Source organism: Candidatus Arsenophonus phytopathogenicus (assembly GCF_056113345.1).
Map to the genome: position 1 here is coordinate 346,030 of NZ_JBUIOB010000017.1, position 115,343 is coordinate 461,372.

At 37.8% G+C, this 115,343-nt stretch carries 104 protein-coding genes, 1 other RNA gene and 19 pseudogenes (1 of these 124 running past the window's edge); 74 read left to right on the plus strand and 50 right to left on the minus strand.

What is annotated here, in order from left to right; translation table 11 throughout:
* The 5 genes and pseudogenes from AC01GB_RS05125 to AC01GB_RS05145 form a co-directional block, all read right to left on the minus strand.
* Positions 1 to 283, minus strand: a pseudogene (locus AC01GB_RS05125) (glycoside hydrolase family 3 protein) (it extends 1,556 nt beyond the left edge of the window).
* A gap of 160 nt (positions 284 to 443) precedes the next feature.
* Positions 444 to 1,321 (minus strand): annotated as a pseudogene (locus tag AC01GB_RS05130) (ABC transporter ATP-binding protein).
* On the minus strand, positions 1,321 to 2,367 hold the full coding sequence (locus AC01GB_RS05135) for a FecCD family ABC transporter permease (protein ID WP_474450864.1): 1,047 nt from the start codon (positions 2,365 to 2,367) through the stop codon (positions 1,321 to 1,323). Before AC01GB_RS05135 ends, AC01GB_RS05130 begins: the two are co-directional and overlap by 1 nt.
* Positions 2,368 to 2,370: 3 nt before the next feature.
* Positions 2,371 to 3,374, minus strand: a pseudogene (locus tag AC01GB_RS05140) (FecCD family ABC transporter permease).
* 197 nt (positions 3,375 to 3,571) lie between these two features.
* Positions 3,572 to 4,411, minus strand: a complete 840-nt coding sequence (locus tag AC01GB_RS05145) for an HpcH/HpaI aldolase/citrate lyase family protein (protein ID WP_474450865.1) — start codon at positions 4,409 to 4,411, stop codon at positions 3,572 to 3,574.
* Between the two features lie 205 nt (positions 4,412 to 4,616).
* On the opposite strand from AC01GB_RS05145, the pseudogene AC01GB_RS05150 reads away from it, so the two are divergent.
* The 9 genes and pseudogenes from AC01GB_RS05150 to AC01GB_RS05190 all read left to right on the plus strand — a co-directional run bounded on the left by AC01GB_RS05150 (position 4,617) and on the right by AC01GB_RS05190 (position 16,180).
* Positions 4,617 to 6,471: pseudogene (locus AC01GB_RS05150) on the plus strand (IucA/IucC family protein).
* Positions 6,472 to 6,476: 5 nt separating this feature from the next.
* A complete protein-coding gene (locus tag AC01GB_RS05155; protein ID WP_474450867.1) occupies positions 6,477 to 8,624 on the plus strand; it encodes a TonB-dependent receptor in 2,148 nt (715 codons plus the stop codon).
* Positions 8,625 to 8,634: 10 nt separating this feature from the next.
* Positions 8,635 to 10,038, plus strand: coding sequence for a Y4yA family PLP-dependent enzyme (locus tag AC01GB_RS05160; RefSeq protein ID WP_474450868.1), 1,404 nt, complete (start codon positions 8,635 to 8,637; stop codon positions 10,036 to 10,038).
* Positions 10,039 to 10,049: 11 nt separating this feature from the next.
* Positions 10,050 to 11,066, plus strand: a complete 1,017-nt coding sequence (locus tag AC01GB_RS05165) for a PLP-dependent cysteine synthase family protein (protein WP_474450869.1) — start codon at positions 10,050 to 10,052, stop codon at positions 11,064 to 11,066.
* Positions 11,063 to 12,232, plus strand: coding sequence for an NAD/NADP octopine/nopaline dehydrogenase family protein (locus tag AC01GB_RS05170; protein WP_474450870.1), 1,170 nt, complete (start codon positions 11,063 to 11,065; stop codon positions 12,230 to 12,232). Before AC01GB_RS05165 ends, AC01GB_RS05170 begins: the two co-directional genes overlap by 4 nt.
* On the plus strand, positions 12,223 to 13,446 hold the full coding sequence (locus AC01GB_RS05175) for an MFS transporter (protein WP_474450871.1): 1,224 nt from the start codon (positions 12,223 to 12,225) through the stop codon (positions 13,444 to 13,446). The genes AC01GB_RS05170 and AC01GB_RS05175 overlap by 10 nt, the downstream gene beginning before the upstream one ends.
* Positions 13,443 to 14,603, plus strand: a complete 1,161-nt coding sequence (locus AC01GB_RS05180) for an ABC transporter substrate-binding protein (RefSeq protein ID WP_474450873.1) — start codon at positions 13,443 to 13,445, stop codon at positions 14,601 to 14,603. Before AC01GB_RS05175 ends, AC01GB_RS05180 begins: the two co-directional genes overlap by 4 nt.
* Complete coding sequence (locus tag AC01GB_RS05185; RefSeq protein ID WP_474450874.1) at positions 14,572 to 15,756, plus strand: aminotransferase class V-fold PLP-dependent enzyme; 1,185 nt, start codon at positions 14,572 to 14,574, stop codon at positions 15,754 to 15,756. Before AC01GB_RS05180 ends, AC01GB_RS05185 begins: the two co-directional genes overlap by 32 nt.
* Positions 15,757 to 15,781: 25 nt before the next feature.
* Complete coding sequence (locus AC01GB_RS05190; RefSeq protein WP_474450875.1) at positions 15,782 to 16,180, plus strand: ParB N-terminal domain-containing protein; 399 nt, start codon at positions 15,782 to 15,784, stop codon at positions 16,178 to 16,180.
* A gap of 175 nt (positions 16,181 to 16,355) precedes the next feature.
* On the opposite strand, the gene AC01GB_RS05195 is transcribed toward AC01GB_RS05190, so the two are convergent.
* From AC01GB_RS05195 to treB, 6 genes and pseudogenes are all read right to left on the minus strand, one after another.
* On the minus strand, positions 16,356 to 16,778 hold the full coding sequence (locus AC01GB_RS05195; RefSeq protein ID WP_474450876.1) for an HAD-IA family hydrolase: 423 nt from the start codon (positions 16,776 to 16,778) through the stop codon (positions 16,356 to 16,358).
* Between the two features lie 42 nt (positions 16,779 to 16,820).
* A complete protein-coding gene (locus tag AC01GB_RS05200; RefSeq protein ID WP_474450877.1) occupies positions 16,821 to 16,943 on the minus strand; it encodes a hypothetical protein in 123 nt (40 codons plus the stop codon).
* Positions 16,944 to 17,131: 188 nt separating this feature from the next.
* A pseudogene (locus AC01GB_RS05205) lies at positions 17,132 to 18,247 on the minus strand (glycoside hydrolase family 65 protein).
* Positions 18,214 to 18,615, minus strand: a complete 402-nt coding sequence (locus tag AC01GB_RS05210) for a hypothetical protein (RefSeq protein ID WP_474450878.1) — start codon at positions 18,613 to 18,615, stop codon at positions 18,214 to 18,216. The pseudogene AC01GB_RS05205 and the gene AC01GB_RS05210 overlap by 34 nt, the downstream one beginning before the upstream one ends.
* Positions 18,616 to 18,748: 133 nt before the next feature.
* A pseudogene (locus tag AC01GB_RS05215) lies at positions 18,749 to 19,647 on the minus strand (hypothetical protein).
* Positions 19,648 to 19,688: 41 nt separating this feature from the next.
* A pseudogene (treB, locus tag AC01GB_RS05220) lies at positions 19,689 to 21,097 on the minus strand (PTS trehalose transporter subunit IIBC).
* A gap of 287 nt (positions 21,098 to 21,384) precedes the next feature.
* Here treB and AC01GB_RS05225 point away from each other — a divergent pair.
* The 4 genes and pseudogenes from AC01GB_RS05225 to AC01GB_RS05240 all read left to right on the plus strand — a co-directional run bounded on the left by AC01GB_RS05225 (position 21,385) and on the right by AC01GB_RS05240 (position 24,929).
* Entirely contained in the window at positions 21,385 to 21,561 is a 177-nt protein-coding gene (locus tag AC01GB_RS05225) for a hypothetical protein (RefSeq protein ID WP_474450879.1), read from the plus strand.
* A gap of 32 nt (positions 21,562 to 21,593) precedes the next feature.
* The gene (locus tag AC01GB_RS05230) at positions 21,594 to 22,085 is read left to right on the plus strand and encodes a hypothetical protein (protein WP_474450880.1); all 492 of its coding nucleotides are present in this window, start codon (positions 21,594 to 21,596) and stop codon (positions 22,083 to 22,085) included.
* 373 nt (positions 22,086 to 22,458) lie between these two features.
* Positions 22,459 to 23,271 (plus strand): radical SAM protein, encoded by an 813-nt coding sequence (locus AC01GB_RS05235; RefSeq protein ID WP_474450881.1) that lies wholly within the window; start codon positions 22,459 to 22,461, stop codon positions 23,269 to 23,271.
* Positions 23,272 to 24,120: 849 nt separating this feature from the next.
* A pseudogene (locus tag AC01GB_RS05240) lies at positions 24,121 to 24,929 on the plus strand (hypothetical protein).
* Between the two features lie 709 nt (positions 24,930 to 25,638).
* Here AC01GB_RS05240 and AC01GB_RS05245 read toward each other — a convergent pair.
* Positions 25,639 to 26,217, minus strand: a complete 579-nt coding sequence (locus AC01GB_RS05245) for a hypothetical protein (RefSeq protein ID WP_474450883.1) — start codon at positions 26,215 to 26,217, stop codon at positions 25,639 to 25,641.
* A complete protein-coding gene (locus tag AC01GB_RS05250; protein WP_474450884.1) occupies positions 26,162 to 26,515 on the minus strand; it encodes a LysR family transcriptional regulator in 354 nt (117 codons plus the stop codon). Before AC01GB_RS05250 ends, AC01GB_RS05245 begins: the two co-directional genes overlap by 56 nt.
* Positions 26,516 to 28,122: 1,607 nt before the next feature.
* On the opposite strand from AC01GB_RS05250, the pseudogene AC01GB_RS05255 reads away from it, so the two are divergent.
* The 3 genes and pseudogenes from AC01GB_RS05255 to AC01GB_RS05265 form a co-directional block, all read left to right on the plus strand.
* Positions 28,123 to 28,986, plus strand: a pseudogene (locus tag AC01GB_RS05255) (oxidoreductase); the annotation flags it as partial.
* A gap of 27 nt (positions 28,987 to 29,013) precedes the next feature.
* The gene (locus tag AC01GB_RS05260) at positions 29,014 to 29,907 is read left to right on the plus strand and encodes an FAD-dependent oxidoreductase (protein ID WP_474452327.1); all 894 of its coding nucleotides are present in this window, start codon (positions 29,014 to 29,016) and stop codon (positions 29,905 to 29,907) included.
* Positions 29,897 to 30,070, plus strand: coding sequence for a hypothetical protein (locus AC01GB_RS05265; protein WP_474450885.1), 174 nt, complete (start codon positions 29,897 to 29,899; stop codon positions 30,068 to 30,070). The genes AC01GB_RS05260 and AC01GB_RS05265 overlap by 11 nt, the downstream gene beginning before the upstream one ends.
* A 520-nt stretch (positions 30,071 to 30,590) precedes the next feature.
* On the opposite strand, the gene AC01GB_RS05270 is transcribed toward AC01GB_RS05265, so the two are convergent.
* Positions 30,591 to 31,547: a TerC family protein gene (locus AC01GB_RS05270; protein ID WP_474450886.1), complete on the minus strand. Its 957-nt coding sequence runs from the start codon at positions 31,545 to 31,547 to the stop codon at positions 30,591 to 30,593.
* A 533-nt stretch (positions 31,548 to 32,080) separates the two neighbouring features.
* Between AC01GB_RS05270 and AC01GB_RS05275 the strand changes: the two genes are divergently transcribed.
* From AC01GB_RS05275 to AC01GB_RS05295, 5 genes and pseudogenes are all read left to right on the plus strand, one after another.
* Positions 32,081 to 32,746, plus strand: coding sequence for a DedA family protein (locus AC01GB_RS05275; protein ID WP_474450887.1), 666 nt, complete (start codon positions 32,081 to 32,083; stop codon positions 32,744 to 32,746).
* Between the two features lie 216 nt (positions 32,747 to 32,962).
* Positions 32,963 to 33,259 carry an ElaB/YgaM/YqjD family protein gene (locus AC01GB_RS05280; RefSeq protein WP_474450888.1) on the plus strand — a complete coding sequence of 99 codons (297 nt, stop codon included), beginning with the start codon at positions 32,963 to 32,965 and terminating at the stop codon, positions 33,257 to 33,259.
* 1 nt (position 33,260) lies between these two features.
* Complete coding sequence (locus AC01GB_RS05285; protein WP_474450889.1) at positions 33,261 to 33,668, plus strand: phage holin family protein; 408 nt, start codon at positions 33,261 to 33,263, stop codon at positions 33,666 to 33,668.
* Complete coding sequence (locus tag AC01GB_RS05290) at positions 33,655 to 33,951, plus strand: YqjK-like family protein (protein ID WP_474450891.1); 297 nt, start codon at positions 33,655 to 33,657, stop codon at positions 33,949 to 33,951. Before AC01GB_RS05285 ends, AC01GB_RS05290 begins: the two co-directional genes overlap by 14 nt.
* Before the next feature lie 226 nt (positions 33,952 to 34,177).
* Positions 34,178 to 34,574 (plus strand): annotated as a pseudogene (locus AC01GB_RS05295) (DoxX family protein).
* Positions 34,575 to 34,634: 60 nt separating this feature from the next.
* Here the strand turns inward: AC01GB_RS05295 and AC01GB_RS05300 are convergent.
* Positions 34,635 to 35,551, minus strand: a pseudogene (locus AC01GB_RS05300) (LysR family transcriptional regulator).
* 112 nt (positions 35,552 to 35,663) lie between these two features.
* On the opposite strand from AC01GB_RS05300, the gene AC01GB_RS05305 reads away from it, so the two are divergent.
* From AC01GB_RS05305 to dagF, 13 genes are all read left to right on the plus strand, one after another.
* The gene (locus AC01GB_RS05305) at positions 35,664 to 36,365 is read left to right on the plus strand and encodes a pirin family protein (RefSeq protein WP_474450892.1); all 702 of its coding nucleotides are present in this window, start codon (positions 35,664 to 35,666) and stop codon (positions 36,363 to 36,365) included.
* A 197-nt stretch (positions 36,366 to 36,562) separates the two neighbouring features.
* On the plus strand, positions 36,563 to 37,033 hold the full coding sequence (locus tag AC01GB_RS05310; protein ID WP_474450893.1) for an HTH domain-containing protein: 471 nt from the start codon (positions 36,563 to 36,565) through the stop codon (positions 37,031 to 37,033).
* A 123-nt stretch (positions 37,034 to 37,156) separates the two neighbouring features.
* A complete protein-coding gene (locus tag AC01GB_RS05315; RefSeq protein WP_474450894.1) occupies positions 37,157 to 37,750 on the plus strand; it encodes a PRD domain-containing protein in 594 nt (197 codons plus the stop codon).
* A 376-nt stretch (positions 37,751 to 38,126) separates the two neighbouring features.
* Positions 38,127 to 38,282, plus strand: a complete 156-nt coding sequence (locus tag AC01GB_RS05320) for a PTS sugar transporter subunit IIA (RefSeq protein ID WP_474452328.1) — start codon at positions 38,127 to 38,129, stop codon at positions 38,280 to 38,282.
* Between the two features lie 11 nt (positions 38,283 to 38,293).
* The gene (locus tag AC01GB_RS05325) at positions 38,294 to 38,491 is read left to right on the plus strand and encodes a PTS sugar transporter subunit IIA (RefSeq protein WP_474450895.1); all 198 of its coding nucleotides are present in this window, start codon (positions 38,294 to 38,296) and stop codon (positions 38,489 to 38,491) included.
* 519 nt (positions 38,492 to 39,010) lie between these two features.
* Positions 39,011 to 39,349 (plus strand): transcriptional antiterminator, encoded by a 339-nt coding sequence (locus AC01GB_RS05330; protein WP_474450897.1) that lies wholly within the window; start codon positions 39,011 to 39,013, stop codon positions 39,347 to 39,349.
* A 20-nt stretch (positions 39,350 to 39,369) separates the two neighbouring features.
* Positions 39,370 to 39,735 (plus strand): SFCGS family glycine-rich protein, encoded by a 366-nt coding sequence (locus AC01GB_RS05335; RefSeq protein ID WP_474450898.1) that lies wholly within the window; start codon positions 39,370 to 39,372, stop codon positions 39,733 to 39,735.
* The gene (locus tag AC01GB_RS05340) at positions 39,732 to 40,031 is read left to right on the plus strand and encodes a DUF4312 family protein (protein ID WP_474450899.1); all 300 of its coding nucleotides are present in this window, start codon (positions 39,732 to 39,734) and stop codon (positions 40,029 to 40,031) included. Before AC01GB_RS05335 ends, AC01GB_RS05340 begins: the two co-directional genes overlap by 4 nt.
* A 27-nt stretch (positions 40,032 to 40,058) precedes the next feature.
* Positions 40,059 to 40,850: a DUF4311 domain-containing protein gene (locus AC01GB_RS05345; protein WP_474450900.1), complete on the plus strand. Its 792-nt coding sequence runs from the start codon at positions 40,059 to 40,061 to the stop codon at positions 40,848 to 40,850.
* 2 nt (positions 40,851 to 40,852) lie between these two features.
* Positions 40,853 to 41,503, plus strand: coding sequence for a DUF4310 family protein (locus tag AC01GB_RS05350; RefSeq protein ID WP_474450901.1), 651 nt, complete (start codon positions 40,853 to 40,855; stop codon positions 41,501 to 41,503).
* Between the two features lie 27 nt (positions 41,504 to 41,530).
* Positions 41,531 to 42,670: an amidohydrolase/deacetylase family metallohydrolase gene (locus tag AC01GB_RS05355; protein WP_474450903.1), complete on the plus strand. Its 1,140-nt coding sequence runs from the start codon at positions 41,531 to 41,533 to the stop codon at positions 42,668 to 42,670.
* Positions 42,654 to 43,769: a DgaE family pyridoxal phosphate-dependent ammonia lyase gene (locus tag AC01GB_RS05360; RefSeq protein WP_474450904.1), complete on the plus strand. Its 1,116-nt coding sequence runs from the start codon at positions 42,654 to 42,656 to the stop codon at positions 43,767 to 43,769. The genes AC01GB_RS05355 and AC01GB_RS05360 overlap by 17 nt, the downstream gene beginning before the upstream one ends.
* Positions 43,769 to 44,512, plus strand: a complete 744-nt coding sequence (gene dagF, locus AC01GB_RS05365; RefSeq protein ID WP_474450905.1) for a 2-dehydro-3-deoxy-phosphogluconate aldolase — start codon at positions 43,769 to 43,771, stop codon at positions 44,510 to 44,512. The genes AC01GB_RS05360 and dagF overlap by 1 nt, the downstream gene beginning before the upstream one ends.
* Positions 44,513 to 44,614: 102 nt before the next feature.
* Here the strand turns inward: dagF and rnpB are convergent.
* Positions 44,615 to 44,988, minus strand: an RNA gene (rnpB, locus tag AC01GB_RS05370) — RNase P RNA component class A.
* 67 nt (positions 44,989 to 45,055) lie between these two features.
* Positions 45,056 to 45,952, minus strand: a complete 897-nt coding sequence (gene rsmI, locus AC01GB_RS05375; protein ID WP_474450907.1) for a 16S rRNA (cytidine(1402)-2'-O)-methyltransferase — start codon at positions 45,950 to 45,952, stop codon at positions 45,056 to 45,058.
* 59 nt (positions 45,953 to 46,011) lie between these two features.
* On the opposite strand from rsmI, the gene AC01GB_RS05380 reads away from it, so the two are divergent.
* From AC01GB_RS05380 to AC01GB_RS05415, 8 genes are all read left to right on the plus strand, one after another.
* A complete protein-coding gene (locus tag AC01GB_RS05380) occupies positions 46,012 to 47,694 on the plus strand; it encodes a penicillin-binding protein activator (RefSeq protein ID WP_474450909.1) in 1,683 nt (560 codons plus the stop codon).
* 102 nt (positions 47,695 to 47,796) lie between these two features.
* Positions 47,797 to 48,180, plus strand: coding sequence for a YraN family protein (locus tag AC01GB_RS05385; protein ID WP_474450911.1), 384 nt, complete (start codon positions 47,797 to 47,799; stop codon positions 48,178 to 48,180).
* A 22-nt stretch (positions 48,181 to 48,202) separates the two neighbouring features.
* Positions 48,203 to 48,793, plus strand: coding sequence for a DnaA initiator-associating protein DiaA (gene diaA, locus AC01GB_RS05390; RefSeq protein ID WP_310509692.1), 591 nt, complete (start codon positions 48,203 to 48,205; stop codon positions 48,791 to 48,793).
* A gap of 9 nt (positions 48,794 to 48,802) precedes the next feature.
* On the plus strand, positions 48,803 to 49,378 hold the full coding sequence (gene dolP / locus AC01GB_RS05395) for a division/outer membrane stress-associated lipid-binding lipoprotein (RefSeq protein WP_474450912.1): 576 nt from the start codon (positions 48,803 to 48,805) through the stop codon (positions 49,376 to 49,378).
* A 457-nt stretch (positions 49,379 to 49,835) separates the two neighbouring features.
* Positions 49,836 to 50,621 (plus strand): hypothetical protein, encoded by a 786-nt coding sequence (locus AC01GB_RS05400; RefSeq protein WP_474450913.1) that lies wholly within the window; start codon positions 49,836 to 49,838, stop codon positions 50,619 to 50,621.
* Between the two features lie 159 nt (positions 50,622 to 50,780).
* The gene (locus tag AC01GB_RS05405; RefSeq protein WP_474450914.1) at positions 50,781 to 50,987 is read left to right on the plus strand and encodes a hypothetical protein; all 207 of its coding nucleotides are present in this window, start codon (positions 50,781 to 50,783) and stop codon (positions 50,985 to 50,987) included.
* Between the two features lie 236 nt (positions 50,988 to 51,223).
* Positions 51,224 to 51,673: a hypothetical protein gene (locus AC01GB_RS05410; protein WP_474450916.1), complete on the plus strand. Its 450-nt coding sequence runs from the start codon at positions 51,224 to 51,226 to the stop codon at positions 51,671 to 51,673.
* Between the two features lie 263 nt (positions 51,674 to 51,936).
* A complete protein-coding gene (locus tag AC01GB_RS05415; protein ID WP_474450917.1) occupies positions 51,937 to 52,173 on the plus strand; it encodes a hypothetical protein in 237 nt (78 codons plus the stop codon).
* A gap of 294 nt (positions 52,174 to 52,467) precedes the next feature.
* Here the strand turns inward: AC01GB_RS05415 and mtgA are convergent.
* The 8 genes and pseudogenes from mtgA to zapE form a co-directional block, all read right to left on the minus strand.
* Positions 52,468 to 53,187 (minus strand): annotated as a pseudogene (gene mtgA / locus AC01GB_RS05420) (monofunctional biosynthetic peptidoglycan transglycosylase).
* A 2-nt stretch (positions 53,188 to 53,189) separates the two neighbouring features.
* Positions 53,190 to 53,845: pseudogene (gene elbB, locus AC01GB_RS05425) on the minus strand (isoprenoid biosynthesis glyoxalase ElbB).
* 204 nt (positions 53,846 to 54,049) lie between these two features.
* Positions 54,050 to 56,419: an aerobic respiration two-component sensor histidine kinase ArcB gene (arcB, locus tag AC01GB_RS05430; protein WP_474450918.1), complete on the minus strand. Its 2,370-nt coding sequence runs from the start codon at positions 56,417 to 56,419 to the stop codon at positions 54,050 to 54,052.
* A gap of 232 nt (positions 56,420 to 56,651) precedes the next feature.
* The gene (gene sspB, locus AC01GB_RS05435; RefSeq protein ID WP_474450919.1) at positions 56,652 to 57,143 is read right to left on the minus strand and encodes a ClpXP protease specificity-enhancing factor; all 492 of its coding nucleotides are present in this window, start codon (positions 57,141 to 57,143) and stop codon (positions 56,652 to 56,654) included.
* A 6-nt stretch (positions 57,144 to 57,149) separates the two neighbouring features.
* Positions 57,150 to 57,791 carry a stringent starvation protein SspA gene (gene sspA / locus AC01GB_RS05440; protein WP_474450920.1) on the minus strand — a complete coding sequence of 214 codons (642 nt, stop codon included), beginning with the start codon at positions 57,789 to 57,791 and terminating at the stop codon, positions 57,150 to 57,152.
* Positions 57,792 to 58,170: 379 nt separating this feature from the next.
* Positions 58,171 to 58,563, minus strand: coding sequence for a 30S ribosomal protein S9 (gene rpsI, locus AC01GB_RS05445; RefSeq protein WP_474450921.1), 393 nt, complete (start codon positions 58,561 to 58,563; stop codon positions 58,171 to 58,173).
* 18 nt (positions 58,564 to 58,581) lie between these two features.
* Positions 58,582 to 59,010 carry a 50S ribosomal protein L13 gene (rplM, locus tag AC01GB_RS05450; RefSeq protein WP_474450922.1) on the minus strand — a complete coding sequence of 143 codons (429 nt, stop codon included), beginning with the start codon at positions 59,008 to 59,010 and terminating at the stop codon, positions 58,582 to 58,584.
* Positions 59,011 to 59,261: 251 nt separating this feature from the next.
* Complete coding sequence (zapE, locus tag AC01GB_RS05455) at positions 59,262 to 60,374, minus strand: cell division protein ZapE (RefSeq protein WP_474450923.1); 1,113 nt, start codon at positions 60,372 to 60,374, stop codon at positions 59,262 to 59,264.
* Positions 60,375 to 60,598: 224 nt separating this feature from the next.
* On the opposite strand from zapE, the gene zapG reads away from it, so the two are divergent.
* The 3 genes from zapG (at position 60,599) to degS (ending at position 63,867) form a co-directional block, all read left to right on the plus strand.
* The gene (zapG, locus tag AC01GB_RS05460) at positions 60,599 to 61,003 is read left to right on the plus strand and encodes a Z-ring associated protein ZapG (protein ID WP_474450925.1); all 405 of its coding nucleotides are present in this window, start codon (positions 60,599 to 60,601) and stop codon (positions 61,001 to 61,003) included.
* A gap of 244 nt (positions 61,004 to 61,247) precedes the next feature.
* Positions 61,248 to 62,666: a Do family serine endopeptidase gene (locus AC01GB_RS05465; protein WP_474452329.1), complete on the plus strand. Its 1,419-nt coding sequence runs from the start codon at positions 61,248 to 61,250 to the stop codon at positions 62,664 to 62,666.
* A 100-nt stretch (positions 62,667 to 62,766) separates the two neighbouring features.
* Positions 62,767 to 63,867, plus strand: coding sequence for an outer membrane-stress sensor serine endopeptidase DegS (gene degS / locus AC01GB_RS05470; protein ID WP_474450927.1), 1,101 nt, complete (start codon positions 62,767 to 62,769; stop codon positions 63,865 to 63,867).
* Between the two features lie 32 nt (positions 63,868 to 63,899).
* Here degS and murA read toward each other — a convergent pair.
* From murA to mlaF, 7 genes and pseudogenes are all read right to left on the minus strand, one after another.
* Positions 63,900 to 65,166 (minus strand): annotated as a pseudogene (murA, locus tag AC01GB_RS05475) (UDP-N-acetylglucosamine 1-carboxyvinyltransferase).
* Positions 65,167 to 65,217: 51 nt separating this feature from the next.
* Positions 65,218 to 65,472 (minus strand): BolA family iron metabolism protein IbaG, encoded by a 255-nt coding sequence (gene ibaG, locus AC01GB_RS05480; protein ID WP_474450928.1) that lies wholly within the window; start codon positions 65,470 to 65,472, stop codon positions 65,218 to 65,220.
* A gap of 147 nt (positions 65,473 to 65,619) precedes the next feature.
* Positions 65,620 to 65,904, minus strand: a complete 285-nt coding sequence (mlaB, locus tag AC01GB_RS05485) for a lipid asymmetry maintenance protein MlaB (protein WP_474450929.1) — start codon at positions 65,902 to 65,904, stop codon at positions 65,620 to 65,622.
* On the minus strand, positions 65,901 to 66,533 hold the full coding sequence (mlaC, locus tag AC01GB_RS05490) for a phospholipid-binding protein MlaC (protein WP_474450931.1): 633 nt from the start codon (positions 66,531 to 66,533) through the stop codon (positions 65,901 to 65,903). The genes mlaB and mlaC overlap by 4 nt, the downstream gene beginning before the upstream one ends.
* A 37-nt stretch (positions 66,534 to 66,570) precedes the next feature.
* Complete coding sequence (gene mlaD, locus AC01GB_RS05495; RefSeq protein ID WP_474450932.1) at positions 66,571 to 67,104, minus strand: outer membrane lipid asymmetry maintenance protein MlaD; 534 nt, start codon at positions 67,102 to 67,104, stop codon at positions 66,571 to 66,573.
* A 3-nt stretch (positions 67,105 to 67,107) separates the two neighbouring features.
* Entirely contained in the window at positions 67,108 to 67,890 is a 783-nt protein-coding gene (gene mlaE, locus AC01GB_RS05500) for a lipid asymmetry maintenance ABC transporter permease subunit MlaE (protein WP_474452330.1), read from the minus strand.
* 7 nt (positions 67,891 to 67,897) lie between these two features.
* On the minus strand, positions 67,898 to 68,701 hold the full coding sequence (gene mlaF, locus AC01GB_RS05505; RefSeq protein WP_474450933.1) for a phospholipid ABC transporter ATP-binding protein MlaF: 804 nt from the start codon (positions 68,699 to 68,701) through the stop codon (positions 67,898 to 67,900).
* A gap of 307 nt (positions 68,702 to 69,008) precedes the next feature.
* Between mlaF and kdsD the strand changes: the two genes are divergently transcribed.
* From kdsD to npr, 10 genes are all read left to right on the plus strand, one after another.
* Positions 69,009 to 69,977: an arabinose-5-phosphate isomerase KdsD gene (gene kdsD, locus AC01GB_RS05510; RefSeq protein WP_474450934.1), complete on the plus strand. Its 969-nt coding sequence runs from the start codon at positions 69,009 to 69,011 to the stop codon at positions 69,975 to 69,977.
* 16 nt (positions 69,978 to 69,993) lie between these two features.
* Positions 69,994 to 70,557 carry a 3-deoxy-manno-octulosonate-8-phosphatase KdsC gene (gene kdsC / locus AC01GB_RS05515; RefSeq protein WP_474450936.1) on the plus strand — a complete coding sequence of 188 codons (564 nt, stop codon included), beginning with the start codon at positions 69,994 to 69,996 and terminating at the stop codon, positions 70,555 to 70,557.
* Positions 70,558 to 70,574: 17 nt separating this feature from the next.
* Positions 70,575 to 71,165: an LPS export ABC transporter periplasmic protein LptC gene (lptC, locus tag AC01GB_RS05520; protein ID WP_474450938.1), complete on the plus strand. Its 591-nt coding sequence runs from the start codon at positions 70,575 to 70,577 to the stop codon at positions 71,163 to 71,165.
* Positions 71,166 to 71,720: a lipopolysaccharide ABC transporter substrate-binding protein LptA gene (lptA, locus tag AC01GB_RS05525; protein ID WP_474450939.1), complete on the plus strand. Its 555-nt coding sequence runs from the start codon at positions 71,166 to 71,168 to the stop codon at positions 71,718 to 71,720. It abuts the gene before it with no gap.
* A gap of 6 nt (positions 71,721 to 71,726) precedes the next feature.
* Positions 71,727 to 72,452 carry an LPS export ABC transporter ATP-binding protein gene (gene lptB / locus AC01GB_RS05530; protein ID WP_474450940.1) on the plus strand — a complete coding sequence of 242 codons (726 nt, stop codon included), beginning with the start codon at positions 71,727 to 71,729 and terminating at the stop codon, positions 72,450 to 72,452.
* Positions 72,453 to 72,516: 64 nt separating this feature from the next.
* Entirely contained in the window at positions 72,517 to 73,956 is a 1,440-nt protein-coding gene (rpoN, locus tag AC01GB_RS05535; protein ID WP_474450941.1) for an RNA polymerase factor sigma-54, read from the plus strand.
* A gap of 22 nt (positions 73,957 to 73,978) precedes the next feature.
* On the plus strand, positions 73,979 to 74,266 hold the full coding sequence (hpf, locus tag AC01GB_RS05540; protein ID WP_474450942.1) for a ribosome hibernation promoting factor: 288 nt from the start codon (positions 73,979 to 73,981) through the stop codon (positions 74,264 to 74,266).
* 120 nt (positions 74,267 to 74,386) lie between these two features.
* Entirely contained in the window at positions 74,387 to 74,854 is a 468-nt protein-coding gene (gene ptsN, locus AC01GB_RS05545; RefSeq protein WP_032115660.1) for a PTS IIA-like nitrogen regulatory protein PtsN, read from the plus strand.
* Between the two features lie 66 nt (positions 74,855 to 74,920).
* Positions 74,921 to 75,775, plus strand: a complete 855-nt coding sequence (gene rapZ, locus AC01GB_RS05550) for an RNase adapter RapZ (protein ID WP_474450943.1) — start codon at positions 74,921 to 74,923, stop codon at positions 75,773 to 75,775.
* Positions 75,772 to 76,044 (plus strand): PTS phosphocarrier protein NPr, encoded by a 273-nt coding sequence (gene npr, locus AC01GB_RS05555; RefSeq protein WP_474450944.1) that lies wholly within the window; start codon positions 75,772 to 75,774, stop codon positions 76,042 to 76,044. The genes rapZ and npr overlap by 4 nt, the downstream gene beginning before the upstream one ends.
* Before the next feature lie 303 nt (positions 76,045 to 76,347).
* Here npr and pmbA read toward each other — a convergent pair whose 3' ends face one another.
* A complete protein-coding gene (pmbA, locus tag AC01GB_RS05560; protein WP_474450945.1) occupies positions 76,348 to 77,688 on the minus strand; it encodes a metalloprotease PmbA in 1,341 nt (446 codons plus the stop codon).
* 183 nt (positions 77,689 to 77,871) lie between these two features.
* Here pmbA and yjgA point away from each other — a divergent pair, with 183 nt between their 5' ends.
* Positions 77,872 to 78,411, plus strand: a complete 540-nt coding sequence (gene yjgA, locus AC01GB_RS05565; protein WP_474450946.1) for a ribosome biogenesis factor YjgA — start codon at positions 77,872 to 77,874, stop codon at positions 78,409 to 78,411.
* On the opposite strand, the gene AC01GB_RS05570 is transcribed toward yjgA, so the two are convergent.
* From AC01GB_RS05570 to mreB, 10 genes and pseudogenes are all read right to left on the minus strand, one after another.
* Positions 78,408 to 78,698 carry a barstar family protein gene (locus tag AC01GB_RS05570; protein ID WP_474450947.1) on the minus strand — a complete coding sequence of 97 codons (291 nt, stop codon included), beginning with the start codon at positions 78,696 to 78,698 and terminating at the stop codon, positions 78,408 to 78,410. The two genes, yjgA and AC01GB_RS05570, sit on opposite strands and share 4 nt — an antisense overlap.
* Positions 78,699 to 79,163, minus strand: a pseudogene (locus AC01GB_RS05575) (ribonuclease domain-containing protein).
* Between the two features lie 20 nt (positions 79,164 to 79,183).
* Positions 79,184 to 80,630, minus strand: a pseudogene (gene tldD, locus AC01GB_RS05580) (metalloprotease TldD).
* A gap of 15 nt (positions 80,631 to 80,645) precedes the next feature.
* Entirely contained in the window at positions 80,646 to 81,503 is an 858-nt protein-coding gene (gene nit1 / locus AC01GB_RS05585; RefSeq protein ID WP_474450949.1) for a deaminated glutathione amidase, read from the minus strand.
* Positions 81,493 to 85,314, minus strand: coding sequence for an AsmA2 domain-containing protein YhdP (gene yhdP, locus AC01GB_RS05590; protein WP_474450950.1), 3,822 nt, complete (start codon positions 85,312 to 85,314; stop codon positions 81,493 to 81,495). Before yhdP ends, nit1 begins: the two co-directional genes overlap by 11 nt.
* A 54-nt stretch (positions 85,315 to 85,368) precedes the next feature.
* Positions 85,369 to 86,838, minus strand: coding sequence for a ribonuclease G (gene rng / locus AC01GB_RS05595; RefSeq protein ID WP_474450952.1), 1,470 nt, complete (start codon positions 86,836 to 86,838; stop codon positions 85,369 to 85,371).
* Between the two features lie 54 nt (positions 86,839 to 86,892).
* Positions 86,893 to 87,468 (minus strand): Maf family protein, encoded by a 576-nt coding sequence (locus AC01GB_RS05600; RefSeq protein ID WP_474450954.1) that lies wholly within the window; start codon positions 87,466 to 87,468, stop codon positions 86,893 to 86,895.
* Positions 87,469 to 87,482: 14 nt separating this feature from the next.
* Positions 87,483 to 87,971, minus strand: coding sequence for a rod shape-determining protein MreD (mreD, locus tag AC01GB_RS05605; RefSeq protein WP_474450955.1), 489 nt, complete (start codon positions 87,969 to 87,971; stop codon positions 87,483 to 87,485).
* 42 nt (positions 87,972 to 88,013) lie between these two features.
* Entirely contained in the window at positions 88,014 to 89,003 is a 990-nt protein-coding gene (gene mreC / locus AC01GB_RS05610; RefSeq protein ID WP_474450956.1) for a rod shape-determining protein MreC, read from the minus strand.
* A gap of 103 nt (positions 89,004 to 89,106) precedes the next feature.
* Complete coding sequence (mreB, locus tag AC01GB_RS05615) at positions 89,107 to 90,150, minus strand: rod shape-determining protein MreB (protein ID WP_474450957.1); 1,044 nt, start codon at positions 90,148 to 90,150, stop codon at positions 89,107 to 89,109.
* Positions 90,151 to 90,767: 617 nt separating this feature from the next.
* Between mreB and AC01GB_RS05620 the strand changes: the two genes are divergently transcribed.
* From AC01GB_RS05620 to AC01GB_RS05670, 11 genes and pseudogenes are all read left to right on the plus strand, one after another.
* Positions 90,768 to 91,748: an MDR family oxidoreductase gene (locus tag AC01GB_RS05620; RefSeq protein ID WP_474450959.1), complete on the plus strand. Its 981-nt coding sequence runs from the start codon at positions 90,768 to 90,770 to the stop codon at positions 91,746 to 91,748.
* Between the two features lie 184 nt (positions 91,749 to 91,932).
* On the plus strand, positions 91,933 to 92,430 hold the full coding sequence (aroQ, locus tag AC01GB_RS05625) for a type II 3-dehydroquinate dehydratase (protein WP_474450960.1): 498 nt from the start codon (positions 91,933 to 91,935) through the stop codon (positions 92,428 to 92,430).
* An 18-nt stretch (positions 92,431 to 92,448) separates the two neighbouring features.
* Complete coding sequence (gene accB, locus AC01GB_RS05630; RefSeq protein WP_474450961.1) at positions 92,449 to 92,919, plus strand: acetyl-CoA carboxylase biotin carboxyl carrier protein; 471 nt, start codon at positions 92,449 to 92,451, stop codon at positions 92,917 to 92,919.
* Positions 92,920 to 92,930: 11 nt separating this feature from the next.
* On the plus strand, positions 92,931 to 94,277 hold the full coding sequence (accC, locus tag AC01GB_RS05635; protein ID WP_474450962.1) for an acetyl-CoA carboxylase biotin carboxylase subunit: 1,347 nt from the start codon (positions 92,931 to 92,933) through the stop codon (positions 94,275 to 94,277).
* Between the two features lie 125 nt (positions 94,278 to 94,402).
* Complete coding sequence (locus tag AC01GB_RS05640; protein ID WP_474450963.1) at positions 94,403 to 94,645, plus strand: YhdT family protein; 243 nt, start codon at positions 94,403 to 94,405, stop codon at positions 94,643 to 94,645.
* Positions 94,635 to 96,082 (plus strand): annotated as a pseudogene (gene panF / locus AC01GB_RS05645) (sodium/pantothenate symporter). The gene AC01GB_RS05640 and the pseudogene panF overlap by 11 nt, the downstream one beginning before the upstream one ends.
* Positions 96,083 to 96,117: 35 nt before the next feature.
* The gene (gene prmA / locus AC01GB_RS05650) at positions 96,118 to 96,987 is read left to right on the plus strand and encodes a 50S ribosomal protein L11 methyltransferase (RefSeq protein WP_474452331.1); all 870 of its coding nucleotides are present in this window, start codon (positions 96,118 to 96,120) and stop codon (positions 96,985 to 96,987) included.
* A gap of 420 nt (positions 96,988 to 97,407) precedes the next feature.
* Positions 97,408 to 98,433, plus strand: coding sequence for a tRNA dihydrouridine synthase DusB (gene dusB, locus AC01GB_RS05655; RefSeq protein WP_474450965.1), 1,026 nt, complete (start codon positions 97,408 to 97,410; stop codon positions 98,431 to 98,433).
* On the plus strand, positions 98,400 to 98,696 hold the full coding sequence (fis, locus tag AC01GB_RS05660) for a DNA-binding transcriptional regulator Fis (RefSeq protein WP_032115641.1): 297 nt from the start codon (positions 98,400 to 98,402) through the stop codon (positions 98,694 to 98,696). The genes dusB and fis overlap by 34 nt, the downstream gene beginning before the upstream one ends.
* A 286-nt stretch (positions 98,697 to 98,982) precedes the next feature.
* Positions 98,983 to 99,204 carry a transglycosylase SLT domain-containing protein gene (locus AC01GB_RS05665; protein WP_474450966.1) on the plus strand — a complete coding sequence of 74 codons (222 nt, stop codon included), beginning with the start codon at positions 98,983 to 98,985 and terminating at the stop codon, positions 99,202 to 99,204.
* A gap of 534 nt (positions 99,205 to 99,738) precedes the next feature.
* A pseudogene (locus AC01GB_RS05670) lies at positions 99,739 to 100,354 on the plus strand (hypothetical protein).
* 301 nt (positions 100,355 to 100,655) lie between these two features.
* On the opposite strand, the gene rpoH reads toward AC01GB_RS05670, so the two are convergent.
* From rpoH to ftsY, 4 genes are all read right to left on the minus strand, one after another.
* On the minus strand, positions 100,656 to 101,513 hold the full coding sequence (rpoH, locus tag AC01GB_RS05675; RefSeq protein ID WP_474450967.1) for an RNA polymerase sigma factor RpoH: 858 nt from the start codon (positions 101,511 to 101,513) through the stop codon (positions 100,656 to 100,658).
* 246 nt (positions 101,514 to 101,759) lie between these two features.
* On the minus strand, positions 101,760 to 102,719 hold the full coding sequence (gene ftsX / locus AC01GB_RS05680; protein WP_474450968.1) for a permease-like cell division protein FtsX: 960 nt from the start codon (positions 102,717 to 102,719) through the stop codon (positions 101,760 to 101,762).
* Positions 102,712 to 103,377 carry a cell division ATP-binding protein FtsE gene (ftsE, locus tag AC01GB_RS05685; protein WP_474450969.1) on the minus strand — a complete coding sequence of 222 codons (666 nt, stop codon included), beginning with the start codon at positions 103,375 to 103,377 and terminating at the stop codon, positions 102,712 to 102,714. The genes ftsX and ftsE overlap by 8 nt, the downstream gene beginning before the upstream one ends.
* A 5-nt stretch (positions 103,378 to 103,382) precedes the next feature.
* Entirely contained in the window at positions 103,383 to 104,627 is a 1,245-nt protein-coding gene (gene ftsY / locus AC01GB_RS05690) for a signal recognition particle-docking protein FtsY (RefSeq protein ID WP_474450970.1), read from the minus strand.
* Positions 104,628 to 104,840: 213 nt separating this feature from the next.
* On the opposite strand from ftsY, the gene rsmD reads away from it, so the two are divergent.
* Together rsmD and AC01GB_RS05700 are read left to right on the plus strand one after the other, a co-directional pair.
* Positions 104,841 to 105,437, plus strand: a complete 597-nt coding sequence (rsmD, locus tag AC01GB_RS05695; RefSeq protein ID WP_474450972.1) for a 16S rRNA (guanine(966)-N(2))-methyltransferase — start codon at positions 104,841 to 104,843, stop codon at positions 105,435 to 105,437.
* A gap of 16 nt (positions 105,438 to 105,453) precedes the next feature.
* Positions 105,454 to 105,706: pseudogene (locus AC01GB_RS05700) on the plus strand (DUF1145 domain-containing protein).
* Between the two features lie 63 nt (positions 105,707 to 105,769).
* Here the strand turns inward: AC01GB_RS05700 and AC01GB_RS05705 are convergent.
* Complete coding sequence (locus AC01GB_RS05705; protein ID WP_474450973.1) at positions 105,770 to 106,135, minus strand: DUF2500 domain-containing protein; 366 nt, start codon at positions 106,133 to 106,135, stop codon at positions 105,770 to 105,772.
* A 215-nt stretch (positions 106,136 to 106,350) separates the two neighbouring features.
* On the opposite strand from AC01GB_RS05705, the gene AC01GB_RS05710 reads away from it, so the two are divergent.
* On the plus strand, positions 106,351 to 106,869 hold the full coding sequence (locus tag AC01GB_RS05710; protein WP_474450974.1) for a lysoplasmalogenase family protein: 519 nt from the start codon (positions 106,351 to 106,353) through the stop codon (positions 106,867 to 106,869).
* A 144-nt stretch (positions 106,870 to 107,013) separates the two neighbouring features.
* The gene (locus AC01GB_RS05715; RefSeq protein WP_474450975.1) at positions 107,014 to 109,380 is read left to right on the plus strand and encodes a zinc/cadmium/mercury/lead-transporting ATPase; all 2,367 of its coding nucleotides are present in this window, start codon (positions 107,014 to 107,016) and stop codon (positions 109,378 to 109,380) included.
* 105 nt (positions 109,381 to 109,485) lie between these two features.
* Here AC01GB_RS05715 and tusA read toward each other — a convergent pair whose 3' ends face one another.
* A complete protein-coding gene (gene tusA, locus AC01GB_RS05720; protein WP_474450977.1) occupies positions 109,486 to 109,734 on the minus strand; it encodes a sulfurtransferase TusA in 249 nt (82 codons plus the stop codon).
* A 175-nt stretch (positions 109,735 to 109,909) separates the two neighbouring features.
* On the opposite strand from tusA, the gene AC01GB_RS05725 reads away from it, so the two are divergent.
* The 3 genes from AC01GB_RS05725 to glpQ all read left to right on the plus strand — a co-directional run bounded on the left by AC01GB_RS05725 (position 109,910) and on the right by glpQ (position 113,640).
* Positions 109,910 to 110,587 (plus strand): 7-cyano-7-deazaguanine/7-aminomethyl-7-deazaguanine transporter, encoded by a 678-nt coding sequence (locus tag AC01GB_RS05725; RefSeq protein WP_474450979.1) that lies wholly within the window; start codon positions 109,910 to 109,912, stop codon positions 110,585 to 110,587.
* Positions 110,588 to 111,109: 522 nt separating this feature from the next.
* Positions 111,110 to 112,462, plus strand: a complete 1,353-nt coding sequence (gene glpT, locus AC01GB_RS05730; RefSeq protein ID WP_474450980.1) for a glycerol-3-phosphate transporter — start codon at positions 111,110 to 111,112, stop codon at positions 112,460 to 112,462.
* A 101-nt stretch (positions 112,463 to 112,563) separates the two neighbouring features.
* Positions 112,564 to 113,640, plus strand: a complete 1,077-nt coding sequence (gene glpQ, locus AC01GB_RS05735; RefSeq protein WP_474450982.1) for a glycerophosphodiester phosphodiesterase — start codon at positions 112,564 to 112,566, stop codon at positions 113,638 to 113,640.
* Between the two features lie 59 nt (positions 113,641 to 113,699).
* Here glpQ and epmA read toward each other — a convergent pair whose 3' ends face one another.
* Positions 113,700 to 114,680, minus strand: a complete 981-nt coding sequence (epmA, locus tag AC01GB_RS05740; RefSeq protein ID WP_474450983.1) for an elongation factor P--(R)-beta-lysine ligase — start codon at positions 114,678 to 114,680, stop codon at positions 113,700 to 113,702.
* Between the last annotated feature and the right edge of the window lie 663 nt (positions 114,681 to 115,343).

A 115,343-nucleotide genomic window follows, 5' to 3' on the forward strand; every position in this document is an offset into this window, starting at 1 on the left:
CGAATCGATTAAATTATCTCTAAATAAGATCACCGAACCTAAATGATAATGGTGAATAATATTGGCGATTGCTGGATTGAGTTTGGTCATCGCCATAGCATTTTTTCTTTGCGTCAATCCCCCAATGACGAAACCCCAACATTAACATTTGCCCCAGTTTTTCTTCAAAACTCATGTGACTAACTAGTTGTTTAGCTTCTTCCTTTGGTGATTGCCATAGATCAGCTAATTGTTGATGGGTAATCACTTTCGCAGAACAAAAAAACTTAACATACACAATGATAAAGCCATTTTATTCATTTTTATTCCTACATTGATCCGCCAATAAACCGTTAGTCACCCAATGTTAAATATTTGGGGTAAAATATACTGATGCTAACACGCTTCTCTAAGCAGCATATATTTTAACAAAAAAACCTCACTTTAATACTAAGTAAGGTTTTTTATTTCTCATCCATATTCTCTGATTTTTTTATTTTCAATCCTAAAATATAAAAAATATTCTGTCGATTATTTATTTTATATTTTGGAATAATTAATGGTTTACCCGATTCAGGATCTGAAATAATACGGCATGGTAAACCAAATACATTTTTAATATTCTGTTCAGTAATAATTTTTTCAGGTTTTCCTTCAGCATAGATTTGCCCCTCTTTCATCATAATTAGACGCGAGTCATAACGTAAAGCCAGGTTAATGTCATGCAGCACCAACACTAACGTTTTCCCTTGCTGATGCAAACGTTGATAAAGATCAAGCATTTTAATTTGATGGGCTATATCTAAATAGGTTGTTGGTTCATCTAATAAAATGATGGGCGTTTGTTGAGCAAGTGTCATCGCAAACCAGACTCGCTGACGCTGACCGCCTGATAATTCACTGACTAATTTTTGCGCCATAGGCCAAAGATCTACCGCCTTTAGTGCATCATGTACCGCCCGTTCATCTTCAGCTGACCACTGTAATAAAAAAGATTGGTAAGGATAACGTCCGCGTGAAACAAGTTCATAGATAGTCAATGGTTCAGTGATAACAGCGCCTTGTGCTAATAATGAGAGCTGCCGAGCAACCCATTTAGGTTTAGCATGGAAAACATCATTACCATCTAATCGAATTTCACCGGACTGCGGCTGCATAAACGACTAAAGGTTCTTAATAAGGTTGATTTACCACAGCCGTTAGGTCCGATAATGACACTAAATTCGTTATCATAAATAGCTATATTTACATCTTTAATAATGCTTTTTTTGCCATATCCAACAGAGACATCATGGGCTGTCAGCCGTAAAGCAATAAAGGGAGAATGAGTAGATGATACCATTAGCCTATTCTCCTAAATTCCATATACAATAAGTACATTAAATAAATCCCACCAATGACTGCCGTGACTAAACCTACCGTTAAACGCCCAGGTGTTGACAATATTAGAGTAATAAAATCAGCACTCAACATTAATAAAGCGCCAACTAGCATAGAACAAAATAGTGCTACGCCTTTATATAAAATGAGTCGTCGGGCAATTTGCGGTGCCGCTAGCGCAACAAAAGCAACCGGCCCAACAACCAATACTGATAGGGTGGCAAAAATAATCGCTAATAGTATGCTGATAATTTGCACCAATCGAACAGGAACACCAAGTGTAATAGCGATATCATTACCTAAAATGATATAGTTCAACTGTTTACCCAACCAAAACAGGATTGGCATAAAAACCAACATACTACTGATCAGCACAACATCCTGCCAACCCCGATTAGCCAAACTGCCGCTTAACAATGACCGAATTTGTTGCGCCTGCTTAATACGCGTATTCGAAATGGCAAAATCGACTAACGCCATACATAAAGCAGCTACAGCAATACCTGAAAGCACAATTTTAGCAGTCTGTATTTCACCATTTACGGCGCCATTAGCAACATAAACCAATAATACCGCAACAACAGCCCCTATTAACGCACCAACAGGAATAGGTAAAACACCAGGCCAGAATAGTAACGCCGACATAATGCCAACCGCTGCTCCGGCATTAATACCAATAATATCTGGACTGCCTAATGCATTACGCGTAGTGATCTGAAAAAGTGCGCCTGAAAGCGCCAGCGTCATACCCGCACCGATGGCAACTAATGTTCTAGGTAAACGGATCTGTAATAGAATAAATTGCTGATAACGGGTGTTCATCTCTAACCAAGGATTATCTATCCCTTCCCGCCCAAACGCTAAAATCAGATATAAAAATAAAACTAACAAAAGAAATAAGAATAATATTCTACTGGACGTCTGCCATGAAGGGGCAATAAATCGTATATTTCCTATGCCAAATGTTTTAGTGCCCGTTTGATTAGCTGACAAATCGATCTGCATCATATTTTATTCTACCATCCTGCTATCAGTTGGTTTTTTGGCTACCCAATAAAGCAAAGGCGCACCAACTACCACGGTAATAGTACCAACCATTACTTCTTCTGGCGCAATGACTAGTCATGCTATCACATCAGATATTAATAACAAACATGAGCCGGCTAAAATACTATAAGGCAATAACCAACGAAAATCACTACCTATCCAGGCTCGCATTAAATGTGGCGCCACTAAACCTATAAAAGCAATCGGCCCAGCCATTGCGGTTGCAACAGCCGCCAGCATGCTAACACTTAATAGCGACAATAGACGGGTACGCGCGACATTCCCCCCCCCAAAGAATGCACAATGCCGTCACCAAAGACCATAATATTTAATGCTGCACTCAGTGAAAATGTTAAGATAATAGCCACTAATAAATAAGGGATTAACCAACCAGCCTCTGTTAACGATACTGCGTTTAAAGCGCCCATGATCCAAAAACGATAACTATCCATCGCTTGTGGGTTGATTAGAACAATGCCTTGCACGACCGCCAATAAACAAGCATTGATAGCGACGCCGGTTAAAATTAGCCTTACCGGGTTAGTATTAAGGCGACTACCACTCATAAAATAAAACAGTAAAGTGGATAAACTAGCGCCAACAAAAGCTGCCCAAAAATGAGAGACATTAGTTAGTACTGGCACTAAAGAGCAAAAAACCACCGCTGCTGCACCGGCATTGATGCCTAATAAACCAGGATCGCCAAGCGGATTACGCAGCAATCCTTGCGTCACTGCGCCTGCTAACGCTGCCCCCGCCATTAATCCAATAAAGGTACGGGACTCTCGTGCCTCAATGATTAAATCATAATAATTAACTTGACTATTAAACCAATAATGTTGCCAAACTGCTGATAAGGGTACGGGTTTTGAACCAAAACTTAAACTGGCCAGAATACAAAGGCTGGTCAATAGCAACATTAATATTAATCCCAACACCCGGGAAATACGCCGCTTAGGATTTATCATGCTTGGCTCACTCCTGCTGCAGTAATGACATAAATTTTGGTAATCCCCAACGTAAACTGAGTGGCGAGCCATACGACATAGACATGACTAGCGCTTGATCCGTTAATGAAATATAAACGCCCTGACGAACTGCCCGTATCGATTGAAATAGCGATATGTGAGTGATCCTTGTCTATTCTATCTTTTCAGTAATTATTTTATTTAAATTTTCTGTCACTTTTTCCCAGTAGACGTGAAGCCTGCTTTATCAATGGTAAATCGACCATAACTCCTTCTACCTGAAAAGCGTAATTATCTTTCGATTGATCAATAACCTTATTGGCCCATTGTTTTTGCTCCTCACTCGGCGAGAACACTTTAGCTACAATAGAAACTTGTTTTGGATGAATACATAATTTTGCACCAAAACCCAAGGATTGAGCATGCTGTGCATCAACAGACAAAGTATCGGATGAAAAAAAATCAGGGGTAACACAATCAATTGGAGCTGAAAGGTTAGCAACACGTGAGGCTACAACAATTTGGCTCCGTGCGTAAAGAAATGCATCCGACGTTTGCTGACAATTTATATCCAGAGAATAATCCAGAGAACCAAATGCTATTCTTGTAATACCACTTGTAGCAATAGCGTAAGAGCAGTGTACTCCTCGGGCTGTTTCGATGATGCCAATAAATGGGAGTTCTGTCAGTTTATCTGTTAAATGATTTTTTATTCTATCTACCGTATCACCAGATTCCATTTTGGGCACCATAATACCTGTTATCGAAGCCCACACTAATGAATTTAGCATTTTTACATCGTGAATAAAGTCAACAGATTCTGGATGGTTAATCCTGATATAAATTTTCGTTGTAATCGAATCCCCATTCACAGCAGCAAACCAACTCACAATATTCTCACGCCCATGAGTTTTTTCTGCAGGGTGAACAGAGTCTTCTAGGTCAATAATTATTGCGTCGGCACCGCATTCAAGAGCTTTGGAAAATAACTCCTTTTTATTTGCAGGGACAAAAAGATATGTGACATCTTCCTTCATAAAAACCACCTAATTTATTGATAATAAATTAATTTTATCCATTTTGCAAACTAGTCACGACAAAATACAATACGAATAATAATGATATTTATTATCATTTACATGAATTAATTTTGATGCTAACTTAGTGACTTGAATTTTTCAAGACTTATAACGTGATTAGTATTATTTTTATAGTTTCAACACTCTAACCTAGAAAGAGAAAATGATGGAACAGCCAGGGAAATTAAGCACGAATAAGAATAATTATACCAATTTATTTGATTATTCAATGCGCAACGCACTTACCAGAATAGTCCGATGCATTTTTGCAGAAAAGTTATTGGATGTGACACAAGTTATTATTTCTAATAATCAGGTTTCATACCCTCTTTCTGATGGCATTAGCAAACTTCATTTTAAAAAAACAACAATTTATCCAGCTAATACAATTATTAATAGAGGGAATATATTCCTTGAAAGTTCCAATGGCCATAAAGTACAGATTCAAACACATGAACATTTGATTGACATTATCCTAAATGATCTCTGATTTCAGGCCAACCATGGAAGGGATAAACCAATTCAATGATGATGTCGCAAATAGCATCCACAATGACAGAATAGCTAGAAAACACAGGAAGAATTGGCAAGCAACTATTACCAAAAAGATGGAAAAAGATCATGAAAGATTTTTTACCAAATGGGTAAGGGCACACCATGATATACGTGATGGAGCGACTCTCCTCGATCAATGGGGAGCACTGGAAGGACATCCCTACTATCCAACCTGGAAATCTCGTCCAGGATTGAATGAGCAGGATATTGAAGATTTATCTGCCGAATTTGGTGCTCGAGTTACCCTTCGTATAGGGGCTTTACGAGCAGACATGACATATTGCGAAAAAATGCCTCATGTTAAAGATATTCATCAATGGCTTTCAGAGGTTTTTCCTGATACTTGGCCGATATGGTGTGAGTGGTTGAAAAATGAAGGACTCGAACCTGGCATGTGGCTCCCCCTTCCTCTCCATCCATGGCATCTCAAACACTGGATCCATAAACATTTTGCGAAAGAAATTAAAGATGGAATACTCCTGACCGATGGCCCTATGCTTGAAACAGCACCTTCCATGTCATTCAGGACTATGCTACCAACCTCATCTAAATTGCCTTTTATCAAATTACCAGTCGCAATCTGGATGACAAGTGAAATGCGCAGTTTGCAAGCTAAATCGATTCATATGGGTCCACGCATCAGTACAATCATTGATGCGATCTTAAAAGCGGAAAATGGCTTTGATGGTATGCTTGATTGCTTCCGTGAAGAGGCTGCATGGCATTTCCTTCATCCGGAACGGAAAAATGATGCGGAAGGTGAATTCCTTTCAGTCGTATTCCGCAACACATCACCTTGGCAAATAGAGTCTAATACGCTGGCAGTAACGGTCGCGGCGTTATTTACCGAATTACCTCACCGACCACTACCCGTAGTCAGTGAATTTATTGAATTATCGGGTCAGGATCCGAGTAACTGGTTCCGTAATTATGCGTACATTGTGCTTAAACCTGTCCTGGCAATGTATCTGATTTATGGTGTAGCTCTCGAGGCTCATCAACAAAATACTCAGATTTTGTTTGATGAAAAGGGGATGGCGCAGGCAATTCTTATTCGTGACTTTGGTGATGGCCGCACTTGGGCTCCTGCTCTTCGTAAACAAGGTTATGAACTTAAACCTTATTCATGGCCAGGTATTTTATCCACTGTATTTGAAGACAACATTGAGCCCGTGAGAACATTCGTCGTAGATGCTTGCTTTGTTAGTCACTTACACGAACTTGCTTGGTTTTTGACTGATCTTTATCGCATTACAGATAACCGGATGTGGAACATTCTCGGTGAAGAACTAGAACGTGTTTTTAACGAACTACGCCCACGTCTTGATGAACAATTCTGGGATCAGGAACGACAGCATTTCATGCATCATCCATGGTTCACGCGTTCATTAATGAGAATGCATTTACAACAATATACCGATTACCGTATACAACATGGTCTTAATAACCCTCTGCTCGCCTGATAAGAGTGATTTCTGAGAATAAAGCGATGACAGTAAATCGTAATAAAACTATTTTGCTATGCCATCTTACTACTTTTGTTTTTACTAGCCACATTACGCTGAGTACTGCCAGCGAGGAGGAACCAATTGTTGTTATCGGAAAAACATCAAATGCAACTGACGATGGCGATATTATACAACGAGCCAATATTGGCCTGTTAGGAAGTAAAAACGTACAAAATACCCCGTTCAGTATCAAAGGTTACACTTCTCAATATATTAATGATCGTCAAGCCAAAGCGCTTGGAGATGTTATTCAACACGATTCGTCAGTCCGTGTTACCGCTCTTTCTGGCGGTATTCTGGATTCCTTTATGATAAGGGGATTTCCTCTTGGTGAAGGTAACATTGGTGAAGTCGCACTGAATGGTGTTTATGGTGTTGCTCCTAACTATCAACTCTTAACCCAATATCTTGAATGCATTGAGGTGCTTAAGGGGCCAGGTGCTGGGCTGTACGGTATGTCACCTAATGGCGGTGTTGGCGGTGTAATCAATGCAGTAACTAAACGTGCAACCAATAGGGATGTTGCTCAGATTACAACAACCTGGGAATCAGATAGCCAATTTGGCACCTACATCGATGTTGGCCGATTATGGTCAAATCCAGATGGTGAAATGTGGGGAATTCGTTTTAATGGTGGAGGTAATAGTGGTAATTTATCACTAAATAATACCAGTAAAAATGCAACTCTTGGGGCACTTGCACTTGATTATGCAAAAGGTGGATTCCGGGTATCTCTTGACTTACTGGATCAATATCAGCACGCAAAATCACCTAACCGACCTTTTACCGTTTCCCCCAATATTGCTGTTCCAGCAGCGCCAGATGGAAAGACAAACATTGCTCAAAAGGGAATGTGGTGGAAGATCCGTGACCAAGGTGTATTACTCCACACTGAGTACGACATTAATGATAATGTAACCTTTTTTGCTAACGCAGGAGGTGGTCGTTCTTTTGTCTCACGCATATCGGAACAAACACCAAACATTATCAATGAACGAGGAGATGTCGTATCAACTATTGCTAATTTTCGGTTTAATGTAAATCGTTACACTTTAGAAACAGGTGCTAAGAGCTATTTTACAACCGGACCAGTAGAACATGAGATGACGTTTCAGGCCAGTTACTATCATGATCGCCTAGCTGTTGCTAGTACATGGGGACAAAAGGTTAATTCCAATATTTATTCTCCAACAGCAGAAGATGTCACTATGCCACCTACCCCAACTCATGTACCCAAAATATCTTCAAACCAACTGAGTGGTCTGGCATTAGCCGATACGCTAACACTTCTCGATGGCAGTGTTGATATTATCCCTGGTATTCGCTTCCAAAAAGTTCGTTCCGATAATTTTTCCACTAACGGAGAACGCTCATCGACGTATGACGAATCAGCCTTTACCACAATGCTTGGACTGGTCTATCGACCATGGCAATCTTTGTCACTATACGCAAATTATATTGAAGGACTCAGTAAAGGTGATATAGCTCCTGGAATTGCGAAGAATGCAGGCCAGGTTATGCGACCTTATCACTCAAACCAGTACGAAGTCGGGGTCAAATATAATCAAGGTGAACTTCTGATTAACCTTGCACTCTTCCAAATAACAAAACCAAGTGGAGCAATTGATAGTAGTAATACCTTCAGCACTAACAATGAACAACGCAACCGAGGGATCGAACTGAATCTTTCTGGGGAAGCACTGGAAGGGCTACGCATGACAGGAAGTCTCTCATTGATTGATGCTGAACTGACTAAATCACCAACTTCTGGTGTTCGAGGTAATAAACCTGTCGGCGTATCTCCAGTACAGGCAAACATAGGCGTGAAATATACCTTACCAGTATTAAATGGGCTTTCGCTGAACAGTCAAATCAATTACAGCGGAAAACAGTATGTCAATCAAGCAAACACTCAGTCCATTGGTTCATGGATAACAGTAGATATGGGGGTTGCCTATAAAACTCAGGTTTATAGTATTCCGGCCACCTTCCGTTTTGATGTACAGAATGTGTTTGACCGTCATTACTGGGCAGGCGTTGCTTCCTACAGCACGATTGCACAAGGCGCTCCACGCACTTTCCTTGCTTCAGTAACCGTTGATTTTTGAGGTAATAAAAATGTCTTCACTACTCAACATTGCTAATCCCCAAAAAACTTCCTGGCAGGTAAACTTTGCCAGAGATTTGCCTCCCTACCTCGATCCAGTAATTACTGACTGGTTACTACAGTCGCCAGAAATCCTTACCTGCTTAACGGATATGTATAGCTCGCCACTCAATATCGTCTGGCCGCATACTGTAGCTAATAATCTTAAAGCTATGGCTGCGGTTACAGAGAGTTTCGGTATTAAAAGTAAATTTTATTATGGGGTAAAAGTTAACAAATCACAGGCACTACTACAATCTGCAGTATCTGCTGGAGCTGGTGCAGATGTTTCCAGCCTCCAGGAATTACATGATGCCATACGTGCTGGATGCCATGGAGTTGATCTGTGCGCAACTGGGCCGGCCAAAACGCGTGATTTTTTGCAGGAACTAATTCTTAAGGGGGCACGGATTGCGGTAGATTCTTATCAGGAACTACGGGATATTATTGAACTTGCTCAGATCTGGAGAGGAAATTTCGAAAAAATTAGTCTATTGCTACGACTGCGTCCAGCTGCAAATTGCTCCAGCCGTTTTGGTATGTTAAGCGATGAAATTATCATCGCTCTTCACTCTCTGGCAGACAATAAGCACCTAGAACTTGCTGGTTTTCATTTTCATCTCAGCGCTTATGCTCCTGAAACAAGAGTTAGTGCTTTGCTTGACACCTTACCATTAATTACACACGCCCGTAACCTTGGATTAGATCCTCGAATTATCGATATCGGAGGAGGGTTACCAGTACAGTATGTAGAAAGTCAGTGTTACAAAACTTGGTTATCCTCACAAAAATTTGCAGATTATCGTACGGGTAAGATTCCTGCATGCTTTTACCCATATGGTGGTGAACTCAATGCTGAACAATGGTTAACAGTATTTCTAGAGAGTCAAAACTCTGTAGGTGATCGTATATCTGATATTTTGTGTAAGGAAGGTTTAACACTTTGTATTGAACCAGGTAGAAGCCTGGTAAATCAGAGCGCCATAAGCGTATTTCGAGTATGTCGAGTCCGCCCTCACACCGATGACAGTTCTGTTATATTTGTTGAAGGCAGTAGTTTCAGTGCTTGCGAGACCTGGTTTAATTCTGAATTTCTAATTGATCCAATCCATCTTCGATCCAGTAATCACGCTCAAAATCAATCACCAGGGAAAGCATGGATTGCTGGGCATAGTTGCCTGGATGAAGATGTCATTACTAATCGACTGATTTCGTTTCTTCACTTACCTCAACCTGGGGATCTTTTGGTCTTTGTTAACACTGCCGGTTATCAGATGGATTTACTGGAAAATCAATTCCATCGTCATCCACTCCCAACACGACTTACCGCATTGATGAATCCCAGTAATAAATTGATGTTCACCGTTGACAATTAAGGAATTTTTAAATGATTTTCAGCAAAGTAACTGATTTAATTGGCAATACTCCTGTCATACAGTTGCCATTGACACAAGCAGACTCCCGGTTATACATCAAAGTCGAGAAAAATAACCCTGGTGGTAGTATGAAAGACCGTATGGCCAGAAATATGATTGTTGCGGCACTTAAATCTGGGCGCATCCAACCGGGAGGAACGATTGTTGAGTCATCTTCTGGAAACACCGGTATTGGATTAGCGTTAGCCTCTATTGAATTTGGTCTTAAATTTATCGGCGTTGTCGATCACCATGCTGCTCAGGACAAAATATCCATCATGCGAGCGTTGGGGGCTGAGATCCGCTATGTTAAAGGTGACTATGGTGAAAATGAAGTCGCTGTTATTGAACGCCAACGTATGGCCGCCGAGATCGCCAGTGAGATATCAGGTGCGGTCTTTATGAATCAGTCTGATAATGCCGCCAACGCAGGTGGGTATGCTGATCTGGTTCGTGAAATTGTCCACCAAATTGGTCGGGTTGACGCATGGGTAGGCTGCGTCGGCACTGGTGGTTCGATAACGGGTATTGCACACGGGCTCAAGATTCATAATCCTGATACTGTCACTATCGCTGTTGAACCGGAAGGTTCCATCGTATTTGGCAAACCAGGCAAGCCATATTACCAGTCAGGGACAGGAACACCAAAAGGGGATACGGTTGGTCTAGTGCTAGATTATAGCTGCATTGATTACGGCGAACAGGTTTCTGATGCTTGCGCTTTTGAAACAGCCCGTTATCTTGCTCGACGTTTTGGTTTATTGGTTGGCGGTTCTACTGGGGGAGCAATTTATAAGGCGCTAGAACTAATCGGTAAAGGGATAATCAAGGGCAATGTGGCGCTGGTCATCGCTGATGGAGGTGAAAAATATCTGCACACTATTTTCAATGAAGAATGGCTTAAAGAACGAGATTTGACTGCTCCAGAAATCTGGGATCAACTTGATAACTGGTTTGCTTCTTCCGCAATTCTGGAGTGTAAATCATGATCGCAGAGTATAAACTGAAAGTAACTATCTGTGGTGCTGGTAATACTGGTCACCTTGCAGCGGTTTTATTCAGTCAAAATCCTAAAGTCGACGTTACGCTTTTCAGCAGCCAACCCGAATTTCCTGCCACCTATAGAAAAAATGGTGGGCAAATTCATGCGTTATTGAATGACGGAACCCTATTAAAAGCGAGTCCCTCTTGTGTAACAGCGTGTCCTTATGAAGCGTGCCGTGATGCAGATGTTATTATAATTACTACACCAATTCATGTAAGAGATAGTGTACTAAAACTTATTCAGCCAGCACTGCCACGTAATAAACCGGTGTTTGTCGGTGCAATTCCTGGTTTTGGTGGTTTTGACTGGCTGGCAGAGTATCGTTTAGGAACTCTTCCTAACATCGTATTATGGGGGATGAAAGATGTTTCCCATATTGCTTTTGAGCTTATCCGGGGGAAAAGTGTCAAACTTGGTGGCGCTAAATCACATCTTTATGTTGCATTACACCGTAGAGAAAAGCCAGAAATGGCTGAAATATTAATTGGTTATCTAAACCAACTTTATGAATCACCTGTGATACTACTTGCTGATTACCTCGAAATTACCCTAACTCCAGGTAATCCAATTATGCATGGCTCCGTAATTTACGGTTTAATCGGTCCATGGGGGCAGTGGCACAAACATTCCTTTAGCCATATCCCTTGTTGGTGGAATGATTGCCCAGAGTTAGGTGCCTACTTCCTTGCCCGTTGTGATGAGGAAAATCAGTTGCTACGTAAAGCAGCTGAGGCTACGCTCCACATCGATCTCAGCTCAGTACAACCTTTGCAGCAGGAAATCGTCGAGGCCTACGGTGATCTTATTGCTGATTCTCGTACATTGTTAAGTGTTTTAAGAACGAATCAGGCATACGAAGGAATTCCGCTCCCTCTCATTAAAGCTAAAAATGAAGAAGGATATGTTTTTGATCAACACCATAGAGTCTTTCAGGAAGATATTGCCTGTGGTCTTAGCCTTTTGGTTACTATTGGAAAACGCCTTAATGTGCCAGTGCCTTATATCAATGAAATCTATCTTTGGTGTTGTGAGTATATAGGGGAAAACAGTGCCACAGTCCCTATCCCCGCCAGTTGGCCGGAAATTAGGGTGGTAACAGAATGCGCGTGACAGGTAGCGTAGTGTTTATTGTTCAGTTCTTGTTTATCGTACAATTGCTCTCAATGGGCGCAATGGAGATGAGCGGACCTTTCTGGCCATTACATTTAGCAAGTATGACATCGCAGGAACTTCTGAGTTTTTCCGGCACCGGTGTTTATATTGCCCCTATGCTAGGCATTATATTGACAAGCGCGTTCTGGGGGCGCGTTGGTGACAGGATCGGCAATAAAACAATGATGATCCGCGCACTGGCTGGCCTTGCTCTAACGCAGTTAGGACTCGCCTTCGCAAATGATGTATGGATTGTACTTATTCTGCGTTTTGTTCAGGGCGCTTGTGCCGGGTATATCGCTCCAGCACAGGCTTATGGTATTGCCATGGTACCGGCATCACAACATACACGTTTATTCGCATGGTTGCAGGTTTCTACTAATACAGGAGCACTTTTGGGTGCTATCACTGGCGGAGCTATTCTCGATCTATTGAGCTTTTTCTGGATCAATCTGAGTGCATCCATTATTTGTGCTCTATGTGCTCTTTTGGTGCTCCTAGTATTACCTGATGATGGCCCGACTAAAAGCATATCGACCGCCTACCCTCTCCCAGAAGGAAAAACCACTTTACGTACCGTCAATAATAGAGTAATGGTTGGATTATTGCTTATTCTTAGTCTGCTATTAATGAGCAGAATGATAACGCAAACCCCGTTTTCACTTTATGTTACCAGCCTTTTCAATGCTCCGAACTGGTTGATAGGATTGGCATATGGTCTACAGGCTACTGGTGTAATCGTTTCTGCTACATTTTGGGCACGGTGGTTCGAACCTCATAATATGCACGCCACCCTAAAGCGTATGTTGAGCATAATAATCGGTTGTTTCCTTATAACCTTGCTGCTTGCAGCTGTGCGTCAAACTGGGTTGTTAATTTCCCTCTATTTTTTGTGGGGAGTATTGCTTGGCGCAACAACACCCATACTAACCGCATTAATCTCTCGTGCCGCGGCTAAGGGAGAACAAAGTTATGTACTTGGCCTGACACAAAGTATAAGCCAGTTTGCTTCTATTGCGGGGATTGCTCTTGGTGGAGTAACTCTTCTTTGGCCAGGATTGCCTGCTTTGTTTATTTGTGTCGCTGTAATGTATCTCATCACATTTTTTATCACGTTGAAAGTTAGCCACTCCTCCAAAGAATCAAATAAATCTATAGGATATGAGCTATGATAGTAAGGTTTTTATTTTTTACCATACTGCTAATTTCTTCCAGTGTACAAGCGGAACAAATAGTTACTCCGGTGACCGATCTCCTCGGTAGAACTGTGTCAGTCAAACTTCCGGTTCAACGCGTGATCCTAGGCGAAGGTCGACAACTTTACCTTGTTGCAATGTTAGATAAGGAAAATCCAGCTAAGCGAGTGGTTGCCTGGAGAAAGGATTTAATTCAGTCAGATCCAGCGACATGGCAACAGTATCGAAAACGTTTTCCCCTTTTGGAAAAAATCCCTACTTTTGGTGGTAGCGAACAGGGAATTTTCGATGTAGAGCTGGCCATTAGCCTCAAACCTGACCTTATCATCATGAACATGGATGCAAGAAAAGCGATCGTAGATTCAGGATATGAGGCGGCGCTTTCCAGCGCCGGGATCCCTATCGTCTATGTTGACTTTCGTTATGAACCAATAGCACATATTCCCCCGACGGTAAAACTGTTTGGCAAACTGTTTGGCAAAATAGAACTTGCCACCGCCTACCTTCAATTCCGTGATATGGAGCTAAAACGTGTAACCTCCCAGGTAAATAAGTTAACGTCTCCCCTACCTAAAGTGTTTCTTGAGCGTCTAGGAGGATATTCAGATGAGTGTTGTATGACGTTTGGTAAAGGAAGTTTTGGGCGATTTGTCAAACTTGCTGGGGGAAAAAACATAGCTGCATCGTTATCTCCAGGTTCCTTTTTTACCATCAATCCAGAGCAGATAGTATCAGCCAATCCCGATATAGTAATTTTGACCAGTGGTAATTTTCAGGCATCAGTACCTGGTGGGCGATGGATACCTCTCGGCCCTGGTGCGGATATTAAAGAAGCCCAAACTAGACTAGCATGGTTTACTACCCGCCCTGCCTATAAAAACAGTTCAGCTCAGCATAATAATGCATTTTTCGCTATTTGGCATCAGTTCTACAACAGTCCTTACGATGTCATTGCCATCCAGCAATTAGCAAAATGGATCCATCCTGAACTATTCAGTGAACTTGATCCCGATGATACATTCCGTCGTCTTCATCATGAATTCCTTCCCATTCCGTACTTAGCAGGATATATGGTTAGTTTGAAAGCAGAGGGGCATAATAGTGACACTTTGTCTGACAAAGCTTCGCGCTGATACTCCAGGAACGGAGCATGTCATCCATTTTAATAATGCCGGGGCAAGTTTAATGCCTGAACCAGTTATACGTGCGATAAGGGAACATTACTCCAGAGAAATCACCATCGGTGGCTATGAAGCTGCTGTGACCCAGCGACAGTCAATTGAAAATGTCTATCAGGAACTAGCAACGCTTATCAATGCAAAACCTGCTGATATCGCACTGATGGAGAATGCGACTCGTGCCTGGGATATGGCTTTTTATTCTTTACCATTGAAATTTGGTGACATTCTTCTTACCTCAACAACTGAGTATGCAGGAAATTATATACCCTATCTGCAAAGACAAAAACGAGATGGTATAAAGGTTAAAGTACTGAATGAAGATGAAACTGGCGCTGTTTGTTTGGAACACCTAAAGAAAGCATTGGATAATCCCAATGTCCGATTAATAAGCCTACCATTGCTTGGTACACATGGTGGGCCAATACAACCCGTCGAGGAAATTGGCGCACTCGCGCGTGAAGCAGGCGTATGGTTTTTTCTGGATGCCTGCCAGGGAATTGGGCATTTACCATTAGATATCAAAAAAATTGGCTGTCATGTATTAACCGCTTCTGGTCGCAAATACTTACGTGCTCCACGTGGTACTGGTTTTCTGTGGATAGATAACATATTAAGCTCAACTATAGAGCCAATATTGCTTGATCATCATGCCGCGAAGCTGGAAAGTGCTAATCATTATCGCATTAATCATAGCGCACGTCGTTTTGAATGCTGGGAAGCTAATATTGCGGATCGTCTTGGTCTGGGAGCTGCTGCCGCATATGCTACATCATTAGGCCAGGAAAATATAACTCAACGAATTCTTCATCTTGGGAAACAACTTAGAACCGGTCTGAAGGATTTACCTCACATTCAGATACATGATCGCGGGAAATATTTATCTGGGATTGTTACGTTTACCGTCAAGAATATTATTCCAGAAAATGTACAAAAGTATCTATCCACTCATCCACGTCGTATGAATGTTTCCTGTTCACGATTTAATTCAACATTTATTGATATGAAAAATCGTGGACTTGACGCTGTCGTACGTGCATCTGTGCACGCATACAACAGTGAAGAAGAGATTGATACCCTACTTAACGTACTTGCTGATATCAGATGAGGCAAACATGATATATAACGTAGTATTGCGACCACTTGCATTGATCCGTCCATCTGAAGAGGTCAACATTGAACATGTAGAAATATTAGTAGAGGAGATTATTCACTGTCAGAGATGGATAACGGCTGTCCCAATAGAAAAACAAACTGGGATTATTATGGATGGTAATCATCGATATTGTGCTGCATATCGGTTAGGTCTAGCATGTATTCCTTGTGTCATGCTTGATTATACCTATGAATGTGTAAGTGTTTACCACTGGTGTAACGGTGGGCCTTTTTGCCCTGAAAAAATTAGAGAACATATTGTAAGTAAAAAGAAAATATTTCCATATAAAACTACCAGACATCTATTTTCTCCAGAGCTTCCTGTTGTTGATTTTAGTATTCAGCAGTTGCAAAACATGCCCGTTACATATTCTTAAATACATTAAGGTAATGGCTGTTATAAATGCTGACAGTGAAAAAGCGCTGTCAACATTTATAAGTAAAACTATATATCACCAACCTCAATTACTAGTTTGTTGCCTGACCTAAAGATGGAAAAGAGGTTATTTTACTAAATGTTGACTATTTAAATTAAATAATTAAAGCATTCAATTATAGACATAGCAGTTGCTCAAAATTAATTTTTTCAAAAGAGTCTACTCGTAAATCTGCACCCACTAAATTGTCTTTTGACGATATGCCCACAGAAAAAATATTCGCGCTATTTAATGCTGTAATTCCTGCTTGTGAATCTTCAAAGCCAATCGCTTCATTAGGTAATACATCAATTAAATTGGCCGCTGTTAAAAAAATCTCTGGATCCGGCTTAACTTTAGATAAAGAGTGAGGATCAACAATTACATTAAAATAATCTTTAATATTCAGTTGCTCGAGGATCATTCTGGTATTTTTAGAAGCGGAGGCTATCGCACAAGGTATTTTCTTTTTTTTGGCTTGCTTAATAAAAGGCAATACCCCAGGCAGGATATTTTTTTCTGCCACACTAAAAACATCGGCTTTATTACCATAAAGCAAAATTTTCTCCAATGACTCAATTCTGCTTATTCCCTTCAAAGTTTAATTAAAGGTCGCATCAAAATCAATATCGATTTGTTTAGCCAAATATTGCCAAGCTTTAAAATGATAAAAAGCGGTATCGACAATAACACCATCAAGATCGAAGATCATGCCCTTCTTCATGCAACTACCTCATTTTTATAAACAACATTAGCAATTTTACCGGCAGAAATCCGATACTGATGCTCACCCACCTGTATCTCAGTATCCTGATCACATCCAATTGATAATTGTTCTTGAGTGATAAAAAATTGGTAATTAATGCCTAAATGGCACAGTTTAAATTGGAGATGCTGCCAATGAGTAGGTAATCAAGGATTGATTTTCAATAACGGTTGGCGAATATCTACCCCACCGTATGTCATAATTGTCATATTGAGGGTGGCCGCCATTACGCCAGTATGAATACCTTCTGAGGTCGTTCCACCCTGAATATCCTGATAATCAGAAAATAAAGCGTCTTGATATAATTGCCAAGATAAAGCTGACGATTTAATATTCTCAGCCAAAGACGCATGAACAACACGAGATAGTGTCGAGCCGTGGGAAGTGCGAGAAAAATAATAATTGAAATTTTTTTCTACATAATTATCAGACGCAGGATAATTCATGTTCTCTAATAATGAACTAACAACATCTTGGTTAAAGTTATTAAATATCATTAATAAATCTGGCTGTTTGGCAATCTTATAATTATGGGCTAATTTCCCTTCAGCGCGCATTATCCTATCTAACCGATAAATATTACCGTATTTATTGCGATATTTTTGCCAATCAATTTCTTCAAGGGCAAAATAACCATCAAATTGCCCGATAATATTTTGCTCATTAATTGACAACGCTAAGTTTTCTTTAATGGTTTTTAGTTGCTGCCAGAAATCATTATCGATATTAACTTGATTTAAAATATTATTTAAATCCTGTTTTGACAAAGATAAAACTATCAGATCAATTTGATTAAATAACCATACCACCATTAAATTAGTGTAAGCATTATCCTGCAAATCGGCTTCTTTATTACCTAAACTATATTCATGAAATTCATCTGGACCCATAACGCCACCAATATGATATCGATTAGTAGTCGCATCCCAGACTGTTTTACTTAGCCAAAACTTGGCAATATCAATTAATAATTCCAACCCAAAATCGATCATAAATGGCTTATCGCCAGTATTTAACCAATATAGCCAAACATTATAAGCAATGCTTAAAGAAATATGACACTGTAAGTGACTATGATCAGGATCTCATTGTCCTGTCAGCGGATTTATATGTAAGATTTGCGTCTGCTCACTACCATCATGACCTGATTGCCAGGGAAAAATAGCACCTTGAAAACCAGCTTGCTGAGCGGCATGTTTGGCAACCGGCAACCGCCGATAACGGTACATTAATAATTGGCGAGCGGTTGTCGGAAAATGCATAATATAAAATGGCAGAATAAATATTTCATCCAAAAAATATTCCCTCGATAAGCTTCTCCATGCAAACCTCTGGCAGTAACAGAAACATCTAATTTATGTTTACCATTCGTTAATGGGGAGCAAGAAGCTAATAGATGGTAGGTATGTAAACACAGTAGTTTTTGCGTCATCATATCACCAGCAATGACAATATCGCTTTCCCGCCAAAGCGTTTGCCAGGCAAGCTGACTCTCTGCTAACTGAGTAGCAAAATCAGGCAACTGCCATGAATTTACCTGCTGCCAATCTTGATTAAAAACAGTAGAAATAGCGATCGGCACATTTTTATCTAACCGATAACAGTTACCTTGTTGAACAGAAAAAACCACCTGTTGAACAATACTATTTTCGACATTATTTGGCGCAAAAAAATCACCGCTAATTTCTGTCGAAACTCCAATCCCGATTTGACTTTGAAAGGTTTGCGCTAATAAGTTTTATGCTTATCAACACTTAAATCTTTTATTTGATAATGAGAAAATTGAGTGAACGATAGCGTTCAACACCATAATTAAACGTTCCACCATCTGTTTTGCTACAAATGGTGATTTGATCAGAAAAATTTAAAGGACAAAATTGATATTCAATACTATAGTGCGTCATTCTTGCCATATTAGTAAATTTTCGACAATCTATTTTTAAGCGACGGCCTTCTTGATCTTCAATTTGTAATTCACTAGATAAAATTCCTGTCATTAAATCTAACCGACGATAAAGAGAAATAACTTTAAAATCCGTAAGATTAACAAATTTACCTTGGCCAATACGTAATGAGATATATTGTGCATTGGGTGCATTACGAAATCTTCATTATGAACTTGGTGGCCATTTATTACAGAAATAGCTTGATTATAAAGCCCTGCAAGATAAGTTGCCGGATAAGTATCATCACTGATTACCATTTCAGGTAATGTCCCGCGTAACCCTAAATATCCATTTGCTACGGTCAATAAGGACTCAGTGGTATATTCCGCTTTGCCTGGATTATAGCCACAATAATCAATGCTCCAAGTTATTGTTTGTTGTTTCTCTGCTAAGGCATGTTTTAATGTCTCTTCACAATCATCAACTAAAACTTCTGTTCGAATAAAGGGGACATTGAATATTTCAGAGAAACATTTCTCCATATCAACAACACCATCATTAGCAATTTTGATACAAAATGCCGAATAAAACGCTAACGCATCTCCTTTTAATATTCCCCCTTGAATATTGGGAAAATCTAATTTAATTTGTTTAATTAATTCTAACAACTCTAATATATTAATTTTCTGATAGGTTATCGGATAAGTTTTATTATTCATTTGGGCTTGGTAAAGCACTAATTCTTGTGGTTTAAAAACAATATGCAAATAATTCATATTCAAATTCACTATTAAAAATGTATTAGTCAAATAATCCTTTAATCAGAAATAAGCGTACCTTTTCGCTGTTGGTAACGGTAAATTACTATCGTCAATATGATTGGAACAACAATAGCAATGATTGTCGCAAATGAATAAACTAACCAATAAATCGGTTGGATAGAAAGCATACCAGGCAATCCCCCCACACCGATACCGTTTGAAAGTACGCCAAAAGCGCCACAGATAAAACCGGCAAAAGCAGAATCTACCATGGCGCATAAAGATTAACACTATAAAGCGCAGGCTCAGTAACGCCCAGATAAGCGGAAATTGCAGCCGGAATAGTCACTTCTCGTTCATTTTCTTTACGGCTAATAATAATGCCTACCACAGCAGAAGCTTGTGCAATATTGGAAAGCGCAATTATCGGCCAAATTGGCGTTCCACCCTGCGCTTGCATTATCTGCAGATCTATAGCCAACGTAGTATGATGAACGCCACTGATTACTAGTAGAGGATAGGTAAAGCCAAAAATAGCGGAGCCAATTGAGGCAAAACCACCGAACATAACAAATCTGACTACTTCTGCAATTTGGTTACCTATCATTCGCCCTATTGGACCGAGTATTGCATGCGCAACAAAAACAGAGATGCTCAAAGTAACAATCGGCACAATCACAAATTTCAAATAACCAGGAACATAACGACGTATAAGTATTTCAAACCAACCTAAAAATAAGCCAGCAAAAATAGCGGGAATAACGTGGGCCTGATAGCCTACTTTTTGGATAGTAAATAGACCAAAATCCCAAACAGCAGATAACTGACTACCTAAATTATAGGCATTCATTAATTGTGGCGAGACTAATGTAATTCCCAGAATAATACCTAGTATTGGTGTTCCGCCTATTTTTTTACTGTTGACCAGCAAATTGCTACCGGTAAAAAATGAAAATAGCCTCACAAGGCAACCAGAGAAAATCATAAATCGGTTTTAGTGTAGGATAAAATGCCATTAATGGCTTATTGTTTACTATTGGCATTTCACCTAAAACATTCCTCAAGCCTAACAACAAACCGCTACAAATTAACGCAGGCAGCAATGGGAAGAAAATTTCAGCTAGATTAGTAATTAACCGCGTCCAAAGTTTTGTCTTTTTTTAATCGCTATTTTGGGAGCTTTTTTATCGTCGTCACCTGTTGAGATATCAAATTGTTGTTGAATTGCTTTATAATATTTGTCTACATTGGTACCAATAACAATTTGTAGTTGCCCTGCTTGATTAAAACAACCTTTAACTTCTGGTAGTTTTTTTAAATCCTCTATATTTACCTTTTCTAGTTCATGTAAAATAAAACGTAATCGAGTCAAACAGTGGGTAAAACTATTTACATTATTTTTGCCACCAATCGTAGAAATAATCTTGTTAATATGAATATGATTTATTGTGATTTTTTTTAACATAATTTTAATATAGGAAAAAATTTATTATCTAATCAGATAATAAATAAAATATTTAATATCTAGTATTAAAAATTAGATTTTATAACCTTTAATATGGATAATTTATGCGTAGAGAAACCTTTATATCTATTATATTCCCTTTTTATAATGAAAGTGAACGATTAGAAAGTGTCATAGAATCAATTTATAATCAAAAATTTAAGTATAAGCTATTTGATTCTTAGTAATACTGAATTAATTTTTTTAGACAATAATTCAACCGATAATTCTGCTAGCAAAATTATTACTTGCCAAAAAAATATCACAACCTTGATATTCATATTATTAATGAAAAAATTCAAGGTGTTTCTTCAGCAAGAAAAAAAGGGATGGATTATGCCTCCCAACGAACGGAAGAACGCGTGTTCAATTTGGCAACCAACAAAAACATTATATTGTATCAGCTGACGCTGATTGTATTGTAGACCAATATTGGCTTGATGAACTTATCTACACAATGATCACACAAGATGATGATTTAGGTACTTGTAATTATTTTTATGAGAAAAATGACTTTATCGAGCGGCCTAACTTATATAAAGAAATAGATAAAACCTTACGCTGCCGTGATTTTTCATTCTCCTTATTTGGTGGCTTTCCCGATGGAAAAGGATTTGCTGTTGAAAAAAATATGTATGATATTGTTGGCGGTATTGAAATATTTTACCAATTACAAAATGGTAAATTTGTCGAACATTTATCTGACGATTGGGATTTTGGTATAAAAGTTATTGCTTATTGTGGAAAACCGGTATATTCACCAAAATCATATGTAAAAATTAATAGTAGGAGAGTCGATACCTTATTATACGATGTTATTAATGGTATCGCCTATGGTGAAAATGGCGTCATTACAATGAAAGATGTAAGGCCACTAGACCATCAATTAACTCATTATCAAGATTTAACCCCGCGAGTGATGCACAGCAAGCCTGGTTTTATTCAATAAAAGATTATATTACCGGCACTATTAAATCCTAATATTTTAATTCACAACCAACACGTTATTAATTTTTTACACCTGATGTTGCTAAGGATCTCTATAATAGAATTAATGAGATCAAAAATGAAACCAGTATTATTGATTTCAAACCGATACATTCTTATAAAACACACGCATTCAGACTGTATTTTGAATTCAAAGATGAGATATTCAACTCACTTCGTCATCATGTAGATGAAGACATAGGCTACCCACCACCACTTCCTGCCTGTTTTAATGCTATTGATAATAAAGATTTTAATAGATTTGTTTATTATTTTTGTGAGGATAGAGAATCAGGAGAAGCACACAATTATTTTGCTAATGGTGGAGTATTCTAATGCGAGATACCTATATTACTTCCCTTAATGATATTGATGAAAAATATCCTAGACCAAATATATGCAATATTTTAAGTAAAAAAGAAAATACAGATTTACTTGAATATGTGATTAAAGATCCTTTTGGTTGTCATATTTTTCCAGGTGATATCGACAATTATCCCTTAACCTCATTTTATGATGATATGAATAAGGAAATAAAAAAGGCAGGAAATATTCATCTCTGGGTTTATATTCCAACTTGTCGTTATCGATGCCATTTTTGTCAATTTCCCACTATTATAGTGAACCCTAAGTCAGCAAAATCTGACAGTTTATTTAAAGAAATCGTTGACCTTAATATAAAAGAAGCCACTCTTTGGCTAAAGCAAGTACCAAATCTTGCTAATGTAAACATCGGTGAATTTAATATATTTGGCGGTACTCCCTCTCTTCTGCCCGATAGCGAATTAAAAAGATTAATAAATTCTTATAAAAATAATTTTAATTTTTCATCCACTATCATGCCATTTGAAGGAGAGCCTGGTAGTCTTAATAAAAAATACTTATCGTTACTGACAGAACTAGGTTTTTCTAAATTATCCTTTGGTACACAATCATTTCGGGATCATTTAATTAAAGCATATGGCAGAAAACATACTCCAAAAGAATGTTTTAAAACTATTGCAGATGCTAATGCATTAGGTTTTGAATTGATTAGCGTTGACCTCATTTATGGTTTATTCGGTCAAACTGTTGATGATGTAAAAAACGATATGGAAATAATAAAAAACTCAATATTTCGCATGTTGTTTGCACTAAATTACATATGAAAGAGTTTATGGAAACTAGAAACGGCGTATCGAGAGAGATAGTTTGTGGCAGAAAAAAATAATTACTGTCGCAGATAGATCGATACCCAGTTTAGAAAAAACAGTATCAAATGCGTGATTTAATAGATAGATATCTCGCCATGGAATATAACGAACACCCGACCATGTATTTTTATAAAAAAATACTTACCCTGAAAAATGGAAAAGCCTTATTACTGATCTTAATAAACAATTTCCAGAGATAGCGATTGGCTTAGGTGGCAGCTCAAAATCTATCTCCTCTGAAATGATAAATATAACAAACTATAAACAATACAAAGAATCTATTAATAAAAGCCAACTACCTTGCCACTCTATTAGAGGTTTTTCAAACGATCAAAAAAGAATAAATGCTTTTAAAATGGCATTATCTATCTTGATCCCAGTAGATGATAATGTTTATAAAGCAAAATTTGATGGGGAAAGTTTTTTTTACAAACAAAACTATTAATAATGCACTAACAACATTACAGCATAGAAAACTTATTTCAATTGATAATAACAGGTTTTTTTTAACTAAAGAAGCGGCGATATTAGTTGAATCCATTATTAACACCCAATTTTGTTAACATTGTTCAATTAAAAAAATAAACACTATTTATTTGATACCACATTTTCGGCATGGCTTACAGACATGATAACGTCATTATCGCGACAGATGTATGGAACCCGTCATTAATAAGTAGCAACCGATACTCCGCGATGGCCACCCTATTATTTGCAATCAGCATCGCACTAGATGGCCAATGACATCATATCTGGCAAGTGCCATAGCCGGCTATCGGCGGCAAAAATGTAAGGAAATCATTAATGGAAAGAAAATATAACTCACCCTTACCCGTTTTCAGTCTTTATTACATTGCAATCGATACCGAGGCTGGTATCACACCCGCGCAATTCGAAACCTTCGTTCGCAAAAAGGTGTCTATATTCCATGCCATCCTGGCTGGCGTTGGACGCTATTGCGTGGTCTCCGTGACGAACGGGTTGGACAATACCTGATGCTGTTTGAAATAGAAAGCACAGAACATAGTAATCGCTATCAATCTAGTAACGGCAATAAAACAGAATTAGCCAATCAATTCTGGCAGCAACAACCACAAAAAATACATGATATTCTTGCCGAATGGCAACGTTATGGTACTTTTAGTGAAATTCCAACTATTTACACTGATTATCAACTACTCGCTGAAAATAAAAAAAAGTACCGTCTGTTATGGCCCTTGCATCAGGAACTACCTAACCAAGAGCCTATCGCCAGAATAATGGGGATCCACAACCTAGCACTACGGCCTGGGAATAAGGCAAAAACATTTGAAACTTTTATTGCTGAAAACCATCATCGAATAGAGGATTATCCCGGCTGGAAATTTCGCCTGTTAAAAGGTGAACGCGGAAATCGCCTGGATCAATATATCGTAATGATGGAGATTGAAAGTCTTGCAGCACTTAATCTATTTTATCCCAAACCAGATATAGCCACTGATGAAGCTGATCATTTTGCGCGCGCGCATCAGGATACTAAACTTATGTATAAAGAGTGGAAGCAATTTGCATCCTTCTCCGGCTCACCTCAAATTTATACTGATTATTTGTCAGTAGCGGAAAGTTTAGGTTAAATTAATCAACCAGAAGTTCGACTGCAGTGCTCAATCTCCATAATCAAGCTATTCTGCTTATCACTGCTATGCGATATCGCTATAGTTGATGAAGAATAGTAGCTTTAAAATTAATCAATAATAAGTTTATTAACACCTTTAAAGTATAAAAATCATTTAAACAGTAGTTTATTTATCGGATAAAAAATTAATATTTTCATAAGCAATTTAAAAAATATATTTTTACTAGCAAAAGTTTTTTTAAATACCAATAATATGAGTCGTGGATAAAAATAATAATTATTTAAATTACCATACTTAATGAGAATCATGTGAACAATAAATTATTTTAAAATAATTTCCACATTTCATTATTAATAAAATTCACCTTACAATATTTTAAAATTATTATATTAAAATTTACACGAAATAACATCCCTAATAAGTAGCAATTAAAATAAAAAATTAAACTATTATTATATTTTTAATATAATATATTTATAATATCATTAGAATAACAAACACAATTGAAATTATTTATTAAAGTGATAATTAAATTAAAATTGATAATATTTAAAATCTAATAGGCATAGCTCAATTAAACAATAAATATCATGTAATAAATAAAACCAGAAGATAAATTTAAAATAAAACTTGATACAGAAAAACTGCTATATTATATATTTTTGGTTTAATATTAGATTCCCTGGTGTTTATTACATCATATTAATCACATATTAAATCTATAAGCCATTGTAAAGATTATTTTTTCAGTCTTGTAATATAATTTTCCTCGAACTTCGATATTGAAAGGGGCAGGAGGGATAGCGAAATTAACTTTATTTTTCTTACCTAATGATATATTTTTATTGGATTTAGGAATAAACGAAATACCTTTTCCATCACCTAATATATGAAAAACATCATCAATACTTGGAACTGAAATTATATTCTTATTATGCTTATCCATTAATATATTTTTTATTCTCTCAAAACCTTTCGATAACAACATACTTTCTGTTTTTATAATATTATTATTAAGTAGTAATTCCATTTCATCTTTATGTTTGTAGTGATTTATAATATTTTCAGCTGCACCTAATTCTAACTTAGAGCATAGTGATAGACTTTCAATATTAGCAGGTAAATTCTCCTCTTCTCTTGAACCAATAAAAATATCTGTCTGAATACGACATATAATATCTGATATTAAATGATTAGAATACTTCTTAATATCAACAAGAATTCCCGATTCAATTGAATCTATTTTTGATATTATTGAGGCCAGATTCAGGAAAATAAGCATCATCTGTCGCTATATTAATAACAGACTTTTTTTTACTAGAAAAACCTAACATTAATTTTTTTGTTGTAGCACTTACATCCTGATAATGTGGGAATAATTCTTGATATAATTTTTCCCCATTAGAAGTTAATTTTACTCCTCTTCCTGAGTGTTGAAAACGTTGAACACCTAACTGCCCCTCTATTTCCTTCATTCCCTTACTAAGGGCAGAAGGAGATATACATAACTCATCTGCCGCTTCTTTAAATGTTCCTTTTTGGGCAATAGTTATAAATTGCTCAACTCTTTTTGAAAAAAACATATTATCTTCTCTATAAAAAATTAGATAGAAGCAAACTTTTATTAAAAAAAACTCAAAACATATAAATAATAAGCTCAATAATTTTTATATTTTTAGAATTCTCAATGTAATAACATATAATGTAAACTTTTATTTTATCCTAATATAGCTACATACAACTTCTCCCTATCAATTGTTATTACTTCTTATAAATTATAAAATGTCACATACCTTTTTTCATTTATTGTTTACTTATCATGAATTTGCAATCATTTATAAGAATAATAATGAAATTTTTAAAATTTAAAAATTTATCATATTTAACCACTTACAATAAACTGTATAAAAATATATATATTTTACATTTTTAAAAAATATAAATTTTGATATTGTAAAATTAATAATTATTAATGCATTTAAATAAAAAAATAAATAACTAGAATATATACATTACAATTAGAAAATTATAATATAAATTTTATTTTACTATTGTACATTACAAGATTTTTAAATTTAATGAATTTTATAACAAAAGGTTGTGAAATAAATTTCTTGTTATAACATTACCTTCTTTGATTTATGGATTAAAAACCAAATACTAAGTATTATATTCATCCTCATATTATAGATTTAATTAAAGATAAAAATTCTATTGTTAATATAATTAATTTTATATGAAAAATGAACTATTACTCATCCGGATTATATTTCTACAGATCCTCATCATATTTTATCATTAATTTTTTTGTTCTTTATTTTTCGATTAGAGCCATTACCCTTCTTATAACCACCTATATATTTATAAATTGCCACGGCTTTTTAGTTTTATCTTACTCATGCAAAGCCAACAATACCTCAACATAATCAGGATAAACTTAATCATTAAAAATATTATCACTAAAACAAAATAAGAAAGAACTACCAAATATCTTCTAAAACTATTTTGGTTAATTCTTCACTATACTAATTTTTGTTTACTTAAATTTTAGCTAAGTCTCAAAAATCTTATACACATAAATAAACGCAATAATATAACTATTTTATAGTCTACTCCCAACGACCGTAAGTAAAGTGAATACAAAAAATTGTCGATTACTATAAATAAATTTTCTAAATCAATATGTTAAAATTACACAACCATGCTTACTAAATATGTGGTTTATAACTGTCCTGTAAAAATTCAATTGATATCATTATGTGAAAATAGATCTATGAAGAAGCACAATTCTATCAAATCTCCTATCATTCAAATGTGACCCTACACTAAAATTAATAACATTTAGCTACCAAAAGAATGAAAATTGCATTTTTAGACTTTTACAATGTTATTTATATCCTAACTATTTAGTGTAGGACTTTATGGCAATTTAATAATCATAAAACAATACATCGGTAAATATGATAAAAATCACAATTTATTAATAATATAGTCTTTCAACCAACTATTAATATAGGTTAAATTAAGATAATATTTCTAAAATTTGCGTTGCAATTGGCTATTAAGTAAAACAATAATCCAATACTAAGAACCCATCATAAGGAAAATGGATATGCATCTCATTCCTCATCTATTTAAACCATTAGACTTAGGTTACACCCAATTAAAAAACAGAGTAATTATGGGCTCTATGCATACTGGGCTAGAAGAGCATCCTCAAGCTAGTGTTAGGTTAGCAAAGTTCTATGTAGACAAGGCAAAAAATAATATTGGATTAATTATTAATTATTACCGGCGGCATCGCCCCTAATCACTCTGGCAGCCTGACCAAACATGGGGCAACCCTAATTAGCAAGAAACAAATTTTTCACCATAAAAAAAATTACTCATGCGGTTCATCAAGCGGGGGAAAATTGCCTTACAGATCCTGCACGCTGGCCGCTATAACTACCATCCAGATCTAGTTGCACCTAGTGCATTACAAGCTAGTATTAATCCCTTTTTGCCTAAATCACTCAGTGATACTGTAATTTTGCAAACAATTGAAGACTATGCCAATTGCACCGAACTTGCTTTGCAAGCGGGTTATGATGGTATAGAAATTATGGGTTCAGAAGGTTATCTAATTAACTAGTTTATTACCCGATATACTAATCATCGTGATGATTTATGGGGCGGTAGTTATCAAAATCGGATCCGCTTTCCAATTGAAGTCATTAAAGCTGTTCGGCAACAGGTAGGGAATAATTTCATTATTATCTACCGACTATCTATGCTTGATTTAATTGAAAAAGGCTCCAATTGGGGTGAGATTGAGCTTTTAGCAAAAGCAATCGAAAATGCAGGTGCATCGATGATTAGTACAGGTATTGGCTGGCATGAATCGAAGATCCCGACGATTGCAATAATGGTACCAAGAGCAGGCTTTACTTGGGTCACTAAAAAATTGATGGGAAAAATATCAATCCCCTTAATTTGCACTAATCGTATCAATTCACCTGAGGTAACTGAAAAGATTTTATCTGACGGCTGTGCTGATTTAGTTTCTATGGCTCGGCCATTTCTTGCTGATGCAGAGTTTATGACAAAAGCAGCCGAAAATCGTGCGGATGAAATTAATACCTATATTGCTTGTAATCAAGCCTGTTTAGATCAGATATTTGTTGGCAAACAAGCATCATGTTTAGTTAACCCCCGAGCTTGCCATGAATTAGACTGTCCTTTCCAACCAGTATTAAAACCAAAAAATATTGCTGTTATCGGCGCAGGTCCTGCCGGGTTATCATTTGCAATAACAGCGGCGGAGCGTGGGCACCATATTACTTTATTTGAACAAGAATGCCAGATCAGTGGTCAACTGAATCTTGCTAAACAAATACCTGGAAAAATAGAGTTCCAAGAAACTATTCGTTACTTTCAACGTCAACTGACACTAAAAAATGTTACTGTGCATTTAACTAAAAAAGCCGCTGCTGAACAATTGGTAAACTTTGATGAGATCATTATCGCTACAGGCGTACTACCGAAAAAAATTCACATTGAAGGTATCGATCACGCCAGTGTCGTGAATTATTATGATGTATTAAAACATCATATTACCATCGGCCCCCAGGTTGCAATTATCGGAGCTGGGATCGGTTTTGATATAGCACAATATTTTTGTCAAGAAACAGATAATAGTAGCCAAAGCATTGATGCTTTTACCCACCAATGGCACATTGATACCGCCATATCTCAACCAGGTGGTATTTATCCTAAGGGTGAGCAGGACATTGATTCTGCTCGTAAAATTTATCCTCTGCAACGAAAATCAACCCGTGTTGGTGAACAGCTAGGAAAAACAACCGGCTGGATCCATCGCTTAAACTTACTACGCCATGGCGTTACTATGATGAATGATGTTAGCTACCAGAAAATTGATGATCAGGGATTGCATATTTATCATAACAAGCAAAAAAAAGTGTTTGCCTGTTGATAACATCATCATCTGTGCTGGCCAACAATCACTTCGTACTTTAGCCAATGCATTATATAAATTAGGCAAGACACCCCATATTATCAGTGGTGCCGATATTGCTGCAGAACTTGATGCTCGGCGTGCTATTGATCAAGGAATGCGTCTTGCTTATACAATATAAAGAAAAACACCAATAAGCGTGGATATAGCAGCCAAAAAAGTGGCAAAAATACAGAATAGTAAGATAGAACAAATATTGGTTTTTTGACCTTTTTGTGGTTAACAGTCGAAGACATAACCGATGTTCATACTAAAATAGGCGCAATAACTTTCATAGGACTAATAAATAAATCGTCAAATAAATTATCATTCAGAACGCCATAAAATTAAAGCCTGACCTAAAAGAATACGGCAAGTGAATCAATTAGTATTTGCATTACAAAGCTTGTATATACCATATTAGACAGTAAGCTAATATGTTTTTTTACATTGTTATTCCAAAGTATTTTTATGACGGTAAAAAGATACCATCATAGATAAAAACAGATTTATTAGATAAACAATTAACCAACTCTTTTATTAATAAATTAACTAGCAGAACTCATTTTACTAATAGAGAAAGTAGCAATATCCCTTTCTATCATCGTTAATCAATATAAAGCGATACAACATTATAATATTTAAAGATATTTATTTGGCAATTAAATGATTTTTTTGTATTTATTAACAATATGATTAATGAACATTGTTAATGTTAAAATTCCCGCAACAATACTTAGCGATACAGCGGTTGGAATATGAAAAATATCCATTAATAACATTTTTATACCAATGAAAATTAAGATAATAGATAGCCCGTACTTTAGCATAGAGAATTTTTCAGCAATACCTGATAAAACAAAATACATCGCTCGCAAGCCTAAAATCGCAAATAGATTTGAAGTCAATACAATAAAAGAATCCGTGGTTACTGCAAAAATGGCAGGAATGCTATCCACGGCGAAAATAATGTCACTAATCTCAACTAAAATTAATACCATAATCAACGGAGTAGCGAATAAAATACCTTGTTGACGAATAAAAAAACGCTCACCATGTAAAGTATCTGTCATGCGTAAATGAGAACCGACCCATTTTACTAGTGGTTTTTTATCAATCGATTGATCATTTTCTTTAACAAAAAACATTTTTATACCGGTAAATAATAGAAAAATGCCAAAGAGATACAAAACCCAGTGAAACTGAGAGACTAGCCAACTACCTGTAAAGATCATGATAGTACGCAATACTATCGCACCCAAGACACCATAGATAAGAACTCGGCGCTGTAAATTGACTGGGATTGAAAAACAATTAAATAACATTAACCAAACAAATACATTATCAACAGCTAACGCTTTTTCCAGTAAATAACCAGTTAAAAAAGCCATTGTTTGGCGATTAGCAAGCGTTAGGCTAGTTGTCTGTTTAAAATAAAAGCATAAACCTAAGGCAAACAATAATGCCAAACTAATCCAAATAAAACTCCATACAACAGCCTGTCTTACTGTTATTTCTCTTCCCGGATGCTTACCCTGTAAAGAAATATCAATAAGTAACATAATCGCAATAACAACAGTAAAGATTACCCATAATACGGGAGTACCAACAGAATGCATTTTAGCTCCTAGAAACGAAAAACGGCCGATTCCTACAGAAAGCTCAGCCGTTATAATCCATTTTAGTCTTCATAGGTTTCTATTCCACTAATTTAAATTATAAGTAAACCTTGCCCACTGGCAAAGTCTCACTTACAACACAAAAGCTACTTTAATATCCACCTGTGATGCCCGGTTACCGGGTGCATAACACCGTAATGACGATAGACCGGCTAAAGAAGTTACTCCCCCTTTGCTAGCTATTAAAATAAAAGATCTGCTAGCGAAACACAAGATATAGGTAAATGTACTTCATGAATTGTAAAAAAATAAAATATTAAATAGAGAGTCAATTTCAACGAAAAATTTGCTATTTAGTTATTTATGATTTTGTTAGAGTATTACACTAGTCTAATATATTATGATTATATCTGAATTTAATATTTAGGCTCATACTACAACCCTTTTAACTAGGTTCACATTATCTCTAATAAGGGATAATAGGTAATAACTACCAATTAGGTTTAAAGATCACGGTATTTAGGAAACACTTGATGGAATTAGTTAAAGAACTTTTTTTTGCACTCTGGCATCAAGATTACAATATGCTAATGAATCCTTCATTAGTATGGGCTATTTACATTATATTATTTATAATATTATTTTTGGAAAATGGAATATTACCTGCCGCTTTTTTACCCGGTGACAGTTTACTCATTCTAGTAGGCGTCCTAATAGCTAAAGACACTATCAATTATCCATTGACAGTTATTATCTTAACCGCAAGTGCCAGTTTGGGTTGCTGGGTAGGCTATCTTCAGGGTAAATGGCTAGGAAATAATAAAATTGTGCAAAGCTGGCTTTCTCATTTACCTGAACATTATCACCAACGTGCTTATGGCCTGTTTCATCGCCATGGCTTGGCAGCGCTGCTTATTGGCCGCTTTCTTGCATTTATCAGAACTATCCTACCTACCATTGCCGGCCTATCCGGTTTACCTAATAAACGCTTCCAGTTTTTTAATTGGCTCAGTGGATTACTTTGGGTATTGATTTTAACTACTATTGGTTATGTATTCGGTAAAAGCCCACTCTTTCAATACTACGAACGCCAAATCATGAGTATTTTGATGCTGATCCCCCTTGTTTTGCTTTTTATTGGCCTAATAGGCAGTATAGCCGTAGTACTAAAGAAAAAATTTAAGCGCCGTAATCCCTAAAATCCAAGCTAACTTATGCTGTTGCCTACTTTCCTGGTAACAGCATAGCTTTCGGTCAAACCGTTTATCAAATTTTCATACCAGTATAATTATTTTTATATAACAAATTTTAAATTACCTTAAATGAGATATAGATTGATTTTATTGGTTCTTTTACTATTCTCAAAGAATAAGAGTGATAAAAATTAACATTATTTATTGAGAGAGTTTAACATTATGAAAAATAACGAAAACCTGCGTACAGAATTGAAATCATTAGCAGATTCTTTGGAAGAAGTTTTGCACAATACAGAAAATAAATCCAAAGCAGAAATTGACAAAATTCGCCGTAAAGCAGAAAAAGCGTTAGATGATTCTCGCCAAAAACTGAGTGATGTAAGCGGTAAAATTATTCATCAAACTAAGGGAGTTACCGGCCGTGCTGATGATTATGTACATGAAAATCCATGGACAGGTGTTGGTGTTGGTGCCGCTGTCGGGCTGGTATTAGGCATTTTACTGGCTAAACGTTAATATGCGAGAAAATCAACATCCAGATGGGCCGGCTAAAGGCTTGCTAAGCACCTTACAACGGATAGGTTCTATTCTTATTAATATGGTTGAGACAAGGCTGCAACTTGTTGCAGTCGAACTCGAACAAGAAAAGCAGACCTTTGTCCAGCTGATTTTATTAGCCGGCACCACATTACTATTGATCGCATTTGGCCTTATGAGTTTGCTGGTATTAATTTTTCTCATGGTTGATCCAGCCTATCGTATACAAGTCGTTGCGATTACAACCGCTGTTTTACTTATCCTAGCGTTATTAGGTACTTGCTGCACATTAAAAATAGCCCATAGCAAGACTCTATTAGCCGCAACCTGTGAACAATTAAAACAGGATATCAAACAGTTAAAACAGAATGAAGATGAAACTGAGTAAACGTAAACAACTGGTATTCAAAAAGCAGCAATTGTTGACTAATATTCAGCAGCAGCGTAATGCGTTATCAGCTACGTCTGAACATTGGTTAACAATTACTGCATCTTATGATCGTACCTGGCAAAAAATGTTAGTTTTCAAGCCACTGCTCATTGCTAGTTTCTCATTAATTGCATTCTACAATATCCGTCATCCTAAAAAACTTTATCGACTCAGTCGACGGGCTATTGGTGTTTGGGGGATAGCAAAAACTATACAAACATTTATAGCCAAAAAAGCGTAATCCATTTACGAATTGATAATAACAATTCACTCCTTTTAGACAAAAAACTATTCTCGATTAATTCATTCAATTTTTTTGCATAATAGATGGAATTTTCTTAGCTAGTATTTTTAATAATGTAGGCTCATAAATAAAACAGCAATTAACTACTCTTGCCTAGCAGTCAAACTGCCCACTACAGATTAAAAACTATTACTTTAAATATGATGCTTTAAGAGAGATGAATATGAAAAACATAGAGAATATCACTATCCTAGTGGCACGTATTCTGATGCCACTGTTATTTATTTTTGCCGGATATGGTAAGCTTGGTAACGGCTATATCGAAACTCAGCAATATATGCATGCGATGGGTGTCCCTGCATTTTTACTACCATTGACTCTTTTTATTAGAGTTCGGCGGTGGGATTGCCATACTATTGGGTTTTTTAACCCGATCCATAGCTATTTTTACCGTTGCTTTTAGTCTATTAACCACTTTTATTTTTCACTTCAACTTTGCCGAAGGCGATAACCAATTGATGTTTTTAAAAGATCTTTCTATTACTGGCGGCTATATGCTATTAGCCATTCTAGGACCAGGCAAATTCAGTATTGATCACTGGTTAAATAAAAAATGGTAATAGTTAAAGCTTGGGCGATCATGTTACCATCCCCCATAAGTGAAATTTAATCGAATATTTTTACGATAAATGAAAAGAATAGTGATCACTATTAAACAATTGGGGGATCTGACGTAAGCACCAAAATTTAGCTTCACCAATTTTGCCACGATGCCAGGCCATAATAATATTAGTCTCTTGACTATACTCTGATCCTACGACCCGTAATCGTCCTGCTTTAATATCTTTTTCAATCAACGTATATGGCATGGTTGCAACACCTAAGCCCGTTAATAAAGCACGACGTTTTTCATCGATTGAACTTACTTTAATCTCTGCTGTTTATCTAACAACTGTACCGTTAAGACTAGCCGTTGTTTACCGGTATCTGCAATGGCAATCCCACGATATTTGATCCGAGTCATGTCGGAAAGTGGCTCTGGCTCTTGATGAATAGGATGCTCTGGACTGGCAACATAAACATTATTAATCGTACAAAGTAAACGACTATTAATTTCAGGTGAAGAGCGAAAATGCAAATCAGGCGCAATAACAATATCTACCTTACCCGTTTCTAAACACTCCTATGCACCCGCTAATACTTCAGTCAATAAAGAGAGTTGAGTTTCAGATTTTTGTGCCAATTTATCAACTAAAGGAAAAAGCGTTGAGACGGGGATCAATACTTTACAAACGATGGTAAGATAAGGTTCCCAACCACGCGCCAATGCTTCAGCATCAACAACAAGTTTATCTGCTGCTTCTAACAATAGCCGCCCTCGTTCCAACAACATTCAACCAACATCAGTAAAACGTGTTCGATGGCCAGAGCGATCAAAAAGCACCACATTAAGCTCTTCTTCTAATTTTTTCATCGTATAACTTAATGCAGAAGGAACTTTACCCAATTCATCAGCTGCGGCTGCAAAACTTCCGCGTCGATCAATGGCATTAATTACGCGTAATGCATCTAATGTTAGTGCCCGCTCTTTACTCATAAAGGATCTCAATCAAGAAATTTGAATGTTTAACTCAGATTAACTAGCTAACAATTTTACGTCTAGTTAATTATTATTTTTGATCATAAATTATCTGAACGGTAAAATTACTATGATAATTCCTAGAATACAAAAACAGTGTGGTCATGCTGACTTTGGTTGGCTACAAGTACAATATACCTTCTCTTTTGGCCACTATTTTGATCCTGATTTTACCCATCACGGCGCTTTGCGAGTATTAAATCGAGAAACTATTGCGCCAAAAGCAGCTTGTCAGGCCAAAACCTATCCCAATATCGATATCATTAATTTTATTTTACAGGGCGACGCTGAATTCCACGATAGCGAAGGAAATCGCATTCATCAATCTGAAAATGAGTGTTTACTTTTATCTCCGATACCTAATATAAGTTATAGCGAACACAATGTTAGTCACGAAAAACCGTTAATACAATTACAACTATGGATAAATGCCTGCGTTGAATATTTCTCCCACCCGCCACAAAAACGTAAACTCGCTAATAATGATGCATTGACATTACTTGCTTCACCAAATGGCTCGGAAAATAGCTTAAAAATCCTCCAACAAACTTGGATTAGTCATATTTATTTAAAAACAGAACAAAGTATGACGCTTAGTCTGAAAGGGAAAAATAGTTATCTATATTCCATTACAGGAATAGTAAAATTAGCAAACAACAATCACAAGATAGCTTATATTCACTGTAGTGATGGTGCATTTTTAATGCAGGAACAAAAGGTAAAATTAACTGCCCAAACAGATTTTCGTGGCATATTGATTTATTTAAACTAAACATAAAATTGATAATTTTCAATAAAATATTTAATAAAAAGATCGACAACCAATAAAAATGATAGAATAAATACAGTTGTTTTAATAGATATAATTTATTTGGATGTCAGTGATAACCTTTTTATCAAATTTATAACTAGGATATCATCTTCAATCACAGACAACTTTTCTATTTTATTAATTGAAAGGTATTACTCGTGGCTGTTTTTACAAATCAACGTATCCACCAGATTTTTACTAATATTCAGAGCGAAATTGTATCTCAAGATGAGCTTGCTAAACGTTTTGGTGTTTCAACGCACACCATACGTTCAAACATCAACGAATTAAATGAATATTTGCAAGACTATGATGCGTGCATCGTTTATGAGCGCGGTAATGGCTATCATTTAAAAATTAATAACGAAGCGCTTTTTGCTACCATCAAAACGGAAAAAATAGCTGATGATGAAAATATTCCGCGAACAGCTAGAGATCGGGTTGATGCCTTATTAAAGCTATTAATGCTGATATTACCAGTTAAGTTAGATTATATCGCTGAAAAATGGTTTATTAGTCGCGGTACCATACAACAGGACATGAGTATCGTTAGAGAATATTTGCATAAACATGACATCCAGATCGAAGGTATCCCCCATCAAGGAATAAGATTAAGTGGCAATGAATGAGGGATTCGTACCTGTATTACCGAAATATTATGGCGCCGTTTCTCACAGGAAATAAATAAAGATATCGCTAAATTTAGCCTGACTTATCTTGATAATATTGATTTAACCTATATCGATAAAGTATTGCAAAATAGTCTTAGCCATTTTGATCTTCGACTGACTAACGAAGGCCACCAATACCTCATTTTCAATTGTGCTACCACTATCTTACGTATTACTCGTGGCCGTGAATTAACCACTTTTATCAATAATGAAATGGATCCTGTTATTCAAAATGCGGTCAAAGAAATTTCAAACGGGCTGATTTACTTTCTTGGTGGTGAACTATCAAACGCAGAACAAGCTTACTTATGTACGCAATTTGCAGCACAACGTATTATTGGTAACGAACAGCCCAATCAAAAAACGGGCTTACATACCAAACTACTTGCTCATATTTTGCAATATATAAACGACTCATATAATTACGATTTACGTAATGATGAGAAACTAAAACGTGATTTGACAACCCATCTCGCTACGTTATTAACTCGTTTACAATTTAATATTAATACACCAAATCCTTTACTTGACGATATCAAACAATATTATCCTTTTGCTTATGATGTCACCCTTGATGCCCTACGCAGTGCCAGTACCCTGCTCCCTTACCCAATTAGTGAAGACGAACTTGGTTATCTGGCAGTTCATATTGGGGGAAGTTTGGAATGTAATTAGGTACCAGCCATCATCGGCCAACACAGGTTTTAATCGTTACTGATTCAGGCAACTCAACAGTACGTGTGATAGAAACCAAAATTATGCGTGAATTTCCGCAACTAAAATTTAATCGTGCGCTGTCGTTACAAGAATATGAAACCTTAGAAAACATCGATGAAGATTTTGTTATCACCACCATTCGATTAGCAGAAAAAAATAAACCGGTGGTGAAAATCGCCCCCTTTCCTACTCCCTATCAACTGGAGCAAGTCGGGCGTTTAGCGATGAGCAACCAAACCAAACCAAACCAAACCAAACCAAACCAAACCAAACCAAACCTTATATTATTGAACGATTCTTTGATGAACGTTATTTCATCATACTTAATGAAAAAATTAGCCAAGAAGCACTTTTTAAGAAAATCTGTAAAAAACTGCAAGCCGATGGTTATGTCACTAGCGATTTTTACCCATCACTGCTCGAACGAGAATCAATTGTCTCTACTCTACTGGGTGAAGGAATTGCCTTACCTCACTCATTAGGTTATTAGCGAATAAAACGGTGGTGGTTACGATTATTTCACCGCAAGGGATCGAATGGAATGCAGAAACCAAGGAAGTTACTAATGTCATTTTTCTGTTGGCGATTAGTAAAGCTGACTATGAAGAAGCTATCGCTATTTATGAGTTATTTGTAACTTTCGTCAAAGAAAAAGCCACTAAAAGATTAATTAATAGTAGGAATTTCAATGATTTTTAGGTTATTGCTAAAGATAGTTTGAGTCGTATTAATTAATAATTTCCACTTAATAGTAGAAAAGTGGAAATAATAAATAAAAGTGTGATTTTTAGTGATCATTATCATAAGACAGGTAACTTTTTTATCTTTTTGCTAGTCACTTATTTTTAGTTTACTTTAAACTGGCAAGCCAAATTTCCAGAAATCTATTATTATTCCGTAGGCTATTTCCGCTTAACGATCTCACTAAATAAACAAATAATTAATCAACTTTACATTACCTAATATATTGATATAAAAAAATAATAATATTCCAACGCGTTGAATAACAACATGAATAATAAAAAATTAGCCTTTGATTTAGTTAAACTTCCAGTTTGATTAAAATTAATTCGCTATTTTTGTCTTTATTTTTCCAGATATTTGCCAGTTTAAAGTGGAAAGGTTTCCTCTCCAAAACCATACTGGAAAGAACTAAAGTTATTAACAATAGCAAAAGACCAGTTTTATATTAATTTCCAAATGGGATAGCGAAAGTTTATGAGTCAATCCTCAATTGTTTTTAATGTCGCAAAAGATAACCTGGATGTAGAGACTGTCACCAATAAATTAATTTCTATTATTGATGGCTGGCTAAAAGCTGAAGGGGCCCATACAACTGATGTTCAACAACAGATGATACGTTCTCACGTTAAAGCGATGGTAGAAAGAGCCAAAACAGGTGAGTCTTTACCTGAAGTGGATGTCTCACTATTTGAGGAAATATCCTCTGAATCAATTGCCTTGGCCGAGAAAGTTGTTAATACCTTGCCCGGTTTAGCTTACGAAGAGGCTTATCTGCTGTCAGTTCATTTTGAAGTAGCACGTTCTAACTCATAAAGATAATAGGAGAATTAAATATGAAACAAATCCATGCCGTTATTGGTGACCGTTTGGGCAAAGGACAAAAAGTAGCTGCCGGTGTTGAAACTGCCGGTGGTAAAGCAACCGTCATTCCCGGTGTTGCTGCTGATATGAAGTTAGGCGACGTAATGAAAGAGCATAATGCAGACTTAGGGATCTCATTTTGTGGTAGTGGCGGTGCCGGTGCCGTTACTGCACAGACTAAGTATGGTTATAAAGCACGTTATGGAATGCGTTCTATTGAAGAAGCCGAAACAGCGATTGCAGATGGCTGTATTGTCCTCGGATTTGGTTTTATGGACAAAGAAGAGTTGGGCGAACGTTTAGTTAAAGCATTCAATAAGAAACATGGCAATGCATGATGAAACAGAAAATGGAAATATCTGTACGTGTTAATGGTCAAGGGAATTCCCGCCAAAAAGCACTTGCTGATGCACTAAGTTCAATTCAACGTACCGTACTAAAAAACACTGATAACATTCTGTTACGTATCGAACCGAAAGACATCACCGTTATCAGTGCTAAAGTAAAAACAACAACAGAAAGATTCCTTGTCTTATTCTTACCCCGCAAGCGTGAATATTTCTCTGTTGTGTTAGATGTCTCATTAGATATCACCTTGCTAAATGTTAAAGAAATCACATTTACCGCTGAATAATCGGTATCTTGATTTGGAGAAAATGTCATGAGCGAGACAACGTCTTTTTTAGAAATACTCGGCATATCCCTAATTATCGGTGGCTTATGTGGTTTTGGCCTCGGTGCAGGTGCTGCGCGTATGTTTCACGCACCCACTGTCCAAGGTATGGGGGCTTTCCGTACATTAGGTGAATTAAATTCCTGTGAAGGCGATCCTGCTTCTCACATTTCATTCGGCTTAGGTTTTTTCTTCAACGCTTGGGCATCATCCGTTGCTGCTGGCGCATTTACCCAAGATGTTGATCACCGAATCATACCCAACTGGGGTACCGCCGTTTTAATGATCAAAAACCGCAATGTCGCAGAAACGATGCATAATCCAAAGAAAATGGCCATTGCCTGTGGCATTATCGGTGCCTTGGTCGTTGCCTTTTTGAACACAACCGCTTCTGGCGTTCCATCTGCACTACAAACTACGGCAATTAATGTCTTAGTTCCAGCAGCAAATTCATTAGTCGAAATCGTCATGCCGGTTATCTTCTGGCTAGCCGCCATGGATGCTGGTCGCCGTTCTGGTTTCTGGGCAACACTGTTCGGCGGTTGTGCACAGCTTATTATGGGCAATGCCATTCCAGGTCTGGTACTTGGGATCTTAATTGGGAAAGGGGTCGACGATAGTGGCTGGACAAAAATCACCCGCACTATGATGGCAGCAGTGATTTTGTTGTTCGTACTCAGCGCCTTCATCCGCGGATTTGATGTCAAAATACTCGAATCTTTCCATCTTGGTGCGCCAAACTGGCTGCAACATATCCACCAAATCATGAGTGGAGAATAATTATGACAACGGAAATCAATAAAAAAGACTTTTGGTATGCAGAGTGGTCATTTCCTCTGTTTGTTGGACTACTGTCCGCCGGCATCTTTGCCGGAACCCATATGTATGTCGTTTATGGCTTCGGTGCTTTCAATGAAGTTGCCTTCGTGGCGATGCTACGTTCTGGTCTCGATACCGGTGTTTTTGGTGCAGTAGCTGCATTTGGTGCTAGTTTCCTATTTGCTCGTATCATTGAAGGCTCACTGGTAGGGATCCTGGATATTGGTGGCGCGTTGCAAACTGGACTGGGTTTAGGCGTACCGGCGCTATTACTTGCTAGTGGTATGGACTTTTTACTCACCAATTTCTGGGCATCACTGATGACCGGCTTAGTATTAGGTATAGTTATTGGTTGTATCATTATCTTCGCCCGCAAATTTACCGTTGGGCAAACTAATTCGACCTTCGGTGCTGATGTCATGATGGGTGCAGGTAATACCTCTGGCCGGTTTTTAGGCCCATTGATCATCTTAGCCGCCATGGCAGCCTCGATTCCAATTGGTATTGGCTCACTTATTGGTTCACTACTTTTTTATATTTGGAAAAAACCGATTGCCGGTGGAGCAATACTCGGCGCGATGGTTCTGGGCTATTTCTTCCCTATCGCAGCCTAAATTAGCAAGAAAATAAAGAAGGCTATTATGAACGATCTCATTATCAAACAAGGGAAACTTATCAACGGCCAGATCGTTGATATCTTAGTACGTGATAGCAAAATTGTTGCCATTGGCCCAGACGCGGCCAAAGAACAACAAGCAACTAAAACGATTGACCTAAAAGCCCAACTTTACATTAGTGCCGGTTGGATCGATGCCCATACCCATTGCTATCCAGAATCGCCTATTTACTTCGATGAACCTGACCTAGCCGGCGCATCTTGCGGGGTTACCACACTAGTAGATGCTGGCAGTGTTGGGGCTGACGATATTGATCACTTTTTTACCATTACACGTAAAGTCAAAACCAATGTTTATTCACTGCTTAATATTGCTAAAACAGGTATTATTGCCCAAAATGAATTAGCCGACATGCAGCAAATTGACGAAGCTAGTTTACAAAAAGCTATCGCTGATCATCCAGAGTTTGTTGTCGGAATAAAAGCACGCATGAGTAAAAGCGTGGTTGGTGAAAATGGTATAATCCCGCTTGTCAAAGCAAAAGAAATGCAGAAAAAAAGTGGGCTACCCTTAATGGTACATATTGGTAACAATCCCCCTAATCTTGATGATATTGCAGATTTGTTAACCAAAGGCGACATCATTACCCACTGTTTTAATGGTAAGCCTAATCGCATTCTGGACGATAATGGCAATTTAAAACCATCGATTCAGCGCGCACTTGCCCGTGGGGTGATCCTAGATGTGGGGCACGGTGGTGAAAGTTTCAGCTTTAAAGTCGCAGAACAAGCTATGCGTATTGGTACTTATCCCGATATCATCAGTTCCGATATCTACCATAAAAACCGTATCAATGGCCCAGTTTATAGCCTAGCTTTCGTGATGACCAAATTTCATTGTATGGGATTCTCAATACAACAAATAATAGATTGTGTCACTAAAAAAGCCGCCGACCTACTTCATTTAAAAGGTAAAGGTTATCTGGATGTCGGTATGGATGCAGACTTCACTATCTTTGATCTCAAAGAAGAACGTACTGAACTCTCTGATGCAGAAGGTGAAGTACGCTTTGGTAGCCATAAGTTTGTGCCTGTTGTTGCCATTGTTGGCGGCAAAGCTATTGTTTCCACAGAAAGTGAGTCTGAATATGCAATCGATTTATGAACAATATCAACTCAAAAATGTAATTAATGCCTCCGGTCGCATGACAATGCTCGGCGTTTCAACGCCTAAAGCTGAAGTTACAGAACGTGTCGGCTATGGACTTAATCATTACTTTGAAATCAAAGATCTGGTAAATAAAACCGGCCAGTATATTGCCAAGCTACTGAAGGTGGAAAATGCGGTGGTTGTTTCTTGCGCCTCAGCCGGCATTGCGCAATCCGTCGCTGCGGTGATAGTAAAAGACAATGCCGATTTACTTTATAATCTTCACACTTCACCTCAACCTCTGGCCCGTGAAATTGTCATGCCGAAAGGACATAACGTTAATTATGGCGCACCAGTTGACACCATGGTTGCACTTGGTGGCGGTGAAATCGTCGAAGCCGGTTATGCTAATGAGTGTAGTGCAGCCCAAATTGCTACCAAAATTACTGACCAAACCACAGCTATTCTTTATGTTAAATCGCATCACTGCATACAAAAAAGTATGCTAACGGTAAAAGAAGCGGCACAGCTTGCTAAAAAACATCAAATCCCTTTAATAGTCGATGCAGCTGCAGAAGAAGATTTAGTGACTTATTATCAAGATGGCGCTGATCTAGTGATCTACAGTGGCGCTAAAGCGATTGAAGGCCCAACTAGCGGACTAGTTATTGGCAAACATCAATACGTTGAATGGGTTAAACAACAAAGTAGCGGCATTGGTCGTGCGATGAAAGTCGGTAAAGAGGGTATTTTAGGTCTAACACTGGCGATTGAACTCTACCTAACTGCAAAAAAAGAGACCGGCGAACAAATGGTTGAGCGGATGTCTGATTTTATCGATGATCTTAACAAAATCAAAGGCGTCAAAACCCAAACCGTTTGGGATGCCGCTGGCCGTGATATTGCCCGGGCAGAAATCAGCTTTGATCAGAAAGCCATTGGTAAAACTACTTATGCCATGATGGCAGAATTGAAACAGGGCGACACCGCTATCTATTTTCGCGAATATAAAGCCAACGAAGGAAAAGTTGAAGCTGATATCCGCAGTGTTACTAACGAACAACTGAAAACAATTGTCTCACGCATACGCCAAGTTGTTACTGGAGTCAAATAATGGGAAAACAATTAACCCCCAATTTCTATCATGATCGTGTTTGTCTGAATGTTTTGGCAGGCTCTCACCAAAATGCTAAAGAGATTTATCAAGCCGCTGAAACTTATGTCGTGGTTGGCGTGCTGTCAAAAAACTATGCTGACTTAAATAGTGCTATTGGCGATATGGCTAAATATGCTGATGAAATTGATAATGCACTTTCTGTCGGTTTAGGTGCAGGCGATCCTAATCAATCTAATATGGTTTCGCAAATTGCTAAAGTCATTCAGCCGCAACATCTAAACCAGGTATTTACTGGTACCGCAACCAGTCGTGCATTATTAGGTCAAGATCAGACTATTGTTAATGCGCTTATTTCGCCAACAGGTGAAGTGGGTAAAGTAAAAATTTCTACCGGGCCGCTAAGCTCAAATTATCCAGACGCCATTGTCCCTGTTGAAACGGCAATTGCAATGTTAAAAGATATGGGCGCAAGTTCTGTGAAATTTTTTAATATGGAAGGGTTAAAATATCGCGAAGAATATCAAGTTGTTGCAGAAGCTTGTGCTAGTTGTGATTTTTATCTTGAACCAACTGGCGGTATCGACTTAAACAATTACACCGAAATTCTCAAAATTGCATTAAATGCTGGTGTAAAGAAAATTATTCCTCATATTTATAGCTCTATCATCGATAAAGCAACCGGAAATACCCGTCCTGCGGACGTCAAAAAATTACTTGAAATGACTAAGCAGTGTTTATAGACGCTATTGATAATAAATAATCGGTTTATCAATTTTATTGCACTCTAAATAGTCTAAAAGCAAAATCCCATTGTAATTTTACTCACAATGGGGTTTTTAATGTTTTAGAGTCAGCCGATAAGCCGGGTTCTGTCGTGGACAACCATTCATCTAGGCCAGCACTTGCGCACTGACTCAAGCAGCCTACCCGGGTTCGATGCGGGCCGCATCTAGTGAACCCCTATTTGGCCTTGCTCCGGGTGGAGTTTACCGTGCCACAAACTGTTGCCAGTTGCGCGGTGCGCTCTTACCGCACCCTTTCAGCCTTACCTGTGCTTAATAGCCATCGGCGGTTTGCTCTCTGTTGCACTAGTCGTAGGCTTTCGCCTCCCAGACGTTATCTGGCACCCTGCCCTATGGAGCCCGGACTTTCCTCCCCTTTATTAACAATTACCTAAGGTAATCAACAATAAAGCAGCGGTTGTCTGGCTAACTCCAACGCCGAATTATAGGGATTTAACATTAATTTGTATAGTTATTTATCACAACTGGCCAACAGCTAATCTACTTGATTGCACTATCAGCACTAACTTGCTGTTCAAGGCTATATTTATATAGTGCATTCTTCTTTAAACCATAAATTTCTGCCGTAATAGCCGCCGCCTTCTTTAACGGCAATGATTGCTGCAGTAACGCTAACGTTTTTTTCACCTCTGAGGAAATAGCTACTTCACTCTCCTTTGGTGCTCTATATCCCTGAACCACCAATACCATTTCGCCACGAGAACGGTTTTCATCAACTTTTACCCAATCAAGTAGTTCTCCAACCGGCAAACCATGAATAGATTCCCAGGTTTTTGTTAATTCACGAGCTAAGACAACATAACGCTCAGCGCCCCAAATAGCGACCATATCTGCTAATGTGTCTAACAAACGATGTGGTGATTCATAAAAAATAAGTGTTTTCAGCTCCTCCGTTAACGCTTGCAATACCTCTTGTCGACTCTTGCGTTTTACTGGCAAAAATCCCTCATAACAAAAGCGATCTGAGGCGATACCGGCAGCGGAAAGGGCCGTAATTGCTGCACATGGCCCTGGCAAGGGAACTACCAGAATACCAGCTTGACGACAAGATTTTACCAAATGATAACCAGGATCATTAATTAGCGGTGTGCCTGCATCAGAAACTAACGCTATACTTAGTCCCTGTTTTAATTGAGGAATTAATTGATCTGTTTTCTGTTGTTCATTATGATCATGTAAGGAAATCATGCAGGTATTGATAGCAAAGTGCTGCAATAATAAACCCGTACGCCGGGTATCTTCCGCTGCAATAAGATCTACCTGCTTAAGGATCTGCAATGCACGCAGAGTGATATCATCCAAATTACCAATAGGAGTTGGTACAATATATAGTGTTGATGCCATCTCTACCTCTATATCTTGATTAGGTTCATTCATTGTTTATTCCGAATAACCAATTAAAATTGAGCAATAATAATTACATCACTGGACAAAGTATGCGTTCTTCAATTTTTGTTAAAAAAGGCTTGATATGTATATCGATACTATCCTCTCTTTTGTTAGTAGGATGTCATTCCTCACTAGATCAAAGTAAACCAACTGCCGATGTAACCATACAAGCAAGCTCTGAAAGCAGCCATTATCAATCAATTATTGATGCGGCTAATGGTAAACCATCTGCTGAAGCTTTGCGCGCCTATATTGCGCAAGAACCCCTATTAAAAGATAAGGTTAATCACCAGAAAAATATTGATGATTTTTGGCAAATGTTAATCAATTTGCCTGCTGAACAAATTCAAAAATTAGCAGTTAGGGCAGATGAAAATGTCTTACAAGGTTGGATTGATCTGCTTGATTTATACCATAATAACTACCAAGATCCGGCGGCATTACAAAATGCATTTAATGACTGGAAAATACGCTATCCAGCCAATCCGGGTGTTAAAACTTCCCCAACAGCACTAATACAAATCATTCATCAATCTTCAATCAGTAGCAACCCTAAAATTGGTCTATTCTTGCCTTTAAGTAATAACGGTAAAATATTTGCTGAAGCGATTTTACAAGGTTTCCTTGATGCCCAAAAAGGTTTACCCATCGATCCGACAACCGCAACCAGCTCATCTGAGCAAAATAGCCAAAATAGTGATCCCGTTCAAAGTATTATTGATTCAATTACTAGCAGTAGCAATAATGTAACGCAGGAAAACAATCCACAAACCCCATCGCTTGTTATTGACAATGCACCTATTAATAATCAACAGGTTAAAGTATACGATACCAATACTCAATCGATTGAGTCACTCCTGCAACAAGCTGAACAGGATGGCATTACCTTAGTCATCGGACCACTTTTAAAACCGGATGTACTTAAAGCCATTCAAATAAATACTCCATTAAATCTTTTGACATTAAATGAATTAGATAATGATAAAATGCCGCTTAAAAATAATGTCTGTTACTTTTCTCTGTCACCTGAAGATGAAGCGGTTAATGCGGCTCGCCATATGGTAAAAGAGGGCAAACAAGTACCATTGATCCTGATCCCTTCTTCTCCTTTTGGGGAACGTATCGCAAATATATTTGCACAAGAGTGGCAAAAATTGAAACAAACCCCATTACGTAAACAAAGTTTTGGTAATATTGATAGCCTAAAAGCTAGAACTGCTCAAAGTACTGGAATACAGATGATAGGCACGCCAATAGTAATTGCCGAACAGCAAAATACCAACGATACGGCAGAGGCGATTGATGCAGTGTATATTGTCGCCACAAGTGATGAATTATCATTGATTAAACCGATGATAGATATCGCAACCGACAGTCGCACACGTCCAACGCTTTATGCTAGTTCTCGTAGTCATCAAACAGATTTAAGTACCGATTATTATCTGGAAATGGAAGGCTTACAATTTAGTGAAATCCCTTTACTTGCCGGCGCTAATTCCACTTTACTAACACAAGCTAATCAACGATTCTCTGCTGATTACTCGCTAATTCGTCTTTACGCTATGGGAATTGATGCCTGGTTATTAGCCAATCATTTCAATAAATTACAACAACATGATATCGAACTAAATGGAGCCACAGGCAAACTAAGTGTAAATAGTAACAATTGCGTAATTTTTCGTACCCTGACGTGGTTAAAATTTAAACAAGGGAAAGTTCAATTGATTTAATAAATTGTAAGTTAAAAGTAAAATTTATCAGCCAATAGAGTAAAATAGTGACTAAAGTGTCATTTTAACGAGACGCTCAGCTTATAGATAAGGATATCCGCTATGCTAAAATCGCCAAATTTATCTTGGATACAAGGACGTCACTTCGAATATAAAGCCAAACAATTCTTACAACAACAAGGACTGCAATTTATTAGCCGCAATGTGAGTTTTCCTGTTGGAGAAATTGATTTAGTTATGAAAGATCAAAACACTTGGGTGTTTGTTGAAGTACTAAGCTTTCGCCGCCATGATAACTTCGGTAATGCATTAATGTCAGTAACTTTAAACAAACGAAAAAAATTACTTGCAGCCGCTAAATTATGGCTGCTTAAACAAAATGAAAACATAGAAACCGCTTTATGTCGTTTTGATATTTGTGCTACTACCGGCAATCAATTTGAATGGTTACCAAATGCCTTTATTGACTATGATGCCATCCACTAATTATATGTAAGTAGGTCTTAACGTGTTGGAGAAAATTAAAGCCTGTTTTACCGAAAGTATTCAAACACAAATTGCCGCTGCTGAAGCATTACCCGATGCTATTTCTCATGCAGCGATTATGATCGTTCACGCCTTGCTAAATGGTAATAAAATCTTATGTTGCGGCAGTGGCGGCTCAGCAGTTATTGCACAACGCTTTGCGACCAGTATGATCAATCAATTTGAAGCTGAACGTCCGAGTCTTCCCGCTTTATGTCTTAACACAGACAATGCGATTATAACCTCGATCGCTAATGGCCAAAAACCCGAAGAGGTATATGCAAAACAAGTGCGTGCATTAGGCCAATCTGGTGACGTACTTCTTGCAATTGCCACCAAAGGCGATAGTCGCGTTGTGATAAAAGCGGTTGAAGCTTCACTCGCTCGTGATATGACGATTGTGGCCTTAACCGGTCATGATGGCGGAGAATTAGCTGGTTTATTAGGCACACAGGATGTAGAAATTCGAATACCTTCGCAAAGAAGCATCAGAATTCAAGAAGTTCACCTATTAACAGTTAACTGTTTATGTGATCTAATCGATAATACACTTTTTCCGCATCAAGATGACTAAGGAGTAATAATGAGACTATTTCCTCTAATTACCATAATATGCAGTACCCTTTTATTACAAGGATGCATTGGGGCTGCTGTGATAGGTTCAGCGGCGGTCGCTACAAAAAGTGCGACGGATCCAAGAAGTGTCGGTCGCCAGGTCGATGATGGAACATTAGAAGCCCGCGTTAGTGCTGCTATTAACAAAGATCAAGAAATTACCCGCAATGCACGTGTTATTACTACGGCTTATGAAGGTAAGATACTGCTTACCGGCCAAGCGCCCGATCTTGAATTAGCTGAAAGAGCGAAACAGATAGCAACCAAAGTAGAAGGTGTTGAAGCAGTTTATAATGAGATCCGTCAGGCAACGCCGGTTGATCTTGGTACGGCTTCTAAAGATACCTGGATAACCACCAAAATAAAATCACAAATTCTTACCAGTGATTCGGTTAAATCATCAACCGTCAAAGTTATTACCGAAGGTGGAGAGGTATTTTTACTTGGTATTCTAACTCAACAGGAAGGAGCTGCTGCTGCAAAAATCGCCAGTGAGACAGATGGCGTTAAACGCGTAACTACAGCATTTACCTACCTTAATTAATATTTTCTCATTCAATATAAAAAGTGATTATCTTTCTAATTTGTTTCCCGGCAGCCACAAGGCCGGGTAACAAATTTTAGGGTAGCGCTCTTTAGCTGCTATATTTCACGACGCTCAATAACCTTTGCTATCTTTAACGAAAATGAAATATTTTTAGTACTATTTTTTAAAATAGTCCAATCCTAAAAAAACCTACATCAACCAATTAAGCAACTTTCCTCGAGATTTAATCGCTTGTGTTATTACCTGAAGTTAATATATTGACAACAATAATTATTTTACATCTAAAGCATAATCTAATGAAATAATATTCGCTAACTTGATAATATTAAAGCGCTATTTGCTGAAAATATAAATATAACCTGTTATACAACAATCGATTATTGATAACAAAAGGACCTGAAAATTTTATTTCTCTTTTGCAACTAAATAATAGTGAATAAACATGGAGAAAAATATGCAATCATCGTCATTATTTAAAGGAACGCCGACCATTAAAATAGTTGGTAATCGAGGTTTAACCGTAAAAGAAATTGATTATCATCGCCATCCCGATAGCCCCAATATCACTAATGAACGTATTACCCGCCATCAATATAACACCACGCGTGGTTTGTTAATAAAAAGTATTGACCCACGGTTATATGAACAACAAAAAAATGATCCGACGATAAACCCCAATTTTTACTACCACACATCACTAACGAGTATGGTTTTAGCTACTAACAGTGTTGATGCCGGAACGACTTTTGATCTGCATGATATTGCCGGTCGGCCGACATTTGCCATCTCTACAACAGGTGTTTTTCGTAGCTGGCAATATGAAGATAGCCAGCAACTCGGAAGACCTATTAGCATTACTGAACAATTACCATCAAAAACCAAGTATGCTACAGAACGTTTTATTTGGGCTGGTAATAGTGATAGCGAAAAGCAAAAAAACCTGCTTGGACAATGTTTATGCCATTATGACACCACTGGTTTACAGCAAGTCAATAGTATCGCCTTAATAGGAGTGCCATTATCTTTAACTCAACAGCTATTGATAAATAATAAGGAAGCTAACTGGCAAGCAGAGGATGAGACTATCTGGCAAAGTTACTTATCAAATGATAGCTATACCACGCAAAATATTGTTGATGCTACCGGAGCATTAATACTTAATATTGATATTAAAGGTAACCGGCGTCGGTTAGAATATAATATTGCTGGTATGCTAAAAAGTAGCTGTTTAACCATATAAAATGCTACCGAACAGATAATAATAAAATCATTAACTTATTCCGCTGCGGGACAAAAATTACGCGAAGAACATGGCAATGGCATCGTCACCAGCTACCTTTATGAACCGCAAACCCAACGGTTAATCGCCGCAAAAATCGAACGTCCAGCAGCACATCAAATGGCGGCAAAAATATTACAAGATTTACGTTATCAATATGATCCGGTCGGTAATATGATCAATGTGCGTAATGATGCTGAGCCAACCCGCTTCTCGCATAATCAAAAAGTCATTCCAGAAAATACCTATACCTATATACGCTTTATCAACTGGTATCCATTACCGGCCGTGAAATGGCTAACCTTCAACCACAAAACTTCACTTTAGCCTCTACTATTATGGTCATCGCTACTATCAACCCTGGATCGGATGATGCTTAAGCTCTGATCCTGCCGGTACCGTGGATGGCCTCAATCTATATCGAATGGTAAAAAAATAATCCTATTATATATACCGATGAACGGGGTGAATCAAGTCGCAACCGCTTTCGCAACATATTTATCGTATCAACCTATTTAAGCCAAAGAGAAGGAGAACCAATAAGACGTTCATTAGCTAGAGGTATGAAAATCACCCGCGCAGTGATGGGTGGATTAGCGATAGCTGGAGCAGTAAGCGCTAGTGGCGGGATCCTCGTTGCGGTAGGTATTGGCTCATTTATTATTGGTGCGATTGCTCGCTGGAATTTGAACCAACTTTCCGGAGGCATAGCCAGTTTTTTCAGTAAGCGCTTTCAGGGAAGATCAACGACAGAGAATATGGCGACAGGGGCAAAATTAAGTGCCGTCACTGCTTGCCTCAATGGCGCGAGATTAACCAGCATAGGGATCGCCAGCGCGGTAGGAAGCATTTCTGGTGCCGCAGGAGGATTAATTGGCAATTCTGATCGCGGCATGAGTGGTGCACATGCAGCAGGCGTTGCTATTGGTATTGTCAATATCATTGGCGGTAAAGGAACCAGCCTGGCAATGGAGTTTCTGCTGCCACATTTGACGCCGCCAGTGGATTTATAACTGGCGTTAAGCATAGTGCACGCGTAGGGCAATATACCGCTTACGGCAGCTATACTAGCGGAATAATAGGTCGTCACGCAGATAATATTAGCTCATATGCATTTAATTATGCTGGCGGAGCGATTGTCAGACACGGATCAGAAGCACTATTTGCTGCTTATGTTGGTAATAATTCCATTAGTCGATTCGTTGGCCGCAGTTTAGGAGATAAGATATTTTCATTTTTCTCACGTAAAATTTCAGTTGGCGGTCCAAATGAATGGATGGGAAGCGCAATTGGGGCGACCATTTTGGGGATTGGATATGCGTTACAATTGACCATCACAAATCCCTATTTTCAGTATGTTACGGGTAAATTTATTCAATTTTTAAACTGGCTTGGAGGCAATGCAATGAACTTAATGAAACGCTTTATTCTACCCGATTCAGCAAAAGCCTTAGCAATAGATGCTGTTCGCAGCACGGCTCGAAGAATGGTTCGAGGCGGTTTATCTTTCTAACTATTTTTTATAGTTAATGAAAAATTGGTAAAGACTGATGTTCTCCCTCTTCCGTGTATTGATTATACTTCTGGTTGATACACGGCAGGATAGATTTATCAACAAACTTCTATCTGACTGATTTCATTTTCAACCAAACGACTAGTATATTCAGAACTCTTTATTCAGTTAAAAATCAAATGATGATTAAAGTTATTATTTAGCAATCAAATATGAAGCCAGTAACAGGACTGATCTTTTCAGAATAAAATACTAAAAAAATTAAAATTTTATTACTATATTCTGTTTAGCTATTCAGTCAGCAATGAAGCCATGTTTTTCCAGAAAATTCTTATCACCCAATTGCTGCATTTGCTGAAGTATCCACGCTTGACGAATTAATAAATCATTAGATGGTTTTTTTACTTGATAAGCTAACTGATTTGGTAAAACCGCAGATAATCGTGCAGCTTAAACTGCATTTAATTGATTTTCCGGCTTTTTAAAATAATATTTTGCTGCTTCTTCTACGCCAAAAATACCCTCACCGAACTCAGAAATATTCAAATAGATCGTCAAAATCCGCTTTTTAGACCACATAACTTCAATTATCGGCGTCATAATAGCTTCAGCACCTTTACGAAGCCAGCTTCGCCCATCCCATAACCAAAGATTTTTTACAACTTGTTGAGTTATAGTTGAAGCTCCTCTAATAGGTTTTTTACTAGCCGAATTTTGGTTGATAGCACTTTCTATTGCCTGAAAATCAAATCCCCAATGATTTGGGAAATTTTGATCTTCTGCGGCAATCGCTGCAATTAACATGTTCGGTGAGATGGAATTAAGCTCAACCCAAGCGGAACGAAAACCATAAGAAAAATTTAATGATAACCAAGCGTTAATTTCTCTTTCTAGCATAACCATCGAAAATGGAACAGACAAAAATTTGAAAATGAAAATCGTTATTAACCAACAAGAAAATAAGATTAATAATGCTCTTTTTAACCAATGCCATAATAATAAGTAAACTAACATAACTAACGGCTTGCCAGTTCAATTACTTTTTTAGCTAATTTATTAATTCCTTGCCATGCTTCATTTGGTGATGATGCTAACATATAAGCGGGTGTTGTTATTACTTTATTATCTTCATCAACCACAATATCATCAAAGGAGCAAATAATATGTGTTCCTCCCATTTGTTCTATTTGAGCAATAGTTTTTTTATCATTGCCTATTGTTAACTTTACCGCTTTATTTAAAATTTTAGGTAGCATAACAGGCGCAATACACATCAATCCCATCGGCTTACTTTATTGATGAATTTCGCGACAAAATGTTAATAAATCTTTATCTATTTCACAATCACTTCCTTTAATAGCAAAATTAGATAAATTTTTGCCACCCCAAAACCACCAGGCATAATAACTGCACTAAATTTATTTGCATCAGTAGATGATAAAGGCGCCATTTTCCCACGTGAAATACGTGAAGAATCTACCATTATGTTCCTTTTTTCTTGATTTTTTTCTCCATTTATATGATTAATAACATCTAGTTGATCTCTATTAGGTGCAAAAAAACATATTTCAATGTCATTTTCACTCAAAGATAACATAGTAAGTACTGATTCACGGATTTCGCTGCCATCGAATACACCACATCCGCTTAAAATTACTGCAATAGGTTTCATATTTGACTCCATTTGTAGTAGATTGTTACTCATTCACTTAATGTGATAACATGGAACTTGATCACAAATTTTAATGAATCTTGTAACAAAAACGATTATATTTGTTATGTTGATTGGCTGACAAAAAAATAAAGGTTTCTATTTTACTCACCATCTACATTTACTAATATCATAATTGGTGAGTAAAAAACGATTTCCCTGGTGTTAGCGCAATATTCGCGCACCCCAACTTCGGTTGGGGTTATTTTTTTCAGCGCCGACTAACCATCGTTTCAAAACTTTAACATCTTTTTGCCAATCTACTTTTAATTCATCAAACCATTCCTGAATATTATCCCACCAGGCAGGTAAATCAGGAGATTGGAGCTGTTGAGCTAACTGCTGGAGATGGCGCAAACCAACTGCACCTGCTGCACCTTTAATTTTGTGGGCTTCTACAACAATCCCATTTCGGTCTTTGGCCACAATATTAGAATCCAATAAAGATAGGTATCCTGGCATCACATTTTCAAAGATCTTTATGCTCTCTTCAATCAGTTTTGGTCCAACTAATTCGAAATATTGGTTGAGCATATTGATATCTAATACGTCATCATGATTGGCAAGTTGTTTTAGCGGAATGTTGATGGATTTATTTTTACAATCAGTCAAATATTTTTCAATAATCTTTATTAATGCACTTACCGACAGTGGTTTACTCAATACATCATCCATACCGGCAGCAAGATACTCTTTTTTGTCTTTCAATACATTAGCTGTTAATGCAATTAAAGGTGGAAGTTTATCATTAGCATAGATTTGACGAAACTGACGTGCAATATCGAGACCGGTCATATCAGGTAGTTGGATATCCAATAAAACCAAATCGTAACTACCAATTTTGAACATTTTTAGTACTTCTTTTCCATTCATAGCAACATCAACGGTATGGCCTAATTTTTCTAATACAGATCGTGCGACGATGATATTTAATTCAATATCTTCCACCAAAAGAATATGCAACTTAGGTAGTAAAACAGCTTCTGGTGTTGGCGTTTCAACCGTTTTTGCTACAATGGGCGCTATAACGGATACAGTGAAGCAAGAACCTACCCCTAATGTACTATCGACCTGTATATCTCCCCCCATGCTTTGCGCTAACCGTTTAGAAACAGCAAGACCAATTCCAGTACCCGTTTCTGGTCGGCCACCAGCACTACCCTTTACCTGATAGTACATGGCAAAAATTTTTTTTTGCTCCTCTTTTGGGATGCCAATACCGCTGTCAATAACCTGAATAAAAAGTTGCTCATGTCCTTCATACCAAATACGAACTTTGATCTCACCCTGTTGGGTAAATCTCACAGCATTACCAATTAAATTCCATAGTATTTGCCGTAACCGTGTTGCATCAGTAATGATCTTGCTCGGTAAATTTTCTTTTACTTCTAAGATAAATTTTAAATCTTTAGGTTGTACTAAAAGCCCCGATAAATTTTCAAGATCAGAAATAAATTCATTAAAATCAATTTGTTGACTATCTAAACTAACCTTACGGCGTTCAATCTTATCCATCTCAATAATATCATTGAAAATATTACCTAAAGTGATAGCGCTGACATGAATAGTTTTCAAATAATTTGTTTGTTCATCGGTTAATTCTGTATCGAGTAATATATGACTCAGTCCAACAATCCCATTAAGCGGCGTACGAAGCTCATGGCTAATGGTTGAAATAAACGTTGTCTTATCCCTACTGGCATTTTCTAACGCTTCCTGATAATGCTTACGCTCGGTAATATCGCGTCCAAACCCTACTAACCCATGACGTTTTCCAACCCGATCATAAAACGGGACTTTACGTATCTCAAAGCATGCTTTCCGTCCATCGGGATATACCAACCATTGTTCATAGGTCAATGACACATTATGACGAAATACTTTTTCATCAGTTTCCAGCTCCTTTTCGGCAACTTCCTCACCATAAATTTCACGATAAGTTAGCCCAATAAGCTGCTTTTCACTGCGACCTGTCAATAATTCCATTGCTCGATTACAACAAGAAAAATCATTATTTTCATCACGATAATAAACAAGATCAGGTGATGCATCTAAAAATGATTGTAATAATATAGACTGCTGTTCAAATTCAAGTTGTGTCTGCTCTCGGCGCTTCATCTCTTTTTGCAATTTTTCTAATAATTCTAAATGCGCCTTTTGTATTTTTACACGCTCTGCAATTTCCAAATTGAGCTGAGCAATATTTCCTTTAAGTTTGTCAGTAAGCTCGGCATCACGCTTACGCATAACTTCTAATTTATCAACCATGCCTGATAAACGACGACGAGACTCTTCAAGTTGTTCGACCACAACAGAAAGAAAATAGACCGCCCAAGGCGTAATAATCAATCCAAAAAAGATAGAACGAACCAAATCAATATTATGAACATTGCCATATAATAAAATATCAACCGCGATCTGTAATACCATAGCTAATACGACAAGTGCTGTGGCTAATAGTAAGGAAAATCCAATTAAACCAAGCTTCATCATTAAATCAACATAATATTGAGCAAGTCCTTTAAGCAGCTTCATACACACTCCGATACAAAAAATCAGCTTAAATCATAACTTATATAGATAAAAAACAGAGGGATCTAACATACATTATGAGGGATAATTTACATTTAGATTTTCATGAATAATGAATTAATTTATAAACGAAATTTTATAATTATCAGATAAATAAAAATTTAATAAATAAAAAATATAGATTTAAAAAAGAAAAAGGGGCAGTATTTGATACTCCCCTCAATAATGATATACCTTATTTTATAACACGTAGCGTCGGGCGTCCTTTCGGTGGCATCGGCGGCTCATCATCAGAAGATGAAATCGGCGTTATTTCTTGCGCTTCGTTTGACAACTCAGTATCACTAACTCGTACTAAATTTTCACTTTGAGCAATAGAATTACCTGCACCACCCTCATATTCTGGCTCAGGTTCAAACATCATTCCTGCTCCATTTTCGCGCCCATAGATAGCAATAATAGCGCTCATAGGTACTTCAACATGGCGAGGAACGCCACCAAAACGGGCATTGAAGCTGACAATTTCATTAGTCAGTTCTAAATTACCGACGGCAGAAGGTGTAATATTTAAAATAATCTGTCCTTTATTCGCATATTCCATCGGTACATTTACGCCAAAAATATTAACATCCACAACTAAATGGGGTGTCATATTATTGTCGAGAAGCCATTCATAATGAGCCCTAAGAAGGTAAGGACGACGTGGCGACATTCCTAACAATTCCATAATAAATTAACCTGTGGTAGATAAAAGCATCTCACGCTCAGCTTCAGTTAATGAAGCAAGTAAAGAGTCTCGCTCAAATACACGTTCCATATAAGAACGAATGCCCTCTGTTTCTTTTCCTTTAGGGATGTCGATCTTCCAGTAAGGTAAACGCCATAAAAGGGGAGCTAAATAGCAATCAACTAGACTAAATTCTTCGCTCATAAAAAACGGTCTTTCTTTAAAAATTGGCGAGATTGCTATCAGTTCCTCCCTTAACTGCTTACGGGCAGCATCAGCTTGAGGATCCTTATTTTCAATCTTATACATCAAAGAATACCAATCCTTGTCTATCCGATGTATCATTAAACGACTATTACCACGAGCAACGGGATAAACAGGCATCAATGGTGGATGCGGAAAGCGTTCATCAAGATATTCCATAACAACACGGGAATCATACAATGTTAATTCTCTATCAACCAGCGTTGGTACTGTTTGGTAAGGATTTAGATCAATCAAATCTTGAGGCAAATTACCCGCTTCAACATTCTCAATCTCAACGCTCACGCCCTTTTCTGCCAATACGATCCGCACTTGATGGCTAAATATGTCGGTCGGGCCGGAAAACAGTGTCATTACCGAACGTTTGTTGGCAGCGACAGCCATGAAAACCTCCAAGTTTTATTAAAAAAGAATAAACAGCCATAATATAATTAATCAGGCCATTCTTACATGTTTAAAATGCTGGTGAACCAATTTACTCGGTTAACAGACATTTGACCTTTATTTATTAAACTACAATTAATACATGTTATTTCCACCAAATCAGGTGAGAAATAGATAAGAAAATAATGGCTTATAGTCTATCAGATTTTGTTCAATATGGGGGAAAGTTTGACAAGACTTTATAATAAATGTACAAAATTAAAGCAATTTTTATTGAAAAAATTAAATTAATAATCGCAAGATAATATAAATTTATAACATGCTAAAAACCCGCTTAAAGGCGGGCTTTTTATTACTAATTTATTGTAAAAACAAAAAATTAACGTTTAGAGTATTGTGGACGACGACGTGCTTTACACAGTCCCACTTTCTTACGCTCAACAGAACGCGCATCACGAGTAACAAACCCAGCTTTACGTAGTTCTGCCCGTAGTGTCTCGTCATATCCCATCAATGCACGTGTAATACCATGACGGATTGCACCTGCTTGACCAGAAATCCCACCACCTTTAACGGTAATGTATAGATCCAGTTTCTGCAACATATCAACCAATTCTAACGGTTGGCGAACAACCATTCGCGCCGTTTCGCGGCCAAAATATTCTTCTAAGCTGCGTTGATTGATAGTAATATTACCGCTACCTGACTTAATGAAAACACGTGCGGAAGAGCTTTTGCGGCGACCAGTGCCGTAGTATTGATTTTCAGCCATTGCCTATATCCATCCCGATTAAATGTCAAGAACTTGCGGCTGCTGTGCCGCGTGGTTGTGATCACTACCCGCATAAACTTTCATTTTACAGTACATCTCACGACCAAGAGGTCCTTTGGGTAGCATACCTTTAACCGCAATTTCAATTACACGCTCAGGATGACGGGCAATCATTTCTTCGAAGGTCGCTTGTTTGATACCACCGATATAACCAGTATGGCGATAGTAGATTTTTTCTTCACGCTTGTTACCAGTAACAGCAACTTTTTTTGCATTAACAACAATGATGTAATCACCAGTATCTACATGCGGAGTATATTCCGCTTTATGCTTGCCGCGCAAACGACGAGCAATTTCAGTTGCAAGACGGCCTAAAGTTTTTCCATCTGCATCAACAACGTACCAGCCGCGTTTTACGGTTTCTGGTTTAGCTGTAAAAGTTTTCATTAAAGCTTACCCATATAATAAGTTACATGTTGGCGAACACTCATATTTTATAAAAATACTTCAGCATGTTCACGCTAATTTTTGTCCAGTAAATCCTACCCCTTCGAGTAGTCAAACTGACATTAATGCAAGATTTTGGGGAAATAAAAAACTTGCTGTAACGTGGGGTGGCAAGATTATAGAGAAATTTTTGCCAAAAATCGACCCCAAAAATAAATTTCTCGCCAATTTATTGTATTATTACCCGCTGATCAAGCTATATGAGGTAATTTTAGGCATTCCTCACTCTGCATTTCTTGCAATCTTGATAAACAGCGTTGATATTCAAAACGTAACAAATGCCCTTGGTAAAGTTTATCCATTGCTACCTCAGCATTAATAATCAACTTAACTTTTCGTTCATAAAATTCATCAATCAGAGCGAGAAAACGCCTGGCTACATCTTCATGGAGTTCTGACATCAAAAAAACATTATACAATAGTACCGTATGATAATCTTTTGCTAAGACGATATAGTCATTTTGACTACGTGCATCTTCACATAATACCTTAAATTCAATCGATAAAATGCCTTCTGCAGTACAGATTGCCGGCATAGTACGATGATTAATCTCAAGAATAGGAAACCTAACTCTAGATTTGCCAGCTAATTTAATAAATATCTCATCCATACGATTGCAGTTCGCTTCATCAATTGGCGTAAGATAAAGACCTGCTTGCTTCAAGGTACGTAAACGATAATCAATACCTGCATCAACATTGATAATGTCACAATATTTTTTAATTTGTTCGATCGCGGGTAGAAAACGTGTTCGTTGCAATCCATTTCGATAGAGTTCATCTGGATGAACATTAGACGTTGCTATTAAGCAAATACCTCTGGCAAATAAAGCTTTCAATAACGTTGCCAAAATCATGGCATCAGTAATATTAGAGACAAAAAACTCATCAAAGCATAAAACATCGGTCTGTTTTTTAAATCTATCGGCAATAATTTCCAATGGATCTGGCTGACCTTGTAACTCAATCATTTCATTCTGCACTCGCCACATGAAACGATGAAAATGTAAGCGTAATTTTCTGCCATCCGGTAAACTCTGATAAAAGAGACCCATTAGCCAAGTTTTACCTCGGCCAACACCACCCCACATATATAATCCCTGGACAGGCTCAAGATTTGTATGAGGTTTCTTAGCAAATAATTGGGCAATTTTATTTTTCAATGATAACTGGGATGTTTTATTAAGCAACTGATGATGAATAATATCTAAACGTGCTATCGCCTTACTTTGCACCTCATCAAATTGATAATCACCGGTAGCCAAAAACTGTTGGTAAAGTTTAGTGGGAGTCAATAATGTCATCAACGTGATACTCCTTAAAAATGTCATAATTTTATTGACCAATGAAACCAATCATAAACATTATATCGATAATCTTTGCTACTTTAATACCGCAAAATACTATGAAATCATTAGCAATCACTTTTCCTACTTTCACTTATGGCCTTTTAACAGGTATAGTGACTGCTATACTGTGAATCTATTTCTATGAAAATAAATGTTGTTTTGTTAATGAAGGAGTCAACATGACTTGGGAATATGCACTAATCAGTCTAATTGTAGGTTTCATCATTGGTGCACTAGTAGTTCGCTTCGGCAATACTAAGCTACGCAACCAACAAGCTTTACAGGCTGAACTTGAAAAGAAAAACCATGAATTGGAAAAATATCGTAAAGAATTGGTCAGCCATTTTGCGCGTAGTGCAGAGTTACTCGATAACATGGCGCAAGATTATCGTCAACTCTATCAGCATATGGCAAAAAGTTCTCATGAATTGATGCCTGATATGCCAATACAAAACAACCCTTTTAACTATCGTTTGACTGAATCAGAATCAGACAATGATCAAGCTCCCGTTAATTTACCACCTAAAGATTACTCTGAAGGTTCTTCTGGCTTATTTCGCACAATAAAAGAAAAAAGAAGGTAAATTAAGTTACATATATTAATAAAATTGCATCTTTACCTAACTTTGATGGCAGCGTATTCACCTGATAGAGTTATTTTGTTGTAAAAAATTAATATCATGTAAATACATGTAAAAAAACGATTACTACTATCTGTTGGCTGAACTTTTTTGCATAATTTAAAGTCTTAAACCTGCTGAGGCCTTTTCTATCCAGGATAGCAAATTACCTTAAATAAATTAGGTATGTAAGAGAATTCAATTCATGATGAAAAAAGAGAAACATTTTTTAACTATATTAGCTATGAGTATCAGCCTTTCACTCATAAGTATACCTGCAGTAAGTCATGCTGCATCAATGCCACCAATTGCTTTATCATCTGGTCAAGAATTACCAAGCCTAGCACCGATGCTAGAAAAAGTACTTCCTGCCGTAGTTAGTATTCGTGTGTCTGGAACACGTGTTCAAAATCAACAGCTACCCGAAGAATTTAAATTCTTTTTTGGGCCCAATTTTCCCTCACAACAACAAAGTATTCGCCCTTTTGAAGGATTAGGCTCCGGGGTTATTATTGATGCTGAAAAAGGTTATATCCTAACTAATAACCATGTCATCGATAATGCTAATAGCATCCAAATTCAGCTTAATGATGGCAGAGAAATTGACGTTAAGCTTATCGGCCGTGATCCTCAAACAGATATCGCCCTATTACAAATCAAAGATTCAAGTACAGCAAATATGAAAAAATTGAACTTAGTGGCGATTAAAATAGCTGACTCCGATAAACTGCGAGTTGGTGATTTTGCTGTTGCTGTTGGTAACCCTTTCGGTTTAGGTCAAACAGCAACATCAGGCATTATTTCTGCATTGGGTCGTAGTGGTTTAAATGTAGAAGGTCTGGAAAATTTTATTCAAACTGACGCTTCTATTAATAGAGGTAACTCAGGTGGCGCATTAGTTAATCTCAATGGTGAACTAATTGGTATTAATACCGCTATTTTAGCGCCTGGTGGGGGTAATATTGGTATTGGCTTTGCCATTCCATCCAATATGGCTAAATCTCTTAGCGATCAAATTATCAAACATGGTGAAGTAAAACGTGGATTGCTAGGGATCAAAGGCACTGAAATGACTTCTGATGTAGCGAAAGCATTGAAGATTGATGTGCAAAAAGGGGCATTTGTCAGTGAAGTGATACCAAATTCTGCAGCAGCTAAAGCAGGCATTCAATCTGGTGATATTTTGGTTTCGATTAATAACAAATATATCAATAGCTTCGCTGAATTGAGAGCTAAAATTGGCACTAGTGAAATCGGTAAGCAGATCACCATCGGTCTACTACGTAAAGGCAAGCCAATGGAAGTGAATGTTACCTTAGAAGATAATGATTCCAGCAGTACGAAAGCCGAAGTTTTAACCACGTCACTAATGGGAGCGACTTTAAGCAATAGTACAATCAAAGGCACTAAAGGTGTTAAGGTCGATAGCGTTTCGTCTAATTCACCTGCAGCCATGTTTGGCCTGGCAAAAGGTGATCTTATTATTAGTGCCAACGAACAACGGATAGAAAATATTAATCAACTGCGTAAAATTATTGAAACTAAACCTACCGCTTTAGCATTAAATATTTTACGTGGTGATCAAAATATCTACTTATTACTTCGCGGTAATAATATATTCAATTAATCACCCAGCAAACAGGTACTGTTAACTATCGTACCTGTTTGTATTTATGGTATCCTGCTATTTTATTATCCCGTTTATCTTTTATTACAGAATACTTACTATGTTCATCAAGCTTTTTCGTGCCGTCATTATAGGGCTTGTTATCGCTACTATTTTGCTAATGGCTATTCCATCTATACGCCCAAAAGGACTCACTGACCTCCTCGACGGTAAAAAAGATGAGCAACCAATTAGTTATAGTAAAGCGGTACGTAGAGCAGCACCGGCAGTTATCTATGTTTATAGCAGCGGGAACGGTAGTTTTTCCCAAAATGGGCGCGAATTAACTGCATTAGGCTCTGGTGTCATTATGAGCAGTAACGGTTATATTATTACCAACAGACATGTCGTTAATAACGTGGATCAAATTAAGATTGCACTGCCTGATGAATTAATTTTTGACGCACTCATCGTTGGCTCAGATAGCTTAACAGACTTGGCTGTTTTAAAAATAGACGCCGAAAATCTTCCTGTGATTCCGATTAACCCACAACGTAAAGCGCACGTTGGCGATATCGTGTTAGCCATCGGTAACCCCTATAATTTAGGACAAACAGTGACACAAGGAATTATTAGCGCCACTGGACGGGTAGGACTAAGTCCTACCCTCCGACAGAATTTTCTACAAACTGATGCGTCTATTAATCATGGAAATTCAGGCGGAGCGCTAATTAATACTGAAGGTGAATTGATGGGAATTAATACACTCTCATTTGATCATTCAGAAAATGGTTTTACGCCTGAGGGATTAGGTTTTGCTATTCCAACAGAATTAGCAACTAAAATTATGGAAAAACTTATTCGTGATGGGCGAGTGATCCGCGGTTTTATCGGTATCAGTACTGCGCGGGACTTACCCCGTATTCACTCTAACAATATCGATATTAATCAAATTAAAGGGCTACGTATTCTTCAGGTCGCGGCACATGGCCCGGCAGAAAATGCTGGTATTCAAGTCGGTGACATTATTATTTCTGTTAATGATCAACCGGTTATCTCGGCTGCGGCAACAATGGATCAAGTTGCTGAAATTAGTCCGGGCAGTATCGTCCCTGTCACACTACTGCGCAACGAAAAAACAATGACTCTCCACGTTAAAATTGAAGAGTACAATGAAGGCAAATATATTACTACAATAAGTAAGAATCAGCAGTCTAACTAAGCTACTGATTTTTACCTTAGTAAAATAGCAGGTTATATTTTCTTTGCAGTAATACGTTCTATATTGGCCCCTAAACTACGCAGCTTCTCTTCTCATTTTCTCATATCCCCTATCGATATGATAAATCCGATCAACAGTTGTTTTTCCTTTAGCAATACATCCAGCAAGAACTAAACTAGCAGATGCCCGTAAATCGGTAGCCATGACTTGTGCACCCATAAGTTGTTCAACACCATGACAAACAACGGTATTTCCTTCTATTTCCGCATGGGCTCCCATACGAATTAACTCTGGGATATGCATAAAACGATTTTCAAAAATAGTTTCTGTTATTGTACTAACACCTTCAGCTACTAAATTAAGTAAGCTAAATTGTGCCTGCATATCGGTTGGAAAGCCCGGATGCGGTTCTGCTCTGATAGTCACTGCTTTTGGCCGCTTACCATGCATATCCAGCTGGATCCAATCCTCGCCAATTTCAATCTCTGCACCCGCTTCACGTAATTTAGCTAATACTGCATCCAATGTAGCTGGTTTAGTATTGCGGCAGATTACTTTACCTCCAGAGATAGCAGCTGCAACCAGGAAAGTACCTGTTTCAATCCGATCAGGTAAAATTCGATAAATACCACCACCTAAGCGCGCAACTCCTTCAATAATAATGCTGTCTGTACCTGCACCCGTGATCTTTGCCCCTAATGAATTTAAAAAGTTGGCGGTATCTTCAACTTCAGGTTCACGAGCTGCGTTTTCAATAACGGTTTTTCCCTCTGCCAGAGTTGCAGCCGTCATAATAGACACGGTGGCGCCGACACTAACTTTATCCATAACAATATTGGCTCCTTGCAAACGACCATCGACCGATGCTTTAACATAGCCTTCATCTAAGGTAATTTGGGCACCAAGTTGTTCAAGGCCGGCAATATGCAAATCAACTGGACGCGCACCAATCGCACATCCTCCCGGTAAAGATACTTGGCCTTGACCGAAACGAGCCACTAATGGCGCCAAAGCCCAAATAGATGCACGCATCGTCTTGACTAATTCATAAGGAGCACAAAATTTATTAATACCACGTGCGTCAACAAAAATAGCGCCATTACGCTCAACTTTTGTACCTAACTGATTAAGTAATTCAATTGTTGTATCAATATCTTTTAGCTTTGGAACATTTTGTAATTCAACGGGTTCTTCTGCTAAAAGCGATGCAAACAATATCGGTAATGCCGCATTTTTTGCACCAGAAATCGAGACCTCACCCATCAAACGAGTTGGCCCCTTTAATCGAAACTTGTCCATCAAGAAATTCTCTATGAGTAATATTTATATTATTAATGCAAAAGTATAGTATTAAAAACCATTAAGCTTACAATCTCTTTTCCATTCCGCGGGGGTATAAGCTTTAATTGATAATGCATGGATCCGATTATCTGCAATATATTCCATTAGTGGTGCATAAATCACTTGCTGCTGCGTAACCCGACTCATACCGTCAAACATTTCAGCAACAGCAATTATTTGAAAATGACTACCTTCGCCATTGACAATCACTTCATCAAGTTTCAATTGTTCTATTAATACTTGCTTTATTTCATTTATATCCATAATTAAACTCAATTCTAACGTTAAAAGACAATCCATCTATCCTAATCGATCTATCATCTCCTGCAAATCAAACAAAACGCCCTTGGCATAAAAATGCACAAGAGCGTTTGCTTTATATATAAACTATTTTTAAAATTTATGACCCAACTAGTTCATAAAATCCTCAAGTTTATAAAGCCTAATAAGGGTCTTAAAACGCTCACTAATACCTTCAAATACCCATTTATTCTCTGACTGCTGTTCTGATTTTAACCTAATAAACATAGCGAGTCCGGTAGAATCGATATGAGATAACTGGGAAACATTAATCGCATTAATACCTTTTAGCAACTGATTTCTCTGTTGCCAAAAAACGGGCAGAGTATCACAATCAAGCTCACCGGTTAAAATCAACATTTGACCTTTCTGCTCCCAAGTCAACATGGGTATCATGACTTTTTATTTTCCAGCGTAATGGGATTTTTTGCACTATTGAGCAACACTTGTGTCAAGCCGTCAATACCTTTGGTACGTAAAATATTAGCCCATTCGTTTTGTTTAGTTGTAATTAAACTAACACCTTCAGTAATCATATCATAAGCCTGCCAATAGCCAGTCTTGCTATTTTTACGCCATTGAAAATCAAGACGTACAGGTGGTCGGCTCTGTGGATCGGTAATTGTTACCCGCATAGCAACCACATTCCTATCACCCAGTGGTTGTTCAGGCGCAATTTGATATTGTTGCCCATGATACATTGCCAAGGCTTGCCCATAAGCTTGTTCCAAATAGGCTTCAATCGCCTGAAAATAAGTATCCCGTTGTGACGGTGTTGCACTACTATAATAAGATCCTAAGACTAATGCTCCTGCATACTTAATTTGTACATAAGGCATAAGTTCTTCACGAACAATCCTGCGTAAGTAATCTGGATTTTGCCGGATCATAGGCTGCTCGTTTTTTAAGCGGGTAAAAGTTTTAGTAGCGGCTTCTTGCATCAGTTTATATGGGTTGGTTTGATCTATCGCCATCGCAAACGGAGCAACCACTAACAAAGCCACTATTAAGAAACATTTAAACATAAAATAGGTTCCTTTTCTTATCATATTAGATTGTTCATCATGGTGTCGTGGAAGATTTTTCGTTATTTCCGGAAACTGAGCTTGTTCTATTCGAACGATTAGGATCGCCACTTCTATATAAGAATTGCCCAATTAAATCTTCCAATATTATGGCCGGTTTAGTATCTTCGATGCGTTCACCGTCCTTAAGAAAGGTAATTCCCATATCCGGATCATAAAAACCCACATTAAGTGCTAAAAACTGCTCACCTAATAATCCCGCAGTAAGTATCGACAATGAGCTGTTATCAGGAATATTATCATATTGACTAAAAATCGCTAAGGTAACACGTGGCGTATAAGTTTTCTTATCCAACATAATATCGACTATTCGGCCAACCACCACACCGCCTATCTTTACCGGCGAGTTTACTTTCAATCCGCCTACATTGGTAAAAGAGGCAGTAACTTTATAAGTCGGTTGATTACCAAATGATTTAATATCTGCAACTTTTAAACATAAAAAGATAATTGCAGCTAATGCAATCAAAACAAATAGTCCAACTAGAATTTCACTTTTCTTACTTTGCATGAATTAATTCCCAAACATCAGTGCAGTAAGCACAAAATCTAAACCCAACACAGCTAATGACGAATGAACAACGGTTCTGGTTGTTGCACGACTTATCCCTTCCGATGTTGGGATGGCATCATAACCATTAAATAAAGCTATCCAGCTGACTGTAAAAGCGAATACCACACTTTTAATAAAACAGTTGAGAATATCCTTTTTCCACTCAATAGCAGATTGCATCGATGACCAAAAAAAACCTTCATCAATTCCTTTCCAATCGACACCGACTAGCGCACCACCTAATATGCCTACGGCGACAAAAATTAATGCCAGTAATGGCATACTGATCAGTCCCGCCCAAAAACGCAGCGCGATCACTCGACCTAATGGATCAACCGCCATCATTTCCAAACTAGAGATCTGCTCTGTTGCTTTCATCAATCCTATTTCTGCCGTTAATGCAGAACCTGCTCTGCCAGCAAATAAAAGTGCGGTCACCACTGGCCCTAGCTCCCTTAATAAAGAAAGAGCGACCATCATGCCAAGACTGGATTCAGCACTAAACATGGTCAAGACTAAATATCCTTGTAAACCAAATACCATGCCAATGAATAATCCCGAAACAGCAATAATTAATAAAGATAAGACTCCTACATTGTAGAGCTGTTTTATTAATAATGGCCATTGTTTTCCAAATTCAGGTTTGCCAAATAAAGCCCGACATAACAAATAGCCAGCACGACCAAATGTCGCCACCATAGCTAGTGAACGATGGCCTAATGCGGCTAATGTATCAATTAGTATCATCCCATCACCCTAATAAATCTGCTGCATAATTTCCTGCCGGAAACTTAAATGGTACCGGACCATCCGCTATACCATCAAGAAACTGCCTAACCCGCGCATCCTTATTTTGTTGCAATTCTTTCGCTGTGCCTTCAGCAATAACATGTTGCTCTGCAACAATATAAGCTTTATCCGCTATGCTCAACACTTCTGGCACATCGTGAGAAACAATAACACAAGTAATACCTAATGCATGATTAAGTTCATCAATAAGTTTAACCAAAACTCCCATGGTTATCGGATCTTGCCCAACAAAAGGTTCATCAAATAGAATTAATTGTGGATCAAGGGCAATAGCGCGTGCCAATGCTGCTCGTCGCGCCATACCACCTGATAGTTCAGCTGGCATAAGATTGGCTGCACCTCTCAACCCGACTGCTTCTAGTTTCATCATGACCACTGTTCGAATAATTTCTGCTGCTAAAACAGTATGTTCACGTAAAGGGAAAGCAACATTGTCAAAAACATTCATATCAGTAAACAAGGCACCTGACTGAAACAACATACTCATTTTCTTGCGAGCAGCATAAAGTTCCGCGCGTGATAGTGTTGGAATATTAGCACCATCAAACCAAATTTCCCCCTTATCTGGCTGTAATTGTCCACCAATCAAACGTAGCAACGTTGTTTTTCCAATACCTGATGGCCCCATGATTGCCGTAATTTTTCCCCTGGGGATCGTCAAGCTCATATCGGTAAAAATCAGCCGTTGACCCCGAATAAAAGACATATCTTTGATTTCTATGATATTATCTACAGACTTCTTCATGACGATAATAGCCTTTCTGTCTAATTATCATTTAAGTATATTTACTCAGCATGGAACATATTACCTAAAAACTAGCATATATTCGCTATCAATATTATTGCCAATTTTACTTTTGTTCATTACATCGTCACAATAAACAAATTTTCGAATGTCATCATAGTGAAAAATGCTATTTTTTCTAATAATACAACGTACGGATAATATATTGATGACAGTAATACAAAGCGAGTGATATGAAAAAACGAGTCTTACTAAACATCTATTAACCCATATAATTAAATTAGTTATATCAAATTGGGGAATAAAAATGTCTGAAATTGATTTTCAAAAAACAGCGAAAAAGGTATTGGGGATTGAACGTAGCGGGCTTGCCAATTTGGAGCAATATATCAACGATGATTTTAACCAAGCTTGTGAACTGATTTTCAAATGTACTGGCAAAGTCGTTGTTATGGGAATGGGTAAATCAGGCCATATTGGCCGTAAAATTGCAGCCACATTAGCCAGTACAGGAACACCCGCTTTTTTTGTACATCCAGGAGAAGCCAGTCATGGTGATTTAGGCATGATTAGTCGTCAAGATATTGTTCTGGCTATTTCTAATTCCGGTGAGTCAAATGAAATATTAGTACTCATTCCAGTGTTAAAACGCCAACATATTGCGCTAATTTCTATGACAAAAAACCCTGCTAGTAGCATGGGAAAAGCGGCAGATTTCCACCTTTGTATCAAAGTACCGCAGGAAGCTTGTCCATTAGGTCTAGCGCCAACAACGAGCACAACCGCGATGTTAGTTATGGGAGATGCGATTGCGGTCGCTTTACTTGAAGCCCGGGGTTTTACCGCTGAAGATTTTGCACTTTCTCATCCAGGTGGCACATTGGGACGCAAACTTTTATTAAGAGTGAGTGACCTAATGCATACCGGGAAAAATATTCCAAATGTCATGAAACAGGCAACATTACAGCAAGCATTAGTAGAAATTACTCGCAAAAAACTAGGTATGGTTGTGATTTGTAATGAAGAAATGCAAATTGAAGGTATTTTTACCGATGGTGACTTACGACGCGTCTTTGCAATGAATATTGACTTAAATAATGCCAAAATTACCGATGTAATGACAGCCGGTGGTATTAGGGTAAAACCCAATATGCTAGCGATTGACGCCTTAAATTTGATGCAACAACACCATATTACTTCCTTGCTGGTGGCAAAAGCAGATACACTTATTGGTGTTATTCATCTGCATGATCTTTTGCAAGCTGGCATCATATAATTATTGGAAATAATACATGAATAATGATAATAAAATCACAACCTGTTATGGTCCAATAGACCAACATATCGTTGAAAAAGCACGCCTTATAAAATTACTAATTTGTGATGTTGATGGTGTCATGACAGATGGCTTAATTTATATGGGGAATAATGGTGAAGAACTAAAAGCATTCAATGTAAAAGATGGTTATGGTATCCGTTGTTTACTGACCTCTGCAATTGAAGTTGCCATTATTACTGGGCGTAAAGCTAAATTATTGGAAGATCGCGCCAAAACACTCGGTATTAATTATCTTTACCAAGGGCAAAGTGAAAAAAAATTAGCTTATAATGATCTGATAACTCGATTAACACTCCAACCTCAACAGATTGCTTATATTGGTGATGATTTAATTGACTGGCCTGTCATGTCGCAGATAGGGCTTTCGGTTGCTGTAGCTGACGCGCATCCAATGTTGTTAAGTAAAGCGCATTATGTTACATATCAAGCAGGCGGCAAAGGTGCGGTACGTGAAATTTGTGATCTGATCCTGCTTGCTCAAGATAAGATAGAAAATGCCCACGGTTTATCAATATAGGCAAAAATGAAACAACGATGAGCAAATTTAAGTTTTGGCTTAACATTATATTAACACTAATTGTTTTAGCGCTTATTGGCTGGAACTTAGCTGATTTTAATCAATCAAAAGCACCCGCTATGGTTGATAACAGCCAACCAAATTATCAAACTGGTAATGCCATTACCCATGTCTATGATCCAATGGGTAAATTGGCCTATAAGCTGATAACGGATGAGACGCACCACTTTTCGAGTAATAAAACCAGCTGGTTTATTAATCCAGTATTAACAACTTATGACACAAAAAGTATCCCCACTTGGGCCGTACGCTCCAATAAAGCCAAATTAACCAACGACAACATGCTCTATTTATATGGTAATGTTCAAGTAAATAGCTTAAATCCAACTTCAGATTTACAAAAAATTTTGACGGAAAATGCCATCGTTAACCTAATTACCCTGGATGTCTCATCTGATGATAAAGTCACAGTAATTGGTATCGGTTTACGATCAGTGGGTATGAAAATGCGCGGTAATATGAGAACGCATACCGCTGAGTTAATTGAAGATGTTAAAACCTATTATGAAATCCCCAATAAGCAAACAGCTCCCGAAGGAAACAACTAAATGATATTGGCAAAAAAGATCTTCATTAATGTAGCATTAACTAGTTCAATATTCATATTAAGCTTGCCAGCAATAGCGCTGAAAAGTGATTCTCAACAACCCATTCAGATTGATTCAGTTAAACAGTCACTTGATTTAGAAAAAAATATTACCACATTTACAGAAAATGTTGTCATAAAACAAGGTTCTATAGATGTTCGAGCTGATAAAGTCGTTGTCATCCGTCCGAACGGCGATGCCAAAAAGATGGTTGTCGAAGCCTATGGTACGCCAGCCAATTTCTATCAATTGCAAGATGATGGTAAACCGATCAAAGGTCACAGCGACAAAATACGTTATGAAATGGAGAAAGAGCTGGTCATCCTAACGGGTAATGCTTACCTTGAACAACTAGATAGCAATATTAAAGGTGACAAAATTACCTATTTAGTCCCAACCCAACAAATGGAAGCATTTAGTGATAAAGGGAAACGAGTAACGACCATACTGTTACCTTCCCAATTACAAGAAAAAGGCCCTGGAGTAAAAAGTACAAATAATAGTAAGAGTAAATAATAAAAAATGGCTAAACTAACTGCGAAACATTTGGCAAAAACATACAAAAACCGCAAGGTTGTTGAAGACGTTAGCCTGGAGGTCAGTTCAGGTGAAATCGTTGGTTTACTGGGGCCAAACGGTGCAGGTAAAACGACAACCTTCTATATGGTAGTTGGTATCGTTCCTCGTGATACTGGAAAAATTGCTATTGACGGTGAAGATATTAGTTTGCTGCCGCTTCACGAACGGGCTCGTAGGGGAATAGGTTATTTACCACAAGAAGCCTCAATATTTCGCCGGCTAAACGTTTACGATAATCTGATGGCTGTATTAGAAATTCGTAAAGATTTAACATTCGAAGAAAAACAGCAACGTGCCGAAGAATTGATGGAAGAGTTTAGTATTACTCATTTGCGAAATAACCTCGGTCAATCACTTTCTGGCGGGGAGCGTCGCCGGGTAGAAATAGCCCGGGCATTAGCGGCTGATCCTAAATTTATTCTTTTAGATGAACCTTTTGCTGGTGTTGATCCGATTTCAGTATTAGATATAAAAAAAATAATCCAGCACTTGAGAGATTATGGTTTAGGCGTATTAATAACCGATCACAATGTGAGAGAGACATTAGATGTCTGTGAACATGCTTACATTGTCAGTCAAGGTCATCTTATCGCTCATGGAACTCCTAAAGCGATTTTAGAAAATGAACAAGTCAAACGCGTCTATTTGGGAGAAGGTTTCCGCCTCTAACCGTGACTAATTAAAGTTGGTAAATTTTTTTATTATGTTATTCCCAAGAGGCTAAGCCAATTTTATGAAACAGAGTTTGCAACTCCGACTCAGTCAGCAGTTGGCGATGACACCACAGCTACAACAAGCTATTCGTTTGTTGCAACTTTCAACATTAGAACTTCAACACGAAATTCAGCAAGCTCTTGAAAGCAACCCTTTACTTGAACAAGATGACCTCTACCAGGAAATTGAAACATCAGATATTAATGATAACGAGCCAGCGGCACTAAATAGTTTTGACGCCATCGAACAAAATGATGTGCCAAGCGAATTACCTTTAGATACTAATTGGGAAGAAATTTACCCCTCAGATAACTATCCAACTCTAACCAATAATTTTAGTGACAATGATTTTCCTATCTACCAAGGAGAAACATTGCAAACACTGCAAGATTATTTATCCTGGCAAGCATCATTAACACCTTTTACTGAAATAGATGCCGCGATTGCCACCGCCATTATTGATGCTGTGGACGATTCCGGCTATTTAAGCACCACTATTGAAGATATTTACGCGGGTTTAGCCCTAACAGATATTACCCAGGAAGAAGTTGAAATTGTATTAAAACGGATCCAGCACTTCGATCCGATTGGCGTCGCAGCCAAAAATTTAAAAGACTGCTTACTAATTCAGTTATCAGCGTTACCTCGCGAGACTCCTTTTCTAAAAGAAGCTAAACTGATAATTAACGACCATTTAGAATTACTTGGCAATCGTGATTTTCGGCAACTTAGCCGAAAAACCAAATTAAAAGAAACGGCCTTGAAAGAAGTTATCGCTATGATCCAACGATTAAATCCTAAACCTGGGCAAATCATTCAAACTAATGAACCACAATATATTGTCCCCGATGCTCTGGTGCGCAAAATAGATAATGACTGGCAAGTAGCTCTAAATACTGAAAACATTCCACGCTTAAAAATTAATCAACATTATGCTTCTCTAGGTAAATACTCTGATAATGAAGAAGATAACCAATTCATCCGTAACAACTTACAAGATGCAAAATGGTTAATAAAAAGTTTAGAAAGTCGTAATGAAACTTTATTAAAAGTTGCCCAATGTATTGTTGAAAATCAACAACAGTTTTTTGAATATGGTGAAGAGCATATGAAACCTATGGTACTAGCGGATATTGCTTATCAGGTTGATATGCACGAATCGACGATTTCCCGTGTCACATCGCAAAAATATCTACATAGTCCAAGAGGTATTTTTGAACTGAAATACTTTTTTTCTAGCCATGTTAACACTGATACCGGAGGAGAAGCCTCTTCTATCGCTATACGCGCGCTAGCAAAAAAACTCATTGCGGCAGAGAACCCTGCAAAACCCTTGAGTGATAACAAATTAACGAACATACTAGCAGAACAGGGTATTCAAATTGCTCGTCGTACAGTTGCTAAATATCGAGAGTCTCTATCCATTCCACCCTCGAATCAGCGTAAAAAACTGATTTGAATTAACTGAGAAGGAAGATACTATGGAATTTCAAATTACTGGCCAAAATATTAAAATTACAGAAGCATTACGCCAAACCGTGGAAGAAAAGTGTTTAAAATTTGAACAATATTTTGACCATATCAATGCTATTCATGTAATTTTAAAAGTACAGAAATTTAATCAAATTGCTGAGGCAACAGCGAAAGTCAATGGAGCAGAACTACATGCTTCTGCTCAAGAAGATGATATGTATGCGGCAATTGATGCCATGGTAGAAAAAATGGCGCGCCAACTTACTAAATACAAAGAAAAATTGAAACAACATTAATCTGTGTTATTAAACAACAAGGGCACTATGACACTAAATGTAGATTATCGATGTTAGTATCGTTCATGCCAGATATTCATTATGGATATCTGGTATAATTGCCCTAAGTGAATAAATCCAATGAACAGTGAAAAAAAATTATCATTAAGCTCGGTATTAACACCATCATGTACACTAAATAATGTACATTGTACGAGTAAAAAACGAGCACTAGAAATTATTAGTGAAGTTGCTGCAATTGCACTGAATGTACCTGAAAGTGTCGTTTTTGACTCATTATTAACCCGTGAAAAAGTCGGCACAACCGGTATCGGGGGAGGTATTGCAATCCCACATGGCAAATTAAATGAAAACAATTCATCCGACGCAGTTGGTGTTTTTCTCCATTTAGATGAACCTATTGCTTTTGATGCCATTGATAATCAGTCAGTCGATTTACTGTTTGCATTATTAGTTCCTTCAGAGCAATGTAAAACACATTTACATACTCTCTCTTTAATTGCCAAACGGTTAGCTGATAAGAACCTATGTCGTCGTTTACGCGCTGCGCAAAGTAATGATGAACTCTATAAAATCATTACTGAATAACTGGTTTCTAAAAATCTAAGCCAAATAATGATTTTTCATTGTGAAGAAACTTAAGGGGTATGACTCATGGTGCTGATGATAGTCAGTGGCCGTTCTGGTTCAGGTAAATCAGTTGCTCTACGGGCACTGGAGGATATGGGTTTTTATTGTGTTGACAATCTGCCCGTTATTTTACTGCCAGAATTAGCAAATTCACTTGCTGAACGACAAACTTCTGCGGCCGTGAGTATCGATGTTCGTAATATGCCAGACAAACCAACAATTTTCGAGAATGCGTTAAAAAATCTACCGGCTAGTTTTTCCCCACAATTACTTTTTCTTGATGCAGATAGTAATACGCTGATCAGAAGATATAGTGATACACGCCGTTTACATCCACTCTCCAATAAAAATTTATCATTAGAAAATGCTATTGATAAAGAAAATGATCTATTAAAGCCACTCCGCTCACGCGCAGATTTAGTTATCGACACCTCTGAAATGTCAGTACATGAACTGGCTGAAATGCTTAGAGCTCGTTTATTAGGTAAACGGGAACGTGAATTGACCATGGTTTTCGAATCCTTTGGCTTTAAACATGGTATTCCGATCGATGCAGATTATGTGTTTGATGTCCGTTTTTTACCTAACCCACATTGGGATCCTAAATTACGTCCTATGACAGGTCTAGATCGTCCTGTTGCTGCCTTTCTTGACCGACACACAGAAGTGCATAACTTTATCTATCAAACACGTAGTTATCTTGAATTATGGTTACCCATGTTAGAATCTAATAACCGTAGCTATTTGACGATTGCTATCGGTTGTACCGGAGGTAAACACCGTTCAGTTTATGCTGCCGAACAACTGGCTGACTACTTTCGTTCTAGAGGCAAAAATGTTCAGTCGCGTCATCGGACGTTAGAAAAGAGAAAGTCATGACTGTCTATCACCGCATTATTATAAAAAATCAACAGGGTATGCATGCCAGGCCAGCAATGATGCTCTGTGAGCTAATCCAACAATTTGAATCTTCGGTGCTATTGCGCAATTGCCATAATATAGAAGCTCAAGCAGATAATGTTATAGCGATGTTAATGTTAGACTCAGAACAAGGTAGTTATATCGATATTGAAGTAACCGGTCCAGATGAAGAGCAGGCACTAGCAGCAATTATTCAACTTTTTCATCATAAACTTGAAGACGATTAACCAGTCTCTTTCAAAAAGTTTAATTAAATCAACGTTATTAGACAGCCACTTTTCAGCGCTATCAACTACCTCAAAATTACGCGATATCTGCTAACACTATTATTCTTTCAATGTCATTTAATATACTGTGGCAAATTGAGTAAAAGTCATTCTGCCACACTAAAATGCTACTGAGTTGGCATCAACCCCATCGATAACTTCTCCGTCATCTGGTAATTTCTGCTCTTGCTGTAAATGCCTATCATTTTAACCGTTCAATCCGGCCAAATCTTCTCATTCAACGACAGCAATTATTAGCAAAATTTACTGACCAGCAACATGCATTTCTGGTAATAATACCGAACCACATTGAATATTACTGCGAGTTTCAATATCGTTGCCTATTGTTACGATATTAGCCCACATCTGTTTTAGATTGCCAGCAATAGTAATTTCACCGACAGGATATTGTATTACGCCGTTTTCAACCCAAAAACCGGCTGCTCCCCGAGAATAATCCCCCGTTACCGAGCTAACTCCCTGCCCCATCAATTCAGTAACAACTAACCCCGTTACCATTTCTCGCAATAAAGCAGCAAAATCTAACCCCTGGCCGGCTATATGCCAGTTATGAATACCACCAGCATGACCAGTACTATGTAAGCCAAGCTTACGTGCTGAATAACTGGTCAATAACCAAGTTTGTAATATCCCTTGCTCAATAATATTACGTTGGCTAGTATTCACACCTTCACTATCAAAGGGAGATGACGCTAGTCCGCTAATCAGATGTGGCTTCTCCTGAATGGTTAACCAAGAAGGAAAAATTTGCTTACCAAGGCTGTCTAATAAAAAAGAGGATCTACGATAAATACTTGTACCACTAATCGCACCAACTAGGTGACCAAATAAACCAGTTGCTACCTCAGCAGCAAAAATGACCGGTGTCTTCATAGTTAATAATTTACGCGGTGAAAGCCTGGCGACAGTTCGGCGAGCAGCCTCCTGCCCAACCCATTGAGGTGATTGCAAATCCTCTAATCGACGGGCAATGGAATAAGCATAATCGCGCTCCATTCCATCATTCTCCTGAGCAATCACACAACTTGACATTGAGTGCCGACTGGAGCAATAGCTCTGTAACATTCCGTGAGTATTGCCAAACACTCTAATGCCGTGATGACTATTAAAACTCCCACCTTCAGTATTTTTAATTCTTTTATCCGCATTTAAAGCCGACATCTCCGCTTGACCTGCCAATTGGATCGCTTTTTCAGCATCAATATCAAAGGGATAAAAGAGTTTTAAATCAGGTGATTGATAAGCCAAAAGGTCAGCGTCTGCTAAACCAGCAAAAGGATCTTCTGAGGTATACTGTGCAATATCAATAGCGGCTTGCACAGTACGCTTAATCGCTGCTGGATGTAAATTAGTAGACGATGCACTACCTTTACGTTGTTTATGATAAACCGTGATGCCAAGAGCACCATCACTATTAAATTCAATATTTTCAGTTTCACCAAAACGTGTACTTACACTGATACCTGTTGATTTATTAATAGCCACTTCAGCTGCATCACAACTCTTTTTGGCGATTGATAATGCATATGCAACTGTTTCTTCTAATTGTTTACGTTGTAATAAAACCTGTTCCGTCAAACTCATTGATATCATCCAAAAATAGAAAATAAAATCAACTCAACCAATACCTATCTTCAGCAGAAAATAAATCCTCTATAGCATTAAATCTATTTTCCCAGTTACAATTAGAGATAAGATGTTAACATACCAGACAACAGATTATTCTGAAATAAAATAATCCGACGTCTTGCTAAGAGGAAAGCCGCGATGGCAAAACAGCCCGATAACTGGTTCGATGATAACGCCGATAATATCGATAAGGATGAAATCATCTGGGTCAGTAAAAGCGAAATCAAGCGTGATGCCGAAGCGCTAAAAAAGCTGGGAGCAGAACTGGTTGAACTTAGTAAACATGAACTAGAACGTATCCCCCATAATGATGAACTATTAGCAGCTGTTGAATTAGCGCAAAAAATTAAGCGTGAAGGGCGACGACGCCAGCTACAATTTATTGGTAAATTACTCAGAGCGCAAGATCCTCAACCTATTTATGACGCGTTGGATAAGCTAAAAAATCGGCACAATCAACAAATCGCCATATTACATAAGCTTGAAGCTTTACGTAATCAATTATTAGAGAATGGCGATAATGCAATTGAAGATGTAATACGTTTATTTCCCTTAGCTGATCGTCAACAGCTACGGACATTAATTCGTAACTGTAAAAAAGAAAAAGAGGCAAATAAACCGGCTAAAGCCTATCGCCAACTCTTTCAATACCTAAAGACACTATCTGAAAGTACCTAAGCTGGATTAGATTGGGAGGCTCGGCAATGAAATATGAATTGCCCTCCCAATGTTTGTTCAGCTTCTCTAAAAACCGTTATCAGCTCAGCAAATTCTGTTAACTGATATTCATTTATATGAGAAAAAATAACCTCTACCGGTAAAGCAATTCCACCAGTCAACATACCCCAAAGTGCATCCAAATTTTGGCCAAACCATTTTGGTAATTCAAAAACCAATATCGCTTTTTGATAAAAGTCATTCAGATTGTCTATTTCACGAAAATCAAATTCAACACAATGCATCATTTAATTCACTCTTGAAAAGGTTTTATAATGATCTAACGTCACATAAATCAATCCATCTGATGAATAAAGCAATCTATCACTAGCTCGATGACCACAGTGATTAATTGATATCGGCTTCATACCATTGGCGATCTGGAGCAGCAGGTAGCAATTTTTCTCGGTTGTTGTATCTATCGCCACCAATCGCTTTACCCAGCACAACTTGACATAAATTACCTGCCCTTGGATCCCAACCACTTTGTCGTGCTTTTCTTTTTGTAATATAAAAGTCTGGTAATCGATGGTATTGCCTTAGATAATTAACCACATTTTGCTGTGCGGTTAACTTATCAATATTATGGACAGCCGTGGGCGCTATACTGTTTGCCCCATTATGTCTGCCTGCTACCGACTATGCCATTTAAAGTAAACGCCTGCCCCTATTAATATGGCTAATATTAGCAAAATAATAATTTTTTTATTCATCCAATCATCCAAAAAATTTATTATGCTGTTCCACCAACCGTCATACTATCGAGCTTTAATGTGGGTTGGCCAACACCAACAGGAACACTTTGCCCTTCTTTGCCGCAAACACCAATCCCGCTATCAAGTTTGAGATCATTACCAACCATTGAAATCTGCTGCATTGCTTCTCGCCCAGAGCCAATGAATGTTGCTCCTTTTATCGGCTTTGTGATTTTCCCTTTTTCGATCAAATAGGCTTCCGCAGTCAAAAAAACAAATTTGCCCGAAGTAATATCAACTTGCCCACCAGCAAAATTAGGTGCATAAATACCACGATCAACACTGGCTATTATCTCTGCCGGGGTTAATTGTCCGGCTAACATATAAGTATTTGTCATACGAGGCATCGGCAAATGCGCATAAGATTCACGCCGACCATTGCCGGTTGGCACAACCCCCATCAAACGAGCGTTCATTTTGTCTTGCATATAACCTTTTAAAATACCATTTTCAATCAAGACATTACATTGCCCCGGTACACCTTCATCATCGATGGTTAAAGATCCTCTACGACCGACTAGAGTGGCATCATCAACCACGGTACAAAGTGGTGAAGCAACTTGTTGACTTACTTTTCCACTAAAAATAGATGTGCCACGCCGATTAAAATCACCTTCAAGACCGTGGCCGACTGCCTCGTGTAGTAAAACACCTGGCCAACCAGCACCGAGTACCACAGGCATTGTGCCTGCCGGTGCAGCAATTGCGGTAAGATTAACCAATGCTATGCGGACAGCCTCTCGAGCATAATATTCCGCCCGAACTTCACCTTGCTCTGTTTCAAGAAAATATTGGTAACCATAGCGCCCACCGCCACCACTACCAGCACGCTCACGCTTGCCGTCATGTTCCACTAACACACTGACAGATAAGCGTACTAATGGACGAATATCAGCCGCTAACGTGCCATCTGTTGCTACGACCAAGAACATGTTCATAAACACCAGATAGCGTTACATCGACCTCTTGCACACGAGGATCTTCGGCTCGGGCAACTTGATCAACACGCTGCAACAATGCGATTTTCTCTTCCGGGCTCATTGTTTGTATAGGATCAATCGCAGAATATAAATGTTTAAAATTAACCTTACTAATTAGACATGTTTTGCCCTTCCCAGCCTGATTTACAATGCTTCGAGCCGCATTAGCACTTTGCTGTAGTGCCTGTAAAGTTATCTGATCGGCATAAGCAAATCCGGTTTTATCATCTCGAATAGCGCGAATACCTACACCCTGATCAATATTGTAGGATCCTCTTTTAATAATTCCGTCTTCCAATCCCCATTCTTCATGACAACTCGATTGAAAATAGAGATCGGCATAATCTAAATGTCGCTCGGCAAGTGATTGTAAAACATCTTGCAGATGTTGATGATTAAGATCGTTTGATGTCAGCAAATATTCACTAACAGAGGTTAAACTCATATTTATTTACTCTTTCTATTTCGTTTTATGTTCAATTAATGGCATCAAACTAGTACGGAAGCGATTATGCTTTACGACTTTCATCTGTTCACGGACACCAATCAGGCCTTCTTTAGCTTTATCAATATTAAGCGTTAATGCACTGACTGCATCTGCATTTTCTTGCAAAATATTGCCCCAGCTATCAATCACCATTGAGTGACCCCAAGTACGACGTTGACCATGCACGCCTATTTGTGCTGGCGCCAAAATAATACATTGATTTTCAATCGCGCGGGCTTTTAACAGTGGCTCCCAGTGAGCTTCACCAGTTAAACGTGTAAAAGCAGCCGGCACAGCAATGAGATCCGCCCCTTGCTTTCTTAATGCCTGAAACAGGCAGGGAAAACGTAAATCATAACAAATCGTCATTCCTAAACGGCCAACTGGCGTATCAACTACTGTAATATGTTCACCACGTTGATAAATTGACGATTCGTTATAAATACCTTGTTCATCATCAATTATATTCACATCAAACATGTGAATTTTGTCATAGCGAGCACGAATTGCGCCGCTATCATCAAATAACAAACTACTACTCGTGATAAGCTCAGGATCTTCGCGACTGATTAATGGCATAGAGCCCACCAATATCCATACTTGATAATGGCGAGCCATTTCAGCAATTGCACCTTGTAAAGGACCTTCTCCCTGTGATTCAGCAAAATTACGATAACTGATATTATCACTAAACAACAGTGCATTTTCCGGTGTTAAAACCAATCTCACACTATTTGGCAATTGTTTAATCTGCTGCTCTATCTGAGCAAAGTTATGTTTAGTATTTTTACCACTACACAATTGTAATAGTGCAATATTGTCACTTATCATCCCGTTGATTCTCCTTCAATTGACGTAAAGTTTCATCAATTTTTGGTTGTTCCAGACTACCGGTAATTCGATAACGAATAACCGATATTTTACTCCATAATGGGCCCAATACTCTAGTTGCGGCAAACACTGCCGCACCCGCTAGTGGATTAACGGCAAATGCCGTTGCAACACTTACTGTGGTTGAAATTTCAGGGGTAATAATAGCTTCTAAATTCATATCACGACGAACTAAATTAATTTTGCCATGTATTGTAATATCAGCCATTAAACCATCAATATAAAAATTATCAGTATTCAAGATGCCATTTTTTATATTGGCGTTACCCCGAATGGCATCAAACGCAAAGTCATCACTAAAAGTATCACTAAAATCCAATTGCAATTTACGTAAAAGTGCGTCAAAACTGATAAAACGCAACAACTGACCGGCTCCACCACCACCCATCTGAGCAATTGCTCCCTTAGCTAATTTAAAACTCAGATTACCGTTCAAACTAGCAACATCAGGTTGCCATGGTACTGCGGCCCAATTTAAATCAAAATCAATTTTAAAAGGTGCCTGTTTAATCGGCACTAGTATGCCGTAATAAGCAGCCAAATCATCAAATCGATTACCTTTTAATATCCCTTTTATCGTTGTACTGTTTTGCTGATCTGCATGCCACATACCAGAGATTTTCAAATCAGTGGAGCTATTTATTAACGATCCTTCTTTTAAAATAAGCGTTTGTCTATTGCGTATGACTTGTGCTTTTAGTTCACCAAGTTTATAGCCAGCAAGCCAACATTCTGAGCAATAAATATTCATATTTGGCCAAGCTGAAATATCATATCTATGCGCAAGGTTATTTATTGCCACATAATTCTGCCGTTGGAATGAAATTTCTGGATTAAAATAAAGATAATTAATCTTAGCTTGCCAATTACCCTGTTTCGGAATACTTAAGCTTCCCTTCAAATTATCGCTATCTACAACAATTGTCGTTAATTCAGCGGTTTTATTAATGGTAAATGCCATATTATTCCATTGCTGTTTAGCAAAAGTGATCTTTGGCAAGTTAACAATAGCGATATCGGGTATTACAAATGATTTACCATAACTTTGCGGTGCTAAATTTAATGAAGAAAATGAAGTCAACAATGAAAGCCATTTCGGATCATTGATTTTAGGTAAGTTGATCATAACTAATGGACTGTCGGGCAGAACAACACCTTTAGCGGTGTAAGGCTGAATGGCTACTTTTAGCAAACGAACTTGCTTGTCAGTAAATTGCCATTGGCTATTAAAGCTAACTTGCTTACCAATATCACCATAAATTTGTAATTGCCGGGTATCACCACTAGCACGAATTTGCATATCACCTAATTGCCTAACTTGCTCGCTATCCAAAGCAGGAAATTGGCTAGTAAGCTTATCTAATTTGCTATTCAGAGCAATGGATAAGGTTGGATTTTGCTTAAGTTGATTGGGCAATTGAATATTAACCTGTCCTTGCCAGGCTGTGCTACCTGCCAATTGACGCGTAATCGATTTAGGCAAAATAGCGATTTTTTTAGCTTGCCAATTACCGCCAACGTTTACATTAATCTGGTAATTCTGTCGTTCATTAGTGGTATTAAATGTTAAATTTATCGGTTGGCCAAACCATTCAGCTTGCAGCTTTTCACTTTTCAAATCACCGTTACGAAAATAAAAACGCCCCGTTAGCTGTTCCAACTGACTATCAATAGCCGTGATATCGACATCATTATTCTTAAGATCAACTTGACCACTAGCAATCACACTACCACTATTTCTCTCTAACGGAATATCAAGCATCAATTTGCCACTAACGTCACCGCCTATTTTCACTGCATCTAATGCCTTGCCAATCGAGCCTTCCATCGGGCTATGAATAAAATAATTACGGATAGCTTTTCCATCACCGGTAATATGAGATTTTATTAATAATTTAGATTGACTATAATCGGCAATATCTGCGTTAAGATCTACTGCTTTAGCATCACCTAATTTTACACTAGGCGCCGACATCCAAAGTCCATTACGTTCAAAATTAAGATCGATATCCAAATCAAAAATTGTCGGCCAATCAGGTTGATACTTAAAAGTCGCATCTCGTAGCGGTACAACAACTTGAAATTGTCCATTATTCTTTTTAAAAGGAAAATTAGCCGGATCACCGTGAAAAACCATCGTGGCGGCATCAACATGACCACTAATAATTGCTTTCGTCAGATAATCAGATAAATCTTTACCCATTAACGTGGTGGGAAAATAACGCCATGCATCACCCGCATCGGTCAATTTTGCTCCAGCCAAAATACTTAATATAGGTGGCTGATCTTTTGCTGCCTGATAACGAAAATCGCCGGTTGTCGATAGCGATTTTGCTTGCAGCATCAGATCCTCACTCCAAATCTGGCGTGATTGGCCTTCTTCCGACCAAAAAATCGTTCCCTGTCCGGCAGAAATTTCCAATGGCACTTTAAACATTGGCGCATATTCGATAAAACTATTGTTTAAGTTAAATGAGAATCCTCCACTTTGCTGACTACCTCGCAATGAACCACTAAAATGGCTAACTGAAGGTATATCTTTCCAGCGTATCCAGCTAATATCTTGCCAGGTAGCATCAATTAGTGCCTTCTCTGGCTTGCCCGACGTAATATCCAATGCCAGCGCGACGAGTTGACCTTTTGGCTGACGTTTTTGCCAATCACTAATAAATTCAGGCGTGAAAAAAGAGAAAATAGGGATAATAGTTCTTAATCGCTCTAATTGAATATTATTAATCCGTATACGCCAATGATTTTCATCTGCTTTTGATTGTGGTAAATAGAGTAGAGAAATTTGACCTTCAAGCCATTGTTGTTGATCAGTTTTTAAATGTTGTAGCTGTGGAATATTAAATAACCAACCATTATCTTGACGATGCAGGGTCAGCAATAAATCATCAACAGCCAGCTGATGCTCTTGTCCATCAACCTGCCAATTTGCCTGTCCTTGATGCAACTGTAATTGCCCACCTTCGATACGACTATCTTTGATAGTAATCCAGCTAGAAAGACTAAATACTGCATTCTGTAATCCAGTACTATCACGTAACCAACGACTTAACCAAGGGCGCAAATTTACATTATCTGCCTGTAAGTAAACCGTGCCGCTATTAATCGCGCCATTTTTATTACGAAGATTGAGTTTAATTTGAATGGCATCTTGATCTTGCTGCTGTTCAAAATTATCAAGACTGATAAATCCTTGTGCTCGATGATATTCATTTTGATTTAACCAGGTCAATTCAGGGATCTTTAAGGTCTTTTTTTCTGCCGACGGCGTCAGAAAAGTGATACGGCTTTCTTTTAAGGTAAAATAATCAAATTGCTGTAAAAACAATTCATCTAAAGCATCTAAATCAAAATGCCTAAAATCGCCTTCACTGACAAATTCAAGTGGTTTATAACAATCTGCATTTAATTGATAGAAAATAATATCCCGAAAACGGAGATGTAAAGAAAAGAGTGAACGCCATATATCAAGTGAAAATTTTATTTTCTTTACCTGAATATTCACTTTTTTCGTGCTGACACTGACATCAGAAAACGTTAATACTGGTCCAAAAGAGACCCATTCTCCTTCAATATGACCAATTTTAAACGGTATTCCTGTTAATGATTGCAGCTGTCCTTCAAGTTGATTGCGATATTCATTAATTTGTGGAAGAAAAAGACGTAGTCCAATAATGGGCAATGCCATAATAAGTACTATTATTGCGCTTATGGCTACCAATACCTTAGGAAGTCGTTTCACCCATCTCTCCTTCCAAAAGAAGTTACTACAATGGCAATCTAACCACTATCATAACTACATCATAACGACATCAAACTGTTCCTGACTATACAGTGACTCAATTTGGACTTTAACAGATTTGCCAACAAAAATTTCTACTTCGGCCAATATATGAGATTCATCACCATTTAATGCTTCAACAACTGCCGCTGAAGCATAGACTAAGAAACGATTGGCATCGATAGTACGATTTATACGAACAATTTCACGTAAAATTTCATAACAGACTGTTTCTACCGATTTTACTGTTCCTCTACCCTGGCAAGTCGGGCATTCATCACATAGAACATGTTCAATGCTCTCACGTGTTCTTTTGCGTGTCATCTCGACCAATCCTAGTTGAGAAAAACCATTAATGGTGATTTTAACCCGATCTTTTAATAATGATTGTTCCAACGATGCCAAAACACGACGACGATGCTCAGGATCAAGCATATCAATAAAATCAATAATAATAATGCCGCCCAAGTTGCGTAACCTTAACTGTCTCGCTATAGCTTGTGACGCTTCAATATTGGTATTAAAAATGGTCTCTTCCAGATTACGATGACCAACAAAAGCACCAGTATTAATATCAATAGTGGTCATTGCTTCAGTTTGATCAATAATGAGGTAACCACCTGATTTTAATTCAACTTTACGTTCTAAAGCACGTTGGATCTCTTTCTCAACATCATACAGATCTAATATTGGTAATGGTCCTTGATACAGTTCAAGTTTTACTGTTATTTCAGGCACATATTCATCAATAAAATCTTTTAATGAAATAAAAGTCAGGTTTGAATCAACACGGATCCGGTCTAATGAAGCACCGGCAAAATCACGAATGATACGATGTGCTAAAGCCAGTTCACCATAAATCTGCATACGGGACTTATGACGTTTTTTACGCTCAACAATTTTAGCCCATAGACGCTTCAGGAAAGCGCCATCTTGAGCCAGTTCATCATCACCGATCCCTTCTGCCGCAGTACGAATAATGAAGCCACCATGCTCATCACAAAATAGCTCAACAATATTTTTCAAGCGTTCTCGTTCTTCTTCACCTTCAATGCGTTGGGAAACGCCGACATGAGAAGCGCCCGGCATAAAAACCAGATAACGGGATGGTAATGTGATATCCGTTGTTAAACGAGCACCTTTTGTTCCTAGCGGATCTTTAACCACCTGTACCATAATATCTTGCCCTTGCCGAACCAATTCGCCGATATAACGTACATGAAAGTTTTTTTGTTCGTCGCCGGCAATGCATTCGGTATGAGGCATAATATCTGAGGCATGAAGAAAAGCGGATTTTTCCAAGCCAATATCAACAAAGGCCGCCTGCATACCGGGCAAGACTCGACTCACACGACCTTTGTAAATATTACCTACAATGCCTCTTTTAGCTTCACGCTCAATATGAATTTCTTGTAACACGCCACCATCAATATAAGCCACCCGTGTTTCAGAGGGGGTTACATTGACTAATAGTTCAGCTACCATAACTCTCATTCCTATTATTTAACGTTTATTTAATGCCAGAAACTTGGTCAATAATTAATCTTTTTCAACTAACGGTAACCCTACTACAGCGTGATAACTTCCGACAATCCGCTTAACAAAACAGCCACCTTTACCCTGGATAGCATAAGCTCCTGCCTTGTCCATCGGCTCACCCGACAAGATATATTGATCGATTTCTTTATTTGTTAATTGCCGCAATGTCACTTTGGTGACAATTAAATCATACAATGTATTTCGCTTATCTGAGAACGCGATTGCAGTCATCACTTGGTGTGTTTTACCTGAAAGTTGTCTTAATATATGGGCAGCATGGTTTTCATCTTTAGGCTTACCCAAAATATTTCCGTCACTTACGACAATAGTATCCGCACCCAACACTGGGTAGGGTTTTTCTGCCATATCAACACCCGCCTGAGATTTTTCACATGCTAAGCGAATAACATACTCACAGGGTGTCTCTCCTTCGTACCATAATTCAGATATATCAGGGAGAATAATGTCAAATAACCATCCTAGCTGCTCAATTAACTTACGCCTTCTTGGCGAAGCTGACGCTAAATAAATTCTATTTACTTTACCATAGAAAAAACTCTCAGAAAAAATAGACACTTGGCTGCCCATTTTTAACGAACTAAAAACTGGCGTCGAACTTTGCGCAACAATAAAAACATCCAAGGCCACAAGATGGCATTAATCAAACAATCCCATAATACTTCGGGATGAAATAATACTAGAGAGGAAAGAAACTCCGCCCAGAAGATCGTAAAATTCATAACCACTGATAATCCAGCAATAACAAGGGATTGTTGCCACAGTGCCATATTACGAAGAAGCTGATGTTTATACGATACCAAATAACAAATCATACTATAAGCTAATGCATGTACACCAAGAGCTGAACCTTGGATCAGATCCATAAAGATCCCCAAAAAAAATCCTGTGCCTACACTAACTCGATGCGGCAAAGCCATAACCCAATAAATTAAAATTAATGCTAACCATGTGGGACGATAATAAATAAACTGCTCAGGCCAGGGCACTTGCTCTAGGATTATTGCAATTAAAAAGGACAGCCAAATGATCCACCGCCCATTTCCACGGTATTGATCCATTTTATGTTTCCTTTAGTTGCCTTGATTTCACGGTAGCAATTCCTACTGAGCGACCAAAGGAGGTTGCTCGACATTTTTTTTCATTTCTGTTGACGGTAGCTGTAGCCCTTGAAGCTCGTTTGGGCCAGGAAACACCTGTGGCAGAATCTTCATTAAACGTTCATTTGCTGCGCGATATACTTCTGATGGAGGTAAAGGATGAGAAGGATCGCTAGACTTTCCCCATAGCAATAAAAGATAGCGTAGTCTTTGTAAATCTGCGGTAGGCCGTGCATGGATAATCGTATAAGCACGCTGGGTATCATGTTTTACGGAAGAAACAGTCGCAACTGGGTAACCTTCAGGAAAACGCCCGCCTAAACCAGAAGTAACTATTACATCACCAATACGTATATCAATATTATCTGGTAAAGGTTCAAGTTGAAGATCATCACTACATCCTGTACCCACCGCAATAACCCGAATATCATTACGTAATACTTGTATAGGTAATGCATGCGTTGTGTCACAAATCAGCAAAACACGGCTATTAAACTGGCTCACTGCGATAACCTGTCCAACAACACCTTTATCACTAATAACAGGCTGGCCTTCATAAACATCATCATGTAAACCTTTATCAATCACAATTTGATCTCTATAAGGTGTATTCGCACCTGAAAGCACTTGAGTAACCATCATGTGTTCATCCTGACGTAGAGGTGAACCCAATAGCTCACGTAATCTAGCGTTTTCCTGTTTAAGTTGTCCAAGTAATAAATTATCTGCTTTTTTTAATAAAACCTCTTTCTTCAATGCTTTATTTTCAAAAAGAAGTTGATCTCTTCTCGCCAATGCATCTGAAATATTATCAAGCAATTCTCGCGGACCATTTGCCAAAAAATAAAAAGGACTAACAGCCGTATCTAAATAACTACGTATTTTATTAAAAGTATCAAATTGACGATCAAAAGCAACCAACGCGATTGCAACAACGATCGCAATAATAACACGTAATTGTAGGAATGGCCCTCGACTAAAGATCGGCTTCATGAGTTATTTTGATAAAAAATAAATAAACGTTAAACATTAACATCCCTATACATAAAGTAAGGAGGAGCGCCATCCTTAAGTTCCTCTTTCTATTGGTTAACGTCTAGTCATCACTAAACAGATCACCACCATGCATGTCGATCATTTCCAATCCCTTGCCACCACCACGTGCAACACAAGTTAGCGGATCTTCAGCAACAATAACGGGAATGCCTGTTTCTTCCATTAATAGACGATCCAAATTACGCAACAACGCGCCACCACCAGTTAACACCATACCTCGTTCAGAGATATCAGAAGCTAATTCTGGTGGACATTGTTCCAAGGCCAACATAACGGCACTAACAATACCAGTTAAAGGTTCCTGTAATGCCTCTAGTATCTCATTAGAATTAAGTGTAAAACCACGTGGTACGCCTTCAGCCAAATTACGGCCGCGCACTTCAATTTCGTAAACTTGATCTGTAGGATAGGCCGAACCGATTTCATGTTTAATCCGCTCAGCAGTAGCTTCACCGATTAATGAACCATAATTGCGACGAACATAATTAATGATCGCTTCATCAAACCGGTCACCGCCGATACGTACCGATGACGAATAAACAACACCATTTAATGAAATAACAGCAACTTCTGTCGTTCCACCACCAATATCAACCACCATTGAACCCGTTGCTTCGGAAACAGGCAAACCAGCACCAATTGCAGCCGACATGGGTTCTTCAATTAAGAAAACCTCACGAGCGCCAGCACTAAGCGCCGACTCTCGGATTGCACGACGTTCTACCTGGGTCGCACCAACAGGTACACAAACTAAGACGCGTGGGCTTGGACGCATAAAGCTATTGCTATGAACTTGTTTGATAAAATACTGTAACATTTTTTCAGTAACATAAAAATCAGCAATCACGCCATCTTTCATTGGACGAATAGCCGCGATATTACCTGGCGTCCGGCCTAGCATCTGTTTTGCTTCATGACCTACAGCAGCAACGCTCTTAGGTGAGCCTGCGCGATCTTGACGAATAGCGACAACTGACGGTTCGTCTAACACAATACCTTGTCCTTTGACATAGATGAGAGTATTGGCGGTACCCAAATCAATAGACAAGTCGTTGGAAAACATGCCACGAATTTTTTTAAACATAACGAAAGGATAATCCTGCAAGCTGGAAATGAATGAAAATCCGTCTACTTTACCAACCACATGAAGCGACGACAAGGGATTAATTAAATCGCTTCAATAAAAAGTGGCTAATTTTTTTACAATACAAAAAACCACTACTACTGCTTATTCTCTATAATCAATTACAGTATAGAAAGTAAACAATACCCTCATAAAAATCACTTAATTCATTTAATATAAAACTTTCTAACAAGAAAATTAACTATTTTAGATTAAAATATACCACTGTATTAAGTTTATATGACGCTACATAATTATTAGTTGACATATGCTTCAAAGCAAGATCAATTCGCTTTTTAATATTATATTAAAGTATAAAAGCCTGCCATGTTAATACGTTATTAAAGTAGAAATAAAAAATAATTTAAATGTAAGTATTCATTCTGCACGTTATTATTTGTAGAAGAAAATTTTTTTTACTACTAAAATAAACTAGTATTCTGCCTGATAACGCCCTATTGACGCTAGTAAAAAAAACATTTTTACAATTTATTTATTATTGAGACTTTATGCCCGCCGAAATAACGAAAATAACTTTATACTGCAGCATACTTATACAAACTTAAAGGCCACAAATTATGAAAGCCTTGCTATTAGAACAAGAAAATCAAGCATTAAAAGCCAGTATAAAATCGATCGATGACACACTTTTACCCTCTGATGACGTTACCGTAGATATTTATTGGTCTACACTAAACTACAAAGATGCTTTAGCTATTACTAGTAAAGGAAAAATTATCCGCCAATTCCCGATGGTACCAGGCATCGATTTTGCTGGTATCATTAAGTCTTCAACAGATGCAAAATTTCAAGTCGACCAACAAGTTTTACTGACCGGTTGGGGGGTATTGGTGAAAACCATTGGGGGGGGATTAGCAGAACAAGCGCGAGTGCCAGCCAAATGGTTAACAGCTATTCCTGACAAAATGACGATGCGACAAGCGATGATAATCGGCACCGCTGGTTTTACCGCTATGCTCTGTATAATGGCTTTGGAAGAAAACGACGTAACCATTGATAAAGGCAACATTGTTGTGACAGGAGCCAGTAGTGGTGTAGGTAGTACCGCAATTCAACTGCTGGATAAACTTGGTTATTCCGTCACAGCAATAACTGGTCGGGAGAGTAATATCGATTACTTAAAAGCACTTGGAGCTAAACAAGTTCTGCTACGTAAAGAGTTTACTACCATACCTCACCCTTTAGAAAAGCAACATTGGGCAGGAGCTATTGATACCGTTGGCGGCAATATATTAGCAACCATTATTTCACAAATGTGCTATTCAGGTACAGTAGCAGCCTGTGGTCTAGCCGCTGATATTATGTTATCAACAACAGTGATACCTTTTATTCTGCGTAATGTAAGACTACAAGGGATAGACTCGGTGATGGTTCCAACGATCAAACGCCTCAAAATATGGCAACGGTTAGCCAATTTATTACCCGATAGTTTTTATCAATTAACAACCACAGAGATCCCGTTAGAAAAAGTGATTGATTATGCCGATAAATTAATCAATAACCAAATCACTGGCCGGACACTAGTAAAAATACGTTAAATTTCTAATATTAAAGACAAGCTTGCTGATTAGACTAAAATTTTGCTGCTAATTGCTATGAAATGTTTATAATATCGCTCTTTGTCGTCAAAATAAACGTTTTCATTATGAGAAAAAGATGACAAACTATTAGCATCAAGTTATGTTGTCTAATTATCAATTATCAGTCGGAGATACCCGCAAAATGGCAAAAGATTTCCACATTTTGCTGCTAAATGGCCCAAATTTAAATATGCTGGGGACGAGAGAACCACTATTCTATGGTGCTCTTACACTTCAGGATATTGTTAACCAAACGAGCCAAAAAGCAAAACAATTAGGAGTTAAATTAAGTCATTTTCAATCTAATGCGGAACATGAGCTTATTAATGAAATCCATCAAGCTCACGGGAAAGTCGACTTTATATTGATTAACCCAGCAGCATTAACGCATACTAGTGTGGCTTTACGCGATGCAATATTAAGCGTTGCCATTCCTTTTTATGAGATCCACCTTACTAATATTTATACACGTGAGCCATTCAGGCATCACTCCCATCTCTCCGATATTGCAAACGGCGTCATCTGTGGTTTCCATGTTGATGGTTATATTTTTGCATTAGAAGCTGCGGTTAAATTCTTATTAAATATTGAAGAATTAGCAACCATTGATGAATCCCAACCTAATAAATGTAAAGAATAAAAAATACGGAATTAACTTATGGATATTCGTAAAATTAAAAAATTGATTGAGCTTGTTGAAGAATCTGGCATTTCTGAACTAGAAATTTCGGAAGGTGAAGAATCAGTGCGTATTAGCCGTACAATCGTGCAGAATTTACCAAATTTACAACAGTATATGGCAGCGCCAACCACGCATCAACCGGCTTTAGCAAACGCCATTGCACCTTCTCAAATTTTACCTGAAACAACAAATGAGAAAAAAGCAGAGATCAGTGGTTATACTGTTCGCTCGCCAATGGTAGGTACCTTCTACCGAGCGCCAAGTCCAGAAGCAAAACCATTTGTTGAAGTCGGCCAAACGATTAAGCTAGGGGATCCTCTATGTATTGTCGAAGCGATGAAAATGATGAATCAGATCGAAGCAGACAAAGCAGGTGTAGTTAAAGCAATTCTGCTGGAAAATGGAGAAGCGGTTGAATTTGACGAGCCATTGGTTATCATTGAATAATGAGGCATCTTATGCTTAAAAAAATTGTTATCGCCAACCGTGGCGAAATTGCTTTACGCATTTTACGTGCCTGTAAAGAACTAAAAATAAAAACCGTCGCCGTGCATTCTGCCGCCGATCGTGACTTAAAACATGTATTACTTGCTGATGAAACTGTCTGTATCGGGCCTGCCGCTTCAGCTGAAAGTTATCTTAATATTCCAGCAATCATCTCAGCAGCAGAAATTACTGCTGCAGAAGCCATTCACCCTGGTTATGGTTTTCTATCTGAAAATGCCGACTTTGCCGAAAAAGTGGAACGTTCTGGTTTTATATTCATTGGCCCCAAACCAGAAACTATTCGACTCATGGGTGATAAAGTTTCTGCCATTCAGGCGATGAAAAAAGCCGGTGTTCCTTGTGTTCCTGGCTCAGACGGGCCTTTAGGAAATGAGATAAAAACCAATAAAACAATTGCTAATCGAATTGGCTACCCAGTTATTATTAAAGCATCTGGTGGCGGTGGTGGCCGCGGTATGCGCGTTGTTCGTAACGAAAGTGAGCTAGAACAAGCCATTACCCTAACTCGCGCCGAAGCCAAAGCTGCCTTTAATAATAGTATGGTTTATATGGAGAAGTTCCTGGAAAATCCGCGCCATATTGAGATTCAAGTACTTGCTGACGGTCAAGGCAATGCGATTTATTTAGCCGAACGTGATTGCTCAATGCAACGTCGCCATCAAAAAGTGGTTGAAGAAGCGCCTGCACCAAGTATAAAAGTTGATATGCGTAAAAGCATTGGCGAGCGCTGCGAAAAAGCTTGTCTTGATATCGATTATCGTGGTGCCGGTACTTTTGAATTCCTTTATGAAAATGGCGAATTCTACTTTATTGAAATGAATACGCGTATTCAAGTTGAGCATCCTGTGACGGAAATGATCACTGGGGTTGATCTGATTAAAGAACAGTTAAGGATCGCTTCTGGCTTGCCCCTATCTATTAAACAAAAAGATGTTAAAATTCATGGGTATGCAATAGAGTGCCGAATTAATGCAGAAGATGCAAATACCTTCTTGCCAAGTCCGGGTAAAATTACTCGCCTCCATATTCCTGGTGGTTTTGGTATACGTTGGGAATCACACATTTATGCAGGTTACACCGTTCCACCTTACTATGACTCTATGATTGGTAAGCTGATCACATATGGTGAAACCCGGGAAATTGCTATCCTTCGGATGAAAAATGCCTTATCTGAATTAATTATTGATGGCATTAAAACTAACATAGAATTACAACAAAAAATTATGGATGACAGCAATTTTTTCAAAGGTGGTACCAATATCCATTACCTGGAAAAAAAACTCGCTTCACAGGAATAAACTTTTCTATTCACCTTTCATCACAATGGGTACGGAATGTACCCTAATTTTTGATACTTTTTCTGAAGATACTCTTTAACTAATATACAAACCCTCAGATTAAATTTTTACTACCAGGAGAACCAATGGACAAACGTTTTCTTCAATCCAACAAAGAAGCTCGTTGGTCAGTTTTTCTTACTGTTGCTTATTTATGTAGTTGGATTATGACTGCCTACCTCCCCGGTGAGGAAATGGGAATAAGAGGGATGCCATTATGGTTTGAACTTTCATGTTTATATTTACCTCTGATTTTTATTTTGCTTTGTGTCTTAATGGTTAAATGTATTTTTAAACAAATGTCATTGGAAGATAAAGATGCAAATTGAAATTCTATTACCACTTATTGGTTATTTATTATTGGTTTGTCTACTGTCTATTTATGCTTATCATAGACGTCAAAAAGGCGAATTTTTGCATGAATATTTTCTAGGTAATCGCTCTATGGGCGGGGTTGTTTTGGCGATGACCATCACTGCTACCTACATCAGTGCTAGCTCTTTCATAGGTGGTCCTGGAGCAGCCTATAAATATGGCCTTGGCTGGGTGCTACTTGCCTTAATTCAAGTTCCAACTATTTGGCTGTCGCTTGGTGTACTAGGTAAAAAATTTGCCATTTTGGCTCGTCGCTATAATGCGGTGACACTTAATGACATGCTGTATGCTCGTTTTCAAAGCCGTTTACTGGTATGGATTGCTAGCATTAGTTTACTCATCGCTTTCTTCGGTGCTATGACAGTTCAATTTATCGGCGGAGCTCGTCTACTTGAAACTGCGGCAAATATCCCCTATGAAATAGGGTTATTAATATTTGGCATCACTATTGCGCTTTATACTGCGTTTGGTGGTTTTAGAGCTAGTGTCCTTAATGACACCTTACAAGGCTTTGTTATGTTAGTAGGAACCATTATTCTGCTGGTTGCGACTATTCACAAGGCAGGCGGTCTGCCCGCAGCAACAGAGACACTAAAAACGATTGATCCAAAACTAATCATGCCACAAGGTGCCGATAACATCTTTAGTATACCATTTATGTTTTCCTTCTGGATATTAGTTTGTTTTGGCGTTATTGGCTTACCACACACTGCTGTCCGCTGCATTTCTTATAAAAATAGCCAAGCGATGCACCGAGGGATCATCATCGGTACCATTGTGATGGTTATTTTAATGTTGGGAATGCATTTAGCAGGTGCATTAGGTCGAGCTGTTTTACCGGATTTAACGATCCCAGATCAGGTCATCCCAACATTAATGATCACGGTTTTACCTCCATTCGCCGCAGGAATTTTCTTAGCCGCCCCAATGGCTGCCATTATGTCAACAATTAATTCACAATTACTCCAATCTTCAGCAACTATTATAAAAGATCTATATTTAAATATTGCACCAGAGGAGATAAAAAAGAGAAAAAATTAACCTGGATCTCAAGTGCTTCTACCCTCATTCTGGGTGCTTTATTACTATTAGCCGCCTGGCATCCACCACAAATGATTATTTGGTTAAATTTACTGGCTTTTGGTGGATTACAAGCGGTTTTTCTTTGGCCATTAATACTCGGACTATATTGGCAAAGAGCAAACCGTTTTGGTGCATTAAGTTCAATGATCCTCGGTGCCCTTTCTTATACATTATTGACCGCCTTTGATGTTAAATTTTTAAATTTTCACCCCATCGTACCCGCTCTATTATTGAATTTGATTGCTTTTTTAATTGGTAATGTTGTTGGTGAGAAAAAATCATTATCTACATCGATAAAAATGAGCTAATAACCTACGATCTCAAGAGAATATTTATGCCCTGAATACAAATACGTCTGAATTCAACAGCCGAGCAGGCAGAAGCCTTAAGTGATATATTAACGGAAACCGGAGCGGTTTCTGTCACCTTTCAGGATAGCTATGACAACCCTGTTTTTGAACCCTTACCGGGTGAAACTCGCCTTTGGGGAGATACGGATGTTATTAGTCTATTTGATGCTGAAAGCGATATAAAGCAGGTTATTAGCCAACTTGAAAATTACTCCTTATTGAGTAAAAATTTTGTTCATAAAATTGAACAAATAGAAGACAAAGATTGGGAACGTGAATGGATGGATAATTTCCATCCCATGCGTTTTGGACATAAACTATGGATTTGCCCTAGCTGGCGTGATACGCCTGATCCCAATGCAGTTAATGTCATTTTGGATCCTGGTTTAGCGTTTGGTACCGGCACCCATCCTACTACATCACTCTGTTTAGAGTGGTTAGATAGCTTAAATTTGAAAGATAAAACAGTTATCGATTTTGGTTGTGGCTCAGGCATATTGGCCATTGCCGCGCTTAAACTAGGCGCCAAAAAAGCGATTGGTATTGATATCGATCCTCAAGCTATCCATAACAACGCCGAACAAAATAGAGTCGCCGATAAATTAGTTCTGTATTTGGCGAAAGATCAACCTAAAGATCTAAAAGCGGATATTGTTATTGCTAATATCTTAGCTGGACCCTTACGCGAATTAGCTGGTCCAATCGGTGGATTAACCAATCCAAATGGCTTACTTGGACTGTCTGGAATATTAGCCAGTCAGGCTGAAGCTGTTATAACCGCTTACCAACAACAATTTAATATTGAGCCGATAATAGAAAAAGAAGGCTGGTGCCGAATAACCGGAATAAAAAAAGCGGATTAGCCATAAACGAGGTTAGTGCATACTAATGCGCTAACCCGACAATAAAAATTTTGCTATAAATCTGCTGCTATAAAAAATCACAAAATTATAACAATTGTCAAACTAATTACTTTTATTGTTTATGCAAAATAATATCTTTTCAATAACCATCATAAAAATAGTGATCAAGGTTGATTTTTATACAATCAACAGAGATAATCTAACCTAACAAGGAATTTACGATAAAGAATAACAAAATTTGAAAACAAATCAGAAATTTTCATTATATTGATTTTTATGAATATTATTTGTAATCAAAAAAATCAAGATAAAATTTTTCAAAGAAATATCAATTTGCTCAAAGTTTGTCCTTTCATATCTCGTAAAAAATGCGTAATATACGCGCCCTTGCAGTCACAGGATGGTGTTCTTTTATCGCCTATGTATATTGGTCAATATCAGATAAAAAACTGTCTCATTGCAGCACCAATGGCGGGTATCACCGATAGGCCTTTTCGGTCACTGTGTTACTCAATGGGTGCTGATATGACAGTGTCGGAATTGCTCTCTTCCAATCCTCAGGTTTGGAAAACAGACAAATCCAGATTGAGAATGATCCATAGTGATGAATTAGGCATTCGTTCTGTACAAATTGCAGGTAGTGATCCCGATGAAATGGCAGCAGCTGCACGAATTAATGTTGCAAATGGTGCTCAGATCATCGATATCAATATGGGTTGCCCTGCCAAGAAAGTGAACCGTAAGTTAGCAGGTTCAGCATTATTGCGCTATCCAGAGCTGGTAGAGAAAATTCTATTAGCTGTTGTGAATGCGGTTGATGTTCCTGTTACATTAAAGGTTCGCACTGGTTGGTCACCTGAAGAACGGAACTGTATAAAAATAGCTCAACTGGCCGAACATTGTGGTATTCAAGCTGTAACTATTCATGGCAGAACTCGTTCTTGCTTATTTAATGGTGTAGCTGAATATGACAGCATTCGAGCAGCTAAGCAAAATGTTACTATTCCTATTATCGCTAATGGCGATATTACTGACCCGCTTAAAGCCAGAGCAGTGCTTGACTATACTGGGGCTGATGCCTTAATGATTGGTAGAGCTGCTCAGGGAAGACCCTGGATCTTTAGGGAAATCCAGCATTACCTGGAAACAGGTGAGTTACTGCCACCTATGCCTATTGCTGAGGTGCAGTGCTTAATGCAAGCGCATGTTAAGGAGCTGCATGACTTTTACGGTCTAAGCAAAGGAATCCCCATCGCACGCAAGCATGTCTCTTGGTACTTAAGAGAACATGCACCTGATGACCAGTTTCGGCGCACATTCAACACCATAGAGGATGCCAGCGAACAGCTGGAAGTGTTGGAGGCATATTTCGAAAAATTTTGCGTAAATCAAAGAAAAGAGCTGACAGAACTATGTTCGAACAACGCGGAAATTCTGACGTACTAACCGTTGCTACTGTAAATTCACAAGATCAAATAACTCAAAAGCCACTACGTGATTCAGTTAAACAAGCACTGAAAAACTATTTTGCCCAACTTAATAACCAGGATGTTAATGACTTATATGAATTAGTATTGGCTGAGGTGGAAAAACCATTATTAGATATGGTAATGCAATATACCCGTGGAAATCAGACCCGTGCTGCGTTAATGTTAAGCATCAACCGTGGAACTCTACGTAAGAAATTGAAAAAATATGGTATGAACTAGCCATAAGTGGTTAACATACTAATTAAAAAAGCACTTTTATATTTTATATAAGTGCCTTTTTGTTATTACTTATACCCTACTCACTGAACAAATATATAAATAGAAGATAAGACGAAAACATGATGAGACGGTAGCTAATGGCAGCTCTAAATGAAAACCGGCAAAATCCAATTACTCAACGTTGAAATCAGCTCTCCGAATCGATTGCTACTGACACAGGCAATCAAATCTAACAGCTCAGTTTGAAGCTCTACCGAATTTAGCATAAATTTGCTAATATCATCATGTGCATTCCATCTTCACTATAACAACCATTCATTATCCAGATAACCCCTTTGATTTAGGTATTAGCCAGATTAATACCAACCTCCTAAAAACCATTCAAAAAGAATATCCAGCATTAACTGAAAATAATTTATTTAATAATCCCAGCTTGAATATTCATCCAGGTACAATGATATTAAAGCGTAATTTTGTTTCATATGGAAGTAAATGGTTAACTACATAAATATATAATGCGGCGATGGGTAATGTTGATTCAACAATCCATAATCGTTTCCGTTATGCCAAAAAATTTATCGAAAGCTATTTTCACTACATGACTATTAATGTGGTTTTTCGTCAACATCGATTTTTAAATAACTATTCCATCTCTGCATCTGTAAGACCCCTTGACATGTTGATAACATTTTACCAACACCATTTTCAAGAAACTAGCGAGCTATCAGGCTAATATTGAATCAAACAAGAACTCAAATTGAATTAAACAAAAATAAAATTATTGATTCTCGATGATAATGAAAAAAATCCTAAATGATTGCAATTTTTGGTGTTTTTTAAAATTTATGATTTCTTTTCCACTTGTCAGTAAATCATGACAGCACAGCCTCCGTAACGAATTCATCATTCTGATATAAAATTTTATCCTGATATTTAATTATTTTGCAGTCAATATTGCTATTTATATTCTTTTTGTATTGGTGATAGTATTGTTATACAGAGGCTGCGGTAAACAACAAGGACGTTTTTTATGAAAGATAAAATGACTGCTGTAATGATGCTGGCTTCTACAGTGATTGACGGTGGTGCACAAGCCAATGATATAAATATGTGGCGTGAACCAGCACCGGTTGTTAAAGAAGGCAAATTTTCCTCCGTTATTCAGGATTGAGAAACCTTGCAAAAGGCGGTTAAAAATAGCAATAACGAGTTTCTTTTTTCAGAAAAAGGTGCAGGCGTTAAGCCGCTAGCACTCATCGGATCACCAGTGGAGATTTTCGAATATTTGGAAAAAAAATCAAACCCGCGGTATCGAAAACCATCTACAGGAAACCCCTGAAATATATATGGACATCACAAAGTACGTACCACATAAACGTTTTAATGGACTTTTTCCGATACAGGATTTTTTAGTTAAAACACTTGAGCAGGTACTTAAATTTGTCCCTACCGGAACAGTTATTACGGACGCAGCTGGTATTCCTGCGGATCTTAAAGAACTTTATCGCGTTACCAATTCGTTTAAAAGTAAAGAAAAATCCAGTGGTGATTTACTCTACGTAAAATTTAGTTATCTTCCAGAAGATGGAATGCAAAAAATTGGTACCCGTTCGGTTAGCTTTGGTCGTATATTACAATTGATGCAGAATAAAAATTAACGATCGAGTCTACCAGAATAGGATAGGTGTATATTAAATATAAACACACGCAGAATGTCACTGACAGATAAAATATTAGGTAATATTGTAGGGAAGTAATAGACAAGCTACTAGATACATGTAAAAAGGCGCTTACCTCACAGGTAAATGCCTTTTTATTTTAACAGGTAACAATCAAAATAAATTTACTATTACCTTTCTATCTTTCAACAACTTTTCATATAGTTAATTGCCAAACTTTAAATTGGCTACATAACAAAAGTTTCAGCTAGATTTTTACATCACGCGAATGTGGCTTATTTTAAGCTTCCATTACTAACCGAAGTTTTTTCATGGCATTTTTTTCTAATTGACGAACACGTTCAGCCGATACACTATATTTATCGGCTAAATCCTGTAAAGTGGTCTTGTTTTCTTCATCAAGCCAACGCGCACGAATAATATCCTGACTGCGCTCATCTAAGGTGGATAATGCCTGCGTTAATTTATCAGTAGCATGGTTTTCCCAATTATCTTCCTCAATGCTATCGGCAAAATCAGAAGATTTATCCTGTAGATATAAAACCGGGGCAATAGTGGTATTTTCACCATTATCATCATCGTCATTCATGTCGAATGCCATGTCTTGTGCAGCCATTCGCGATTCCATCTCACGAACATCCTTGCTGGTTACGCATAGCTCCTTGGCAACCATATCGACTTCATTTTGATTAAACCAGCCGATACGTTTCTTATTCTTACGCAAATTGAAAAAAAGCTTACGTTGAGCTTTAGTGGTGGCAACTTTAACTATCCGCCAATTACGCAATACATATTCATGAATTTCAGCTTTTATCCAATGAACAACAAATGAAACTAAACGTACGCCAACTTCAGGATTAAAACGACGCACAGCTTTCATTAGACCGATATTACCTTCTTGGATCAGATCCGCTTGTGGCAATCCATAACCTGAATAATTACGCGCGATATGAATAACAAAACGTAAATGAGAGAGTATAAGCTGTTTAGCCGCATTTAAATCACCATGATAATGCAGCCGTTTTGCATATTCTTGTTCTTCCTCTGCGGTTAGCATCGGATAAGCATTAGCTGATCGCACATAAGCTTCAATGCTACCTTGTGGAATTAATACTAATGATTGCATATCTTTGGTCATTGATATCCTCTTTGAATTAAATAAACTAAGAGTTAGTTCCAAATAAAAAATTTATATTTGAGCAGATTCCATTGCTCAGCGATTAATCTGATATCGAGTAGTTTACCACTGTTTGGTATCGAAGAAAATTGCCTTGATTTAATTACAATTGCCTTGATTTAATTACATTGAAATTTTAACTTCGACAAAATGTCAGCATAAAAGTTCAATATTGATCACCCGTGTCACTTTTCCTGCTGATAATGATCATTCTGACGTGAAACGTCTTAAGTGTTGAGCTGTAGCCAACCAAGCCGTTAACCAGCCAATCATTGCGGCAATCAGTATAACTAATAGCACCTCATCCCATAAAAAACCTTGAATATGAAATGTAGTACCAAATACACCCGCTACCTGTGTAACAATACCGGTCAGTTGCCATACCAATAATGCAGAAAGTATTAATGAGAGTAAAGCACCAAAGAATCCCAGTATAATACCACTATTTAAAAAAGGGCGCATAATAAACCCATCTGTCGCCCCAATCAACTTCATGACATTAATCGTATCCCTACGGGCAAAAATATTTAGTCTTATACTATTGCCTATCACTAAAAATACCGCCATAACCATTAAAATACCAATCACCATGGCAATTTGTCCAATCAGCCCGGTTAATGCCGCTAAACGGGTAAACCAACTATCATCCATGCGAACATCTTCAATTCCAGCTAATTGACCTACTTTATTACGCAAGTTTATCAATGATTGTGAATTTTGAAAATCAATTTTAGGCGTGATAATGGCTACTGCTGGTAAAGGGTTTTCTTCCAAGAGATCTAACGCTGTGCCGAATCCTGACCAATTGCGAAACTCAATCATGGCTTCTTCCCGCGACAGGTAATTAACACTCTTAACACCATCTAATTGCTTAAGTCCAGCGATTGTCTGTTCAGCGCCTTTTTCATCTAATGATTTATCCAAATAAATGGTTAATTGGGGTGCGGGATACCATTGTTGCGAGGCGTGTGAAACATTTTTCCAAACAATATAACAAAGACTGGGCAACGTTATCGAGATAGCAATAACAGCCACCGTCAAAAGCGTGGCTAAAGGCTGGCGTAACATATCAGCTAATGTATTTAACCAAGCATAGCGCCATTGCTCTCGCCACCCTCCTTTCAATGCTTTGGCTTTGGCTATTTTATGGATAGGTTTTTTAGCCATTCTGACCTCCTACCATTCTTCCCTCGCTTAATGTCAAAATAGAATAATGACGACGCTCAATAAGCTCAAGATCATGAGTGGCTACCAAAACTGTTACCCCAACTCGATTGAATTCTTCAAACAATCGCATAATACCTTCAGATAATTCATCATCCAAATTACCCGTTGGCTCATCTGCTAGCAATACACTAGGCTTATTAACAATTGCTCGAGCTATACCTACCCGCTGCTGTTCCCCACCTGATAATTGAATTGGATAACTTTTCGCTCTATTAAGTAAACCCACCTTATCTAAAGCAGCAGAAACCCGACGGCGAATATCCTCAGAGCTGGCACCGGCAATAATCAGCGGCATAGAGACATTGTCATATACATTTCTATCAAACAACAAATGATGATCTTGAAAGATCATACCTATCTGCCGACGTAAAAAAGGGACTTCCCGTTTTTTTAAGCGACTAATGTGATGACCACCAAACCAAATATGACCAGTACTGGGACGTTCAATACCACATATTAACTTTAATAAGGTACTTTTCCCCGCCCCCGAATGGCCAGTAAGATATGCCATTTCTCCAGGATGAAAATGAAAATCAACGCCCTGAAGTGCTTGCTTGCCACCACGATAAGCTTTACTAACATGTTCAAAGCAAATCATTGATATTAATCCTCTAGGACAAAAAGCGCCTCGATGAAATCATTAGCTACAAATGGCCGGAGATCATCAATGCCTTCACCAATCCCTATATAGCGAATCGGGATCTTAAACTGATCGGCAATAGCAAAAATCACGCCACCTTTAGCTGTACCATCAAGTTTGGTTAAAATAATGCCAGTTAACCCCACTGCCTCATGAAAAATTTTAGCCTGATTAATTGCATTTTGACCAGTACTTGCATCTAATGTTAGCATCACTTCATGAGGCGCTTGTTGATCAAGTTTTTGCATAACTCTTACAATTTTTTTCAACTCTTCCATCAAATGCGCTTTGTTTTGCAATCGTCCGGCAGTATCAGCAATCAATATGTCGACTCCCTTCGCTTGCGCCGACTGAATGACATCAAATATCACTGAAGCAGGATCTGCGCCAGTATGCTGAGCAACAACCGGGATATTGTTACGCTCTCCCCAAACTTGTAATTGTTCAACCGCTGCTGCCCTAAATGTATCGCCAGCCGCTAGCATTACTGATTTACCTTCTGCCTGATATTGGCGGGCTAACTTACCAATTGTTGTGGTTTTACCGACCCCATTAACCCCAACCATCAATATTACATAAGGTAGCTTGTTTTCTATAACCAATGGCTTATCAACATCAAATAAGATATTGGCCATCTCTTCACGCAATTTGCTATAAAGCATCGCAGCATCATTCAACTCTTTACGATTAGCATGGGTAATTAGGCTATCTATAATCTTTCGTGTTGTTTCTAGCCCCACATCAGCAACTAAAAGTTGTTCTTCTAACTCATAAAATAGCTCATCATCAATTTTTTTACCACGAAAAAAACTAACAAAACCGACTCCCATATTCTGCCGCGTTTTTAATAAACCTTGTCTTAACCGTGCAAAGAAATTCTCTTTTGCCGGTTTTTTTGGCTGTTGTATCGGCGGTACTTTTTTCTGTTCATCTATGTCTTGCAAATTGGTTATCTGCTGACTAGTTGTAACAATTTTTGCGGCTTTCATGTCTGCTATTTGGCACTGATCGTTTTTTTCTTCCGCTACTTGAGGTTCCACCTTTTCTACTTTTGCAGACTGCTGTGATGTTGCGATTACATTCGTCACCTCTTCAGAACTGTCTTCTACTTTCGGTTCGGATTGTTGCTCTGTCTCTCTTTTTTGCACTTCATTTTCAGATCCTAACCCTAGCCAGGAAAAAAAACTTTTTTTTCTCTTTTTAGCCATCTGCCATTACACTCCTAGCGGTAAAAATATGGTGTTACCAATGTAAATAATAAAAATAGGATGGCAGTGTATCACTTGATTTGATTGCAACACATATCTGACACCCATTTCATGTTAAATTAGCGACAATTTTCATGTTGTACATGCTGTCGATAAACATTGGTATTATTATCACCTATATTAATAAACTGTAATGACTAAACTATGTAAATTATGGCAAGAAAAATACAATCTGCATCACGTGGCCAAATTCGTATTATTGGCGGTAAATGGCGAGGACGTAAACTACCTGTCTTTGATAGTGAGGGCTTACGCCCCACAACAGATAGGATCAAAGAAACCTTATTTAATTGGTTAATGCCTGTTATTCAGGAGGCTCGCTGCCTTGATTGTTTTGCTGGTAGTGGCGCTTTAGCTATTGAAGCACTTTCTCGCTATGCTGCTTCAGCTACCCTAATTGAATTAGAGCGCTCCGTCGCAACACAACTTGTGGCCAATCTAGCTAAATTAGAGGCAAAAAATGTACAAGTGATTAATAGCGATACATTGAACTATCTGGCACAGAACGGTACAGCCTATGATGTCATTTTTCTTGATCCGCCTTTTCGTAAAGATCTATTGCAACAAACAGCCTTGCTATTAGAACAAAATGGTTGGTTAAGCGAAAATTGTTGGATCTATGTTGAGGCAGAAGCAGAAACAGAAACAGAAACAGAAGCTAATTTAGCCTTGTTACCTAAAAATTGGCAGCTTCATCGTAAAAAAGTTGCTGGGCAAGTCGCTTACTGTCTTTATATTCGTAATCAATAATTAGTTGGAAAATATCATGTTAATAAATGCTGGAAAATTATTAATGGTGTTTGTTTGGGGATTCATGATGTTTAATTTAATCCATCCATTTCCAAAACCATTAAAATATTTTATAGATGTAGCAATGATATTTATGATTTTCATGCATGCCATTTTTTTTGCACGCCGCTTTTGCAAAAACAGAAAAACATCCTCGTTGGCTGCAAATAAAAATCTTTCTATTCGGCGTTTTTGAACTTTTAGCCTGGCAGAAAAGGCAAAAAAACTGACTAATTATAAAAAAAAATCGCAAGTAATTACAAAGGCAATGCATTATTGGCTGATAAATTTAGCTATTTTGCATTGGCTTTGCCTTCAAAGCGAACAAATCTTGTTCCCTGCATATAAAGCGTACCTCTATCCCCTTTTTTAATCGCATTATATTCCTTCTCCTTTTTTAGAAAAATCTTTATTACCTCACTAGCCGATAGCCGCTGAAAATAAATTTCATAACGAAAAGTTTCCGGAGTAACAACCTTTCGTTGACAAGAACGCATATTAGGATAGGGATAATCTTTCTTATCAATGACCTCAACTTGATAACTGATAATCGGAGAATTATCATTAATGACATCTTGTCGACGTTGATCAAAAAAACGTTTCGTCGTTAGCATAATGATGATAATAATAGTAATAACGAATATAACCGATTTATTCACAATATTTTCCAAGCTTTCATTATTCATATATTTAGTAACTATTATTGTCTATCCTCTAATAGGATCAATAATTTCTAATTAACCTTTTTAGTTAGTGGGGAAACCATGATCAGTTGGCCATTCTTGCTGTGTTATTTTCTGGTTGGCTCTATATTGATGCTGCCTATCGCGGTCCACAATGGCAATGCTAGCTGTGTCGCCCAGTTACGCTATTATTGTTAGTATTTTGGGCTTGGAGTGCCGATTTTACTGATGCTGCCGGCTATCTGATCATGGTGGGTCTGTTGGTGATGCTAATTGCTGACAGCTGGCAAATGCTTTCCAAGGAACGTTTATTGCCGACTATTTTCTTGCTGTCTCTAAGCTACCTACTTTATACCATCAGTTTTGCTATGCAGATGAATTTCACTTTCTACTTGCCATTACTGACTATCCTACTAATCCTTAGTGTCATGGTATTAATTATAATCTGGGCACCTCTTGGTTCACTACGCGCACCGGCCATTTTTCTACTAACAATGTCATTCATTATGGCTTGGATAGCGGGTGAACAATATTTCGGTCTAGCAAGAGTAAATAATTTTTCCATTATGATAGGTGCATTTTTACTTTTTATTGCCAACAGTATTTGGCTTATCGCCAATTTTCGTTACCCATTTAAAGCTTCTAAAGCAACAATTACCGCTTTCTATTTTATTGGTCAATTTTTCATTGTACGTTCGCTTTACTTATAAGTTGGATTGATAACCATTTTTCAGCTAAATAGCATTTTTTGTCAAAAAATCCCCTCTTTTATGTTTGACTTTAGAGTTAACTCTAAAGTGTAAAGTAAATCACAGAAACGAAATTTTAAGTGAGTGAATTAAAAAGGGGATACTATGTGTGCACATACCCATCAACAACATAAGCATACTGCAAAATGTTGCACAACCAATAGCCACTGCAGCGATAAAAAGAAAGTTAGTGGTCACAAACATAGCAAAAAAACCGTATCGCTATCAGCAAAAAATAGCGCTGATGATGAACATCATCCTGCGAAGAGTAACACTAAACTTATTGATCAGCAGGCATGCAGTGATACCAATCAATATAATTGTGTAAGTGAACATTCACTTATGCCTGAGGAAAGTAATGCCGTTATTTCAAGAGGAAAGCACCGCTTTCATTGGATTGTAAGCGGTATGAACTGCGCAAGCTGTGCTCGTAAAATTGAAATAGCCGTTAGCAAGGTCAAACATGTCAAACAAGTAAAGGTACTGTTTACAACCGAAAAATTAATTGTCGATGCTGCTGATGATGTTCGTGATGATATAATCAAAGCTCTGCAACAAGCGGGCTTCAAATTATATAACCTCAATACCGCCGAATCAGCCACAAAAAAGAAGCAAAATAATCCATTTAGTGAATCTAAGCCTATAATTATTTTAATATTTTTTATGTTAATCAGTTGGGGAATTTCCTTCATTAATGTAAAAGTAGGACAAATTGCTTTTATTTTAACAACATTATATGGACTCTACCCGATTACAGTTAGAGCAATACAACTGATACGCTCAGGTACCTTTTTTGCAATAGAAACATTAATGAGTGTTGCAGCAATAGGCGCATTATTCATTAATGCCAGCGAAGAAGCCGCGATGGTACTGCTGTTGTTTATGATAGGAGAAAGATTAGAGTCATATGCCGCTGGACGCGCACGCCGAGGCATCAGTAGTTTAATGGCCCTTACTCCTGAACAAGCGGTACTCATTAAAAATGGTATAAAAACCACTGTCCCTGTCTCGACACTGCAACCAGGCGATATCATTGAAATCCTTCCTGGTGGCCGTTTACCCACTGATGCTGAATTAGTGAATGAATTTGCCAGTTTTGATGAAAGTGCATTAACCGGTGAATCAATGCCTGTTGAACGAAAAACGGGGGAAAAAGTATCAGCCGGCGCACTTTCTATCGATCGCGCTATACAAATGAAAGTAATATCTGAACAAGGTCAAAATGCGATCGATCGCATAATGATATTAATTGAAGAAGCAGAAGAGCGCCGCGCCTCAATTGAACGATTTATTAATCGTTTTAGCCAAATTTACACGCCCATTATTATATTAGTCGCAACATTGGTTATTATTATTCCACCACTATTTTTTGCTCAATCATGGGATATATGGATCTATCGTGGCCTAACCTTGCTGTTAATAGGCTGTCCTTGCGCTTTAGTGATTTCGACTCCAGCGGCAATTACTTCTGCTCTGGCAGCAGCAACCCGGCGAGGAGCCCTGATTAAAGGTGGCGCAGCCTTAGAGCAATTAAGTTCTGTCACCCAAGTTGCCCTGGATAAAACAGGTACACTTACCGAAGGAAAACCACAAGTTACTGACATCATAACCGCTGAAGCAGTGACCGAGGAAACACTATTGCAATTTACCGCTTCAGTCGAAAGCGGATCACACCATCCTTTAGCAAAAGCAATTTTGGTTAAGGCTCAAGCGCTAGAAATAAATGTTGAACCCGCCCAGAATCATAAAGCATTGGCTGGTATTGGAGTGGAAGGTTATTTGGCAGATAAATATATTCTGGTATCAGCACCGAACAAAATCTCTGACGATATATTAACCATACAATGGCAGCAAACTGTAAAAGCACTTGAAAATCAAGGTAAAACTGTTGTTGTGGTATTAGTCGATAACAAGCTACTTGGCATTATTGCTATGCAAGATACATTACGCTCAGATGCCATTGATGCGGTTAATAAACTGCAAAAACTGGGTATTAAAACCATCATGTTAACGGGTGATAACCCACTGGCAGCTGAATCAATTGCGCAAAAAGTTGGTTTAGATTATCGGGCAGGGCTGTTACCTGAAGACAAAGTAAATGCCATTATAGCACTCAGTAAAACCAACCATACACTGATGGTTGGCGATGGTATTAATGATGCTCCCGCAATGAAGGCCGCAAATGTTGGCATCGCCATGGGTAATGGAACGGATGTCGCTATTGAAACCGCTGATGCGGCATTGACTCATAACCGGCTAACTGGATTAGCCGAGATCATTATGTTATCACGAGCAACCAGAGCCAATATTCGTCAAAACATTACTATAGCTTTAGGACTAAAAGCTATCTTCCTGGTGACCAGTTTATTAGGCATAACCGGCTTATGGATGGCTATTTTAGCGGATTCCGGTGCCACTGCATTAGTGACCGCAAATGCGCTCCGTTTATTGAAGGATCGCCAGCCAGAATAAACACTTTGTTAAATATTATTTATATATTTGAAAAAAGAGAGACATGATTCAATAATTTCTCTTTTTTCAATATACTTTTTGTTTAACACCGTTTCGCTTATAGCATTAATTAACTTTCTTGCGGATCAAATAACGGTAGGGAGGTTGCTGAATCTCTTCAGCAAGCAATTGATGTTCTATAAAACGGCAAAAAGCAGGAATATCACGGATTGTAGCCGGATCATCCGCAATAATTAATAACGTTTCACCTTCAACCATCTGACGAACCATTTTTCTTATCATCATCATTGGCTCAGGACAACGTAATCCTTGTGTATCAAGGGTTCGGTTAGGGTTAGTAAAAATATCTGGCATTGGTCTTCAGTTTTAAAGCCTATTCAATAGGTTGGAATTATACTACAAATTAAATAAAAATAGATAAGAAAAATTTATTATTAATTTTGCTTTTATCTTATCTCAGGCGTATGATGCACCGCGTAAATTAAATTATCATGGGTTCCCTCACCCCATTTAACCAAAAAGGTATAATATGTTCGAATTGACGCCACAACAGCGTATCAAAGCACTCATTTGGCTTTCCTTTTTTCATATTTTGATTATTACCTCCAGTAATTATCTGGTACAACTGCCAATTACCATTTTTAGCTTTCATACCACATGGGGAGCATTCACTTTCCCTTTTATTTTTTTGACAACGGATTTAACTGTACGTATTTATGGTGCTCCTCTCGCTCGACGGATTATTGCTGCAACTATGCTGCCGGCTCTTTCTGTCTCCTACATTCTTTCGGCGCTTTTTTACCAAGGACAATGGCAAGGGCTTATCACACTAAATGAATTTAATCTATTTGTTGCCCGTATTGCGCTAGCAAGCTTTATGGCTTACGCTTTAGGCCAGATTATGGATATTTTCGCGTTCAATAAATTACGTAATTATCGTCGTTGGTGGATTGCACCAACTGCGGCAATGTTTTTCGGTAATCTACTGGATACGATTGCTTTCTTTTTCATTGCATTTTATCACAGTAGTGATCCTTTTATGGCGGCCAATTGGGTAGAAATTGCTTTAGTCGATTATAGCTTTAAGTTATTTATTTGTATGTTATTTTTCCTCCCTGCTTATGGATTGATGTTGAACTTCATTCTAAGTTACTTTTTCCAAGGTCAACACCAAAAGAATGGTTATCTAGCTGCAGATAATAATTAAGTTGAATCAAGACAAAATTTATCTAATTAAATATCCGTTTAACGACAAAACCATCTATTGAGTGGAAAGTGACGATATCCACTCAGTGGAATACCTTGTAACCAACAGAATGCGCAGCAATAATTCCGTTATAGGTGAATTGTTGACCTTAATCTAATGTCTGATAGCGACTTAATAAGTAGTCATCGAACACAATATAAGCCACTCTTAATCAATAATATTTATTAAGAAACAAAAACCAGCATTCATGGTGACTTTTTGTAGCAGAACTAACAAATTTATGACAAAGTTCACAATTATACTTGAATAATTAAAAAATTATTTCTATCGCCGATATATATTTTTGTCTATTTACGCACAAATTTATAACATTTTCGCATTCGTATGCAGACATATGCATTAACATAAGTTATCTTAGTGCGAGATTAAGAAAGAAGACCTAACAATAACGTCTCACATTTTCATTTTAGCAATTGCTTATTACTTGATAGCAAAAATTTAAATATTATCGGAGGGGGAATTATGTTACTTATTTTTAAGCCAGCACCACATAACAAAAGAGTTCCGGCAGATCAAATTGATCCGCTTTATCGTCGCCTACGTTGGCAAATTTTCTTCGGTCTTTTTTTTGGTTATGCCGCCTACTATCTCGTTAGAAAGAATTTTGCATTAGCGATGCCCTATTTAATTGAGCAGGGTTTTTCTAAAGGTGATCTTGGTTTTGCTTTATCAGGTATCTCAATTGCGTATGGTATCTCAAAATTTATCATGGGCTCAGTCTCTGATCGTTCAAATCCGAGAGTATTTTTACCTGCTGGGCTAATTTTATCCGCCTCAGTAATGCTGATTATGGGCTTTGTGCCTTGGGCTACCTCAAGCATTATGATTATGTTTGTGCTGCTCTTACTATGCGGGTGGTTTCAAGGTATGGGATGGCCTCCTTGTGGCCGAACAATGGTTCACTGGTGGTCACAAAAAGAACGGGGTGGCATCGTTTCAATTTGGAACTGCGCGCATAATGTTGGTGGTGGCATCCCGCCGTTATTATTTATATTAGGCATGGCATGGTTCCACGACTGGAAAGCAGCACTATATATGCCTGCTTTTGCTGCCATTTTTATTGCTATGATTGCCTTTGCTTTAATGCGTGATACGCCACAATCTTGTGGTTTACCACCGATTGAAGAATATAAAAATGACTACCCACCTGATTATACTGATAAAGACGAAAAAGAGCTGACTGCAAAGCAGATTTTTATGCAATATATTTTGCCTAATAAGCTACTTTGGATGATCGCTTTTGCTAACGTTTTCGTATACTTATTACGTTATGGTGTACTCGATTGGTCACCAACTTACTTACGTGAAGTTAAACACTTTGCTATGGATAAATCCTCATGGGCTTATTTCTTATATGAATATGCAGGTATTCCAGGCACGCTACTTTGCGGTTGGATGTCAGATAAAGTTTTCAAAGGAAACCGTGGCGCCACCGGCGTATTTTTCATGGCATTAGTCACCATTGCAACCGTTGCCTTCTGGCTCAATCCTCCAGGTAATCCTAATATTGATATGGCTTGCATGCTAATTATTGGCTTCTTAATTTATGGCCCTGTTATGTTGATCGGTTTACATGCGCTTGAATTAGCACCCAAAAAAGCCGCAGGTACTGCTGCTGGTTTTACCGGTTTATTTGGCTACCTTGGTGGTTCGGTAGCAGCAAGTGCTATCGTGGGTTATACCGTTGACTATTTTGGCTGGAATGGCGGCTTTATGGTAATGATTGGCGGTAGTTTACTTTCTGTTATTTTATTATTTGTCGTGATGCTGAGTGAAAGTAAGCATAAACGCGAAATGGCAAAACAACACAGCTAATTTATGTCATAAATCAGTTATCTTTAATTAATAAGCTTGGCAAAAAGGGGAACTCATTTTATCACTGATTTCCCCGCTCATAATAAAGAAGAATTATACTAATGAATATAAAATTAAATAGCTTGGTTGCTAGTATGTTATTAGTTATGTCAATGTCAACAATGGCACAATCTAACACAAAAGTCGTTATTGCTCACCGCGGGGCAAGTGGTTATCTATCAGAACATACATTACCCGCCAAAGCAATGGCTTATGCGCAAGGTGCCGATTTCCTTGAACAAGATCTGGTAATGACAAAAGATAATGAACTGATTGTATTACATGATCATTACCTAGATAGCGTTACAGACGTTGCGGATCGCTTCCCTGACCGTGCTCGTAAAAATGGTCGCTTTTATGCCATTGATTTTACCTTACCCGAAATTCGATCACTCAAATTTACTCAAGCCTTTCAAATTAAAGATGGTAAAAAAGTTCAAATCTACCCTAATCGCTTTCCGATGGGAAAATCCAGCTTCCATATTCATACTTTTCAAGAAGAAATTGAATTTATCCAAGGTTTGAATAAATCTACTGGCAAAAATATCGGCATTTATCCGGAAATTAAAGCGCCTTGGTTTCACAAACAAGAAGGGAAGGATATTTCGATCAAAGTGTTATCAGTTCTGAAGCAATATGGCTACAGCAAGAAAAACGACAATGTTTATCTTCAGTGCTTTGATGCTAATGAGTTAAAACGCATTAAAAATGAGCTTTTACCTAAATTAGGTATGGATTTAAAACTGGTTCAATTAATTGCTCCCACTGACTGGCATGAAACTTATGAAGAGCAGCCTAACGGTACATGGACAAACTATAGCTATGACTGGATGTTTAAACCGGGAGCAATGAAAGAAATTGCTAAGTATGCTGATGGCATTGGCCCAGGTTACCAGATGCTTATTAATGAAAACTCCAAACCTGGTAAAATAAAACTTACAACCATGGTTAAAGATGCGCACAAAAATAAGTTAGTCGTTCATCCCTATACCATTCTAATTGATAAGCTACCAAATTACGTGAAAAACGTTCAACAGCTGTTTGATATTATCTATAACAAAGCTAACGTCGATGGTGCCTTTACCGATTTCCCTGATCTCGGGGTAAAATTCTTGCAAAAACAGCATCAACATCAATAACAGCCACCAATAAATTCAGCGGTAATAATTTACCGCTGATTACTATTAGTTTACTAATATTAAGCTTGCTCTATAGAAAAAGAGATAACATCACTGATTTTTTCTGCATTCAGCGCCAACATGACTAAACGATCAATACCTAAAGCAACACCCGAACAATCAGGAATGACTTTATCTAGTGCAGCGAGCAGACATTCATCAATAGGCTGTTCTGATAAACCCATTTTTTCGCGCATCTGATTATCATGCTCAAAACGTTCTCGCTGTTCTTGTGCATCAGTCAACTCACGAAAACCATTGGCCAACTCAATACCCTTAAAATAAACTTCAAAACGCTCAGCAACTCGGTGGTCTTCTTTACTAATTTCAGCTAATGCTGCCTGTGAAGCAGGAAAATGATAGATAACGGTAGGCTTATCTTTACCTAAATTTGGTTGAACTCCCATAGTAAACAAAAATTGTAATAACACATCTTTGTCTTCTTCTGTTTCCGCATTATTTAAACCCAACTTCACTGCTGCATCACGTAATTGTTTTTTTTCTGACTCCAGAGCTAATGGATCAATGTTTAGATAACGCTGAGAGGCCTGTTGATATGATATCCGATCAGTGGGTTGGCAGTCCAAAATCTGTTGCAACAAATCATCCACTTCATCAATAAGTCGGTACATGTCATAATGAGGCCGATACCATTCAAGCATAGTAAATTCTGGATTATGATAACGTCCCTCTTCTTCATTACGAAAAGCTTTAATCATCTGATATATAGGCCCACTGCCGGCCGCTAGCAAACGTTTCATATGATATTCAGGACTGGTTATCATATACAATTTGGTGCTGTCAGCAATTACCGGAGCAACAAATTGGGTTTCAAACGGTGAGAGATGAATGTCTGTTACCGTGAATTTGCTTAATATAGGTGTCTCTACTTCCACTACCCCTCGATCGATAAAAAAACGTCTGATTTCAGCAATAATTTTGGCTCTTTTCAGTAAGTTATTGATAGACGCGCTCGGTTGCCAATTCACTATCTCACTCATTGTAAAAACTCCAAAAAAGAATAAAGCGCGCTAGTTTACTCGCCTGTAAACAAATAAACAAATTTTTCATATCGTTAATCTCATCACTCTGTTTTTTAACAAAAATAAACTAACCCTTAGTTAAATAGTAAGAGAACTTGAAAATATTAATTAGTTGAAATAAATAATTAACGTTAGTTATAAGTTGATATAACTACTTTCTATATGATCTCCAATTTAGCTGAATAAAGAAAATATTTCAACTCAAAATCATCAAACCATAAAAAATAAATTAAAATAATATCAATATTTTAAAAAAATTTGGAAGTTATTTGCAGCTATAAAAATAATAAAAATAATAAAAATAATAAAAATAATAAAAATAATCATTTTAATGGATTAGTGTAAATTTTTATTTATTAAAATTGCATTTATTTATAATATTTTTATTTTTATAAATATGACTAAAATTACCTTATTGCTCATAAAAATATTATCAATACAATAAAAATAAAAACCAACCCAAAATCCACTAAGTTAATAAGATAACATATACACTTAATTATACCCATTTTATGATCAAAAATAGCTAATTTTTAAACAAGTCTATTAACTCTCACTTTTTATAAGCAAAATCCTAAAAAACTTGTACCTGAATCAAATCTCTGTCGGTAACAATTTGTT

Excerpts from the sequence above, each read along its gene's own strand:
- sspB (WP_474450919.1), bottom strand. The coding sequence starts at position 57,143 with ATGGAATTGTTAGGAATGTCGCCACGTCGTCCTTACCTTCTTAGGGCT.
- AC01GB_RS05285 (WP_474450889.1), top strand. The coding sequence starts at position 33,261 with ATGCGAGAAAATCAACATCCAGATGGGCCGGCTAAAGGCTTGCTAAGC.
- AC01GB_RS05465 (WP_474452329.1), top strand. The coding sequence starts at position 61,248 with ATGAAAAAAGAGAAACATTTTTTAACTATATTAGCTATGAGTATCAGC.
- dagF (WP_474450905.1), top strand. The coding sequence starts at position 43,769 with ATGGGAAAACAATTAACCCCCAATTTCTATCATGATCGTGTTTGTCTG.
- AC01GB_RS05360 (WP_474450904.1), top strand. The coding sequence starts at position 42,654 with ATGCAATCGATTTATGAACAATATCAACTCAAAAATGTAATTAATGCC.
- AC01GB_RS05410 (WP_474450916.1), top strand. The coding sequence starts at position 51,224 with ATGAAAATCACCCGCGCAGTGATGGGTGGATTAGCGATAGCTGGAGCA.
- npr (WP_474450944.1), top strand. The coding sequence starts at position 75,772 with ATGACTGTCTATCACCGCATTATTATAAAAAATCAACAGGGTATGCAT.
- AC01GB_RS05175 (WP_474450871.1), top strand. The coding sequence starts at position 12,223 with ATGCGCGTGACAGGTAGCGTAGTGTTTATTGTTCAGTTCTTGTTTATC.
- rapZ (WP_474450943.1), top strand. The coding sequence starts at position 74,921 with ATGGTGCTGATGATAGTCAGTGGCCGTTCTGGTTCAGGTAAATCAGTT.
- rplM (WP_474450922.1), bottom strand. The coding sequence starts at position 59,010 with ATGAAAACTTTTACAGCTAAACCAGAAACCGTAAAACGCGGCTGGTAC.
- AC01GB_RS05160 (WP_474450868.1), top strand. The coding sequence starts at position 8,635 with ATGTCTTCACTACTCAACATTGCTAATCCCCAAAAAACTTCCTGGCAG.
- nit1 (WP_474450949.1), bottom strand. The coding sequence starts at position 81,503 with ATGATAAGTGACAATATTGCACTATTACAATTGTGTAGTGGTAAAAAT.
- mlaC (WP_474450931.1), bottom strand. The coding sequence starts at position 66,533 with ATGTTTAAATGTTTCTTAATAGTGGCTTTGTTAGTGGTTGCTCCGTTT.
- rng (WP_474450952.1), bottom strand. The coding sequence starts at position 86,838 with ATGGTAGCTGAACTATTAGTCAATGTAACCCCCTCTGAAACACGGGTG.
- AC01GB_RS05230 (WP_474450880.1), top strand. The coding sequence starts at position 21,594 with ATGATCACACAAGATGATGATTTAGGTACTTGTAATTATTTTTATGAG.
- lptA (WP_474450939.1), top strand. The coding sequence starts at position 71,166 with ATGATATTGGCAAAAAAGATCTTCATTAATGTAGCATTAACTAGTTCA.
- AC01GB_RS05385 (WP_474450911.1), top strand. The coding sequence starts at position 47,797 with ATGCTAAAATCGCCAAATTTATCTTGGATACAAGGACGTCACTTCGAA.
- AC01GB_RS05355 (WP_474450903.1), top strand. The coding sequence starts at position 41,531 with ATGAACGATCTCATTATCAAACAAGGGAAACTTATCAACGGCCAGATC.
- AC01GB_RS05235 (WP_474450881.1), top strand. The coding sequence starts at position 22,459 with ATGCGAGATACCTATATTACTTCCCTTAATGATATTGATGAAAAATAT.
- lptC (WP_474450938.1), top strand. The coding sequence starts at position 70,575 with ATGAGCAAATTTAAGTTTTGGCTTAACATTATATTAACACTAATTGTT.
- AC01GB_RS05415 (WP_474450917.1), top strand. The coding sequence starts at position 51,937 with ATGGGAAGCGCAATTGGGGCGACCATTTTGGGGATTGGATATGCGTTA.
- tusA (WP_474450977.1), bottom strand. The coding sequence starts at position 109,734 with ATGCCAGATATTTTTACTAACCCTAACCGAACCCTTGATACACAAGGA.
- rsmI (WP_474450907.1), bottom strand. The coding sequence starts at position 45,952 with ATGAATGAACCTAATCAAGATATAGAGGTAGAGATGGCATCAACACTA.
- mreB (WP_474450957.1), bottom strand. The coding sequence starts at position 90,150 with ATGTTTAAAAAAATTCGTGGCATGTTTTCCAACGACTTGTCTATTGAT.
- AC01GB_RS05345 (WP_474450900.1), top strand. The coding sequence starts at position 40,059 with ATGAGCGAGACAACGTCTTTTTTAGAAATACTCGGCATATCCCTAATT.
- accB (WP_474450961.1), top strand. The coding sequence starts at position 92,449 with ATGGATATTCGTAAAATTAAAAAATTGATTGAGCTTGTTGAAGAATCT.
- epmA (WP_474450983.1), bottom strand. The coding sequence starts at position 114,680 with ATGAGTGAGATAGTGAATTGGCAACCGAGCGCGTCTATCAATAACTTA.
- accC (WP_474450962.1), top strand. The coding sequence starts at position 92,931 with ATGCTTAAAAAAATTGTTATCGCCAACCGTGGCGAAATTGCTTTACGC.
- arcB (WP_474450918.1), bottom strand. The coding sequence starts at position 56,419 with ATGAAGCTGCTTAAAGGACTTGCTCAATATTATGTTGATTTAATGATG.
- AC01GB_RS05620 (WP_474450959.1), top strand. The coding sequence starts at position 90,768 with ATGAAAGCCTTGCTATTAGAACAAGAAAATCAAGCATTAAAAGCCAGT.
- AC01GB_RS05405 (WP_474450914.1), top strand. The coding sequence starts at position 50,781 with ATGGCGGCAAAAATATTACAAGATTTACGTTATCAATATGATCCGGTC.
- AC01GB_RS05330 (WP_474450897.1), top strand. The coding sequence starts at position 39,011 with ATGAGTCAATCCTCAATTGTTTTTAATGTCGCAAAAGATAACCTGGAT.
- glpT (WP_474450980.1), top strand. The coding sequence starts at position 111,110 with ATGTTACTTATTTTTAAGCCAGCACCACATAACAAAAGAGTTCCGGCA.
- mlaB (WP_474450929.1), bottom strand. The coding sequence starts at position 65,904 with ATGATACCCATGTTGACTTGGGAGCAGAAAGGTCAAATGTTGATTTTA.
- lptB (WP_474450940.1), top strand. The coding sequence starts at position 71,727 with ATGGCTAAACTAACTGCGAAACATTTGGCAAAAACATACAAAAACCGC.
- ptsN (WP_032115660.1), top strand. The coding sequence starts at position 74,387 with ATGAACAGTGAAAAAAAATTATCATTAAGCTCGGTATTAACACCATCA.
- ftsE (WP_474450969.1), bottom strand. The coding sequence starts at position 103,377 with ATGATTTGCTTTGAACATGTTAGTAAAGCTTATCGTGGTGGCAAGCAA.
- AC01GB_RS05350 (WP_474450901.1), top strand. The coding sequence starts at position 40,853 with ATGACAACGGAAATCAATAAAAAAGACTTTTGGTATGCAGAGTGGTCA.
- AC01GB_RS05715 (WP_474450975.1), top strand. The coding sequence starts at position 107,014 with ATGTGTGCACATACCCATCAACAACATAAGCATACTGCAAAATGTTGC.
- AC01GB_RS05145 (WP_474450865.1), bottom strand. The coding sequence starts at position 4,411 with ATGAAGGAAGATGTCACATATCTTTTTGTCCCTGCAAATAAAAAGGAG.
- AC01GB_RS05640 (WP_474450963.1), top strand. The coding sequence starts at position 94,403 with ATGGACAAACGTTTTCTTCAATCCAACAAAGAAGCTCGTTGGTCAGTT.
- ftsY (WP_474450970.1), bottom strand. The coding sequence starts at position 104,627 with ATGGCTAAAAAGAGAAAAAAAAGTTTTTTTTCCTGGCTAGGGTTAGGA.
- AC01GB_RS05725 (WP_474450979.1), top strand. The coding sequence starts at position 109,910 with ATGTTCGAATTGACGCCACAACAGCGTATCAAAGCACTCATTTGGCTT.
- mreC (WP_474450956.1), bottom strand. The coding sequence starts at position 89,003 with ATGAAGCCGATCTTTAGTCGAGGGCCATTCCTACAATTACGTGTTATT.
- AC01GB_RS05275 (WP_474450887.1), top strand. The coding sequence starts at position 32,081 with ATGGAATTAGTTAAAGAACTTTTTTTTGCACTCTGGCATCAAGATTAC.
- AC01GB_RS05170 (WP_474450870.1), top strand. The coding sequence starts at position 11,063 with ATGATCGCAGAGTATAAACTGAAAGTAACTATCTGTGGTGCTGGTAAT.
- AC01GB_RS05570 (WP_474450947.1), bottom strand. The coding sequence starts at position 78,698 with ATGATGCATTGTGTTGAATTTGATTTTCGTGAAATAGACAATCTGAAT.
- AC01GB_RS05290 (WP_474450891.1), top strand. The coding sequence starts at position 33,655 with ATGAAACTGAGTAAACGTAAACAACTGGTATTCAAAAAGCAGCAATTG.
- AC01GB_RS05335 (WP_474450898.1), top strand. The coding sequence starts at position 39,370 with ATGAAACAAATCCATGCCGTTATTGGTGACCGTTTGGGCAAAGGACAA.
- AC01GB_RS05340 (WP_474450899.1), top strand. The coding sequence starts at position 39,732 with ATGATGAAACAGAAAATGGAAATATCTGTACGTGTTAATGGTCAAGGG.
- AC01GB_RS05400 (WP_474450913.1), top strand. The coding sequence starts at position 49,836 with ATGCAATCATCGTCATTATTTAAAGGAACGCCGACCATTAAAATAGTT.
- AC01GB_RS05280 (WP_474450888.1), top strand. The coding sequence starts at position 32,963 with ATGAAAAATAACGAAAACCTGCGTACAGAATTGAAATCATTAGCAGAT.
- AC01GB_RS05260 (WP_474452327.1), top strand. The coding sequence starts at position 29,014 with ATGACAAAAGCAGCCGAAAATCGTGCGGATGAAATTAATACCTATATT.
- hpf (WP_474450942.1), top strand. The coding sequence starts at position 73,979 with ATGGAATTTCAAATTACTGGCCAAAATATTAAAATTACAGAAGCATTA.
- AC01GB_RS05200 (WP_474450877.1), bottom strand. The coding sequence starts at position 16,943 with ATGAAGAAGGGCATGATCTTCGATCTTGATGGTGTTATTGTCGATACC.
- dolP (WP_474450912.1), top strand. The coding sequence starts at position 48,803 with ATGAGACTATTTCCTCTAATTACCATAATATGCAGTACCCTTTTATTA.
- ftsX (WP_474450968.1), bottom strand. The coding sequence starts at position 102,719 with ATGGCTAAAAAACCTATCCATAAAATAGCCAAAGCCAAAGCATTGAAA.
- AC01GB_RS05270 (WP_474450886.1), bottom strand. The coding sequence starts at position 31,547 with ATGCATTCTGTTGGTACTCCCGTATTATGGGTAATCTTTACTGTTGTT.
- dusB (WP_474450965.1), top strand. The coding sequence starts at position 97,408 with ATGTATATTGGTCAATATCAGATAAAAAACTGTCTCATTGCAGCACCA.
- rpoH (WP_474450967.1), bottom strand. The coding sequence starts at position 101,513 with ATGACCAAAGATATGCAATCATTAGTATTAATTCCACAAGGTAGCATT.
- rsmD (WP_474450972.1), top strand. The coding sequence starts at position 104,841 with ATGGCAAGAAAAATACAATCTGCATCACGTGGCCAAATTCGTATTATT.
- sspA (WP_474450920.1), bottom strand. The coding sequence starts at position 57,791 with ATGGCTGTCGCTGCCAACAAACGTTCGGTAATGACACTGTTTTCCGGC.
- AC01GB_RS05380 (WP_474450909.1), top strand. The coding sequence starts at position 46,012 with ATGCGTTCTTCAATTTTTGTTAAAAAAGGCTTGATATGTATATCGATA.
- ibaG (WP_474450928.1), bottom strand. The coding sequence starts at position 65,472 with ATGGATATAAATGAAATAAAGCAAGTATTAATAGAACAATTGAAACTT.
- AC01GB_RS05245 (WP_474450883.1), bottom strand. The coding sequence starts at position 26,217 with ATGATGCTTATTTTCCTGAATCTGGCCTCAATAATATCAAAAATAGAT.
- AC01GB_RS05305 (WP_474450892.1), top strand. The coding sequence starts at position 35,664 with ATGATAATTCCTAGAATACAAAAACAGTGTGGTCATGCTGACTTTGGT.
- mlaF (WP_474450933.1), bottom strand. The coding sequence starts at position 68,701 with ATGAAGAAGTCTGTAGATAATATCATAGAAATCAAAGATATGTCTTTT.
- AC01GB_RS05165 (WP_474450869.1), top strand. The coding sequence starts at position 10,050 with ATGATTTTCAGCAAAGTAACTGATTTAATTGGCAATACTCCTGTCATA.
- aroQ (WP_474450960.1), top strand. The coding sequence starts at position 91,933 with ATGGCAAAAGATTTCCACATTTTGCTGCTAAATGGCCCAAATTTAAAT.
- pmbA (WP_474450945.1), bottom strand. The coding sequence starts at position 77,688 with ATGAGTTTGACGGAACAGGTTTTATTACAACGTAAACAATTAGAAGAA.
- AC01GB_RS05135 (WP_474450864.1), bottom strand. The coding sequence starts at position 2,367 with ATGATGCAGATCGATTTGTCAGCTAATCAAACGGGCACTAAAACATTT.
- kdsD (WP_474450934.1), top strand. The coding sequence starts at position 69,009 with ATGTCTGAAATTGATTTTCAAAAAACAGCGAAAAAGGTATTGGGGATT.
- rpsI (WP_474450921.1), bottom strand. The coding sequence starts at position 58,563 with ATGGCTGAAAATCAATACTACGGCACTGGTCGCCGCAAAAGCTCTTCC.
- mlaD (WP_474450932.1), bottom strand. The coding sequence starts at position 67,104 with ATGCAAAGTAAGAAAAGTGAAATTCTAGTTGGACTATTTGTTTTGATT.
- fis (WP_032115641.1), top strand. The coding sequence starts at position 98,400 with ATGTTCGAACAACGCGGAAATTCTGACGTACTAACCGTTGCTACTGTA.
- rpoN (WP_474450941.1), top strand. The coding sequence starts at position 72,517 with ATGAAACAGAGTTTGCAACTCCGACTCAGTCAGCAGTTGGCGATGACA.
- zapE (WP_474450923.1), bottom strand. The coding sequence starts at position 60,374 with ATGACATTATTGACTCCCACTAAACTTTACCAACAGTTTTTGGCTACC.
- yjgA (WP_474450946.1), top strand. The coding sequence starts at position 77,872 with ATGGCAAAACAGCCCGATAACTGGTTCGATGATAACGCCGATAATATC.
- zapG (WP_474450925.1), top strand. The coding sequence starts at position 60,599 with ATGACTTGGGAATATGCACTAATCAGTCTAATTGTAGGTTTCATCATT.
- degS (WP_474450927.1), top strand. The coding sequence starts at position 62,767 with ATGTTCATCAAGCTTTTTCGTGCCGTCATTATAGGGCTTGTTATCGCT.
- kdsC (WP_474450936.1), top strand. The coding sequence starts at position 69,994 with ATGAATAATGATAATAAAATCACAACCTGTTATGGTCCAATAGACCAA.
- AC01GB_RS05180 (WP_474450873.1), top strand. The coding sequence starts at position 13,443 with ATGATAGTAAGGTTTTTATTTTTTACCATACTGCTAATTTCTTCCAGT.
- mreD (WP_474450955.1), bottom strand. The coding sequence starts at position 87,971 with ATGGATCAATACCGTGGAAATGGGCGGTGGATCATTTGGCTGTCCTTT.
- glpQ (WP_474450982.1), top strand. The coding sequence starts at position 112,564 with ATGAATATAAAATTAAATAGCTTGGTTGCTAGTATGTTATTAGTTATG.
- AC01GB_RS05250 (WP_474450884.1), bottom strand. The coding sequence starts at position 26,515 with ATGTTTTTTTCAAAAAGAGTTGAGCAATTTATAACTATTGCCCAAAAA.